This window comes from Lacihabitans sp. CCS-44, from assembly GCF_024343735.1.
GTDB lineage: Bacteria > Bacteroidota > Bacteroidia > Cytophagales > Spirosomataceae > Leadbetterella.
The window spans coordinates 1-115,343 of record NZ_RJUE01000060.1; the positions used below are offsets into that span (position 1 = coordinate 1).

The 115,343-nt window shown below is 37.7% G+C and carries 101 protein-coding genes (1 of these 101 running past the window's edge); 50 read left to right on the top strand and 51 right to left on the bottom strand.

The window, feature by feature from the left end:
- Positions 1 to 574: transposase (locus EGI26_RS14380; RefSeq protein ID WP_255079382.1), on the top strand; the 574-nt coding region annotated here is incomplete at its 5' end.
- 54 nt (positions 575 to 628) lie between these two features.
- Here the strand turns inward: EGI26_RS14380 and EGI26_RS14385 are convergent.
- On the bottom strand, positions 629 to 1,657 hold the full coding sequence (locus EGI26_RS14385) for a hypothetical protein (protein ID WP_255079384.1): 1,029 nt from the start codon (positions 1,655 to 1,657) through the stop codon (positions 629 to 631).
- A gap of 139 nt (positions 1,658 to 1,796) precedes the next feature.
- On the bottom strand, positions 1,797 to 3,251 hold the full coding sequence (gene pyk, locus EGI26_RS14390; protein ID WP_255079385.1) for a pyruvate kinase: 1,455 nt from the start codon (positions 3,249 to 3,251) through the stop codon (positions 1,797 to 1,799).
- A gap of 255 nt (positions 3,252 to 3,506) precedes the next feature.
- On the opposite strand from pyk, the gene EGI26_RS14395 reads away from it, so the two are divergent.
- From EGI26_RS14395 to tsf, 6 genes are all read left to right on the top strand, one after another.
- Positions 3,507 to 4,667: a 2-isopropylmalate synthase gene (locus EGI26_RS14395; RefSeq protein WP_255079386.1), complete on the top strand. Its 1,161-nt coding sequence runs from the start codon at positions 3,507 to 3,509 to the stop codon at positions 4,665 to 4,667.
- 33 nt (positions 4,668 to 4,700) lie between these two features.
- A complete protein-coding gene (locus EGI26_RS14400; protein ID WP_255079387.1) occupies positions 4,701 to 5,276 on the top strand; it encodes an O-methyltransferase in 576 nt (191 codons plus the stop codon).
- A 301-nt stretch (positions 5,277 to 5,577) separates the two neighbouring features.
- Positions 5,578 to 6,027 (top strand): 50S ribosomal protein L13, encoded by a 450-nt coding sequence (gene rplM, locus EGI26_RS14405; protein ID WP_255050130.1) that lies wholly within the window; start codon positions 5,578 to 5,580, stop codon positions 6,025 to 6,027.
- Between the two features lie 23 nt (positions 6,028 to 6,050).
- A complete protein-coding gene (gene rpsI / locus EGI26_RS14410; protein WP_255050132.1) occupies positions 6,051 to 6,437 on the top strand; it encodes a 30S ribosomal protein S9 in 387 nt (128 codons plus the stop codon).
- Between the two features lie 219 nt (positions 6,438 to 6,656).
- Complete coding sequence (gene rpsB, locus EGI26_RS14415) at positions 6,657 to 7,601, top strand: 30S ribosomal protein S2 (RefSeq protein ID WP_255079388.1); 945 nt, start codon at positions 6,657 to 6,659, stop codon at positions 7,599 to 7,601.
- Positions 7,602 to 7,706: 105 nt separating this feature from the next.
- Entirely contained in the window at positions 7,707 to 8,540 is an 834-nt protein-coding gene (tsf, locus tag EGI26_RS14420) for a translation elongation factor Ts (protein ID WP_255079389.1), read from the top strand.
- Positions 8,541 to 8,715: 175 nt separating this feature from the next.
- Here tsf and EGI26_RS14425 read toward each other — a convergent pair whose 3' ends face one another.
- From EGI26_RS14425 to dinB, 8 genes are all read right to left on the bottom strand, one after another.
- Positions 8,716 to 9,402 (bottom strand): hypothetical protein, encoded by a 687-nt coding sequence (locus EGI26_RS14425; protein ID WP_255079391.1) that lies wholly within the window; start codon positions 9,400 to 9,402, stop codon positions 8,716 to 8,718.
- Between the two features lie 49 nt (positions 9,403 to 9,451).
- The gene (locus EGI26_RS14430; RefSeq protein WP_255079392.1) at positions 9,452 to 10,198 is read right to left on the bottom strand and encodes a hypothetical protein; all 747 of its coding nucleotides are present in this window, start codon (positions 10,196 to 10,198) and stop codon (positions 9,452 to 9,454) included.
- A 12-nt stretch (positions 10,199 to 10,210) separates the two neighbouring features.
- Positions 10,211 to 11,434 (bottom strand): M14 family zinc carboxypeptidase, encoded by a 1,224-nt coding sequence (locus EGI26_RS14435; protein WP_255079393.1) that lies wholly within the window; start codon positions 11,432 to 11,434, stop codon positions 10,211 to 10,213.
- 11 nt (positions 11,435 to 11,445) lie between these two features.
- Positions 11,446 to 13,551, bottom strand: coding sequence for a penicillin-binding transpeptidase domain-containing protein (locus tag EGI26_RS14440; protein WP_255079394.1), 2,106 nt, complete (start codon positions 13,549 to 13,551; stop codon positions 11,446 to 11,448).
- Positions 13,552 to 13,563: 12 nt separating this feature from the next.
- Positions 13,564 to 13,944, bottom strand: a complete 381-nt coding sequence (locus EGI26_RS14445) for an FtsL-like putative cell division protein (RefSeq protein ID WP_255079396.1) — start codon at positions 13,942 to 13,944, stop codon at positions 13,564 to 13,566.
- Between the two features lie 105 nt (positions 13,945 to 14,049).
- The gene (gene rsmH / locus EGI26_RS14450) at positions 14,050 to 14,967 is read right to left on the bottom strand and encodes a 16S rRNA (cytosine(1402)-N(4))-methyltransferase RsmH (RefSeq protein WP_255080116.1); all 918 of its coding nucleotides are present in this window, start codon (positions 14,965 to 14,967) and stop codon (positions 14,050 to 14,052) included.
- A gap of 165 nt (positions 14,968 to 15,132) precedes the next feature.
- The gene (locus EGI26_RS14455; RefSeq protein ID WP_255079399.1) at positions 15,133 to 15,645 is read right to left on the bottom strand and encodes a DUF1761 domain-containing protein; all 513 of its coding nucleotides are present in this window, start codon (positions 15,643 to 15,645) and stop codon (positions 15,133 to 15,135) included.
- Between the two features lie 73 nt (positions 15,646 to 15,718).
- Positions 15,719 to 16,792, bottom strand: coding sequence for a DNA polymerase IV (gene dinB / locus EGI26_RS14460; RefSeq protein WP_255079404.1), 1,074 nt, complete (start codon positions 16,790 to 16,792; stop codon positions 15,719 to 15,721).
- Positions 16,793 to 16,932: 140 nt separating this feature from the next.
- Here dinB and EGI26_RS14465 point away from each other — a divergent pair, with 140 nt between their 5' ends.
- Positions 16,933 to 18,315: a DEAD/DEAH box helicase gene (locus EGI26_RS14465; RefSeq protein WP_255079405.1), complete on the top strand. Its 1,383-nt coding sequence runs from the start codon at positions 16,933 to 16,935 to the stop codon at positions 18,313 to 18,315.
- Positions 18,316 to 18,370: 55 nt separating this feature from the next.
- Here EGI26_RS14465 and EGI26_RS14470 read toward each other — a convergent pair whose 3' ends face one another.
- From EGI26_RS14470 to glpK, 3 genes are all read right to left on the bottom strand, one after another.
- Entirely contained in the window at positions 18,371 to 19,492 is a 1,122-nt protein-coding gene (locus EGI26_RS14470; RefSeq protein ID WP_255079407.1) for an ATP-binding protein, read from the bottom strand.
- 143 nt (positions 19,493 to 19,635) lie between these two features.
- The gene (locus tag EGI26_RS14475) at positions 19,636 to 20,424 is read right to left on the bottom strand and encodes an HpcH/HpaI aldolase/citrate lyase family protein (RefSeq protein WP_255079408.1); all 789 of its coding nucleotides are present in this window, start codon (positions 20,422 to 20,424) and stop codon (positions 19,636 to 19,638) included.
- Position 20,425: 1 nt separating this feature from the next.
- Positions 20,426 to 21,922: a glycerol kinase GlpK gene (glpK, locus tag EGI26_RS14480; protein WP_255079411.1), complete on the bottom strand. Its 1,497-nt coding sequence runs from the start codon at positions 21,920 to 21,922 to the stop codon at positions 20,426 to 20,428.
- A 153-nt stretch (positions 21,923 to 22,075) separates the two neighbouring features.
- Here glpK and EGI26_RS14485 point away from each other — a divergent pair, with 153 nt between their 5' ends.
- The 3 genes from EGI26_RS14485 to EGI26_RS14495 all read left to right on the top strand — a co-directional run bounded on the left by EGI26_RS14485 (position 22,076) and on the right by EGI26_RS14495 (position 25,750).
- Positions 22,076 to 22,855, top strand: coding sequence for an alpha/beta hydrolase (locus tag EGI26_RS14485; protein ID WP_255079413.1), 780 nt, complete (start codon positions 22,076 to 22,078; stop codon positions 22,853 to 22,855).
- Positions 22,856 to 22,964: 109 nt separating this feature from the next.
- A complete protein-coding gene (locus tag EGI26_RS14490; protein WP_255079416.1) occupies positions 22,965 to 24,119 on the top strand; it encodes a caspase family protein in 1,155 nt (384 codons plus the stop codon).
- 116 nt (positions 24,120 to 24,235) lie between these two features.
- Positions 24,236 to 25,750, top strand: coding sequence for a C1 family peptidase (locus EGI26_RS14495; RefSeq protein WP_255079422.1), 1,515 nt, complete (start codon positions 24,236 to 24,238; stop codon positions 25,748 to 25,750).
- A 56-nt stretch (positions 25,751 to 25,806) separates the two neighbouring features.
- Here the strand turns inward: EGI26_RS14495 and EGI26_RS14500 are convergent, their stop codons facing one another.
- The 3 genes from EGI26_RS14500 to EGI26_RS14510 all read right to left on the bottom strand — a co-directional run bounded on the left by EGI26_RS14500 (position 25,807) and on the right by EGI26_RS14510 (position 28,290).
- Positions 25,807 to 26,634, bottom strand: a complete 828-nt coding sequence (locus EGI26_RS14500) for a DUF481 domain-containing protein (RefSeq protein WP_255079423.1) — start codon at positions 26,632 to 26,634, stop codon at positions 25,807 to 25,809.
- 114 nt (positions 26,635 to 26,748) lie between these two features.
- Positions 26,749 to 27,210 carry a GNAT family N-acetyltransferase gene (locus tag EGI26_RS14505; protein WP_255079426.1) on the bottom strand — a complete coding sequence of 154 codons (462 nt, stop codon included), beginning with the start codon at positions 27,208 to 27,210 and terminating at the stop codon, positions 26,749 to 26,751.
- A 231-nt stretch (positions 27,211 to 27,441) separates the two neighbouring features.
- Positions 27,442 to 28,290, bottom strand: a complete 849-nt coding sequence (locus tag EGI26_RS14510; protein WP_255079429.1) for a DUF1080 domain-containing protein — start codon at positions 28,288 to 28,290, stop codon at positions 27,442 to 27,444.
- A 139-nt stretch (positions 28,291 to 28,429) separates the two neighbouring features.
- Here EGI26_RS14510 and EGI26_RS14515 point away from each other — a divergent pair, with 139 nt between their 5' ends.
- The 9 genes from EGI26_RS14515 (at position 28,430) to EGI26_RS14555 (ending at position 38,905) form a co-directional block, all read left to right on the top strand.
- Positions 28,430 to 28,951 carry a gluconate 2-dehydrogenase subunit 3 family protein gene (locus EGI26_RS14515; protein WP_255079430.1) on the top strand — a complete coding sequence of 174 codons (522 nt, stop codon included), beginning with the start codon at positions 28,430 to 28,432 and terminating at the stop codon, positions 28,949 to 28,951.
- A 3-nt stretch (positions 28,952 to 28,954) separates the two neighbouring features.
- Entirely contained in the window at positions 28,955 to 30,661 is a 1,707-nt protein-coding gene (locus EGI26_RS14520; protein WP_255079431.1) for a GMC oxidoreductase, read from the top strand.
- Positions 30,662 to 30,747: 86 nt separating this feature from the next.
- Positions 30,748 to 31,866 (top strand): TlpA disulfide reductase family protein, encoded by a 1,119-nt coding sequence (locus tag EGI26_RS14525; RefSeq protein ID WP_255079432.1) that lies wholly within the window; start codon positions 30,748 to 30,750, stop codon positions 31,864 to 31,866.
- Positions 31,867 to 32,802: 936 nt separating this feature from the next.
- On the top strand, positions 32,803 to 33,627 hold the full coding sequence (locus tag EGI26_RS14530) for a lipocalin family protein (RefSeq protein WP_255079434.1): 825 nt from the start codon (positions 32,803 to 32,805) through the stop codon (positions 33,625 to 33,627).
- 609 nt (positions 33,628 to 34,236) lie between these two features.
- Entirely contained in the window at positions 34,237 to 34,653 is a 417-nt protein-coding gene (locus EGI26_RS14535; protein ID WP_255079435.1) for a hypothetical protein, read from the top strand.
- A 24-nt stretch (positions 34,654 to 34,677) separates the two neighbouring features.
- Positions 34,678 to 35,604 (top strand): glycoside hydrolase family 43 protein, encoded by a 927-nt coding sequence (locus EGI26_RS14540; protein ID WP_255079436.1) that lies wholly within the window; start codon positions 34,678 to 34,680, stop codon positions 35,602 to 35,604.
- A 6-nt stretch (positions 35,605 to 35,610) separates the two neighbouring features.
- Complete coding sequence (locus tag EGI26_RS14545) at positions 35,611 to 36,273, top strand: DUF2461 domain-containing protein (protein ID WP_255079437.1); 663 nt, start codon at positions 35,611 to 35,613, stop codon at positions 36,271 to 36,273.
- Between the two features lie 233 nt (positions 36,274 to 36,506).
- A complete protein-coding gene (gene ygiD / locus EGI26_RS14550) occupies positions 36,507 to 37,403 on the top strand; it encodes a 4,5-DOPA dioxygenase extradiol (protein WP_409035374.1) in 897 nt (298 codons plus the stop codon).
- A 185-nt stretch (positions 37,404 to 37,588) separates the two neighbouring features.
- Positions 37,589 to 38,905 carry an ATP-binding protein gene (locus EGI26_RS14555; protein ID WP_255079439.1) on the top strand — a complete coding sequence of 439 codons (1,317 nt, stop codon included), beginning with the start codon at positions 37,589 to 37,591 and terminating at the stop codon, positions 38,903 to 38,905.
- A 1-nt stretch (position 38,906) separates the two neighbouring features.
- Here EGI26_RS14555 and idi read toward each other — a convergent pair whose 3' ends face one another.
- Positions 38,907 to 39,440: an isopentenyl-diphosphate Delta-isomerase gene (gene idi / locus EGI26_RS14560; protein ID WP_255079441.1), complete on the bottom strand. Its 534-nt coding sequence runs from the start codon at positions 39,438 to 39,440 to the stop codon at positions 38,907 to 38,909.
- A 76-nt stretch (positions 39,441 to 39,516) separates the two neighbouring features.
- On the opposite strand from idi, the gene EGI26_RS14565 reads away from it, so the two are divergent.
- The 3 genes from EGI26_RS14565 to EGI26_RS14575 all read left to right on the top strand — a co-directional run bounded on the left by EGI26_RS14565 (position 39,517) and on the right by EGI26_RS14575 (position 45,082).
- Positions 39,517 to 40,344 carry a fumarylacetoacetate hydrolase family protein gene (locus EGI26_RS14565; protein WP_255079451.1) on the top strand — a complete coding sequence of 276 codons (828 nt, stop codon included), beginning with the start codon at positions 39,517 to 39,519 and terminating at the stop codon, positions 40,342 to 40,344.
- Positions 40,345 to 41,907 (top strand): aldehyde dehydrogenase (NADP(+)), encoded by a 1,563-nt coding sequence (locus EGI26_RS14570; protein WP_255079453.1) that lies wholly within the window; start codon positions 40,345 to 40,347, stop codon positions 41,905 to 41,907.
- Between the two features lie 226 nt (positions 41,908 to 42,133).
- A complete protein-coding gene (locus EGI26_RS14575; protein ID WP_255079454.1) occupies positions 42,134 to 45,082 on the top strand; it encodes a DNA polymerase III subunit alpha in 2,949 nt (982 codons plus the stop codon).
- 43 nt (positions 45,083 to 45,125) lie between these two features.
- Here EGI26_RS14575 and EGI26_RS14580 read toward each other — a convergent pair whose 3' ends face one another.
- From EGI26_RS14580 to EGI26_RS14590, 3 genes are all read right to left on the bottom strand, one after another.
- Positions 45,126 to 45,380, bottom strand: coding sequence for a Txe/YoeB family addiction module toxin (locus EGI26_RS14580; protein WP_255079455.1), 255 nt, complete (start codon positions 45,378 to 45,380; stop codon positions 45,126 to 45,128).
- Positions 45,377 to 45,631 (bottom strand): type II toxin-antitoxin system Phd/YefM family antitoxin, encoded by a 255-nt coding sequence (locus tag EGI26_RS14585; RefSeq protein WP_255079456.1) that lies wholly within the window; start codon positions 45,629 to 45,631, stop codon positions 45,377 to 45,379. The genes EGI26_RS14580 and EGI26_RS14585 overlap by 4 nt, the downstream gene beginning before the upstream one ends.
- A 69-nt stretch (positions 45,632 to 45,700) precedes the next feature.
- The gene (locus tag EGI26_RS14590; protein ID WP_255079458.1) at positions 45,701 to 46,396 is read right to left on the bottom strand and encodes a DsbA family protein; all 696 of its coding nucleotides are present in this window, start codon (positions 46,394 to 46,396) and stop codon (positions 45,701 to 45,703) included.
- 49 nt (positions 46,397 to 46,445) lie between these two features.
- On the opposite strand from EGI26_RS14590, the gene EGI26_RS14595 reads away from it, so the two are divergent.
- From EGI26_RS14595 to guaB, 7 genes are all read left to right on the top strand, one after another.
- Complete coding sequence (locus tag EGI26_RS14595) at positions 46,446 to 48,584, top strand: S9 family peptidase (RefSeq protein WP_255079461.1); 2,139 nt, start codon at positions 46,446 to 46,448, stop codon at positions 48,582 to 48,584.
- A gap of 219 nt (positions 48,585 to 48,803) precedes the next feature.
- Positions 48,804 to 49,352 carry an SPOR domain-containing protein gene (locus EGI26_RS14600; RefSeq protein ID WP_255079463.1) on the top strand — a complete coding sequence of 183 codons (549 nt, stop codon included), beginning with the start codon at positions 48,804 to 48,806 and terminating at the stop codon, positions 49,350 to 49,352.
- Entirely contained in the window at positions 49,349 to 50,449 is a 1,101-nt protein-coding gene (gene gmd, locus EGI26_RS14605; protein WP_255079464.1) for a GDP-mannose 4,6-dehydratase, read from the top strand. The genes EGI26_RS14600 and gmd overlap by 4 nt, the downstream gene beginning before the upstream one ends.
- A 37-nt stretch (positions 50,450 to 50,486) precedes the next feature.
- Positions 50,487 to 51,059 carry a peptide deformylase gene (gene def, locus EGI26_RS14610; RefSeq protein ID WP_255079466.1) on the top strand — a complete coding sequence of 191 codons (573 nt, stop codon included), beginning with the start codon at positions 50,487 to 50,489 and terminating at the stop codon, positions 51,057 to 51,059.
- A 6-nt stretch (positions 51,060 to 51,065) separates the two neighbouring features.
- Complete coding sequence (locus EGI26_RS14615; RefSeq protein WP_255079467.1) at positions 51,066 to 51,836, top strand: amidohydrolase; 771 nt, start codon at positions 51,066 to 51,068, stop codon at positions 51,834 to 51,836.
- 125 nt (positions 51,837 to 51,961) lie between these two features.
- Positions 51,962 to 52,963 (top strand): hypothetical protein, encoded by a 1,002-nt coding sequence (locus EGI26_RS14620; RefSeq protein WP_255079468.1) that lies wholly within the window; start codon positions 51,962 to 51,964, stop codon positions 52,961 to 52,963.
- A 188-nt stretch (positions 52,964 to 53,151) separates the two neighbouring features.
- Positions 53,152 to 54,621 carry an IMP dehydrogenase gene (gene guaB / locus EGI26_RS14625; protein WP_255079469.1) on the top strand — a complete coding sequence of 490 codons (1,470 nt, stop codon included), beginning with the start codon at positions 53,152 to 53,154 and terminating at the stop codon, positions 54,619 to 54,621.
- Positions 54,622 to 54,676: 55 nt separating this feature from the next.
- On the opposite strand, the gene EGI26_RS14630 is transcribed toward guaB, so the two are convergent.
- Positions 54,677 to 54,985, bottom strand: coding sequence for an SCP2 sterol-binding domain-containing protein (locus EGI26_RS14630; protein WP_255079471.1), 309 nt, complete (start codon positions 54,983 to 54,985; stop codon positions 54,677 to 54,679).
- 307 nt (positions 54,986 to 55,292) lie between these two features.
- Here EGI26_RS14630 and EGI26_RS14635 point away from each other — a divergent pair, with 307 nt between their 5' ends.
- The 13 genes from EGI26_RS14635 (at position 55,293) to EGI26_RS14695 (ending at position 67,016) form a co-directional block, all read left to right on the top strand.
- Positions 55,293 to 55,895: an RNA polymerase sigma factor gene (locus tag EGI26_RS14635; protein ID WP_255079472.1), complete on the top strand. Its 603-nt coding sequence runs from the start codon at positions 55,293 to 55,295 to the stop codon at positions 55,893 to 55,895.
- Positions 55,892 to 56,083: a hypothetical protein gene (locus EGI26_RS14640; protein WP_255079473.1), complete on the top strand. Its 192-nt coding sequence runs from the start codon at positions 55,892 to 55,894 to the stop codon at positions 56,081 to 56,083. Before EGI26_RS14635 ends, EGI26_RS14640 begins: the two co-directional genes overlap by 4 nt.
- A complete protein-coding gene (locus EGI26_RS14645; protein WP_255079474.1) occupies positions 56,076 to 56,903 on the top strand; it encodes a mechanosensitive ion channel family protein in 828 nt (275 codons plus the stop codon). Before EGI26_RS14640 ends, EGI26_RS14645 begins: the two co-directional genes overlap by 8 nt.
- Before the next feature lie 44 nt (positions 56,904 to 56,947).
- Positions 56,948 to 57,928, top strand: a complete 981-nt coding sequence (locus tag EGI26_RS14650) for a DUF3078 domain-containing protein (protein WP_255079475.1) — start codon at positions 56,948 to 56,950, stop codon at positions 57,926 to 57,928.
- A gap of 30 nt (positions 57,929 to 57,958) precedes the next feature.
- Positions 57,959 to 58,357 carry a large conductance mechanosensitive channel protein MscL gene (mscL, locus tag EGI26_RS14655; protein WP_255079476.1) on the top strand — a complete coding sequence of 133 codons (399 nt, stop codon included), beginning with the start codon at positions 57,959 to 57,961 and terminating at the stop codon, positions 58,355 to 58,357.
- A 168-nt stretch (positions 58,358 to 58,525) separates the two neighbouring features.
- Positions 58,526 to 59,695, top strand: coding sequence for an FtsW/RodA/SpoVE family cell cycle protein (locus EGI26_RS14660; RefSeq protein WP_255079477.1), 1,170 nt, complete (start codon positions 58,526 to 58,528; stop codon positions 59,693 to 59,695).
- The gene (gene murG / locus EGI26_RS14665) at positions 59,692 to 60,798 is read left to right on the top strand and encodes an undecaprenyldiphospho-muramoylpentapeptide beta-N-acetylglucosaminyltransferase (RefSeq protein ID WP_255079478.1); all 1,107 of its coding nucleotides are present in this window, start codon (positions 59,692 to 59,694) and stop codon (positions 60,796 to 60,798) included. Before EGI26_RS14660 ends, murG begins: the two co-directional genes overlap by 4 nt.
- Entirely contained in the window at positions 60,795 to 61,571 is a 777-nt protein-coding gene (locus tag EGI26_RS14670; protein WP_255079479.1) for a GNAT family N-acetyltransferase, read from the top strand. The genes murG and EGI26_RS14670 overlap by 4 nt, the downstream gene beginning before the upstream one ends.
- Positions 61,568 to 62,332, top strand: coding sequence for a cell division protein FtsQ/DivIB (locus EGI26_RS14675; RefSeq protein WP_255079480.1), 765 nt, complete (start codon positions 61,568 to 61,570; stop codon positions 62,330 to 62,332). The genes EGI26_RS14670 and EGI26_RS14675 overlap by 4 nt, the downstream gene beginning before the upstream one ends.
- 58 nt (positions 62,333 to 62,390) lie before the next feature.
- A complete protein-coding gene (ftsA, locus tag EGI26_RS14680) occupies positions 62,391 to 63,773 on the top strand; it encodes a cell division protein FtsA (protein ID WP_255079481.1) in 1,383 nt (460 codons plus the stop codon).
- Positions 63,774 to 63,838: 65 nt separating this feature from the next.
- Complete coding sequence (gene ftsZ, locus EGI26_RS14685) at positions 63,839 to 65,137, top strand: cell division protein FtsZ (protein WP_255079483.1); 1,299 nt, start codon at positions 63,839 to 63,841, stop codon at positions 65,135 to 65,137.
- A 98-nt stretch (positions 65,138 to 65,235) separates the two neighbouring features.
- Positions 65,236 to 65,847 (top strand): pseudouridine synthase, encoded by a 612-nt coding sequence (locus EGI26_RS14690; RefSeq protein WP_255079484.1) that lies wholly within the window; start codon positions 65,236 to 65,238, stop codon positions 65,845 to 65,847.
- A gap of 110 nt (positions 65,848 to 65,957) precedes the next feature.
- Entirely contained in the window at positions 65,958 to 67,016 is a 1,059-nt protein-coding gene (locus tag EGI26_RS14695; protein WP_255079485.1) for a dipeptidase, read from the top strand.
- A gap of 68 nt (positions 67,017 to 67,084) precedes the next feature.
- Here EGI26_RS14695 and EGI26_RS14700 read toward each other — a convergent pair whose 3' ends face one another.
- From EGI26_RS14700 to EGI26_RS14720, 5 genes are all read right to left on the bottom strand, one after another.
- On the bottom strand, positions 67,085 to 68,071 hold the full coding sequence (locus tag EGI26_RS14700) for an NAD(P)H-dependent glycerol-3-phosphate dehydrogenase (RefSeq protein ID WP_255079488.1): 987 nt from the start codon (positions 68,069 to 68,071) through the stop codon (positions 67,085 to 67,087).
- A 108-nt stretch (positions 68,072 to 68,179) separates the two neighbouring features.
- Complete coding sequence (locus EGI26_RS14705) at positions 68,180 to 69,571, bottom strand: efflux RND transporter periplasmic adaptor subunit (protein WP_255079489.1); 1,392 nt, start codon at positions 69,569 to 69,571, stop codon at positions 68,180 to 68,182.
- A gap of 5 nt (positions 69,572 to 69,576) precedes the next feature.
- Positions 69,577 to 71,034 (bottom strand): TolC family protein, encoded by a 1,458-nt coding sequence (locus tag EGI26_RS14710; RefSeq protein WP_255079491.1) that lies wholly within the window; start codon positions 71,032 to 71,034, stop codon positions 69,577 to 69,579.
- A 101-nt stretch (positions 71,035 to 71,135) separates the two neighbouring features.
- Complete coding sequence (locus EGI26_RS14715; RefSeq protein WP_255079492.1) at positions 71,136 to 71,987, bottom strand: helix-turn-helix transcriptional regulator; 852 nt, start codon at positions 71,985 to 71,987, stop codon at positions 71,136 to 71,138.
- A 164-nt stretch (positions 71,988 to 72,151) separates the two neighbouring features.
- Positions 72,152 to 73,753, bottom strand: coding sequence for an amidohydrolase family protein (locus EGI26_RS14720; RefSeq protein ID WP_255079498.1), 1,602 nt, complete (start codon positions 73,751 to 73,753; stop codon positions 72,152 to 72,154).
- Positions 73,754 to 73,816: 63 nt separating this feature from the next.
- Here EGI26_RS14720 and EGI26_RS14725 point away from each other — a divergent pair, with 63 nt between their 5' ends.
- Together EGI26_RS14725 and EGI26_RS14730 are read left to right on the top strand one after the other, a co-directional pair.
- The gene (locus EGI26_RS14725; protein ID WP_255079500.1) at positions 73,817 to 74,041 is read left to right on the top strand and encodes a hypothetical protein; all 225 of its coding nucleotides are present in this window, start codon (positions 73,817 to 73,819) and stop codon (positions 74,039 to 74,041) included.
- A 397-nt stretch (positions 74,042 to 74,438) separates the two neighbouring features.
- Positions 74,439 to 75,569, top strand: coding sequence for a Fic family protein (locus EGI26_RS14730; protein WP_255079502.1), 1,131 nt, complete (start codon positions 74,439 to 74,441; stop codon positions 75,567 to 75,569).
- A gap of 108 nt (positions 75,570 to 75,677) precedes the next feature.
- Here the strand turns inward: EGI26_RS14730 and EGI26_RS14735 are convergent, their stop codons facing one another.
- The 4 genes from EGI26_RS14735 to EGI26_RS14750 form a co-directional block, all read right to left on the bottom strand.
- A complete protein-coding gene (locus tag EGI26_RS14735) occupies positions 75,678 to 76,676 on the bottom strand; it encodes a hypothetical protein (protein WP_255079503.1) in 999 nt (332 codons plus the stop codon).
- Between the two features lie 163 nt (positions 76,677 to 76,839).
- Positions 76,840 to 78,573 (bottom strand): WG repeat-containing protein, encoded by a 1,734-nt coding sequence (locus EGI26_RS14740; protein ID WP_255079504.1) that lies wholly within the window; start codon positions 78,571 to 78,573, stop codon positions 76,840 to 76,842.
- A 162-nt stretch (positions 78,574 to 78,735) separates the two neighbouring features.
- Entirely contained in the window at positions 78,736 to 79,530 is a 795-nt protein-coding gene (locus EGI26_RS14745) for an FRG domain-containing protein (protein WP_255079505.1), read from the bottom strand.
- The gene (locus EGI26_RS14750; protein ID WP_255079507.1) at positions 79,517 to 79,846 is read right to left on the bottom strand and encodes a hypothetical protein; all 330 of its coding nucleotides are present in this window, start codon (positions 79,844 to 79,846) and stop codon (positions 79,517 to 79,519) included. The genes EGI26_RS14745 and EGI26_RS14750 overlap by 14 nt, the downstream gene beginning before the upstream one ends.
- A 354-nt stretch (positions 79,847 to 80,200) precedes the next feature.
- Between EGI26_RS14750 and EGI26_RS14755 the strand changes: the two genes are divergently transcribed.
- Complete coding sequence (locus tag EGI26_RS14755) at positions 80,201 to 81,076, top strand: FRG domain-containing protein (protein WP_255079508.1); 876 nt, start codon at positions 80,201 to 80,203, stop codon at positions 81,074 to 81,076.
- Between the two features lie 19 nt (positions 81,077 to 81,095).
- Here EGI26_RS14755 and EGI26_RS14760 read toward each other — a convergent pair whose 3' ends face one another.
- From EGI26_RS14760 to EGI26_RS14820, 13 genes are all read right to left on the bottom strand, one after another.
- Positions 81,096 to 81,728 (bottom strand): hypothetical protein, encoded by a 633-nt coding sequence (locus EGI26_RS14760; protein WP_255079509.1) that lies wholly within the window; start codon positions 81,726 to 81,728, stop codon positions 81,096 to 81,098.
- Positions 81,729 to 81,951: 223 nt separating this feature from the next.
- Positions 81,952 to 86,259 (bottom strand): DNA-directed RNA polymerase subunit beta', encoded by a 4,308-nt coding sequence (rpoC, locus tag EGI26_RS14765; protein ID WP_255079510.1) that lies wholly within the window; start codon positions 86,257 to 86,259, stop codon positions 81,952 to 81,954.
- A gap of 35 nt (positions 86,260 to 86,294) precedes the next feature.
- Positions 86,295 to 90,152: a DNA-directed RNA polymerase subunit beta gene (rpoB, locus tag EGI26_RS14770; RefSeq protein WP_255079512.1), complete on the bottom strand. Its 3,858-nt coding sequence runs from the start codon at positions 90,150 to 90,152 to the stop codon at positions 86,295 to 86,297.
- A gap of 339 nt (positions 90,153 to 90,491) precedes the next feature.
- Entirely contained in the window at positions 90,492 to 90,872 is a 381-nt protein-coding gene (gene rplL, locus EGI26_RS14775; RefSeq protein ID WP_255079513.1) for a 50S ribosomal protein L7/L12, read from the bottom strand.
- 75 nt (positions 90,873 to 90,947) lie between these two features.
- Positions 90,948 to 91,481 carry a 50S ribosomal protein L10 gene (rplJ, locus tag EGI26_RS14780; RefSeq protein WP_255079515.1) on the bottom strand — a complete coding sequence of 178 codons (534 nt, stop codon included), beginning with the start codon at positions 91,479 to 91,481 and terminating at the stop codon, positions 90,948 to 90,950.
- 2 nt (positions 91,482 to 91,483) lie between these two features.
- A complete protein-coding gene (gene rplA / locus EGI26_RS14785) occupies positions 91,484 to 92,182 on the bottom strand; it encodes a 50S ribosomal protein L1 (protein ID WP_255079516.1) in 699 nt (232 codons plus the stop codon).
- A gap of 55 nt (positions 92,183 to 92,237) precedes the next feature.
- A complete protein-coding gene (gene rplK, locus EGI26_RS14790) occupies positions 92,238 to 92,675 on the bottom strand; it encodes a 50S ribosomal protein L11 (RefSeq protein WP_255079523.1) in 438 nt (145 codons plus the stop codon).
- A 308-nt stretch (positions 92,676 to 92,983) separates the two neighbouring features.
- Positions 92,984 to 94,411 (bottom strand): O-antigen ligase, encoded by a 1,428-nt coding sequence (locus EGI26_RS14795; protein WP_255079524.1) that lies wholly within the window; start codon positions 94,409 to 94,411, stop codon positions 92,984 to 92,986.
- On the bottom strand, positions 94,377 to 95,645 hold the full coding sequence (locus tag EGI26_RS14800; RefSeq protein ID WP_255079530.1) for an oligosaccharide flippase family protein: 1,269 nt from the start codon (positions 95,643 to 95,645) through the stop codon (positions 94,377 to 94,379). The genes EGI26_RS14795 and EGI26_RS14800 overlap by 35 nt, the downstream gene beginning before the upstream one ends.
- Before the next feature lies 1 nt (position 95,646).
- Positions 95,647 to 96,402: a bifunctional 2-polyprenyl-6-hydroxyphenol methylase/3-demethylubiquinol 3-O-methyltransferase UbiG gene (locus EGI26_RS14805; protein WP_255079533.1), complete on the bottom strand. Its 756-nt coding sequence runs from the start codon at positions 96,400 to 96,402 to the stop codon at positions 95,647 to 95,649.
- Positions 96,399 to 97,514 carry a glycosyltransferase gene (locus EGI26_RS14810; RefSeq protein WP_255079534.1) on the bottom strand — a complete coding sequence of 372 codons (1,116 nt, stop codon included), beginning with the start codon at positions 97,512 to 97,514 and terminating at the stop codon, positions 96,399 to 96,401. The genes EGI26_RS14805 and EGI26_RS14810 overlap by 4 nt, the downstream gene beginning before the upstream one ends.
- A gap of 7 nt (positions 97,515 to 97,521) precedes the next feature.
- Positions 97,522 to 99,693 carry a hypothetical protein gene (locus tag EGI26_RS14815; RefSeq protein WP_255079535.1) on the bottom strand — a complete coding sequence of 724 codons (2,172 nt, stop codon included), beginning with the start codon at positions 99,691 to 99,693 and terminating at the stop codon, positions 97,522 to 97,524.
- Positions 99,694 to 99,714: 21 nt separating this feature from the next.
- Positions 99,715 to 100,440: a TolC family protein gene (locus tag EGI26_RS14820; protein ID WP_255079537.1), complete on the bottom strand. Its 726-nt coding sequence runs from the start codon at positions 100,438 to 100,440 to the stop codon at positions 99,715 to 99,717.
- A 272-nt stretch (positions 100,441 to 100,712) separates the two neighbouring features.
- Between EGI26_RS14820 and EGI26_RS14825 the strand changes: the two genes are divergently transcribed.
- Positions 100,713 to 101,255, top strand: a complete 543-nt coding sequence (locus EGI26_RS14825) for a heme NO-binding domain-containing protein (RefSeq protein WP_255079540.1) — start codon at positions 100,713 to 100,715, stop codon at positions 101,253 to 101,255.
- Positions 101,256 to 101,257: 2 nt separating this feature from the next.
- On the top strand, positions 101,258 to 103,732 hold the full coding sequence (locus EGI26_RS14830) for a PAS domain-containing hybrid sensor histidine kinase/response regulator (protein ID WP_255079541.1): 2,475 nt from the start codon (positions 101,258 to 101,260) through the stop codon (positions 103,730 to 103,732).
- A 91-nt stretch (positions 103,733 to 103,823) separates the two neighbouring features.
- Here EGI26_RS14830 and dnaN read toward each other — a convergent pair whose 3' ends face one another.
- Positions 103,824 to 104,948, bottom strand: coding sequence for a DNA polymerase III subunit beta (gene dnaN / locus EGI26_RS14835; protein WP_255079548.1), 1,125 nt, complete (start codon positions 104,946 to 104,948; stop codon positions 103,824 to 103,826).
- Between the two features lie 185 nt (positions 104,949 to 105,133).
- On the bottom strand, positions 105,134 to 107,686 hold the full coding sequence (locus tag EGI26_RS14840; protein WP_255079550.1) for a M48 family metallopeptidase: 2,553 nt from the start codon (positions 107,684 to 107,686) through the stop codon (positions 105,134 to 105,136).
- Between the two features lie 128 nt (positions 107,687 to 107,814).
- Between EGI26_RS14840 and EGI26_RS14845 the strand changes: the two genes are divergently transcribed.
- Positions 107,815 to 108,474: a phosphatidylserine decarboxylase family protein gene (locus tag EGI26_RS14845; protein ID WP_255079553.1), complete on the top strand. Its 660-nt coding sequence runs from the start codon at positions 107,815 to 107,817 to the stop codon at positions 108,472 to 108,474.
- Positions 108,475 to 108,561: 87 nt separating this feature from the next.
- On the opposite strand, the gene EGI26_RS14850 is transcribed toward EGI26_RS14845, so the two are convergent.
- A complete protein-coding gene (locus tag EGI26_RS14850) occupies positions 108,562 to 109,740 on the bottom strand; it encodes an MFS transporter (protein WP_255079554.1) in 1,179 nt (392 codons plus the stop codon).
- Between the two features lie 119 nt (positions 109,741 to 109,859).
- Positions 109,860 to 110,423: a hypothetical protein gene (locus EGI26_RS14855; protein ID WP_255079556.1), complete on the bottom strand. Its 564-nt coding sequence runs from the start codon at positions 110,421 to 110,423 to the stop codon at positions 109,860 to 109,862.
- Positions 110,424 to 110,789: 366 nt separating this feature from the next.
- Between EGI26_RS14855 and EGI26_RS14860 the strand changes: the two genes are divergently transcribed.
- Positions 110,790 to 111,374: a ribonuclease HII gene (locus EGI26_RS14860; protein ID WP_255079557.1), complete on the top strand. Its 585-nt coding sequence runs from the start codon at positions 110,790 to 110,792 to the stop codon at positions 111,372 to 111,374.
- On the opposite strand, the gene EGI26_RS14865 is transcribed toward EGI26_RS14860, so the two are convergent.
- The 4 genes in view from EGI26_RS14865 to EGI26_RS21160 are tightly spaced (at most 4 nt apart) and all read right to left on the bottom strand, a layout consistent with a single transcriptional unit that may run on beyond the window.
- Positions 111,371 to 112,531, bottom strand: a complete 1,161-nt coding sequence (locus EGI26_RS14865; protein WP_255079560.1) for a glycosyltransferase family 2 protein — start codon at positions 112,529 to 112,531, stop codon at positions 111,371 to 111,373. The genes EGI26_RS14860 and EGI26_RS14865 overlap by 4 nt on opposite strands.
- Complete coding sequence (locus EGI26_RS14870; RefSeq protein ID WP_255079562.1) at positions 112,531 to 113,646, bottom strand: glycosyltransferase family 1 protein; 1,116 nt, start codon at positions 113,644 to 113,646, stop codon at positions 112,531 to 112,533. The genes EGI26_RS14865 and EGI26_RS14870 overlap by 1 nt, the downstream gene beginning before the upstream one ends.
- Complete coding sequence (locus EGI26_RS14875) at positions 113,643 to 114,791, bottom strand: glycosyltransferase family 2 protein (protein WP_255079567.1); 1,149 nt, start codon at positions 114,789 to 114,791, stop codon at positions 113,643 to 113,645. Before EGI26_RS14875 ends, EGI26_RS14870 begins: the two co-directional genes overlap by 4 nt.
- 4 nt (positions 114,792 to 114,795) lie before the next feature.
- Positions 114,796 to 115,343, bottom strand: partial view of a sugar transferase gene (locus tag EGI26_RS21160; protein WP_303626760.1) — the end only. Its footprint extends 586 nt past the window's final position; only the last 548 of its 1,134 coding nucleotides appear in the window; its start codon lies off the right edge, out of view; its stop codon occupies positions 114,796 to 114,798.

Here is a 115,343-nt window from a genome sequence, read left to right on the forward strand (position 1 = left end):
TTCTTCTAAGAAAATTGAGTTCGTAGCCAGAGCCAAAGAAAATCGCAAATACGAAGAGCTTTCGTCATTAATAAACTCGAATACCGATTGTGACTTAGGGTCATTAACCTTATTAAAAGATAGTAAGGTCTACCTTTATATAGGAAAACCTATACAAAATAAGAAAGGAAATCTTCATTATAGAGAGGAAATTGTACAGACTCCTTTACGGTTAATTATGACCGAAAGTAAAAACAATCGAGAGTATAAAATGGCATTTATCACCAATAACTTCGACTTGACGGCAAAGGAAATTACCGATATTTATAAAAAACGTTGGGACATAGAAGTGTTTTTTCGCTTTATAAAACAAGAGCTTAATGTAAGTCATCTGGTTTCACTAAATGAAAATGGAATAAAAGTAATGCTTTACATGACTTTAATAGCAGCAATGCTGATACTTGTATATAAGCATGCCAACAACCTTAGTTATAAAACCGCAAAAAGAAGGTTTAAAATGGAGGTCAGAAACTTGCTGATAAGAGAAATCGTAATCTTATCTGGTGGAAATCCTAATATACACTTTAAAACATAAAAATGGCCGGAATTTCTTCCGACCATGACTAACCGAAAGCCGCCATTTTTATTATCAAAAATTATTTCCTCTTCTACCAGAATCATTGGTTTTACCTCTATCTGGCAGGCTTCTTCTTCCGCTATCATTGCCTCTGCTCGACCCATTGTCAGAACTTTTAGTAGAGGGTCTTGGAGTTTGAATCTCTTCTCTCCTATTGTTTTCACGCCCTCTCGATGTGGTGTTTGGAGCTTCTGTTCTGCTATTTCCGTTTCTCTGAGATGTTGTGCTCGGAGCATCGCTTCTAGAGCTCCCACTTCCCCAGTTACCTGAGTTGCTTCTATTTTCATTTGACCGCGAATCTCTGCTACTGCCACTGTTTCTACTATCTGAAGATCTTGAATCTCTGCTATAGTTATTATTTCTGTTGTTGTTTCTATCCACGGTTCTGTTGCGATTGTTGTTGCTATTGTTCCAACCTCCGCTGTTGTTACTTCCTTTATTCCAGCTTCTATCTCTGTCCCAGTTATCGTTTCTGTTCCAATTGTTGTTTCTGTGGTTCCAATTGCTGGTATAGCTTCGATGCCTGTAGTAAACGTGGCTTCTTGGATAAAAAGCCCTTGGACGATACCCAAAACTGATGCTTCCGTAACCTCTTCTATCGAAACGGTAAAAGTCGTAGCTGTTGCCAAAATACCAAGGAGAGTATCCTCTGTAGCTTAATCCACGAGCACTATAGCCATAATAAGTTCTGTCCCAGTCACGGAGTTCTATACCAATCAATCGGTTAAGGTCAACCACGTCCTCCCAGATTTCGTCTTGCTCAAAAGCACTCAAAAAACCATCCGATTGGTACGCATACTCTTTTCTTTCTATACGCTCCAATTTGTTGTAAAGCCTATCGGCTTCTCTACGAGTAAGGCTTCCATTGTCTGCACCGTCCGAAATTCTCACTCTGATATCCCAACGCCAGTCAAAATTTTCGTCATAGAAATATCTATCTGGGCCATCAGAAGACGTGTCATATTCGTCGTTATAATCATACTGAGCATTCACATTAGCTCCAAAAAGTATCATTGCGAAAAAAACCACCAAAGCTCTCATAATTGTAGAAGTTTAAATTTGAACATTAGATGCATAAAAGTAGCCTATGGTTTACTGATGAATTGTTAATGAAAATATAATAATAAAAAAGCCTCCACTTCTATCAAAATGGAGGCCTAAATATCATTGATATAAATAATTACACTACACTCAATCTCACTGTGTTGGTTCTGTTGTTTTCGGTAAGTGGAAAACTCATGGTATTGATATACTTGTCTCCCGTTTGCAACAATCCTTTGCTTACCAAATACTTATTTGCTTCCTCAAGCATATCACCAGAATTGGCATATTTAATTTTTTCTAAAGCGATAACCTCCACTCCCCAGTACAAGCTCAACTGCGTCATTAGCTTAGAGTTTGATGTGAAAATATAAATGTTGGCCTTCGGTCTGTGGTGCGAAAGTCTCACAGCTGTGTAACCCGAAGAAGTGATACCAATCAAGGCTTTAACATTCAAATCTCTGGCCATCCTACAACCCATCATGATAACGGTATCATTGTCTTTGTCATTTGAAGTGTAGTCTGCCTCAGTAACCCTCGTGTGATGACGGAAATACAGTCTTGAAACATCTCCGAATTTCTCCACGTGTGCGATGGTCTTAGACATAGTCTCTACCGAAAGCAATGGATATTTGCCCGAAGCACTTTCAGCACTTAGCATTACGGCATCAGCACCATCCAATACAGCATTGGCCACGTCTCCTACCTCGGCTCTGGTTGGGCTTGGGCTGTCTATCATACTCTCCAACATTTGGGTGGCCACAATCACTGGCTTTGCCGCCAAATGACATTTGTGAATTAAAACCTTCTGTATAATCGGCACTTCTTCGGCTGGCATTTCAACACCAAGGTCACCTCTTGCCACCATTACTGCATCTGTGGCAGCTATGATTTCGTCCATATTGGTGATAGCCTCTGGCTTTTCAACCTTTGCTATAACTTTAGCAGACGAACCTTTTGATTTTATGTATTCTTTGATGTCCAAAATCTCTTTGGCAGTTCTTACAAACGAAAGAGCTATCCAATCTACATCATTTGCCAAGCCGAAGTCTAAGTCCGCCCAGTCTTTGTCCGTTACCGAAGGCTGAGAAATACTTGTGTTTGGTAAGTTAACTCCCTTTTTTTGTTTCAAAAGACCCCCATAGACTATCTCAGTGATAACTTCCTGCTTGTCTTTGTCTACACCAACTACTTTTACCTCCAGTTTGCCATCGTCCATCAGGATTCTGTCACCAAGGCTAACGTCTTGAAACATACCCTTGTAAGGTGTGCTCGCTCTTTCGGCGTTTCCGACGATATCTTCGTTTGTAAAAACAAACTTATTACCAGCTATTAATTCAACACCAGCGTTGCCGCCTACCATTTCTCCAACCCGAATCTTTGGCCCTTGCAAATCCTGCAAAATGGCACAATTGAATCCGTGTTCTGTATTTATTTTTCTAATTTTTTCTATTCTTAGTTTGTGATCCTCATGCGTGCCATGCGAAAAATTCAATCGAAATACATTTACACCCGCCTGAGCCAAAGCCACCAACATTTCTTCAGATTCAGAAGCGGGGCCTACCGTTGCTACAATTTTTGTTCTTTTATTCATATAATAGATTAATATTTTGGAGAATTGAATGCTTTTTTAGAGAAAAGATTCAATATTCGCCACATTTCGATGTTTCAAGCACAAAATTAAAAATATTAGTTTACACTTACAGAATAAAATTTCAGTTTGTTAGGATTTGGATAGCATATTATTCCTATTTTGGTCTGAAGAGCCCTACAATATATATATGCATGTCTATTTTAATTAATTTTGTATTCCATTATGAACGAGTACCAAACATTTTAAGATAAAACTATGAGCGAGAAAATCTATGTTTTCGATACCACACTGCGAGATGGTGAGCAAGTACCGGGTTGTCAGCTAAACCTTGAGGAGAAGCTAATGATAGCCCAAGAACTCGACAAACTGGGAGTGGATATTATCGAAGCTGGGTTTCCAATCTCAAGCCCTGGTGATTTTAAGTCTGTGGAAGGCATAGCCAGAGTAGTACAAAATGCAACAGTCTGCGGATTGACTCGGTCGGTAAAAAAGGACATAGAAGTAGCTGCAGAGGCACTTAAACCTGCTCGCAAGCCTAGAATTCATACAGGAATTGGTGCGTCTGATATTCATATATTACACAAGTTTAACAGCAATAGGGACGAAATTCTACAAAGAGGCGTAGATGCAGTAAAATATGCCAAGAGCTTTGTAGAGGACGTAGAATTTTATGCTGAAGATGCCGGAAGGGCAGATTTGGAGTTTTTGGCCAGATTGACCGAAGCCGTTATAAAGGCCGGAGCAACAGTTGTAAACCTTCCAGACACTACCGGTTATTTGTTGCCTCACCAAATGTACGACAGGGTTGATTATTTGATGAACAACGTGCCGAATGTGGACAAAGCCATTCTTTCTATGCACTGCCACAACGACTTAGGTATGGCCACGGCCAACACAATAGCCGGTATCAGAGCTGGAGCAAGACAAGTAGAAGTAACTATTAACGGTATTGGCGAAAGGGCTGGAAATACTTCTTTGGAAGAAGTAGTAATGACACTTAAAGTGCATAAAGACTTGGGCCTACATACCAACATTAATACCGAAATGCTTTCACCTCTGAGCCATTTGGTATCAAGAACCATGAGAATGCCTGTGCAAGCCAACAAAGCAATTGTCGGTCGCAATGCATTTGCACATTCTTCGGGCATACATCAAGATGGTTTCTTGAAGCACTCACAAAACTACGAAATCATGACCCCGCAAGAAGTGGGTATCAACAAGTCTGATATTGTTTTGACTGCCAGAAGTGGCCGTCATGCACTAAAACACCGTCTTTCATTGTTAGGATTTAATGTTGGCAAAAACAAAATCGATGAAACCTACGATCAGTTTCTTGAGCTTGCCGATAAAATAAAAGAGGTAAACGACAAAGACTTGGTGGTATTGATGAAACAACTCACCGAGGCTGAGGTATAGAATAAACTCCCTTCACATTTTTCCAAAAAAACAATGGAATCTGAAATACAGAACGTTCCAGTGGCTTACTATGCCATAGATGCAGCCACAAAAGAGATGGGCTTTACCATGCCCTCAGATATTCTCACTTGTTCATTATTAAAGACATTGGCAGCCATAAAGCCAAATGGCAAGTTTTTAGAACTTGGCACTGGAACAGGCCTATCTACTGCTTGGATTTTGGATGGAATGGACGAGAATTCAAGCCTGATATCCATTGACAATGATTCTTCACTTCTTGAAATAGCTCAGAAACATCTTGGAAACAATAAACGCCTAAGCCTAGAATGTATAGATGGGGAAGCTTGGGTAAACGATAACTTAAATCAAAAATTCGATTATATTTTTGCAGATACCTGGCACGGGAAATATTTGATGCTTGATGAAGTTTTGGAAATGCTAAACATCGGTGGCTTATATATTATAGACGACATGCTACCACAAGAGAATTGGCCAGAAGGTCATGCTGAAAAAGCCATAGCTTTAGAAAAATATTTGGAGAAAAGAGCCGACCTAAAATTAACCAAATTGCATTGGGCAACCGGAATTGTTATTGTTGCGAAGGTATAAATTGAAAACAAAAGAATTTTTCTTGCAAAATTTATCATAATCTCCACTAAATCAGCAACAAGTTTTGGTTCGTAAATATTTTTTCATAACTTTGCAGCCCCAAATACCGCCTTATGGGTGCTGCCCGCTCTCGTAAGGCCGAGCAAATTATATGAAAAGTAGGAGTTCCGACCTGCTTTATGTGCTTAAAATTAGCATCTTATAATTAGAAAAGATTTGAATTGAAACAGAGTAAACGGATTGGGTAAAGTCCTCTTTTTGAATTCATAAATTGATTAATTAACGTTAAAAATTAGTACTCGTGGATCAATTAAGTTATAGAACTGTATCGGCTAATCGCCAAACAGTAGAAAAAAAATGGGTTGTGATAGACGCCAGCAATCAAATATTGGGTCGTCTTTCTAGTCAGATTGTAAATATTTTAAGAGGCAAAAACAAGCCTTCGTTTACACCTCATGTTGACTGTGGAGACAATGTGATAGTGATTAATGCAGAGAAAATTCGTTTGACTGGTAAAAAAATGACTGACAAAGTCTATACCCGTCATACTGGCCACCCAGGTGGACAACGTTTCGCTACGCCAAGAGAGCTTATGGCTAAAGATGGTAGAAAAGTAGTAGAAATGGCCATCAAAGGTATGTTGCCTAAGAATCGTTTGGGAAGCAAATTGTATACAAACCTTTATGTATACGAAGGAGCTGAGCATCCGCATCAGGCACAAACGCCTACAACTATCGAAATTAATAATTAAGAACGAAAAAAACTTAAAATAAAATGCAGGTAATCAATACCGTTGGTAGAAGAAAAACAGCAGTTGCCCGTATCTATATGAAACCTGGAACAGGTGGAGTGACCATTAATGGTCGTGAGATGGCAAATTATTTCCCAACAGAGGTTCTTCAAATTATTTTGAACCAACCTTTTGGTGTAGTTAACGCTACAGGAAAATATGACCTTAAAGTTAACGTAAGAGGTGGTGGTATCGCCGGACAAGCAGAAGCTATCAGAATGGCTATTGCTCGTGCATTGTGCGAAGCCGACACTGAGAACAGACCTCCGCTTAAGAAAGAAGGATTCCTTACTAGAGACTCACGTATGGTTGAGCGTAAGAAATACGGACGTCGTAAAGCTCGTAAGAGATTCCAGTTCTCGAAACGTTAATATTATTAATGTGCTAATGTGGCAATTTGATAATGTGCTAATTCCGTTCAAGCTGAAGCACACTAATCTAATTAAATTTTACTCTTTAGGTTCTTAAATTAATTAGCAAATTATCACATTAGCACATTAACACATTATTCACGTCCAGACAGTGCTTATCGTGCCCGATGTACTGTGCTGCAAATTCAATTTTTTTCAAAACATTTTTAAACAAAAGAAATGGCACAAATTCAATACAAAGACCTGTTAGATGCAGGCGTACATTTTGGTCACCTTACTCGTAAGTGGGATCCAAGAATGGCTCCATATATTTTTATGGAAAAAAACGGGATTCACATCATCGATTTGAATCACTCCCTTGAAAACCTTGCAGCTGCTCAAGCTTTTGTAAAAAGCGTAGTTCGTTCAGGTCGCAAAATCATGTTTGTTGCTACAAAAAAACAAGCTCAAGAAATCGTTTCTGAAGAAGCAAAACGCCTTAAAATGCCTTTCGTAACTGAAAGATGGTTAGGTGGTATGTTGACTAACTTCTCGACAATCAAAAAGTCGTTGAAGAAAATGACCAACATCGACAAAATGCTTTCTGACGAAACTACTGCTAGCAACATTGCTAAAAGAGAGAAATTGATGTTGGGCCGTGAGCAAGCTAAATTGGAGAAATTGTTGGGTGGCGTTGCTGACCTTTCAAGACTTCCAGCAGCTTTGTTTGTAGTGGACATCAAAAGAGAACACCTTGCAATAGCTGAAGCCAAGAGATTGGGTATTCCAGTTGTAGCTATGTGCGATACTAACTCAAACCCTGAAATTGTAGATTTCGCTATCCCTTCAAATGACGATGCTTACAAATCTATTTCATTGATTACCCTTGCTATTGGTAAAGCCATAGAAGAAGGTATCCTTGAGAGAAAGACTGACAAAGAATCTGCTGCTTTGCAAGAAGAAGAAGATGCTAAAAGAGCAGTTGATACTGCAAGAGAAGTAGTTTCAAGAGGAGACGATGAGTCAGCTGATGGCAAAAGAAAAAGAGTAAAAACAGCTGAGGTTGCTGAAGAGGCAGCTCCAGTAGTTGAAGAAGCGGCTCCAGTAGCTGAGGTTTCGGCACCAGTAGAGGCTACTCCTGAAGTAGAAGCTGCTGCACCAAGCGAAGAAGAACCTGCGGCATAATATACCGAACGCTTCGATAAGATAATAGAATAGCCCGAAGCATCGCTTTGGGCTGTTCGTTTTAAAAAAAGACTAAAAAATTTATTTACATAAAAATAATATAAAATGAATATTACTGCAGCTGACGTAAACAAACTACGTCAATTAACAGGAGCCGGAATGATGGATTGCAAAAAAGCCCTTACAGAAGCTGAGGGAGATTTTGACAAAGCCGTTGAAGTATTGCGTAAAGCAGGACAAAAAGTAGCAGCAAAACGTGCTGACAACGAAACTTCAGAAGGTGTTGTATTGGTAGATGTTAGCGATAGCGGAAAAAGTGCAAAAGTATTGGCTTTGGCTTGTGAAACTGAGCCAGTTTCTAACGTAGAAGACTTCAAAAACCTTGCAAATGCGATTCTTCAAGCAGGTGTAAAACACCATGCTAAAGACGCAGAAACATTGTTGGGTCTTTCTCTAGAAAACGGACAATCAGTGCAAGAAAATATCACTGAGTTGATCGGTAAAATTGGTGAGAAAATAGTTGTAGCGGCATATAGCCACGTAGAAGGCGAGCAAGTAGTAGCTTACATCCATAGCAACAGAAAAGCTGCTGGTGTGGTTTCTTTCGAAAACACTGGCGGAACTGATGTAACTGACCTTGGTAGAGACGTAGCGATGCAAATCGTGGCTATGAAGCCAGTAGGTTTGGACAAAGACAGTGTAGACCCTACTATCGTTGAGAAAGAAATAGAAATAGGTAAAGAGCAAGCACGTGCTGAAGGTAAGCCTGAAGCTATGTTGGAGAAAATTGCTTTGGGTAAATTGAACAAATTCTACAAAGAGCAAACTTTGCTTAACCAAGAATTCGTAAAAGATGGTTCAGTAACTATCGCTCAGTTGCTAGAAAAAACTGTGAAAGGATTGACGATCTCTTCTTTCAAAAGAATTCAGATTGGATAATATTTTAGCTTTTGGCTTTTAGTCGATAGCTTTTAGCTTACAGTGGGCCCCGCAAAATGTTTGTGGGGTCTTTTTTCTTTATACAGCTTGGTGGAAAACAGAAGTTTGAAAATGCTTTATAAAAAAAGGACTTTTGGCCAAAGCCAAAAGTCCCTTAAAATAAATTTTAAATGACCTATTTGCACCCAAAATGCACGTAAACTATTCTTTCGAACTTATTCCAGTCGGAGTCTTTTTTTAGTGCTGTCATGGCTGCGGCACATCCTTTGAAAAGCTCTTTTGATTGTTCGTCATAATCTCCTTTGGTAATTTTGTAAGCTGGTTTGTCTCCTACTTTAACAAAATACGACTTGTCCAATCCACCCACTTTCATGGGGCCAACACCTACAGACATGGTTTCACTAGCAAATGGATTAAAATAAACTCTTACTTTGTTATGAAACCCAGGGTTGACCAACTGCATCAATAAGGGCTGCACTTTGCCTTTGATATCTACTTGGGTATATTCAAAAAACGCATACCCATCGCTTATTCTGTCATTGTTGAGGTCTTTTGAAAGATTAGTACCCACTTCCATTTGCTTACTAAACTTATCTAAACCTGAAGCTGGCAAATACATTTCCTTAATTTGTTCTGGTTTAAAAGTCTTTTTCTTGCCGTCCACTTTGATGGTAATTTCGGAAATATTTCCCTTTTTACGGTCTAAATCGTCAATATCACCCTCTACTTTGGTACCATCTGATAGGGTTAAATACGATATTTTTTTGGAAGAAAACCTATCAAATCCTTCCATGAAGTTTTGAGAATAAGAACTAAGTGTGGCAAATACTAAAAATGCCAAAGTGCAAATTTTTGATTTCATATTTTATAGTGTTTAAGCCATAAATTTACCAAAAAATTTGAACAAACAACTATCTCAAACGCCTGATAATTCTGGTATTGCGGAAATCGCCAAGACACTTGAGGATTTTAAAAGTAAGCTCATAGTCTGTGGCGTTCAGTATAAAATCTTGTGTGGGTTTACAGAAAACCATAAAATCATCTAAATCCTCGTCATGCAAATGCGTCACTTGTGCAACCACCCGTTTATTATATTTAAGGTCGGCATAAAAACTTTTGGCATCCTGAAACTGCATATCGGCCAATTTGCGGTTCACTTTGCCCTCTTTGCTAAACATATCATACAGAGCGTCTATAGAAATTCCAATGCCAGGCTGGCTGGTGTTGGTGTTGAGCATGCTTTTCAGTATTTCGTTTCGGATGGCCTTGGAATCGTTGGGATTGGCCAAAAAATCTTGAATTTCTTTGTGCAACTCACTCAGTTTTTTGTCTTTCACCACCAACTCTTGCAACATAAAGGGCTGCAGTTTGACCTCAAAAACAGGATTTCGCTCTTTGCCATCCCAAAGTATTCCCTTGCGATTGTATCCAAAACTTGTGATGATGATAGAATCTCCGGCCATCGCACGAATATAAAAATCACCTGCGTCATTGGTGGCTACTACTTGGTTGGAGCGTTTATTTAAGACATTTAGCGTAGAAATTCCTTTTTTAGTACTGCTGTCTATCACTTTTCCATACACCGATTTTTCTTGAGAAAACCCAGAAAACGCAAGAACAAACAAGTAAATGAAAATAAATATCTTTTTGATAATCAATATTTTAAAAAATTACTCAACAACTTTTCCATTAAATATAGCCGTTTGATGATGTCCTTGGTCAATAACAAAATAAGCCTCCTCGCCTTCTTCAATCTGAAAATTTTTGTAAACTCCCAGTTTATTTGCAATTTCAGGGAAATCAGAAAATGGCCTTAAAAATCCGCCTTTGGCATCCAACGTTTTTATTCCCCAAAAAACCGACAAATCGCCCATATCTTCAATAACGCTTTTATGTGTGAATTCGCTTGCTCCAAGAATATTTTTTTCTTCGAAATTAACGCCTAAATCGACATCGAAATCAGTATTTCCAAGTTTTATTTTGGCATTAATGATTTTCAAATCAAACAAATACTTCTCATTCTGAGGTATTTGTTGGTAATCTTCAAGAGTGTATTTTTGATAGTCATCATTTAAAATAGCTTCAAATGCACTCAATATGGAAACAAAGTTGAGCTTTCGAATAAACTGTTTCTCTGTATCATCTTTATATCCTCCAGACTCTATCAAGATAAGGCTACTTCCCCATTTCTGGATGTTATCGCCAAAAGCTCTGGGTTCAAATTCGTCAGAAAATCTACCAATATTGTTTGGAATAAAATTCTTAAGTACTTCATTCATAGCACTTATCACCTGTCGCGACTTAGTCCTTACTTCATTCCACTCTGTCTCTTGGTTATAAGCCGTGGCCAAAAACGATATCGTAGCTTGCTCCGATGAAATTCCCGCCGAGTAACGGATGTTTTGGTCGTGAAGATTAAACGAAAACTCTGGTTGTAAATCAAAAACTAAGCTTTTTAGAATTTTGCTCTCAGGGCATTGCAATGCGACGGCATCGCGGTTCATGTCTATTCCTTGGGCGGTACGACGAATAAATCTCTCAGCACCGTCGGGGTTGAGCATAGGCACAAAATTCAGCTGAAGTTTATTCAAAATTTCATTTCTAAAATCTTGAAAATCATCATCTTGTGGCTTTAGAAAATTAAGAATATCGAAGATAGCCATTGTAGCTGTGGCTTCATTGCCATGCATTTGCGACCACAACAATATTTTCCTTTTACCTTGCCCAACTTTAATTTTATAAATTTCTCGCTCCTCAAAAGATAGCCCAACAATCTCTTTTTCAAATGGCGATGCATTTATTAAACCAACAATATCTTGGTGTTTGAACCTTCTTTTTTGTAGCGAAGGTTCTATGAAATTTATATATTTATCAAATAATTTTTGGTAAATCATCTATTTCCAATTTACTGCAGCACTAGAGCCACTATGTTTTTGCCAACCATCGAATAGGCCTTTACTCTACCAATGCCCGAATATTTAACTTTAAAACCTTTGTTTTCGAGCAACGGAAGGGCATCTTTGAGGGACAATCCCTTGACAGCCTCAATATTTTTGTCAAGATTTTTTGTTTCCCAAACCACAGAATCCTGCCTAACGGTTCTTGGGTTTGTAAATCCCTCTCCTTCGGGTTGATTATTCAGGCCAAGCTTCTGAGCAATATATCTATGGTCAGCAATTTTTCCTGGATTTTGCTTGGCTACAAGCTTTTGTACATCACTTTTCAAAACTAAGCGAGGATGTATAGAAATATCATAAGCAAATATTTTATCAGCGATGGTTTTGAATACTGGAGCACAAACATCGGCGGCATAAATATTCGTTCCAACCGGTTCGTCAATGACAACAACACAACTATACTTGGGTTTTTTGGCAGGAAAATACCCGATAAATGAAGTGTGGTAAAGTCCTTTTTTGTAATTACCCCCTACTCTTTTTTGCGAAGTACCGGTTTTACCAGCAATCTGACATGTACCGCCATTTACGTTTTTAGCGGTTCCGTTTAGTACCACTCCCTCCATCATTTGCTTTATTTTTTTAAGCGTATTGGCCGAGCACAGAGGTTCCGAAATTCTGTTTGCCGTAATTACCTCCTCCACTTTGGTACCACGTCTGATTTCCTTTACAATAATGGGTTGAATCCACTGAGCATCATTAGCTATGGCATTATAAAAAGTGAGCATCTGTATCGGTGTAATCCTAGACTCATAACCTATTGACATCCAAGGCACTGTAGTACCACTAAAGGTAGAACTTCTCGAGTTTTTCAATATGGGATATGGCTCTCCTTTTAGCTGAAAACCCGAGGGTTTATCTAATTTAAACTGACGCAAATATGCAAAATAATCTTCCGCAGTAGCAAAGCCAAAGTGCTTTTTCATCAAACTATAAATGCCAATATTGCAGGATTGCTCAAAAATCTCTTGGACAGTGAGTTCTCCGTGTTTGTGTGAGCAAGTAAAAGAAAGGCCATTGTGGCGAATTTCACCAGGACAGTTAACTCCTATGTCGGTTGGTTGTAAATTTGCCTTTTCGAGCAAAGCCACCATGGTAGCCAATTTAAAGGTAGACCCAGGATCCGTACCTTCTTTTACTGCATAATTTTGATCTTCAATATAACTCACCACTCCATCAGAATCGGCGATACGAGTAAGATTGGCTATAGCTTTTACTTCTCCTGTAGCTATCTCCATCACTACGGCAGTGCCATATTTCGCTTGGGTTTGGAAGACTTGATTGCGAAGTGCACTCTCCACAATATCCTGAAAGTTTACGTCTAAGGTAGTAACTACATCCCAGCCCGGCTCCGAATTTATATCTGATTCGAGGTTGACAGGTTTTTGATAACCACCGGCCAATCTCTCATAAAAGCCCTTTCCATCTTTGCCTTTCAAATAATTCTCGAAACTCGCTTCAATACCAAAGTCTCCTACTTTTTTGGTTTTGGGGTCGAGCTTTCCTATAGTTCGCATAGCCAGATTATCAAAAGGCAAAAACCTAAATTCTTCGATCTCAAAACGCCCTCCCCCTTTGTTAGGGCCTTCTCTAAAAAGTGGGAATTTCTCTATCTTCTCTTTTTCTACATGGTCTAACTTTCGGCTTCCACCAAAAAGCATGTATCTCGTTTTAGCTTTTCGAGCCTTAGAAATCTTCTCTTTGTATTCAAGATAACTATAATCCTGAAAATATGCAGATAGTAAAATAGACAATGAGTCTAGGCTATTGTCGAATAATTCTTTTTTAGACTGATATGGATCAAACACTACCTGATATTTGGGTATGGAGGTAGCCAAAAGACTATGTCCATCCGAGGCATAAATATTACCCCGTGTAGCATCTATTATACGCTCTTTCATTTGAAAGTCAACGACTTTTGAAAGTAACTCAGCTTTTCGGCTAGTTTGCAGGTAAATTATTTTAAAAAAAATAGCGGCTCCCACCATACTCAATGCCAAGATGGTCCATCTTGACCGCCCCTTAATTTGTTCCTTTATTGAACTTTTGCCAGACATTTTTTAGGAATTTTAAGGTTTTTCGAAAGCTATTTTTATGGGCGGTTGAGCATTTTTTTCAAATCCTCTCTCTTCAAGTTTTCTTTCCACTTCAGATTGCTTACTTGCAAAAAGATATTTGGATTTGTGAGAAATAAAAGAGGCTCTTTGCTCATTGAGGAGCTTTTCTGCCCTATCGAGTTTCCTAATTAAGCCGTCGAAATTGTGTTGAAAATAGATATAAATCGTCACCAACAAACCCACCCAAAGTACCTTACGCAAGGTGGTTGGAGACAAACGTTCGTCTATTTCTAATTTACGATTGACCCACTTGGCCATGGGGTCTATTAAGTTGAAGCTAAAGGACTTAGAGCTATCCTGCTCTACCCTTCTTCTTGGGCGATTCTGTGACATTAATCTGATTTTTATGGGAAGCACTATCCAAAATTAAAGAATTTTTTCTTTAAAATTTATCCAAGCGATTTAAAAAGTTTAAAATGATTCCCAAAACGGAACGAATTACGCTAACTTTTCGGCAATTCTCAACTTGGCACTTCTCGCCCTTGGATTTCGAATCAACTCTTCCTCATTGGCCTCTAGGGGTTTTCTAGTAACGCTATGAAGTGGTTTGAGCTCATTGCCAAACAAGTCCTTTTCTACCTCTCCAAAAAACTTACCACTACGTATAAAATTCTTTACGGGGCGGTCTTCCAAAGAATGATAGGACATCACCACCAACCTTCCATTGATGGCTAAAAGCTCGGGCACTTGCTCCAGAAATTCTTCCAAAACTTTCAATTCCTCATTTACTTCAATTCTCAATGCCTGAAAAACCTGGGCAAAAAATTTATTTTCCTTGCCACGTGGGGCATATCTTTGCAAAGCAGCCTTAAGCTCACTTATCGTTTCTATAGGCCCAGTTCCTCTTGCCGAAACAATGGCCTGAGCCACCGTGCGGGCATTTTTTAGCTCTCCATAAATACCAAAAATCTTGTGTAGAGCCTCAAAACTATATTCGTTGACAACAGATTTTGCCGACTGTTCTTGCTGAACATCCATCCGCATGTCGAGGTCGGCATCGAATCGGGTAGAAAACCCACGCTCTGCGGTATCTATTTGGTGGGAAGAAATTCCCAAATCGGCCAAAATACCATCTACCTGTTTTACGCCATAAACACGGAGATATTTTTTTATAAACCTGAAGTTTGCGGAAATAAACGTGAAGTTTTCAGACTCAATTTTTGCAGCTTCTAGTTTGGCGTCGTCGTCTTGGTCAAAACTATACAAATGACCAGTTGTGAGCTTAGCCAAAATCTCTCTACTATGGCCACCGCCGCCGAAAGTAACATCCACATAAATGCCATCGGGCTTGATATGGAGACCTTCAAGGCATTCTTTCAACATTACAGGTTTGTGATAATCGTAGTTTGGTTCCAATGAAATGGGCGTTTTTTGAAACGCAAAAGTACGGTTTTTATGGCGAATTTGGGTCAAAATGGATTTGGAATGTTTGTGAAGATGCAAAGTTGCGTAGGTTGGAAAAATAAAAACACAAACCAATCGAATGAATGGTTTGTGTTTCAAAAAAATATTCTACCTGAATTATTTCTGCCAAGCACAAATAATTCCACCCATCAGCATCAGGCTTACTGTCCAATAGCCCACGTTGATAAAGATATATTTCCAGCTTTTTCTCTCGAAAAGTCCATTGGTGCCTATAACTGGTAAAACAAAGAATAAACCGTACATTAAGCCATGAAAAGCCCCATGTTTGAATGTCCTGAACTCATTGCCATATTTGTCCATAAAACCAGCAATATCAGCATTTGCCATAGCTTTAGCGGCCTCGTCAGTGCCTTGTAACTGGTTCATGCAAATAGAAAACAAGTGCATTTGGTGAATCACGAGCGAGTTAACAGTAGAGGCAAGCATAAATGCAAAAAGTAAAGAAACACCAAAAATAACAGCCATGTTAGCACCTTTTATACTTTCTTCTGTCACACCCGCTTCTTTCATCCAAACATTTCCAAAAGTCTTAGGGTTATACCATAAAAATCCAACAATAAAATTTACAAATGCCGCAACAAGCACAGCCCACCAGTTCACAATTTCCATAGGTTTTAATATTTAGGGGTTAATAATGTTTATCGATTTACAAAATTCTGATTATTTATCAAAAAAATCTGCCTTATAATTCAAGTTTCAGCTGCTTCCCGTTTCCGGATTCTTCCTCCAAAAAATTAGAAACACCTAGTCCTAAAAGTCTAATTCCTTTCGGAAACGGCAATAGGTTTTCTATCAAATAATCAATGGTTTTGTTTATTTCTTCTTTTAGAAAATACCCATTTTCAAGTGTCTTACTTCTTGTAATAGACTCAAAATCAGCATATTTTATTTTTATAGTGAGTGTTTTACCCACCAAATTGTGTTTTTGGGTTCTGACTAAAAGCGAGTCAGTGAGTTGGTATAAATATCCATAAATTTCAGAAACCAGTTCCAAATCTGTTGTGAATGTATTTTCCACACTTACAGACTTGGTTTCTCGTTCGGCCACCACTTCTCTATGATCCTGCCCTCGGGCAATTTCGAAATAATAGTTACCCACTTTTCCGAAGTTTTTCACTAAAAACTCTTGAGATTGTTCTTTCAGGTCTTTGCCAGAATTTATACCCATAGCTTTCATTTTTTCGGCGGTCACTCGTCCTATTCCATAAAATCGATGAATGGGCAAAGTCTCCACAAAAGCCTCCGCTTGACTGGGTTTTATCACACATTGTCCATTGGGTTTGTTGATATCCGAAGCCGTTTTTGCGAGAAATTTATTAAAAGAAATACCCGCTGAAGCCGTCAGTTGTGTTTTCTCAAAAATCTTCTGCCGAATTTCTGTAGCTATTTGGGTGGCGGTTTCTATGCCTTTTTTGTTTTCAGTGACATCCAAATATGCTTCGTCTAAAGAAAGTGGTTCTATTAAGTCTGTATATTCAGCAAAAATTTCCCTGATTTGCATGGAAACTTGTTTATAAGCATCAAATCTAGGTTTTACAAAAATCAAGGACGGACAAAGACGCTTGGCCGTTTTGGAAGGCAAAGCCGATTTTACGCCGAATTTTCTGGCTTCATAACTTGCCGCCGCCACTACTCCTCGCTCTGCACTACCACCTACGGCCACAGGCTTTCCTCGCAATTCGGGATTATCACGCTGTTCAACAGAAGCAAAAAATGCGTCCATGTCGATGTGTATTATTTTGCGAAGGTTTGGCAAATCTGATTGTTTGATTTCGACAAAAGTAGAAATTTTTAAGAATCTTTTGGTGTTGACTTCTCTGAAACTGGCTTGTGGTTTAAGGAAAATCTAATTCAATTCCTTATTTTATTGGTATCTTTGCACCCAAATTGTACATTATGGAAAACACCTTCAAGAAATTTGACCTCAACAAACAGCTCCTTATGGCTGTGGACGATTTGGGTTATACAGAGCCCAGCGAGATTCAAGACAAGGCTATTCCATTGATTTTGGCGGGTCATGATGTGTTGGGAATTGCACAGACAGGAACTGGGAAAACTGCAGCTTATTTGTTGCCGATTTTGATGAAAATCAAATATGCACAAGGCAAAGATGCTCGTTGCATGGTATTCGCCCCTACCCGTGAGTTGGTGATGCAAATTGATGCTGCCATCGTTGAACTCGCCAAATATACCGATATTCGTCATGTGGCATTATTTGGAGGATTAGGCCCAAAAGCTCAAATAGAAACCCTCAAAAAAGGAATAGATATCATTGTAGCCACACCTGGAAGATTCATGGATTTGTATCTTTTGGGGGAAATCAACACCAGAAGTCTTCAATATTTGGTACTAGACGAAGCCGACAAAATGATGGATATGGGATTTATGCCGCAAATCCGTCGAATATTGGAGGTTATACCACGCAAAAGGAAGAACCTTTTATTCTCGGCCACATTTCAGCCAAGGGTAGAAAAACTTTCAGAAGAGTTTCTTGAAGATCCGCTAAAAATAGAAATTACACCATCGGCAACAGCAGCTAGCACAATTACGCAGACCGTTTACCATGTTCCAAATTTCAAGACAAAAATAAATCTTTTGGGGTATCTACTCGACTCCGACGTGATAACAAGAGCGATGGTTTTTTGCAGAACCAAAACCGTGGCTGACAATGTTTTTAAGTTTTTAGAAAGAAAGGTTTTGGGTGCAAATAGTGTAAGAGTCATACACGCCAACAAAGGCCAAAATACCCGAATAAATGCCGTGGAAGACTTCCGTGGGGGTAAAATAAAAGTTTTGGTATCGACTGACGTGGCTGCAAGAGGTATTGATATCAATGCCGTGAGCCATGTGATAAACTTTGATGTGCCGCTTATTTATGAAGATTATGTACACAGAATTGGCCGCACGGGTCGAGCAAAATTAGAGGGCGAAGCCATCACGTTTTTGTTACCTTCGGAAGAATATCATTTGAACAAAATTCAGAAGATTATTCGCACAACCGTGCCAATTTTGGAACTTCCAACACAAGTACGAATAGAAGAAACGGAGTTTGAGGAAAGCCAAGCCATGCTCCGTGAAATAGACGAGCAACGCAAAAAAGAAGATCCCGATTTTAGAGGAGCTTTTCATGAAAAATCAGAAAAGAATCAGAAGTTTATAAAACTTAGAGAAGCTCAGGCCAAAGAAAAGGAGAAATCTAAAGAAAAAGCCTCAAAAGCAAAGCCAAAAAGCAACTCTAAAAAACCACAAAGCAAAAGTGGTTTTAAGAAGAAATACTAAATTTGGGGAATATAATCCCCAAATTTATATCAATTCAGGGATTATGTTCGCTAGATTAAATAAATTCATGAAAATTGTCTCTTGAAATAACCATTGTTTTTTCGGGCGAATAGGTTTCTACAAATGAACTCGGAAACTTCGATTTGGCTTTTGGATTCCATTTAAATTCGAAAGCATTTATTTTTCCATCGCTTTCTTCTATATAGTCTATTTCTTGTTGTGCATGATTTCTCCAAAAGTAAGTTTTAGAAAAAATTCTTTCATTCTGATTTTTTTTCATTCTCTCACTAATCAAAAAATTCTCCCACAAAGCTCCAACGTCCGTTCTTAGACCAATCGGATTGAAATTTTCGATGATGGCATTTCGGATGCCATTATCATAAAAATAAATTTTTCGAGAGGTGTTTATTTCATTTCTCAGATTTCGGCTAAAGGCTTGTAAACGAAAAATCACAAAAGCTTTTTCTAACAAACTTATATAGTTTTCAACCGTAGCTTTATCTATTTCCAAAGTCCTACTAAGTTCATTATAAGACACTTCACTTCCAACTTGAAACGCCAAAGCCATCAACAATTTCTCTATGATTTGTGGTTTTCTTATGCCTTGGTAAGACAACAAGTCTTTGTATAAATAGCTACCAGAGAGCTCATTGAGTATTTCACGTTCTTGCCCTTTGTTATTCAAAACTGCAGGGTACATTCCATACAGAAGTCTACTTTCAAGCTGATCCAAAGCCTCAAAAAAATTGCTGCTATTCACCAATTCTTTCCAGCTGATGGCAAACATTTGAAATTCCCATTTACGACCCGTCAGTGGTTCATTTATTTCATTGGCCAACTCCAAAGCCGATGAGCCCGTGGCTATTAACTGTAAATTTGGAAAGTTTTCATGAATAACTTTTAGTGTCAGACCGATATTCTTTATCCTTTGGGCTTCATCAATAATAACAATCTTATAATCTCCCAAAAATGTCCTTAAGTCTTCTACCCCCACGTTAGTAAGTCTTTCCCTAACCACTGGAAGATCTGCATTTAAGAAAAGTGTTGGCAGGTTGTTTTTTTCTTGCAGCTTTTTGAGCAATGTAGTTTTGCCCACTTGTCTTGCACCCATTAGAAGGATGGTTTTGCCCGAAAACATCCTTTCGTCTACTAAATGAGCAATTGTTCTGTTTATCAATTTACAGCAATTTTATACACAAATGTATAAGATAAAATTCCCTAATCCCCAAATTTATATAAATATTTCGATTATAATCCCCAAATTCATATAAATTTAGGGATTATAGTCACCAGATTAATTATTTTCTTGAAAAATAAAACTCAATAACTTCCCAATTTTCCCTTTTCTCCTGAACCTTCAAACTCTGCAAGGGTTGTTTTGGCAATGGCTTTTAAGGCTGAAGAATCGTTGATCATCGTCACGAATTTATAGCCCAAGTCGGCAAAAAGACGAGCATTTTGAGGTGTAGCGGCATGTATACCTGCTACAAGATTATGCTCAGTGGCAACAGCCAATATTTCCTTGAGAATATCCAAAAAACTCGGATCTTGAAAGTCTGCTAGTTTTTTGTAACCTAGTGACATGCTCAAATCCCATGGCCCAACATAAAACCCATCCAGATTAGGCACTTTGGCCATTTCTCTGATGTTTTTGAGGGCATCTGGGGTTTCTATCATAGCCAATGTGATTGTAAAATCATTGGCTTTGCTTGCATAATCTTCTCCATAAACCACATTTGAGCGGGTTGGCCCAAGACTTCTGTTGCCTTTGGGGTAATACTTAGCCGCTCTTACAAACGCTGCTGTTTCTTCAGCAGTGTCGAGCATAGGGCATATCAACCCAACTACACCAGCGTCAAGCATCCGCATAATGTAAGCGGCATTGCCATCTGGCAACCGCACAAAAGGCACTGTTCCGCTGCCTTCGATAGCTTGTAGCATGGGCAACATAGTGGTCAAATCTGGAGCCAAGCCATGCTGAGCATCTATGGTCATTACATCAAACCCTACACTGGCCATTATTTCGGCTGACCACGAACTGGGTGTACTTATCCAAGCGTTGGTAACGGCCTCGCCATTCGCCCATTTTTGTTTTATCTTATTTTGCATCTTAGTCTTCCCAGTTTAATGACCTCTCTATAGCCTTTTTCCAACCTTTAAAATTCTTGTCTCTCAATGTATCGTCCATCTTCGGAGTCCAGGTTTTATCCACACCCCAGTTGGCTATCAAGTCGTCGAAGTTTTCCCAATATCCTACCGCCAAACCAGCAGCATAAGCCGCACCGAGTGCAGTAGTTTCTATCATCATTGGCCTGATTACAGGCACTTTAAGCATGTCCGACTGAAACTGCATCAAAAGCTCATTGACTGTCATGCCGCCATCTACCCTGAGAGAAGTTATCTCTATGCCAGCGTCCTTTTCCATGGCTTCTAACACATCCAATGTTTGGTAAGCCGTAGCTTCCAGAACTGCTCTGGCAATATGATTTTTGTTTACATACCTGGTTAAACCTGCCACTACGCCTCGAGCCGAATTTTCCCAATATGGAGCGTACAATCCTGAAAAAGCAGGCACAAAATAAGCTCCTCCATTGTCATCCACTGCCTCTGCCAGTTTCTGTATTTCGCTACTTTCTTTTATCAAACCTAGGTTATCTCTCACCCATTGCACCAAAGCACCCGCTATCGCTACCGAGCCCTCCAAAGCAAAATGAACTGGCTGATTTTCAAATTGATAAGCTACGGTTGTCAAAAGTCCGTATTTGGAAGGAATGGCCTTTTCGCCCGTATTGAGCAACATAAAACAACCCGTGCCGTAAGTATTTTTGGCTTCGCCAGGCTTGAAACACGTTTGTCCCACCAAGGCCGCTTGTTGGTCTCCCAAAATACCTGCAATCGGTACACCCGCCATAGGCTCGGCAGTGATGTCACCATATTTCATGCTGCTGGGTTTTATTTCAGGCAACATAGCTTTCGGAATGTTCAGCTTTTCAAGAATCTCATCGTCCCAAGTTTGGGTTTCAAGATTCATCAACTGGGTTCTAGAAGCGTTGGTAACATCGGTGATATGTATTCCGCCTTTTATCCCGCCAGTCAGATTCCAGACCATAAAAGTATCCATGTTTCCGAAAATGGCCTCTCCTTTTTCGGCGTCTTCACGAAGTCCTTCCACGTTTTCTAGCAACCATTGTATCTTTAATCCGCTGAAATAGGTCGCTAATGGTAATCCAGTTTTGGCTCGAATCCAGTCGCTTCCGATTTCCTTTTCTAATTTTTCAACCGTTTTGCCTACACGGGTATCTTGCCAAACCAAAGCATTATAATAAGCTTTCCCAGTCCGTTGGTTCCAAACCACCGCAGTTTCTCTTTGATTGGTAATACCGCAGGCTACGATATTTTCTATTTTAATGCCTTTTTTTATGCGGGCTTGGGCTATAACTTCTTGGGTGTTTTTCCAGATTTCTTCGGGATTATGTTCCACCCAGCCGGGCTGAGGATAAATCTGTTCGTGTTCTTTTTGGGCTACCGATACGATTTCTCCCTTTTTGTCAAAAAAAATACATCGCGTGCTGGTAGTGCCTTGGTCGATGGAGGCAATTAATTTCATAAATTTAATTTTACCGCTAAGTCACAATGACGCAAAGAAGGATTTATTTCTCTTTGATTCTATTAACTTAGGAATGGAAGTTTCTTTAAGGTTGATTTTAAAATAATCCCTAAATTAGTGCAAAAATTGGTTTTAATAAACCTAAACTCAAAAATGTTGAAATTCTTGAAATTTCTGATAATTGTATTTTTTCTTTTGGTCATAATAGTATTATTTTTTCAGGATATTGTCGTTTTGCGTCCTATCAAATTGCCCAAAGAGTATGTTTACAAATTTGATGAGCCTTTTGAGGAAATCAATTTTTCGCCAGATAGCAATACAAAAATCAATGGCATATTATTCAGAGCCAAAAACTCAAAAGGCTTAGTTTTTTATAACCATGGCAATGCCGACAATTTGCAAAGATGGGGAAGGCATGCGGCGGATTTTACTAAACTTGGTTACGATGTGTTTTTCTATGATTACAGAGGATTTGGCAAAAGTTCAGGTAAGTTTTCTGAAAAAGAAATCTTGAACGATGCAGTCTTTCTTTTTGATGTAATTGTAAAAGAATATCCTGGCAAAAAAGTTATTATTTATGGTAGATCGCTGGGAACGGGAATAGCAACTTTTGTGGCCAAAAACCGAAAAGCCGATGCCTTGATTTTAGAGACACCCTACTACAATATGGCCGATGTGGGCAAATCTTGGTTGCCTTTTGTGCCTTTTGAAAAGTTCATGAAGTACAAATTCCCGACCAATAAATGGATAAAAGATGTAATGATTCCAATTGCCATTTTCCATGGTACTAGCGATTTCGTGGTACCATATAAATCAGGCTTAAAACTGTCCAAAACTGCTCATTGCAAACTGATAACCATAGACGGAGGAAGCCATAAAAACCTTGCGAGATTTCCGAAATATCACGCAGAATTGAAGATAATCTTAGAATAGAAATCTCGAAACTTACCGTAAAGTCAATAATTCTCGAATTAAGTTGGCTTAAATATTTGAAAAATAAAATTTGGTATAATTTTGAAGCCAGAAATTTTTTGAACCTCAATTGAAATACCAAACCTTTAAAGCAAAATCGCCATTGAAATATAAGGCTGACAAACTCTTTTTAGTTTTTAAAAAACTTCCATTTCTCTTATTCATTTTTTTTATCACAGGAAAAACCATTGCTCAACCCACTTCGTCTTTTGACAAAAACACTTGGGTTTTTATGGTGGGAGTATTGGAGTGGTCTGATAAAAATGAATTTGCATCTTTTGACAAAAGAGGTAGAGTAGATGCCAAAATCTTGAAGTTTTTTCAAGACAGCGGCATAGCGGCAGACCATATAATTTATTTAAAAGACAAAGAAGCGACCACTGCCGAAGTCAAAAAAGCTTTTGCAAATTTCTTGAAAAAAGCAAAAAAAGACGACCAGTTGTTTTTTTACTACTGTGGTCATGGATATCACAATGACAAAAACAAAGTTTGTTTTGCCAATTATTCAGGCGGGGATTGGACGGCAAATGAAATTGTGAAAGCAGTGGATGAGAATTTTGCCGGAAAAACAGCTTTTTTTGTGGCAGACTGCTGCAACTCAGGTGGCTTGGCAGACGAAGCACAAAAGTATAAAACCAAAAACTTTGTGGCCCTAAATTCTGTAGTTCCCAAAGACCTTTCTACTGGTAACTGGACTTTTTCGAATGCCCTTTTATATGGCTTACAAGGCAAAAACTTTGTTGATACTGATAACAACGGAAGTCTATCATTAATAGAACTTGCCCAATATATCGACCAAGAAATGGCAATAGTGGAAGGTCAAAAAGCTGCCTATTATGTTCCTCAAAATCTTAAAAATCTGGTGATTACGAGTGGAATTCCTAAACGAAAAGACAAAAAAATAGGCGAACACGTATGGATAGATTATGATGGAGAGGACTATCTGGGATTCATAACAGCCACCGATGCTGTAAAAGGCCTGAGTGTAAGGTTTTATAGCTATACCAACAACGAACTGGAATGGGTGGCCGCAAGTAGAGCAAAGCCTTTTGTGTGTAAATCTGACTTTACAATTGGTGCCACAGTAAGAGTGTACTCAAGCTATGACGAAAAATGGATGAAAGCCCGTGTTCTCAAAAAATTCTCTTGTCTGCATTATATCAGATACGAGGGCTATGGAAGCGAATGGGACGAATGGGTTTCGCCTGACAAAATAAAAAAGTAATTGTCTAAAAGACCCAAATTGAAATTCGTTTGTATAGCTTTGCAAACCGCAATCAAGCCACTCAACCTTATTGAACTCTAACCAAAAAATGGTGGTAAACCACTCAAAACAAAACCATGGAATTAAGTTTCAAAAATCAGGGCGGCGACGACCGTGAGATTTCGGGGTATTCTTACATGACCCCAAGTTCGGGTGCTCAAAAATACAAAGCATCATCAAGTATAAAAGGTCAAAAACTACCTCCAAAGGTAGATTTACGCCCCCACATGACCCAAGTAGAAGACCAAAAAAGACTAAGTAGCTGTACTGCCAATGCGGTAGCTGGGGCTTATGAATATTTGGCGAAAAAATACTTAGCGAAAAAGGCTTTTGATGTAAGTCGACTCTTCATTTATTACAATGCCCGCCTGAGAACAGGCAAAGAAATCAAGGACTCTGGAAGCCATATTCAGTATGCAGTAGATAGCTTGATGAAAATTGGTGCTTGTAGAGAAGAAACTTGGCCTTATGACCAAACAAAAGTTAATACAAAACCGCACGAAAAGTCTTTTGAAGCAGCCGCAAATTTCAAGATAGAAAAGACCAAGTTTGTGCCAGTAAGGCTAGACGATTGGAAGAGATGCTTGGCAGAAGGTTATCCAATCGTATTCGGAATAGCTCTTTTCCCGTCTTTTGATACTTGTAATAAAAACAAAGGTGTGGTGCCAATGCCTTCGCCAACAGAGGCATCAAGAAGTGCTCATGGATTGCACGCCATGCTTTGTGTGGGATACTCAGATGTAGACAAATTGTTTATTGTGAGAAACTCTTGGGGTGATAAATGGGGTGACGATGGCTATTGCTACATGCCCTATGAATACCTAATTAACCCAAAATTTAACATGGGTGACTGTTGGATTTTTGGGCGTTCAACTCCGATACCTGAGTCGGAAGACACGTGGGTAGAAGACAAAAAATCTGTGGTAGATAATGGCCGAGGTTATAATAGAGACAACTTTGTGTACTATAAACCAGACGATTATGGAAAATTTGACCCTTTGGATGGTATAGAAGTAGAAGAATATGATGAAGAAATTCCGGAGGAATTTGAAGAACTTGAATACGAAAGTGAGGGCGAATATGACGAAATATTAGAAGAATATGAAAGTCAGTTCGAAGGATTAGAAGAAGAGGAAGAATACGACGAAGAAGAGTCTGAAGAAGAGGAATCTGAGGAAGAGGAAGAGTACGAAGAAGAAGAAGAAGAATCTGAAGAAGAGGAGGAAGAATACGAAGAGGAGGAAGAAGAAGACTCTGAGGAAGAGGAAGAAGAATTTGAAGAAGAGGAGGAATCTGAAGAAGAAGAAGAATACGAAGAAGAATCAGAGGAAGAAGAGGAGTCTGAGGAAGAAGAATCTGAAGAAGAGGAAGAGGAATCTGAAGACGAAGAGGAAGAAGAAACCGAAGAAGAGGAATCAGAAGAGGAGGAAGAAGAAGGTGAGGAAGAATACGAAGAAGAGGAGGAAGAAGTCGAAGAAGAAGAAGCTGAGGAAGAGGAAGAAGAATACGAAGAAGAGGAAGCTGAAGAAGAGGCCGAGGAAGAAGCTGAGTCTGAAGAGGAGAGCTCAGAAGAAACAGAGGAAGAGGAATAAAACTAGAAAGACACGATCAGAATCCTGGTCGTGTCTTCTTTTTTACCAAAAATTAATTAGTTAGATTGGCTATAGGTAAATCCCAAAATCGCATTTATCTGTGTGTTTTTCACTCCTTCGGTATTGATATTTTCAAAGCTATTTTCTAAGGCAGCTGTAAACGAAATATGTTTGGCAACTTTTAGCTGAATTTGCGAGAACGCATTCCACCTGAGATAGTTGCTGGTGATAGAAGGCTGAAAAAACGTGACGTTATTAAAATACAATTTGTCTTTTATCAATTCCGCCTTCAATTTTACTCTAGTCGAATTTCGCCAAATATTTCTGTCTTCTCTGGTGTAAAAATCAGTCTTTTCTTTCAAAAACGCATTACTTATTCCGAGTTTCACGCGACTATTTGGGTGGTTTTTACTACCAATTATTTTATACCCCACACCCAATCCAAGCATAAATCTAGAATTTATTTTCCGCAGATTACTTTCTTCATAGGACCCAAAAACCAGTCCATAAACATCTGATTGTGAATAAAAAAGTGTATTATTTAAGTCTGCATAAAACTCTCTTTCTTGGAGTATTTTGTTGTTTCGCCCATATTGATATTTCGGAGAGGTATTGAAGCCCCAAATTGATTTTGGTTTTTCGAAGTTCACAGAGGCTCTCAAGGTTAGCAACTGCCTATTTACGTTGCCAGAGTTGTAAACCCCATCCGCTCCAAACGAATAATACCACTCAGGCAACGCCTCTCGCTCTTCGGTAGAAGGCATTTCGTCTCCTTCTTCCTCTTCGTCCTCAGAGGTTTGTTGGGTGGTTTGGGTAGAATCTATTTGGGCATAGATATTATAGAAAGTAAAATTGAGCAGTACCAACAGTACAAGTTTTTTCATAGGTTTTCAGGGCTTATTTTTATTGAATGCAAAACTAATTTTATTTTTTAGTTTCACAATCAAAAAGTCAGCATGAAAGACTTATTTAGAAGCAATTCATTTTTGTGGGTGGTTTTAGTCACCCATATTTTTATACAAATCTGGCCTCGAAATCTGCATAATTTTTTCTGGAAATTTGGGGGAGTCGAACCCAAACTGGCGATAAAGCCCATGAGCGTCGTTGGTGGCTAACAGCCAGGTTCTTAGACTTTTGAACTCCGGAATACCCATAATACACTCCATCAGAAACTTCGACAAACCCAGCCCACGATGTTCTTCCAACACAAAAACATCGGCCAAATATGCAAACGAAGATTGGTCTGTAACAACTCTACAATAGCCTATCTGGACGTTTTTAGCGGTATAAATGCCAAAAGTTACAGAATGCTTGGCCGCATTTTTGACAATTTCAAGCGGAATGTTTTCAGACCAATAAGAGCGTTTGAGGTATCCATGAATTACTTCAAAATCCAGCAGAGTTTTATCTGTGCTGATATAATAATCGTCTTTTTCGAATCGGTAGTTTTCGAGGAACATTTATTCTTTTAATTTAGAATACAAAAGTATGAAAATTACCTTCTGTGTCTTTTGCTTTAACTGTAACGTTCGACCCCCTTCAGCGTCGTGGCTGATTCCTAATATTCACAATTCCCCGAATTTTATTCGGGGCTATTCATATTTGACCACTTCGTGGTCTTGTTGAGCTAAATATAAGGCACTAATAATAAGCAACTTTAGAGCTAAAATAACAGAATTTTCAGTAAATCCTCAATACTTACAAGTCCCATTATCTTCTTTTACATAATAGCTTTTGAAGTTTTTGGCTTTCGGATCCATGCAGCCTTTGAGATTGAGTATTTCTACTTTTCTGAATTCTATCGGATGGCTTTCGCTTTGTAGTGATATGCTTCCTTCCGTCAGCGGCTTGCCATCTAGCTTAAACATTGGGTCAAAACTTCCCACATTGCCCCCGCCAATTGTTGGCTTTTCATAGCTCATCACCAACTCACCGTTGATATAGTGCCTTATTAAAGAATCGCCCAGCACTTCTACCTCTGCCCTCACCCACTGGTCGCCATCATAAGTTTTTGATTTTGAGCTGATACAGTGACGGGTGTCAAATTTTCCTTCATACACTACATTAGTACCTGGGGTACAAAGGTTACATGTTGTCCTTGGTTTGCCGTCGCTTTTGCCTCCGAGTAGCTGTACTTCTATCGAAATTGGGAAGTCTTGGTTTTTTGTCATGCTACTGGCCGGCTGACCGTGTACCATGATGCCGGAGTTTCTAAACGCCCAACCTTCACCTTCGTTGGCCTGATTTCCTACAAAACGGTATTCGGTGGCTATTTTATAATAAGAGAAATTCTCTTTATAAAACAAATGTCCATAACGTTGGTTAAACTTGTCGTAGCCGTCGTAATTGACTACTATCTTTTTGTCTTTTACACTGAATGTGTTGGCAAAGTTATCGTTCAGCTCATAGTTCCTGATTTTTATGTCCCAGCCTTTGAGGTTTTTGCCATTGAAAAGCTGTCGCCATTCTTTCTTAGGAGCGGTGATTTGGGCAAATCCAATATTTGATAATAAAATAAGTGCAAAAAGTATTTTTTTCATGAGATTGGCTGAAAATGAATGGGAAATTTAAACCCAAATTTAGCCGAAAATATAATTATTCAATCATTTAATAAGCATTTTGAAGAAATATTGATAATTTTAAAATTATTTAGGAATTCAACCAAATTATAGGAAATCTATGAAACGAAGAGAGGTTTTTTCAAATCTCGGATTAGGAGCGTTTGGCGTAATCGCTCTGCCTGCTTGGGCAAATGGTTGGTCTGGAGCCAACATCAAAAAAGACAATTTAGGTTTGAGTTTAGACCAAAATAGCCTGCTCGAAGATTTAGCCGAAACTATCATTCCAGAAACCAATACTCCTGGAGCTAAAACTTTAGAAATTGCCAAGTTTATCAAAACCATAATGGCCGACATCTACTCTCCTGAAGACAGAGAAAGGTTTAAAGTTGCGATAAGCAAAGTGGAAGATATTTCAAAACTTCTGTATGGTAAAACATACAACGAATGCTCAAAACCGCAAAAAATACACTTGCTACAAGGCCTTGACCTCAGCTCCGACAAAGACCAAAAGTGGTTTTTCAACACCACCAAAAGGCTGTCGGTGCAGGCTTATACTTCTTCAGAATATTTCCTAACCAACATCGCCAAGTTTGAGTTTGCCCCAGGCAGATACCTCGGCTGTGTACCCGTAACCCAGTAAAAAATGTTTGTACCAGATAAAAAGAAAAGAACTTTTGACGCCATAGTAGTTGGCTCAGGAATAAGTGGCGGCTGGTCTGCCAAAGAATTGTGCGAAAAGGGCCTAAAAACCTTGGTGCTAGAGCGTGGCCGCGATGTCAAACACATTGTGGATTATCCGACCACCATGACCCAGCCGTGGGAGTTTGAGCACCGTGGCCAGCTGAACCACGACTTCAAGAAAGAGAACCCGATCATCAGCAAATGTTATGCTTTTTATGAAGGCACCACGCAGTTTTTTGTGAAAGACAAGGAGCATCCTTATGTGCAAGAAAAGCCCTTCGACTGGATACGAGGCTACCAAGTAGGCGGAAAGTCGCTGCTATGGGCCCGCCAAACGCAACGCTGGAGCAAGTACGATTTTGAGGGCCCAGGCAGAGATGGCTATGCAGTAGAGTGGCCGATAAGCTATGACGATATGGCTCCGTGGTATAGCTACGTAGAGAAATTCGCGGGTATATCGGGCAACAAAGACGGCCTTGAAATCCTGCCCGACGGGGAGTTTTTGCCTCCACATGAAATGAACTGTGTAGAGGATTATTTCAGCCAAAAAGTAGCTCAAAAATACGGAAAAGACCGCCATGTAATTATGGGTCGTGCGGCCCACCTGACCAAGCCAAATCAGATACACTTTGACCAAGGCCGTGCACAATGTCAAAACCGAACCATCTGCGAGCGTGGCTGTCCTTACGGCGGATATTTCAGTAGTAATGCTTCCACTATTCCGTGGGCCATGAAGACGGGTAAAATGACCTTGAAGCCCGACAGTGTGGTGCATTCGATCATTTATGACGACAAGCTCAGCAAAGCTACTGGTGTAAGAGTGATAGACGCCAACACCAAAGAAATGACTGAGTATTATGCCAAGATAATATTTGTAAATGCGGCGGCTATCAATACCAACCTGATATTGCTGAACTCCACCTCGGCACGTTTCCCAAACGGCCTGGGCAACGACTCGGGCGTGTTGGGCAAATACGTGGCGTTTCATAATTACAGAGCCAGAGTATCCGGCGAATATGAAGGATTTTTGGACAAAACCACCGAAGGGAAACGCCCGAATAGCCCGTATATACCGAGGTTTAGAAACGTACTGAAACAAGAAACTGACTTTTTGAGAGGCTATGCAGCGGGTTTTGGAGCCAACCGTATGTCGTGGAACAAAAGCGAAGGCTTGGGCGAAACGCTGAAGGACAATTTGGCCAAGAGAGAATATGGCAACTGGAGCGTAGGCTCGCACATGATGGGCGAAACCATACCGAAAGAAAGCAATTTTGTGGCTTTGGACAAAAACCTCAAAGACCCATTCGGAATGCCACAATTGAGAATATCGGTAGACTACGACGAAAACGACGAAAAAATGGTGAAAGACTACATAGACCAGATGACGGAGATGTTTACAATGGCGGGCTTTACGAACATCAAAGCCAACGACAGCAAACAGCCTGCTGGCCTTGACATACATGAAATGGGCGGTGTAAGAATGGGCAAAGACCCTAAAACCTCGATGCTGAATGGCTTCAACCAGCTACACGCCTGCAAAAACGTTTTTGTGACCGACGGAGCCTGCATGACCTCCACCTCTACCCAAAACCCATCACTGACCTACATGGCGTTCTCTGCCAGAGCGGTTGATTATGCGGTGAAAGAGATGCGGAAGGGGAATTTGTAGGTTTTAAAAATTATCAGCAGAGTTTCCTTTGGAACTCTGCTGATATATATTCTCCAAATACTTGACCACCCAATTATCCATTCAATATGAAAATCTTTACCTCCGCTATTCTCCTATCATTTGTTCTCAATTATGTTAACGCTCAACAAGTCTTTCAAATAAAATTAAAGAATTGCGGAGCCTATGATCTTCAAAAAACAGAATTCACCTTCAATCATTTCGATGAAAAATTAAGGACTTTGCCGAAGAATATGACAGGCAGTAAATTATTAGAGTTTCAATTTAAAGACTCATTTATCGATTTAGAAATTGAAAAAACACTAACAGATTCCACTTCGTTATACAAAAGATTTATTGTAGAGAGAAAAAAAGACCCAAATTTAGAGTTAAGTTGTATTAATGGGGATTTTGTGCCGTCCAACAATTTTATTGACTTTGAAGATTTCGCAAAAAAGATATCGGAGTTCAGTTTAGCAGAATGGAAAAATTTAGATAAGGAATATTTGTCTTTTAGAAACCATTCTAATTTGAGTTATGATTCCATAGTTGCATTCCAAAACAAAATTAAGTTTGCAAAAAATATATGGTATATCAAGCAATTGGTTTTTATACGACAACACCCTGACAAACTAGAGTCCCTAGTGTTTTTGAATAGGATGGTAGAAAGATTGATTTATGTTGAAAGCACTGACTTCTTACTAACTTTTGAAACATTGAATAAAGACTTAAAAAATACTTTGCTAGGTCAAAAACTATTCTCTGAAATTGAGATAAAATCCCTAAAATTCAAAAACTTACCTGAAATTGGGAAGAAAAATAATATTAAATTGATTACTAATGATTTAGCAGGAAAAAGGTTTGATTTAAACGACTTTATTGGAAAAAAAACCTTACTTGTTTTTTGGGCTACTTGGTGTGGGCCGTGCGTTTATGAAATACCATTTTTAAAGAAAATACATGAAAAATATCCTGAAATAAACTTAGTGAGTTTGTCAGAAGATAAAGATTTGGATAAACTTAACGCTTTTATTAAAACGAATAAAATGGATTGGACACAATTAAGAATAGATCGAAATGTCAAACACGATTTTAATGTTGATGCTATCCCGGTTTCGATCCTAATAGATGAGCACGGTGTTTTTAAAAATATCCATATTGGTGGAATGAATTACCAAGATTATGAGAAATTCATCATTCTAAAATAGAATCTAGTAGTTATGTAATACTGTAGTAACGATATTTCCTGATTACAGATGTATTACGGATTTTACCCAAAGAATTCATTTAAGTCTTTTAACTTCAAATAGAAACCCATTAGAGACTCCAAAAAACAAAAAATATATCTTCTGAAAGTTGTGGCTAAAGCCCAATTTGACTTCTTAAATTCTCAACCCCAGCTAAAGCAAGAGGCAATTCATTATCAAGCTTTGAGACAATGTTTTCATTTGCCACAGGCTTTAGCCTGTGGATGCTGATAGAGACATTCCTTTTTGACTTTAGTCGAAATATTAAGGCTGGTAAGTTTTGGCTAAATCCCAATTTATATTCTTAAATTCTCAACCTCCAGCTAAAGCAGGAGGCAATTCATTATCAAGCTTTGAGACAATGTTTTCAATTGCCACTGGCTTTAGCCTATGGATGATAAAAGAGATTCCTTTATGACTTTATTCGAAATTTTGAAGCAGGTAAGTTTTGGCTAAAGCCCAATTTGTCTTCTTAAATACTCAACCTCCAGCTAAAGCAGGAGGCAATTCATTATCAAGCTTTGATACAATGTTTTCAATTGCCACTGGCTTTAGCCTGTGGACAATGAAGGAGAAATTCCTTTTTGACTTTAGTCGAAACTTTTGTTATAATTATGCTTTGATATCTCTTCAAACCAAATACTTATGCGATTCAATCACCTGATGATGGAGGTCTATTCATAATCTGAAGTCAAATAAGAGCAATTTGTTTGAGTAGTGCCAATTTTAGAATTTAAAACATTTCTTTCAAAAAAAATTCCAAATTGAATATTGGAGAAACCTATTGGCATACTTTTTGAAAAATGATTTAAAATTTATTGTAATTGGAGAATCCTAATGGAGACTCTCACGAATTACTCTCGTCAAATATTGTACACATAATTTAAATTTTTCAGAATGAAAACCACTCAACTATTAAAGTATATCGGATGTGCTTTAAGTCTTATTCTTGTCATTTCTTGCCAAAGTATCGAAAACAAACTTTCTAAATCTTGGACTCCAATTGAATTACCTGACGATATATTTTATTCAGGAAGAATGGATATTATTAATCTAACTGGAGATCAGCTGAATAAGATGATGACTCCAATCAGTTTTTTAGATTTCCATTCCAACGGGAACTATTCCTCCTATTTCTATAAATACAACCACGGAACTTGGGAAAAAAAGGACGACTATCTATTACTAAAGCAAAATACTGGCAAGATTGATACAATTCTATTTAAAAGTTTAAGTAACGATACATTGACACTAGGTTTTAAAGAGGAGGACTCCTATAAATATTTTAAGTTTGTTGGTTTTGAAAATTCAAAAGATCCAAAAGAGAACCCCTTTTTAATAGAAAATAATAAATGGAGAATTCAGGCAACAAAAAACGAGAATAATGATCAAATCAAAAGTCGAATTTTAAATCATTTAACTTATTATAAGCTATATTTTCAATTAGCTGTAGATAAGAAAATCTTTAAGATTGATGCCAAAACATTACCCAGCCCCATAGAAATAACACAATATGGTGTTCGTCCAAATCCTGAATCTTCTTTTAACAATTGGAGATTTTATTTTCACTCAGAAGTAAACTTCAATGCTTCTAAAGTATTGATAGAAAAGCATTTAAATTCCACTACCTATCCTATTGGAAATGGATCTGGTGATAAACAATTGTTTGACTTGTTTTCAAGACTTGAAGAAGGATTTAGAAATGATTCATCAAAACTATAATTTGGGAGTTTAGCTCTGAAGGGTATTTTTCAGAAACTTGATGTGGTAGGAATTTTCTTTAGCATGCGTGTACTAAGGGTTTCGCACAAAGACGTTTTGTAAGCTTTAAAAACTTAAGTATAGACCCTAAAAAAACTTAAAAAACACAAATGTATCTGCCGAAATGTTTTAGCTAAAGCCTAATTTGTCTTCTTAATCAATTGTCATTTTTCAAGTTAAAGGTCTCAATTCCTATTGGCTTTAGCCTGTGGATGATAAAAGTAATTCCTTTTTGACTTTAGTCGAAATGTTGAAGCTTTTGTGTTTTGGCTAAAGCCCAGTTGGTTTTTTTAATTATTAGGCCTTGTGCTAAAATCTTACTGTGCTTAATCGTCAGACTAAATACTTAGCGATTGTTCATCTTACCGATTCGAGGATTTACGGCACACATAAGTTCTCGCTGTAAGGAAATGAGGGCCGATGGAAATGACCACACTTTAAAATTTTAGTATTTCGCTTCAAATAAATAGGCCCATAATAAAAGATGGTTCTGATAATCGCAGTTCAAATGTTCCTGCTTTTTTCATTGGAATATACTTTTTAAATTGCATGAAATTCAGCTATTCCCTTATGCCACTTATATTCAAAAATGACATCAAATACATACTCCGCTCCATTACTTGGGTTTTAGTACTATTAGTAATAACAATTCTCAAAGCCAAGTCAAATACAGACCTTACATTTTTAGTTTTTTATGTAATCATTATCTTAGTTGCCTGTTTTAACGTGTTCAATATTATTTATTTTCCATTTGCAAAAATTGATGGTGAGGCCTTAATTCTATACAAATACTTTTTTTGGACAAAAACTATAAAGTTAAAAGACATTAATTATGTTGAAATTGAAGGAAACGAAATTTTCGTTAAAACAGAATACACGAAGTTTGTTATTGAGACCAACACATTAAATCCAGAAGAACGGCGAAGGTTTAGGGAGTACTTTAAAAGTGAAACAGGTTTTGAAACGAAAGTGTTTTTTGAAAATTAGAAACTATCCTAAAGATTTGACTCAATGTTAAAAATTTTAAAAGTTATAGCCATTTGTTTTTTGTTTTCTCAAAATACCGTTGCCCAAAATCACTACATTTTTACCTATTTCATCGGAAATGGCGAAGATGGTTTGCATTTGGCACATAGTACGAACGGGCTAAAATGGGAAGCTGTGGGCAACGGCAAATCTTTTCTTAAACCTGAAACCGGCAAAGACAAACTCATGCGTGACCCATGCGTAATCAAGGGTCCAGACGGCAAATTCCACATGGTTTGGACGAGCGGCTGGAATGACCAAATAATTGCGTATGCCAATACGGAAGATTTTGTAAATTGGTCGCCACAGATAGCGATTCCTGTGATGATACACGAACCAACAGCCAAAAACTCATGGGCTCCTGAGGTTTTTTATGACAAAAAACGAAAACAATATTTGATATTTTGGGCCACCACCATTCCCGGGAGGCATTCTGACATTGCAGATTCTGAAAAAGAAAAAGGGCTCAATCACCGTATGTATTATACCAAAACCAAAGATTTTAAGACATTTAGTGCGACCAAAATGTTCTTTAATCCCGATTTCAGCGTGATAGACGCCACATTGATTAAGCACAAAAGGAAATTTTGGATGGTGCTGAAAAACGAAAACCCAAATCCGCCAGAGAAGAACCTGAGGCTCAGCACCTGCAAAAATGCCGAAGGGCCTTATGAGACCAAAGTCTCAGAAAAAATCACGGGTGATTATTGGGCAGAGGGGCCTACAACTTTGAAAATTGGGGAATATATTTATGTATATTTTGATAAATATCGTGACCATAAATACGGCTGCGTTCGCTCCAAAGACATGAAGACTTGGGAGGACGTTTCAGACCAAGTGGTTTTTCCGAAGGGGATACGACATGGAACGGCCTTGGAAGTAAACGAAAAAATCATAAACGCTTTAAAATAGAAATCAATGGGAATCTCGAACGAACTGTTGGCTTTTTTAAAAGACCTGAAAGCCAATAACAACAAAGAATGGTTTACGGCCAACAAAGGCAGATACGAAATTGCCAAAGCTGAATTTGAAACTTTCATAACAGAACTTTTTGCTCAAATAGCCATCTTCGACCCAAGTATTGGTCACCTAAAAGCCAAAGAATGCATTTTTAGAATTTACAGAGATGTAAGATTCTCTAAAGACAAATCTCCGTACAAGTCGCATTTTGGAGCACATATTTCTATTGCCCCGAAAAAATCAGAAATTCACACTCGCTCTGGCTATTACATACACATTGAGCCAGGCGACAGCATGTTGGCGGGCGGTGCGTATTTGCCACAAGGAGACTGGCTCAAAGGCATCAGACAAGAAATCGATTACAACGGTGCCGATTTGGTGAAAATTCTTGAAAATCCAGACTTCAAAAAAACATTTGGGGAAATAGAAGGTGATAAATTGGCCCGAATGCCGAAAGGATATCCAGAAGATCACCAGTTCATTGAGCTTCTGAAAATGAAGAGTTTTCTGGCAACCCACAAAGTTTCAGACACAGAACTCGCTAAACCAAATTTTGTAGAAACCGCTGCTAAAGTCTTCGAAACATTAAAGCCTCTAGGTGATTTTTTGAATAGAAGCTAAAATATGTAACTACATATAATGTAATTGAAAATATTCTACTTTCTTTGAACTTTAATAATCTTAAAGGCATTTTATAGATGAAAGTGTATCGAGCAATATTCTGTATATCAACAGATTCAGCTCTTAGGTTTTACACTTTTCTGAATATTTTTTAAAGTCTAAACGAAATTTAAAAGATTCTGAAAAATAAATCTTAGTGTCTTTCCGACCTAACGGTATAATTAATATTCAAAATGAAAAGAAGAAATTTCATAAAAGCCTCAGCAGGCATTACAGCAATGGCAACACTTAGTTCATTAAAAAACATAGCAGATAGTTTACCCGAAACTGGCCAAAAAATGCCAGTGCTTTTTGTGGGCCATGGCAGCCCCATGAACGCCATCGAAAACAACGAATTTACCCAAAAATGGCAAAAAATAGCCAAAAACATACCTACACCTGTAGCGGTTTTGTGTATTTCGGCACACTGGCTAACTCGTGGAACGTTCGTTACAGCTGCCCCTCAACTCGAAACCATTCATGATTTCGGTGGATTTCCTCAGGCACTTTTCGATGTAAAATATCCGGCACCGGGTTTTCCGACATTGGCCAGCGAAACCAAAAATTTGATAAAAAACACCGAGGTTGGCCTCGACCACGACTGGGGATTTGACCACGGCAGCTGGAGTATAGTAAAACAAATGTATCCATTGGCCAACATCCCGATGATACAATTGAGCGTAGATTTCTACAAATCAGGGGAATATCACTATGAACTGGGCAAGCAATTGGCCACTCTTCGCAACAAAGGCGTGTTGATATTGGGCAGCGGCAATATGGTGCACAATCTCAGAATGATAAGCATTCCTCGTGGGGCTGACCCCGCCAAGGGTTTCAACGTAGAGTATGGCTTTGATTGGGCGATAGAAATGAATGAATTGTTTAAGAAACTGATTTCAGACAAAAACCATAAACCACTTTGGGATTATAAAACTTTGCACAAAGATGCTCATTTGGCCATTCCTACGCCAGACCATTATTACCCATTGCTTTACACACTTGGGCTGCAAGATGAGAAAGACAAAATCGAGTTTTTCAACGACAAAGCCATTGCGGGTTCGCTGACCATGACTTCGGTGAAAATCGGGTAAAATACTTTTAAAATTTGAGACCAAAATCGTGAAAGTTTTGGTCTTTTTTTATGTCAAAAAACGCTTTCGGGTACTAAAAATGCAAAAAGAGAAGATTTTTCGGGTACTAAAAATGAAAAATAATTTATTTTCTGGGTACTATAAATGAAAAATATGTATTATTTTTGGGTACTAAAAATGAAAACATGTACTTCAATAGGCTTATAGATAGCTATTTAGATGAATGGAGAAGCTCAGCAGAAAGGAAGCCACTTTTGCTTCGAGGTGCTCGTCAAGTTGGCAAGTCATCTGCTGTGAAGAATTTGGCTCAGCATTTTGACAATTATGTTGAGATAAACTTTGAAGAAAATCCAGGCCTAATTGAATTGTTTGAGGGAGATTTAAACCCTCAATTTTTGATTCAGAACCTCTCTGTTTTTTTGAATCAAGAAATTATTCCCCAGAAAACGCTTTTGTTTTTTGATGAAATTCAAGCATGTCCACGGGCGTTGGCTTCACTGAGGTTTTTTTATGAAAAAATGCCTGAATTACATTTGGTTGCGGCAGGGTCGTTGCTTGAATTCGCTTTAACAGAACTCCCGACTTTTGGGGTGGGCAGAATAAAATCACTTTTCATGTACCCGTTTTCGTTTGATGAGTTTTTAGATGCTTTGGGCGAAGACAAATTAGCAAAAGCGAAAAACTCGGCAAATATCGACAACCCTTTACAAGCCGCTATTCATCAAAAGTTAAATGATTTTCTTAAAGTTTATCTTTTGGTTGGTGGTATGCCAGAGGCCGTTAGTGCATATACCAAAAATCAATCATTACTTTCAGCACAACAAGTTTTAGATGATTTAATAGTGTCTATCAAAGCAGATTTTGTGAAGTACAAAAAACGTGTGCCTGCGGCTAGAATTTCTGAAATTTTTGATTCGGTAATCAGCCAAAGTGGAGGTAAGTTTGTATATTCAAAAGTAGGCCAAAACATCAATCATGGACAGGCGAAAGAAACCTTGGAACTGCTTATAGAAGCTGGGTTGGTGTATCCAGTGACGCACACCTCAGCCAACGGCATTCCGTTAGGAGCGGAAATAAATCCCAAAAAACGCAAAATGATTTTATACGATACAGGTATTTTTCAGCGGATTTTAGGTCTCAATATTTCAGACTTTTTGTTCGACACAGATACTTCTCTGATAAACAAGGGAGCGATTGCTGAGCAATTTTGGGCATTAGAGTATTTAAAAAACAACTCTCCTTTTCAAACCCAAAACCTATACTATTGGCACCGTGAAAACCCCAATGCCAATGCCGAACTCGATTATGTGATTCAGAAAGGCTCAGAAATTTTGCCGATAGAAGTTAAATCGTCAGGAAAAGGCAGTATGCAGAGTCTTAGGCAGTTTTTGACTGAGAAAAATACGCCTTTCGGTTACCGTTTTTCGTTAGAAAACTACTCAGAGTATCAACAAATAAAGAGTTATCCTTTGTATGGAGTAAAGGCGTTTTTGAAGGAATAATTCAAGCCAATAATTCAGCTTCACGATTCATAATTTCCTTAAACCAAACTGTAAAATCATCAGGATTTTGAAGAATCAATTCTTTGGTTTCTTCAATTGAAATCCACTTATAATCGGCTACTTCTTCAGGATTTACAGTAAAAGTATCATTGAAAGTACCTATATAAACATGGTCAATTTCATTCTCAGTAAGGCCATTGTCAAACTCGGCTTTGTAGCGAAAGGTAAATTTGTGAGAAAGGTCGCAATCAAATCCCATTTCTTCTTGTAGTCTGCGGTGAACGGCAGCTTCCATGGTTTCTCCTTCGTTGGGATGCCCACAGCAGGTATTGGTCCAAAGTCCCGGCGAGTGATATTTCTCAAAAGCTCGCTGATGAATCAAAATCTCGTTTTTTTCATTAAAAACCAATATCGAAAACGCCCGATGTAATAATCCTTTCAGGTGAACTTCCAGTTTTTCGGCATGACCTATAATATTGTCGTTGTCGTCTACAAGTGGAATATTGATAATTTGCGGCATTCTAATGATTTGCATTTATTTGTAAACACAATGTTGCGTTTAAGTGTTTCGAATAATCAAAAAATTAGTAAATTGCCCAAAAATTCAACCAGTGAAAATATACAAAACTACCCAAGGCATAATTGCCGAAAAAGATTCAAAGTTTTTCAAAATTAATGATTTAGGTTGGGATGAGCTCATCAATCAACCTGAATTGTTTGCGTTTTTGAACAACAAAATAAATACCTCAGAAAGTGCGGCTTCCTTAGACGAAAGCACCATTCTAGCACCCATCGTTTCTCAGGAAATTTGGGCTTCGGGTGTTACTTATCTCAGAAGCAAAACTGCCAGAATGGAAGAGTCCAAAGATGCCGGTGGCGGTGATTTCTACGACAGAGTTTATGATGCAGAGCGACCAGAGATATTTTTTAAAGCCACTGCTGCTCGTACAGTTGGGCATTTGCAAGACATCAGAATCCGTAAAGACTCCAAATGGAACGTTCCAGAGCCAGAGCTGACCCTTTTTGTGAATAACCAAAACCAAATAGCAGGCTACACCATAGGCAACGACGTGAGTTCTAGGGATATAGAAGGTGAAAATCCTTTGTATCTACCACAAGCCAAAAGCTACGACAAAAGTGCTGCTATTGGGCCGTGTATTTTAGTTTTGGAAAATCCAATTAGTAAAGACACGGACATTTCGGTGGCCATACATCGTGGAGAAAAGGTCGTCTTTGATGGTAAAACGCAGCTTTCACAAATGAAACGTGAACTGCCCGAATTGGTTGAATATCTTACGAGAGAGTGTAGCTTTCCCCAAGGCGTTTTCTTGATGACAGGGACAGGAACAGTACCGCCAGACGACTTCACTATGATCAGTGGCGATGTGGTAAAAATAAGCATAGACAACATAGGAACGCTCATAAATACAGTAGAATAAATGCAAGTATTAGGAAAAAATTTAATCGGATTCACAGAATCTTCAGAAGGAACAGTCGGAATTCAGGCCATCAATCCGGCCTCGGGCGAGCCGATAGGGCCATTGTTTTTTAAAGCCACGCCTAGCGAATTGGACTTGGCAATCCACAAAGCCAACACAGCTTTTGCTGTTTATAGAAAAAAATCAGGAGTCGAAAAAGCCACTTTTCTTGAAGCCATAGCCTTAGAAATAGAAGCGTTGGGCGATACTTTAACAGAAAGATACATAGCCGAAAGCGGCCTGCCACTCGGCAGAGCACAAGGTGAAAGAGGCAGAACTTGTGGACAACTAAGGTTGTTTGCAGGATTGTTAAAAGAAGGCTCATGGGTAAATGCCATCATTGACACCGCTCAACCTGACCGTCAACCATTACCAAAAGTTGACCTTAGGGCAATGGAGCTTCCATTGGGGCCAGTCGGAATATTTGGAGCAAGTAATTTCCCTTTGGCATTTTCAGTAGCAGGTGGCGATACCGTCTCGGCAATGGCCGCAGGTTGTCCAGTTGTTTTTAAAGGTCATCCTTCGCATTTAGGCACGTCAGAGTTAGTAGGTAGAGCGATTTTGGCCGCTGCTCAAAAAACAGGCATGCCAGATGGTGTTTTCTCTTTGGTTTTTGATGATACCATAGAAATTGGCCAAGCCTTGGTAAAACATCCATTGATAAAAGCCATCGGTTTTACGGGTTCATTAAGAGGAGGAAAATCGCTTTTCGATGCCGCTGCTTCAAGGCCAGAGCCTATCCCAGTTTATGCCGAAATGGGGAGTACCAATCCGGTATTTATTTTACCAAAAACACTGAAAGAAAAAGGGGACACTTTAGCTCAGGCTTATATGAATTCGGTAACGATGGGCGTTGGGCAGTTTTGTACCAATCCTGGTCTTTTGGTTATAGAAAAGGATGATGCCTTTGTAGAAAAACTAGAGAGCGTTTCGGCGGAATCGAATGGTGGCGTAATGCTCAACAAAGGCATACAGTCGGTGTATCACAAGGGTATTGAAGAATTTGAGAAATACGCCAAAGTAATTAGTTTTGGCAAAAAACCAGAAGGTTTTACCTCAGCCCTACCAGTAATATTTAAGGCTGATTATCAAACATTTAAAGATAGTGAAATCTTAAAAGAAGAAGTTTTTGGCCCATCGAGCTTGGTAGTAGAAGCTAGCAGCAGAGAAGAAATAATGGAGGTAGCTCGTAATCTTTCGGGACACCTAACTGCAACAGTTTTTGGCTCACCAGAAGAGTTAGCCGACTATACAGATTTATTGGAACTCTTGGAACAAAAAGTTGGTAGATTGATCATCAACGGATTCCCGACGGGTGTGGAGGTTACGCACGCCATGGTACACGGTGGGCCGTATCCAGCTACTACAGACAGCCGCAGCACGTCGGTTGGTACCATGTCAATTACCAGATTTACAAGGCCAGTTTGTTATCAAGATATGCCAGACACTTTACTCCCAGTTGAACTTCAGAACGAAAATTCTTTAGGTATTTGGAGGAAGGTGAATGGAGAGATGGGGAAGTAATAGATTAAAGTATTATTGTTAAATGGAGATTCCCAATTTTTAGAGATTGGGAATCTTTTTTTAGTATTTTATCTCAAATCACTGACTGAAACTATCTTCGATTGGATTAAAGTTTTATCGATTGCTTCTCTTCAAAACACAACAAAACTCTCGATGCTAAATTTCACGGCAACACACTGCCAATATTTTCACCAGATTTGTACTCAACAAATGTGCGACCTCGAAAATGTATCTCAATTGCCATTCTTACTATTCCATGCGTTATGGCACTATTCCGCCTGAAGACTTGGTAGAACATGCTGAGAAACTTGGTATGACACGATTGGCACTGACCGACATCAATCTCATTTCAGGCGTATTTGAGTTTGTGAGGCATTGTAAAAACCACCAGATCACACCAGTAGTAGGCGTAGAATTTCGCAATGGCGATGACCTCTGTTATATCTGTTTGGCACAAAACCATGCAGGATACATTGAAATCAATCAGCACCTCACTGCACATTTGTTGGCCGAAACCGCCTTTCCTATTCTAGCACCAAAATTTAACCATGTTTATGTCATCTATCCTCTCGAAACCCTCGACAGCACCCAAAAACTTCAACCCAACGAATACATCGGTGTCCGCCACTGGGAGTTCAACAAACTCTTTCGTTACCGATCAAAAGTGGACCAAAACAAGTTCGTTCTTTGGCAGCCGGTTACTTTTCTGGACCGCTCAAATTACAACGTACACCGCCTGCTGCGAGCCATCGACCACAACGTCTTACTAAGCAGGCTTTCGCCTACAAGCCACGCCACTGCTCACGAAACTTTTGTGTCTCCTGAGCAACTTCAATGTCTGTTTGATCATTATCCTGACCTCATAAAAAACGCCGAAGAACTTCTTGGAAAATGTGGGTTTGAGTTTGAATTTAAAACTCCAAAAAACAAAAAAGTATTTGCTTGCTCTGAAGCAGACGACCTCGAATTGCTTCGAAAACTCGCCTACGATGGCATTCCGTATCGGTATGGGAGAGACGATAAAGAAGCCATTAAGCGTGTAGACGAAGAACTCGGGGTTATACATAAGATGAAATTTGCATCTTATTATCTAATCACTTGGGATATCATTCAATATGCTCGTTCACGCAAATATTATCATGTTGGACGTGGCTCTGGAGCCAACAGTATAGTGGCTTATTGCATGGGAATTACGGATGTGGATCCCATAGAATTAGACTTGTATTTCGAGCGGTTCATCAATCTTCATCGTACTTCTCCACCCGACTTCGACATAGATTTTTCGTGGGACGAACGCAACGAAATCATAGACTATGTTTTTAAACGCTACGGAAAAGAACACGTAGCTCTGATGGCTACTTGCAACAAATTTAAGGGTCGCTCTATCTATCGAGAGCTTGGAAAAGTATTTGGTCTTCCAAAGCCTGAAATAGATGAATTGGTGGATAATCCAGCGGCCATTCACCGCAACGAACACACCCAATACATTCTTAAATATGCACCCATGATGGTCGGTTTTCCCGAGCATTTGTCCATCCACGCTGGCGGAATTTTAATCAGTGAAGAACCGATGTCACACTATACCGCACTGCAACCTATGCCCAAGGGATATCCTATTTCTCAGTTTGACATGTACACCGCTGAGGACATCTCTTTCAATAAATTTGATGTGCTTTCGCAGCGTGGCCTTGGACACATCAAAACCTGTGTAGATATTGTAAAAGAAAATTACAACGTCAACATCGACATTCACGCCATACAGGATTTTAAGGACGACCCCGAAATCAAACGGCAGCTCGTAAGCCATGAAACTATGGGGGCGTTTTATGTAGAATCGCCCGCCATGCGGCAACTGATATGGAAGCTCAAATGCGACAATTATCTGACGCTCGTGGCGGCCAGTTCTATCATAAGGCCTGGGGTGTCTTCTAGCGGAATGATGACCGAATACATCAAGCGGCATCACAATCCCGATTCTACTCAGTATGTACATCCTATAATGAAAGACCTTCTTGAAGACACTTACGGCGTGATGGTTTATCAAGAAGACGTCATCAAGGTAGCTCACCATTTTGCAGGACTTACGCTAGGCGAAGCCGACGTACTCAGAAGAGGCATGTCAGGCAAATCCAGATCAAAAAAAGAATTTGAAGATATTGTACAAAAATGGTATGCCAACTGTAAAGAGAGAAACTACTCTGATGAGCTCGCAAAAGAAGTGTGGCGACAGATAGAGAGCTTTTCAGGATTTTCTTTCTGCAAGGCTCACTCGGCGAGTTTTGCCGTAGAAAGTTATCAGAGTTTATATCTCAAAGTAAATTATCCAAGAGAATTTATGGTGGCGGTAATCAACAACTTCGGGGGCTTCTACAACACCGAAATGTACGTACACGAAGCCCGCCGCTGTGGAGCTGAAATAGAAGCCCCAGACATTAACAAAAGCATTCATCTCACACACATAAAAGGGATAACCATCTGGTTGGGCTGGATACACATACAAGGTCTGCAAGACAAGATGATAGAAGAAATGCTAGAAAATCGCCGTGTGAATGGAGACTTTATGAGTTTTCAAAATTTTCTACATCGGGTACACATCGGTTTAGAACAGCTCATTATCCTCATCCGAATAGGTGCTTTTCGGTCGTTTGGGAGTTCGAAGAAAGAACTTCTTTGGGAGGCTCATTTTTTTTATAATAAATCGGCTCGTGTACCAGCCACCACACCTGCCCTTTTTGAGTTTGAAGAGCAATCTTTTGTGCTTCCACAGCTCGTAAGTCATCGGCTAGAAGACCAGTATGACGAATTAGAGTTGCTTGGCTTTCCACTAGAATCTCCCTTCAAGATGATTTCGGAGAGGCCATTAAGCCGACTCACGGCCGCACATCTTGGTTCTTTGGTGGGCAAGTATGTAAAAATATACGGTTACTTGGTCAACTATAAATCTATACATACCAAGAACCACAAAAACATGGCCTTCGGCTATTTTTTAGACCATGAAGGCGAGTTTTTCGACACCACGCATTTCCCACAAAATATTGAGCGGTATCCATTCAGAGGCAAAGGCGTATATTTTATAGAAGGCAAAGTAGTAGAAGAATTCAGTTTTCCATCTATAGAAGTACTCAGCATGCGGAAATGCGGCTTGAAGATGGATCCGCGGGCGGAGGATTGGTAGGTTGTTATTAAACTGAGTGGAAAAAGCCTCCAAATCTCCTGTATCAATAATGAAACCGGCATTGAGAAATTACAACAGCGTCATTTTCAATTTTATATACCAAACGGTGTTCTAAATTGATTCGCCTCGACCACCAACCTGCCAAATTATGTTTAAGCGGCTCAGGTTTACCACTTCCCTCAAAAGGTGTACGTTCAATTTCTTTTATCAGACTATTTATTTTCTTTAATACGGCTTTGTCGGTAGATTGCCAGTGCAAGTAGTCTTCCCAAGCATCGTCTGAAAAAAGCTTTTTCATTCTTCGATAAGCTCACGTTCCGAAAACTTTCCTTGTTCGAGTTGAGCAATGCTCCGTAAAAGACGTTCTGCATTTTTTGGACTTTTTAAAAGATAAAAAGTCTCTTCCATACTATCAAAGTCTGCCTTAGACATAACCACAACGTCTTCGCCTTTCGCACGAGTTACAATCAGTGGAGAATGACTTAAATTTACTTTGTCTAAAAAAGCCTTTAAATCTTGCCTGAAACTAGAATAATTGATGGTCAACATTTATTAAAAATTTAAGAAGCAAAAATATGAAACAATTTCAATTGTACAAATTGTTGTACAATTATTTTCTCACAAACATTCTCCACTTTCCACATCACAACTCTCGCCAGCTATTACTGCAGTTTCTGTCGTCATTTCTTGTTGTATCTGACGCAATGTGTCGGCCAACACTTGTGGCGACTGAGCTCCGCTGATACCATATTTTTCGTTGAAAATAAAGAACGGAACCGCACTCACTCCTCTCGACTGAAAATATGAAATTTTGGCTTTTACCTCTTCTAGCATTTCGGTGTTTGTCAATATCTCATTTACTTTTTCAGCACTCCAGCCAAACTCTGCCATGATTTTTATTACATTTTCGGTCTTGCTTAAATCCGTAGCTTCTTCAAAATAAGCTTTGAAAAAACGCTCTTTTAGTTTGGCCTTGAATCCTTCTTTTTCGGCTTCGAGCATCAGCACATGCAGTGGCAGGGTATTCATAGTTCGCTCCATTTTACTGAAGTCAAACGCTATTCCTTCTGCATCGCCCACGCTTTCCATGTGCTCAAAAATCTGCTGTACTTTTTCTGCACTTCCAAACTTCGCCTCATAATAAGGCTTCAAATCTCTGCCCTCTTTTGGCACAGTTGGGTCAAGCTGAAAAGGCTGCCAAGTGATGTCTGCGTTGATTTCTGGCACCATGGCCAATGCTTTTTCTAAGCGACTTTTACCCACATAACACCACGGACAAGCCACATCCGAAACAATATCTATTTTAATATTCATATTTTTTACTAAATTTCGCAATCATCTTAATCAACAATACAAAAAAACGATGCGAAAAATTCTATTTCTAATCCTAATTAGCCATTTTTCTTTTGCTCAAAAAGAGAAAATTCAAGTAACAGACCTCACCAAAATCAAAAACGTGGTGGCGATTGTCAGCAACAATGAGAAGGCCATTTATGCCCTAAAAACCATCGAAGCCACACCAGACAAGCCTCTGGAGTACGATTATGTGACGAACCTGTATCTGATAAATCTTCAAAATCCGCAAAAACACATCGCCCTGACAAGAGGGAATGAGGGAGCCTCTCAGCCCGCTCTTTCTCCAGATGGCAAAACGGTGGCATTTACCCGGACAGTAAAAGATAAATCACAAATTTTCATTTTGCCGCTAGAAGGTGGAGAACCTTGGCAGCTGACCAGTACAAAATATGGAGCAGCCTCGCCGCAGTTTAGTCCTGACGGCACAAAGATTCTGTTTGCCTCAAGCCTGAGTTTGAATGAAATCCTGACCGACTCTATTTTTAATGCAAAAAAAGAACTACCAGTTTGGTCTTTCGAAAAACCTGGCTTTAGCTCCAATAGTTTTTTGGTCGAAAAGAAAGGCGTAAAAGCCAATCCTGATGGGAATATTGAAGAAATAAGGGCTTATCTCAACAAAGACGTGGTAGACAAAAAAGCCAAAGTCCTCAATCGTCTGAATTTCCAAGGCGAGTCCACGGTGGAGCCTGAAATGCGTTTCAATCATTTATTTGAAATCGAAATTGCCGAAAACGCTAAAGCCCGAGCCGTTACATCGGGTTATTGGTCGTTTCAAAACGCCAACTATGCACCTGATAGCAAAAAAATATTCGCTACCACTGCAAAAGACGCCAATCAACATCCTGATCGCGAGCAAGAGAACAAAATCATCTCTATTGATTTGGCGACATTAAAACAAACCACAGTTTTAGAAAAAGACGGAAGAAGTTTCGGAGGACTCAGTTTATCTCCAAACGGAGGTAAAATAGCTGCTGTAATGAACACCGCTAATGTGATGTCGCATGGGCAACTTTGCTTATTAAACACAGACGGAACGGGTTTCAAAGAGATAACTTTTGATAGAAATCCCAATGACATAGAATGGAATCAGGACGAGAAAAGTTTATTTTTTGCTGCAAGTTCTAATGGCGGTGTGCCAGTTTTCAAACTTGATTTGGCGTCTGAAAAAGTTGAAAGACTGACGGATTTTGAGTCGGGAATCGGTGCATTAGAAATTTTAAGTTCGAGCAAAACGATTTTTGCAAAAAACGATGTTTCTAATCCTCATGAAATTTATATTTCTGATTTGAGTTTTAAAAATCAGACCAAAGTAAGCGATATAAACACGCCTTGGGTAAAAAACAAAAAACTGAGCTTTCCCGAAAAACGAACTTTCAAAAACTCGGCTGGTCAAGAAATAGAATTCTGGATAATGAAGCCTATCGACTTTGAAGTAGGTAAAAAATATCCGCTTCTGCTACAAATGCATGGTGGGCCAACTGCCATGTGGGGACCCGGAGAAGCCTCTATGTGGCATGAGTTGCAGTATTTTGCCGCACAAGGCTATGGTGTGGTTTTCCCCAACCAAAGAGGATCTGGAGGATACGGAAAGGATTTTCAGTTTTCAAACTATCGAGACTGGGGCACTGGTCCACAGGAAGATGCACTGGGAGCTTGTAATATTGCAGCGAAAGAATCTTGGGTTGATACCTCAAAACAAGTAATAACTGGAGGATCTTATGCTGGATACTTGACCGCTTGGATAGTAGCTCATGACCACCGATTCAAAGCCGCATTTGCTCAAAGAGGAGTGTATGACTTGACCACATTTATGGGGGAAGGCAACGCTTGGCGACTTACACCAAACTACTTCGGTTTGCCATGGGACGACGAAGCAAAAACCAAAATTGACGCTAATTCTCCTTACACATTTGTAGACAAAATAAAAACTCCACTTCTCATAAAACATGGAGAAAACGACCTCAGAACGGGTGTGATTCAGTCAGAAATGATGTTTAAAAGCCTCAAATACCTTGGCAAAGATGTAGAATATGTAAGAATGCCAGGCGGTACTCATGAACTTTCAAGAACAGGCAACGTTCGCCAAAGAATAGACAGAATTTTGAGAATTTATGAGTTTTTTGAAAGGTATATTTCCGCAAAATAAAATTTGTTAATAGTTAAATTTTTTTATTAAACAATATTTTTTATATTTGCAACTTAAGTGCGATTTAAAGCATCACCCTTAATACTAAGGTGATTTATCATAGGTTAAAGTATTTTCGTCTTGGAAAGGCATTTGGGACTCCCGAATGTCTTTTTTATTGTACATATACACTCATTTCAAGACTAAATTGTTAATTTTGTATCTAGATAATTGATAATTATGAAGAAACACCTGCTTTTCTTGAGTTTTCTTTGGTTCTTAGGCTCATGCGTGAGTAAACTTAGCCCTTCCAAAGAAAACAAAAACAGCGAGAAAATTACAGAATATTCTGAGGATTTATCAGTTTTTAGACCAAAATACGAAACACCACAATCAGCAAATGTCGAAAAAACGGAGTTGCCAAAAACCCAGACAACTTCAGACAAAGCCACCTCACCGCTAAAAAACGAGAATGATGCAGTAGAGGCAATGTTAGTTCACATTAAAGAAACAAACAAAAAACTAGCTGATGGCAAAGGATACAGAATTCAAGTTTTTTCGGGAAACAACAAAGCCGATTTTGAGTTAGCTAAAAGTTATCTATATAGAAATTTTTCGGAGCTAGAACTTTATGAATCTTACAGCCAGCCTACCTATAAAATCAAAGTTGGTGACTTTGTAAGTATGGACGAAGCCGCAAGATACCAAGTTAACTTAAAAACAAAATTTAGTACAGTAAGAATAATAAGCGATAAAATAAACATAAAAAAAGCACTCGAAATTAAATGAAAAAAGCACTCATAACTGGTGTAACAGGTCAAGACGGAGCCTATTTGGCAGAATTTCTTCTACAAAAAGGCTACGAAGTTCATGGAATAAAAAGAAGAGCGTCTTTATTCAACACCGATCGAATAGATCATCTCTATAAGGATTTACATGAGTCAAACGTAAAATTCATACTTCACTACGGCGACTTAAGTGATTCTACCAACATCATCCGAATCATTCAGGAAGTAAAGCCTGACGAAATCTATAATCTTGGTGCGATGTCGCACGTAAAAGTGAGTTTTGACGAGCCAGAATACACTGCCAATGTGGACGGAATCGGTACTTTACGAATCTTGGAAGCCGTAAGACTTTTGGGCTTAATTGAAACGTGTAGAATATATCAAGCATCTACATCAGAACTTTACGGTTTAGTACAAGAAGTGCCACAGTCAGAAACTACCCCTTTTTACCCAAGATCTCCTTACGCTGTAGCCAAACTTTATGGCTATTGGATTACGGTGAACTACCGCGAAGCTTACAACATGTATGCTTGTAATGGTATTCTTTTCAACCATGAGTCACCTCTAAGAGGTGAAACTTTCGTAACTAGAAAAATCACTAGAGCGGTATCACAAATAGCCTTGGGGCAAGAAGAGTGTCTGTTTTTGGGCAATCTTGACGCTAAAAGAGACTGGGGTCATGCTAAAGATTATATTGAGGCAATGTGGCTAATTCTACAACAAGATGCGGCTGAAGATTACGTAATTGCTACGGGAATCACTACTACTGTAAGAGATTTTGTAAAAATGGCTTTCGGAGAAGTAGGAATTTCACTAGAATTCAAAGGCTCTGAAGATAAAGAAGAAGCTTTTGTGGTAAGTTGCTCAAATCCAGACTTCCAATTGGAAATTGGCAAGAGAGTGCTTGCGGTAGACCCAAAATATTATAGACCAACAGAAGTGGAGTTACTCATAGGCGACCCTACAAAGTCACAAACAAAACTGGGATGGATACCGAAATATGACTTGCCAGCTTTGGTTAAAGAAATGGTTGCTGCAGATTTAGACTATTTTCAAAACCAACCCGTTTTCAATAAGGCAGGAATAAAAATTAGATAATCGAGGAGATTTTCAACAAAATATACGATTTAAAAAAATGATTTATCCTATAGTAGCATACGGTGCCCCTGTATTAAGGAAAGTTTGTGTCGATATTCAGAAAGGAGAATTTGACGTCAAAAAAGTGTCTGACGACATGTTTGAAACCATGTATTCTGCGTCTGGGGTTGGTTTGGCCGGCCCACAAGTAGGTTTGGCTTACAGAATATTTGTGGTTGATGGTGAAATCATGAATAAAGGAGCAGAAACAGAAGAAGAAATAGATCAATCTTTGATAGGCTTCAAAAAGACTTTCATCAATGCCCAAATTTTGGAGGAAAAAGGAGAAAAGTGGGCTTATGAAGAAGGCTGCTTGAGTATTCCAGGCATCAGAGCCGATGTTTACAGACCAGACACCCTCGTTATCAGATACTTAGATACTGATTTTGTAGAATACACCGAAGAGTATTCTGGATTAGCCGCACGAATAATTCAGCACGAATATGACCATATTGAAGGTGTTCTGTTCACAGACCATTTGGCTCCGCTGAAAAAGCAAATGCTTAAGAAAAGACTCGGAAATATTCAGAAAGGGATAGTAGACGCCGACTATAGAATGAAATTTGCCTAACCTACTATGAATCAGAATCTCAATATTTGCCTGATTCAAACAGATTTAGTTTGGGAAAATCCCCAAGCCAATTTTAGGAATTTCGAAGAAAAAATAAATACACTTACAGTTAGCCCCGACTTGATAATCTTACCTGAGATGTTCAACTCGGGGTTTTCTATGCACTTTGCCGAAAAGAATCCATCGGAAAGTCTGCAATGGATGAATAATCTTGCTAATAAAATGCAAACCGCTTTCTATGGCTCTATAGCCATTTCAGAGAACGAAATGAGTTTTAACCGAGGTTGTTTTGTAAAACCAGATGGCGAGCAAACTTTCTACGATAAAAAGCATCTGTTTAAATATGGAAAAGAACACGAAACTTACACTGCAGGGTCTGAGGCAATTATTGTAGATTATAAAAATTGGAAAATCAAGCCGCTCATTTGTTACGACTTAAGATTCCCAGTTTGGAGCAGAAATGTGGCCCCACATTATGATTTACTCATTTACGTTGCGTCATGGCCTATGGCTCGTATAGAGGCGTGGAAAACCCTACTAAAGGCCCGGGCAATAGAAAATCAGTGTTACGTAGTTGGTGTTAACCGTATCGGGCAAGACGGAAACGGGCTCTTTTATAATGGACAGTCCCTTATTGTAGATTATACTGGAGAAGTTATAACCGATGCAAATGACAACAACGGTATCTATTTAAGTAATTTATCATTAGAAAACCTTCAGAAATTTCGGGCTAAATTTCCTTTTTTAGATGATGCCGATTCGTTCGAATTAAAATAAAAGCGATGTTTTTTACTAATTGAAAAAGGTATCCCAATAGTTTTTAAACATTTTTTACTATTATTGCCATTTATAAAAGAACCTTTTGAAATTTATACTATAAACCGATAACAAGTCTATAGCCCTTGAAGATATTTTTACTGCTTATTACATTTATAACCACTTTTACTTACGCCAAAGCTCAAGATATTTCAGTAGATATTTTGCAGCAGGGTAATTCTTTTGCTGATTCTTCCTATTACGATATCATAAAAGTAGAAAACAAATATTGGATTGGGGGCAAATATGGCATTCTGAAATCATTAGACGCCGAAGGCAAAATAGAAAACGTTTCTTATCCGAGCGAAGGATTGGACATTTACAAACTTGAAAATCTAGATAATGAAACCGTACTTGCTAGCGGAGATAAAGGCACTTTGTTTATCCATAACTTGAAAACCAAATCTTGGAAAACCATAAGAGTAAAAAATTATGAAAATGCATGCTTCTATAACCTCACCGTAGATGCTCAAAAAAACATCTACTTAAGTGGAGGAAACTCAAAAATTGCCCACTCAGGAAAAAGTATCCCAAATGGTTTTGTTTTAGTATCATCTGATATGGGAAATACCTGGAAACGAATTTACCACAATACATTCAACATGGTTTGGTGTGTAAAAAACAATCCTTACGATAATAAAATATATGGGTTGATGTACTCTCCCAACCGCACCAACTTAATGGTATATGAGAATAACCGTTGGGTGAAAAAACAAAAATTGGGCAACAGCATTTACCATGAAGTACAATTTGAAGGAGGAAATCAATTTGTAGCTACGGGTGGGTGGATAGGAAAAAAGGGAAGAATTAATAGCACAAACCACAAAAAAATCTTCAATGATTCAGGCTTACTCTGGAGCAGAGTCAAAAATGAAAAACATACTCTTTTTACAGGATGTGATGGTAATATAGTTTTAGAAACCTTGGGCCAAAAACCGAAGGTTTACCACACTAAACTCAACCTCCCATTTAGTCTATATGAAGCAATATTTATAAATCAAAACACGGCTTTTGCCATTGGTTCAGGTCGTACATTATTGAAAATTTCAATCTCAGAAAACCAAAATTTTGAGGTAAATAATCAATGATATTTTGACTATAAATATAAGCTTCTATTTCATGCCATTTAATTGTAAAAAATAGTCTTTTTCGTATTTTCGTTATCATTAAGCAGCTTTTTTTTCAATTTACACAGATATCTTTTTTTAATCCGAGGATAATTGATAAATTTTCCATAGCTTTGCATGGCAAATAATAAAACTGAATTATTTGCCATATGTTAGACTCATCAAAGCTTCTTTTTGAAGCACTTACCTACGACGACGTACTCCTTGTTCCTGCCTATTCTGAGGTGCTTCCCAAAGACACCAATACCAGAACAAAGCTTACTAGAAATATCGAAATTAATATTCCATTGATATCTGCAGCGATGGACACTGTTACTGAGCACGAAATGGCCATAGCTATAGCCCAAGAGGGTGGCATTGGCATCATTCACAAAAACATGAGCATTGAGCAGCAAGCCGATCAAGTAAGACGTGTAAAACGCTCTGAAAGCGGAATGATAAGTGACCCCATTACCCTTAATATCAATGCAGTAGTAGGGGATGCCCTGAAAATCATGCGAGAATTTAAAGTTGGCGGAATTCCAGTAATCGATGAAAACGGAACTTTAAAAGGAATAGTAACCAACCGTGACTTGAGATTTCAAACAGATATGGGTCTGCCAATAATCGAAATCATGACCATCAACAATCTCGTTACTGCCAACGAGGGCATCAGTCTTGACGATGCAGAAAATATATTGATGCACAAAAAAATCGAGAAACTTCCGATAATTGATGCAAACCATAAATTGGTAGGCCTTATTACTTATAAGGACATTCTGAAAAAGAAAAACAAACCAAATGCAGCCAAAGATAAGCGAGGCAGATTGTTAGCTGGTGCAGCAGTTGGAGTAACTTCAGACCTTGAAGAAAGAGTAACAGCTCTGGTGAAAGCAGGTGTGGACGTAGTAAGTATTGACACTGCACACGGGCACTCAAAAGGTGTTATAGACGCACTTAAAAGCATTAAAGCTAAGTTTCCTAACCTCGACGTAATGTGTGGCAATGTAGCCACCGGAGAGGCTGCCAAAGCACTTGCCGATGCTGGTGCTGACGGTGTAAAAGTAGGTGTAGGGCCAGGAAGTATCTGTACTACCCGTATTATAGCAGGTATAGGAATGCCACAGCTGTCAGCAGTTTATCTTTGTGCCAAGGCCTTAGAAGGCACCGGAGTACCTGTTATAGCCGATGGAGGAATCAGATTTTCAGGAGACATAGTAAAAGCCATCGCAGCAGGAGCAGGTACTATTATGATGGGTTCAATGTTTGCGGGCACAGAAGAATCACCTGGCGAAATAGTGATATTTGAGGGAAGGAAGTTTAAGTCGTACCGTGGAATGGGCTCTGTAGAGGCTATGGAAGACGGTTCCAAGGACAGGTATTTCCAAGACGCAACGGACGATGTAAAAAAATTAGTCCCTGAAGGTATTGTTGGTAGAGTTCCATTTAAAGGCCTGGTTAGAGAAATAATTTACCAAATGACTGGAGGATTAAAGGCAGGAATGGGCTATTGTGGAGCTGCAAATATTGCTGCATTGCAGGAGGCCAAATTTGTAAAAATCACATCATCTGGCATGAAGGAATCTCATCCTCATGATATTCAGATTACGAAAGAAGCTCCGAATTATTCAACTCGATAATAAAACAAAACCCCAATTCTTTTACGAAATTGGGGTTTTTACTTTTCTGATATACTTACATCAAACCTAGAATTTTTGCATACTTCATCATGGCGGCTGGGTTTGAAATTTTTATTTTGCCCATCATCATAGCCATCATTGGGTTGGTGTCCCCTTTTATTATTGAAAGTAAATCTTCTTCTTTGGCTGTTATGCTCACCTCTGCCTCTTCAGCAAGACCTTCGTGGACCGAAATAGCACCGTCCTTTACTATTAGGTTCATTTCTTTTCCCTTTAGGTCAAAGTTAATTTTAGTAAAAATACCATCTAAGTCAGCAGGATTTATTTTAGTAGTTAGTTTCTCAAAATAGTCATTTATAGTCATCTTTCAAATATTTTATTTTTTACAATATTATGCAAGCATACCTTATTTTTGAAATATTACACATAAAAAATTAAAAAAATATTCTCTTAATCCACATATAACAAAACTTATTATATCAATTACCAAACATAATTTTTTCAAGTGTCACAATATCAAATAGTTATCCTACATTGACCAACAATTGACCATGGCATTGAAAACTTTTAAAAATAAACACTTAAATTTGTAAGCTTTCAACAAGCAGAACCCCAAGCCATGAGTTAACATTTAAACCCAAAAGTTACTTTTTAAAAAAAATTGGTCAAAATTGAAGAACTCAAAATTAAAGCATCTTAAAGACGAAGAATTAGTTGCCCTTTATGTCGATACCCAGCGGAATCTGTATTTTGAGGAGATTTACGAAAGGTACGCCAATAAAGTATATCGAAAATGTTATTCGTTTGTTTATAATCAGGCCAAAGCAGAAGATTTTACACATGATATTTTCTTAAAATTGATTGTGAAAATTGGTACTTTCAAAGAGTCGTCAAAGTTTTCAACATGGTTGTATTCAATAACTTACAACTTCTGTATGGATCAAATCAGAGTTAACAAAAAAAACGTCGAGGTAGCCTTAGATGGAAACTATGACATTATGGATGAAAACGACGACGATGACCTTTCAAGCATGCATGGTAATCAATTGAGTAAAACTCTAGAAAAAATACCTAGTGACGAAAAGGCTTTGATTTTGATGAAATATCAGGACGATTTTAGCATCAAGGAGATAGCCGATACCCTAAAAATTACTGAAAGTGCAGTAAAAATGAGGTTATTACGGAGTAAAGAAAAACTCAGAAAACTGTATTTAGAAAACATGGTGATATTTGCACTAATCGTTTTAAAATTGATATTTTTCTGGAAAAAATGAATCTATTGGAAGACTTTGATGATGAAGACTTGAAAGCTCCAGAGGCTCTCAAAGAGATGCTTGTATCTGAAATAGAGCTTATCAGAGAAGCCATGACGATAGTCAATATGTTTGTAGGTGAGCCTATGAAAGCCAGTTTAATGTATTTGCAAGAATTTGAACCAAAAAAAACAACTACAAATGAATAAACTACCCAATTTAAAAGATATCCTGATAGATACTTTTTCAAAACTAATCGAACAATTCAGCACCTTCACTTCCAATTTGATAAGTGCCATCGTCATACTTTTGGTGGGTTGGATAGTAGCAAAAACTACATCAATAATAATTAAAAATGTGCTTTCAAGAGTTGGAATAGATAAAATAGGAGATAAAATAAAAGAAATTGAGGCTATAAAGAAATTCAATCTGGACTTTAAGTTGAGTCACATCATCGCCATGATTGTTTATGTATTTATAATGCTTTTCTTGTCTGTTTCTGCAGCAGATAAGTTAGGCGTTCCGGCAATTTCAAACATGTTTTTGATGCTCGTAAATTTCATACCAAAGGTAATGGTAGCTGGAGTGATGACCTTACTGGGTTTATTTCTTTCAGACTTGGCTCGAAACTTTGTGGTGGCACTTTGTAAATCTTTTAACATTGCATCAGGAAAACTCATCGGGATGGGCGTTTTCTTCTTTTTACTGTTCATTACCGTCATTTTGGCCCTTGGTCAGGCAGGCATAAATACCGCATTGTTGGAGTCTAGTTTCAATATCATTATTGGAGGCATGGTGTTGGCATTTTCGATTGGCTACGGCTTTGCTTCTAAAGAAATTCTATTAAATATCATAAGCTCGTTTTACTCAAAAAACAAATTTGTGGAAGGGCAGATTATAGAAATACTTGACGTAAAAGGAAAAATATTGAAAATAGACAATACAAGTATCGTTTTAGAAACCGAAGGTGGACAGACTATTTTCCCCTTAAAAGTATTACAATCAGAAAAAGTGACTTTATACAACTAAACCCGTCAAAAAAATCAAGTTTTCACTTAATGCAAACATAAATAATGAAAAAACTTGTAATTCTAGTTCTTATCAGCGTCTCATTTGTATCTGGTTTATTTGCACAAAAACCAGAGAAACCAGTCCTTAAAAACATGGAGGATTCTCTGAAATACGGGTGGTGGACAAAAGGCACACAGTTAGGTGCTAACATTAGCGGGTCAGCCTTCAGTCAGTCGTGGCAAGGTGGTGGTGTAAATAACCTTGGCTTAGGTGCAGTTTTTAACAACAAAGTTCAGCATTTTAAAGGAAAAGGAGTTTTTACCAATGACCTCCAACTACAGTTAGGTTTTTTAAATAACCTACCAAAAGTAAATGGAAAAATAGAAAGAGAGTTTAGAAAAAACATAGACAGATTGTTTCTAGATTCTAAGTATGCAAAAAAAATAAATCCAAAACTAAATTGGTACGCAGGAATAAATCTTCTTTCACAGTTTATAAAGGGCTACGACTATGCCAACACTGCAAAACCAGTTATCTCTAATCTTTTTGCACCTGCGTTTCTTTCAGAAGGGCTTGGTCTCGAATACAAAGCTACACCACATTTAATGCTCTCTTTTGGAGGTGCTACCCTTCGTCAAACTTTTGTGTTTGACGATGAAGTTTTTGAAAACACTAAAAAAGCAGGCAAGAACAAAGCAGGTAAAGATACATTTTTCTCTTATGGTGTGGAGCAAGGAAAAAAAATGTTGTTTGAGGCTGGTTTTCAGGGAGTTGCTGCTTATGACAAAAACATTACTAAAAATCTTAACATCAAAGGAAGATGGCAGTCATTTTATGCTTATGCTCCAGTTTCAAAAGCGATTGACCATAACGTGAACGTAATAGCCACTGCCAAACTAAACAAATACATCAATCTTAATGTAGGTTTAATAGGAATTTTTGATAGAGATCAGGTATCAAAAGCAGAGGTTGATGCAAAAAAATATAATAGTACTTGGCAATTTAATGGAGGGGCTAATTTGGGCTTTGGAATCCAATTATAAAGTATTTTTTCACCTTAAAAATAAATAAACATGTTTAAAGAATTCAAAAATTTCATTTTAACCGGCAATGTTATTGATTTAGCAGTTGCAGTAATCTTGGGAGCAGCCATCGGTGGAGTGGTAAATGGTTTCGTATCAGATATCGCCATGCCTTTCATTGGCCATTTTATTGGTGGTGCAGACTTCTCTAACCTAAAATATGTGCTTGATGAAGCCGTAATTGGCTCAGATGGTGCAGTACTAACTGCTGAAAATGCCATTAAATATGGATCATGGCTAAATGCGATCATAAAACTAGTAGCGGTAGGTTTTGTACTATTTTTAATTGTAAAAGCTTATAACAAAACAAAGAAACCTGTAGAAGCACCTCCAACTGGTCCTACAGAAATAGACCTGCTAACGGAAATCAGGGACGCTCTAAAAAAATAAAAATATTCTATGATTTTTAAAAAAGGGGAATTCAAGCGAGATTTCCCCTTTTTTGTTTTCCGATCAATTTATTTTAGATTAATTGCTAATTTTTTCAGAATTAATAATTTATTTTTGTTTTGAAAACATTTAGTTTTCTACGTGCTAAAAATATAAAATTCTATTTCGATGATTCCCTTCAAGCTGAAGAACCATCTGCAAGGCGACAAGCAGATATGGTGGATATTGTTGCTTTTGTCACTCATAAGCATTGTAGTAGTCTACAGCTCGGTAAGTGCCCTAGCCTACCGCAAAACAGATGGAAACACAGAGTTTTTTCTTATAAAGCACACTTTTTTTCTGCTTATTGGTCTGTCCATCACATTCGTCATTCACAAGTTTGACTTTACTCAATATGCTGGTCTTGCCCATGTTTTTTTGTGGTTTACCCCCTTTCTGATACTCTATACTTTGATGTTTGGTATCAGTGTGGGAGGGGCTAGACGTTGGGTTTCTATTCTGGGTTTTTCTTTTCAAACTTCCGATTTTGTAAGACTCGTACTCATTACCAATCTATCTGCCATGCTGGCAAGGAGACAGCATATAGAATATAAAGCCAATGACCTTTGGATTATGATATTTTGGACAGGTTTGATAGTTGGCCTTTTATCCATTTCAAGTTTTTCCACTTCAGTTATTTTGGGCATCACCTGCTTTCTTATTATGTGGATTGGTCGTGTTCCAAACCGCTTTTTGGTGAGAATGGTATTGGTGCTAGTATTAGGCTTAGCCAGTATACTCACCCTTGGGCTTATAGTAAAACGAGCCACGGGGACAGAACTTGGACGTGTGCAGACTGTAATTGACCGAACAGAGAGTTTTGTCAACAAAGATCTCGATGGCGATGGCACTGTTGGTGGCGAACAAGGGAGCGTAAGTGAACAAAAAAACTATGCACTTATTGCCATAGCAAGAGGCGGAATATTTGGTATTGGCCCTGGAAACAGTAGTCAGAAAAATATTCTTCCAGATGCATTTTCGGATTTCATATATTCTATTTTGATAGAAGAATGGGGCTTAATTGGAGGAATGGTAGTGATGGGGTTATATCTATGGCTTTTGTACCGAGGAGTATGGAATATTGAAAATACTAAAAGGGCATTTGGCGGCTTGTTAAGTGTCGGCCTAACATTAAGTATTGTACTCCAAGCATTTGCACATATGTTTATCAACGTGGGATTAGGCCCAGTAACGGGTCAAACACTTCCACTAATTAGTATGGGAGGTACCTCAGCATTGTTTACTTCTGTAGCCATTGGAATTGTTTTAAGTGTAACCAAAAATGTGGATAAAGCATGAAAAACGAATTAAAGGTTGTCATATCGGGCGGCGGTACTGGCGGACACATTTTCCCTGCTGTGGCCATAGCCAACGAGATAAAGGCACAAAAACCTGATGCAAAAATTCTTTTTGTAGGGGCTTTGGGAAAAATGGAAATGGAAAAAGTACCAAAAGCCGGGTACGAAATTGTAGGATTACCGATAGCCGGATTTAACAGATCTAATATGTTGGCTAATGTCACTTTCCCATTTAAATTGGTAAAAAGTCTTTTCATGGCTCTAAAAGTCTTACGAGACTTTAAGCCAGACATAGCTATTGGAGTTGGTGGTTTTGCTAGTGGTCCAACTTTACGAATTGCCAATCTTCTGAGCATTAAAACTCTTATTCAAGAGCAAAATTCTTATGCTGGCGTAACGAACAAAATACTGTCAAAGAAAGCCGAGAAAGTTTGTGTGGCTTATCCAAACATGGAAAAATTCTTTGAGAAAGATAAGATTGTTTTCACGGGCAATCCTGTAAGGGGCGATTTGACTAAAATTAACTTAAGTCCTTCTGAAGCAAAAAAATCTTTTGGGCTAGAGCCTGATAGAAAAACCTTGCTTATTATTGGCGGAAGCTTAGGAGCATTGAGTATCAACAAAGGAATAGCAAGTGGATTGAAACATTTACTGAATGCAGATTTACAGATAATATGGCAAACAGGAAAAACATTTGTAGAGCAAGCTAAAGAAACGGTCGCGAATATTCAGAGTCAGAGGGTATATGTCTCCGATTTTATTTATGAAATGGATAAAGCATATGCGGCTGCCGATTTGGTGGTTTCTAGAGCAGGGGCATTGTCTGTGTCGGAGCTTTCTTTGGTCGGAAAAGCCGCCATACTGGTTCCCTACCCTTTTGCAGCTGAAGATCACCAAACACAAAATGCCCTAAGCCTTACTTCCCAAGAAGCAGCTATTTTGGTAAAAGACAATGAAATAGCCGACCACCTAGTAGAAACTATAGTCGAATTGGCGGAAAATGCAGCAAAGCTCAGAGTATTGTCAGAAAATATACTGAAATTTGCAAAACCTTTCGCTGCTAAAGAAATAGTAGAAGAAATATTTAAAATTACCCAAAAATGAAAGTCTTTTTTTCAGAGAATAATGTCGACTACGGCACTTATACTTTCAACTACGCCATATATGCTCAAAAAGAGACGCAGGCAGAGTTGACTGAAATATACGAAAAAGGCTTCTTACCTTACACTGGTAATACTAAAATTGAAAGCGAGTTATTCTACCTCGCGAGAAGTTTAAGAGTCAATCTCGAAAACTTTGATGACACTTCAGAAAATAGACGAGTAAGCAGACTAGTTGAACCTCTTGATATAAAATTAGAGATTTTAGACAAAAACAATTTTGATACAAAAGACCCCGAATTTGTGGCTTTCTGTTCGAATTATATAAACGAACGTATCGGCGAAGACAACATGAGCCTTGAAAGGTGGGATTATATTTTAAAACAAGAGACTGGTACAAACTTCTTCAAATTCAGCAACTCAGAAAAAACATTGGGCTATGTTTTAGCATGTATCAACGAAGAGTTGGTTCACTATTGGTTTGCGTTTTTTGACACAGAATATATGCGTACCCACTCACTTGGCAAATGGATGATGTGGCGTGTAATACGCTGGAGTAAAGACAATAACAAAAAATATGCATACTTAGGAACGGCCTATAAGCCAGCCGCTCTTTACAAAATAAGAGACCACAAAGGCTTAGAATTTTGGGATGGACAGAAATGGAATACAGACTCAAAAATCCTGAAAGATTGGTGCCAGACAGACTTGGATACCAAAGCAGCAGATAGGTTTAAATTATTAGAAGAACCCAATAAATTTTTGAGCGAGCTATGAAAATACCAAAACTTAAAAAGACCATAAATTATGTAATTGGCGGCTCATTGGCGGCTTTTGCATTATTTCTGATATTGGCAGCAACTAAAAACAACGGCCAAAGAAGATGCCAAGGACTAGAAACCAAAATAAAAGATAATTCTCAACAGTTTTTGGTTACTAAAGAAGACATTGAAAAATGGGTGACACAGTATGGAAACGATCCATTTGAAGGGAAAATCATACAAAATATTAACCTAAAAAAAGTCGAAAAGCGGGTTATTGAAAGTGGCACTATAAAATCTTGTAAAGCTTACTTTGATCTTCAAGGGTTCTTGGTTTTAGACATAGAAGCTTACAAACCCGTGGGAAGGATACTGAATCCTTATCAAACCGGAGATCGATTTATTGATAATGAGGGCAATATTTTTCCTTTTTCAAAGCATTTTAGCCCGACTGTGCTGCTTATAAGTGGAGATTATGTAAATACGCTTAAAAGCCTCAAGTCTGAGAAAAATAGTGATTTGCTCGAACTTATAAACCGAATCAGCGAAGACGAGTTTTGGTCGGCTCAGATCACTCAGATTGACGTAAACAAGTACAAGGAGGTAAAAATGCTTCCGCTAATGGGAAAAAATATCATAGAATTTGGGAAGCCAGAAAACATAACTTCAAAATTTGAAAAACTGTTGGTTTTCTATAAACAGATTTTACCTCAAAAAATCTGGGGCGACTTTTCAACAGTAAGTGTAAAATATGAAGGTCAAATAGTTTGTAATTAAGTGATTTTAAATAAGTTTGTATAAATATTAGTTTGCAGTTCAATAATATAAATCTGACATGGAAGAAGATAATCTGGTAGTAGGGCTTGATATTGGTACCTCAAAAATAAGTGCCGTGGCAGGTTCATTGCAAAAAGATGGAAGCATAAAAATCAATGGTTTTGTGGAGAGATCTGTAGTTCCTAAAGATGAAATGCTTAGAAATGGGGAAATCGAAAATGCTCACCGTACTATCGAAATAATAGATGAGGTTCTTGAAGAACTTTCTGACAATTTGACCATCAACCTTGAATCTGTAAATGTTAATATTTCTAATCCTGAAATCAGCGGACATTTTCATAAAGGAAAGGTAACAAAATCTGGTGAAAACAAACAGATTCAGCAAGCCGATGTAGACAAACTTGCCGACGACGTAAGGGTAACTTTTAAAGCCTATCCAGGGCGAACAGTACTACACGCCATGCCGCAAGATTTTTATGTAAATGACGTAAAAGCCGGCGAAAAAGTAGTTGGGAAATTTGGTGTACAAATAGGAGGAGATTTCTTTTTTCTAACATCAAAATCTGAAAGTTTAGAAAATCTATATTACACTTTGAAAAGTGTAAAAGCAAAAACCGATGATCCAAAACAACCCTTTATTCAAATCGACAGTGTTTTGCTAAGTTCAGTGGCAGACTCATTTGCTCTGCTTGACAGTAGCATTGACGACAAGCGTAATGGCGTAGCGATAGTTAATATTGGAGCTGAAATGATGGAGATGTGTATATATCTCAAAAACGGCATTCGATTCTTTAAAGCTCTGCCAATCGGAGGAAATTCTATAACCAAAGACCTCGCCGACACTTTTCATATCAGTTTTGAAGAGGCAGAAATTCTTAAAAAAATATGTGGAAATATTCCAGCGTCGAGCATCAGTGATACTGAAGTAGCTGTCATCGAACGTAAAAAAGACCTTGCTCCAGTAGAAATAATTCTAAAAAATGCTTCTACAGTGGTGGAGTGGCGTTTAAAAGAAATGGCAGCAATCGTAAAAAGTGAATTAACAAGGTCAGGCTATGATGGCATGCTTACCAACGGAATTATTCTGACTGGCGGCACGGCTTCGATGGGAATCATCAAAGAGATTTTTGTGGAAGTTTGCAAACTGAAAAGCATCAGAAAAGCTAAGATTAGTAATAAAATCAACTTCAACGGCCATGAATTTCTGAACAAGCCAAAATATTCTACAATGATAGGACTTTTAATGGCCCCCAACTATCATTTTGACACGAGGATTGACAACAGAATACTTAAACACGCCGCTGTAAAAGCCGTTGAGGTTGAAATTCCAGATAAAAAGGCAATTAGCAAATCAGAAACAAAAACACCCAAAAAACCAATTTTTGAGATGTTGAAGGATTTGATCATCGATAAAAAAATGAACGATGAATATATAAACTAAGGCCATTTAAGAATTGGCGAATTATGGTATTAGAACCTAAATACAAAATTGAATTTAAGTCCAGTATGGAAAAAATAATAAAAGTAATTGGTGTAGGTGGAGGTGGCGGAAACGCTATGCTGAACATGTACAACCAAGGAATGCATGACGTTGACTTTGTGGCTTGTAACACTGACGCTCAAGCACTTAAACAATTCCCCGACGACGTTATTCAACTTCAATTGGGAGCGGAGCTTACCAAAGGACTTGGTGCTGGTACAGACTGGAAAGTAGGCAAACAAGCGGCCATTGAAAGCGAAAAAAGCATTAATGATATACTTGCAGACCCAACCGAAATGGTGTTTATAACAGCTGGAATGGGTGGAGGAACTGGCACGGGTGCGGCTCCCGAAATAGCTAGATATGCAAAGTCTAAAAACAGATTAACTATTGGGGTTGTTACAGACCCATTTAGACATGAGGGCTTAGATAAGTTTGAACAAGCATCCAATGGAATTGCCAAGCTCAAAGATTATTGCGATACTGTTTTGGTAATCAAGAATGATCGTTTGGTAGAAATGTACGGCGACCTTGATATAGAATCTGCCTATAAAAAAGCCGATGAGGTATTGGCAAATGCGGTCAGAAGTATTGCCGAGCTTATCACGCGTCCTGGTATTGTAAACCTAGACTTTGCTGACGTGAAAACTGTACTTGGTGATGCTGGACATGCCGTAATGGGTTCTGCAGAAGCCACTGGCCCAGATAGAGCTTCATTGGCCATAGAAGCTGCCCTGAATTCTCCGCTTTTGGAAAACAATAACATCAAAGGTGCGAAACGAATTTTGGTTTCGATTGCTTATTCTGATGAATTGCCTGAATACAAAATAAAAATGTCTGACCAAGCTAAAGTCACTGATTTTGTTGAAAGCCAGATTAAGTCCAGAGCGAAGATTTTTAAACACGGTTTTGCAATAGATAGAAGTTTGAAAGACAAAGTCAGAGTTACCATTGTAGCTGCAAGGTTTGACGACAATGTCGAAGAAGAAGAACCAGAAGTTATAATAGCTCCTAAGCAAGAAGAACAAAAAATAGAACTTGGTGGAGGCCTAGACGCTCTCATAAGGGAAAAGTCTGGAAAGCAAGTAAATAAACAAAGCCCATTAAATCAGATCGGACTCTTTGAACAGGAGGATAAATTCATAAAAGGAATCACTGAATTTACAAAAAATGGTGTAAATATTAACGATCTCCTAGATTCTCCTGCCTATAGTAGATATGGTGTGGAGTTGATAGATATCTCTGCTGTTGGTGAAGAAAACATAGATAAAGTAAATCTTTTGGATTTGTACACTGAGCTTAGTAATCAAAAACTGATTGATTGACTTTATTATCCAAAAAGAAAAAGCTCTGAAACCTTCCATTTCAGAGCTTTTTTTGTAAAAAAAATTTCAAACTATCTTCAAAAACATTTCAAAAACAAATGTCTGATTCAGAGCATAGGTATTTTATTCTCAATAAACCCTATAACATGCTATCACAGTTTATTGGTGATGACTTTGGCAATAATATGTTGGGCAAAATAGACTATGACTTCCCAGAAGGAACACACGCCATTGGTAGATTGGATAATTTATCAGAAGGCTTGTTGATCTTGACAACCAACAAAAAAGTCACTAAGCTGCTCTTTAACAGCAAAATACTTCATAAACGAACCTATATAGTTCAGGTAGATGCCACCATTACTGACCAAAATATTTCAGATTTGAGAATAGGTGTACCCATTTTGTTAAGAGGCAACATCATGTGGACAACAAGCCCATGCGAAGTAGAACGTATAGAAAAGCCGGACGAATGCTATAATATTGTTAACACTTTGCACCCCAGACATCCACATGCTTGGCTGAAAATAACACTCACAGAAGGCAAATACAGACAAATAAGAAAGATGATAATTGCTGTAAATAATAAATGTAAAAGATTAATCAGAACGTCGATAGAAGAGCTAGAACTGAGTGACTTACCAGTTGGGCAAATACGGGAATATTCAGAGGGTGATTTTTTTCAAAGGTTAAAAATCGAATACGCAAAATAGTTTCTTATGGGCTATTTCAAAAAAGTAGCTTCGTGTTTAGCTAATTTTATAATTACTCTTCTATATTTTTGCAAATAGCTAAACTTCGAATATAATTCAACCCTTATAATATGCTCATTGTAGATGCTCACCTCGACCTTTCTATGAATGCTCTTGAATGGAATCGAGACCTTACTCAGGAAATATCAGAAATAAATGCCCGAGAAAAAGGAATGAACGACAAACCTGATCGAGGCAAAGCCACCATTTCGCTCAACGAACTTCGAAAAGGAAATATAGGTCTTGTGGTGGCCACTCAAATAGCGAGATTTGTGAAGCCTGAAAGCACCTTACCTGGCTGGAACTCTCCGGAACAAGCTTGGGCACAAACCCAAGGACAATTGGCGTGGTACGAAGCCATGGTGGCAAAGGGAGAAATGAGAATGATAAAAACTTCAATGGATTTACAAAGCCATTTAGCCATTTGGGAAAATGATAAAAAAGCAATAGGATTTGTTTTGAGCCTAGAGGGTGCCGACTCGATTATCGATATCAGCTATTTAGAAAAAGCCTATAGTTATGGACTAAGAGCCATTGGGCCAGCTCATTATAAAGAAGGACGATATGCCAACGGAACCGACTCTACTGGCAAAATGGGGAAAGCAGGTTTAGATTTGTTGAAAGAAATTGAAAGGTTGGGGATGATTCTAGACATGACTCACCTTTGCGATGACGCATTTTGGCAAGCTTTAGAAAACTACCATGGAGCTTTATGGGCGAGCCATAACAATTGTCGAAAATTTGTAAATCATAACCGCCAATACGCAGACGAACAAATAAAAGCCATTATTGAAAGAAATGGAGTAATTGGGGTGGCTTTAGATGCATGGATGATGGTACCGAATTGGACCCGAGGCGTTTCAGACCCTAAGATTACGGGTTGCAATCTAGAAATAGTGGTAAACAACATTGACCATATCTGTCAACTTGCGGGCAACACAAACCACGTTGGCATAGGATCAGACCTTGATGGAGCCTTTGGAAAGGAACAATGTCCGTATGATTTAGAAACGATTGCGGATTTGCGAAAGATAGGAACAATCCTAAAATCCAGAGGTTACACCGAAAACGATGTTTCGAAAATTATGCACCAGAATTTTATTGATTTTCTAATGAAGAATCTCCCGTAGAGCGATTTTTCAAATCACTCAGAAAATATAAGACCAATAAGCTTCAGACAACGATTTGAAAAATCGTTTTACACAAGCTGTTCTTTCAACACTTCAAAAGCTTTGAGCAAGCTCTGGTTTTTGTATAAAACACCATATACAAACTCTAAAATTGGCATCCTAACCTCAAGATTCTTGTTAATTTCATGAATACTTTTGGTAGCATAATAACCTTCTGCTATCATTTTAAGCTCCATTTGTGCTGTTTTTACAGAATACCCACGCCCTATCATGTTGCCAAAAGTTCGGTTTCTACTAAATTGCGAGTAAGCCGTAACCAACAAATCACCGAGGTAGGCCGAAGAATTTATTTGTCTTCCGTTTGGAGAAATTTTGTTTACAAAACGCTCAATTTCTAACATGGCGTTGGAAACCATTACTGCTTGAAAATTATCTCCAGCACCTAGCCCATGTGTTATGCCACAGGCCAAAGCCACAATGTTTTTCATTACGGCTGCATATTCTACCCCATCAATATCCGTTATGTAGGCTGTTTTTACAAATCTACAAGATAACAAATCGGCAAAACCTTGAGCTGTTTCTATTCCGTCAGAAGCTATTGTAAGGTAAGATTGTTTTTCAAGGGCAACTTCTTCAGCATGGCATGGTCCTGCAATGGCCGCGATCTGATTTTTATCGATATTAAATTTTTCAGAAAACCAATCTGTTACCAGCTTGTTGCAAGATGGCACCATTCCTTTCACTCCAGAAACAATTTTCTTTCCTACAAATATATCAGCACTAACGTCTGTCAATGCACCTTCAATAAATGCTGCGGGAATAGCCAGTATGACCCATTCGGTATTCTTTAAAGCTTCCTTTAGATTGTTGTAAGGTTTAATCTTTGAAGGATGGAGCTCAACACTACTCAAATATTGTGGATTGTGGTGATGCTTTTTGATATGGGCTATTGCTTCGATATCACGCAACCACCACTTTATTTTTATGTTTTTTTCAGAAAGTATCTTTATTAAAGCCGTAGCCCAACTACCTCCTCCAATAACGGTCACGCTCATTTGTCTTGAAATGTTTACTTAGCAAAATTAGCTTTTTTTGAGCAAATTAATCACAAAAAAAGAGTGACAACATTTTGCCACTCTTTCTTGTCCATATTATCTCACGTCTTATTTCTTAACTTCAGCCTTCTTTTTTATCACTTTGTCGCCATCCTTGAGTTTTTTAGAAACTTCCAAAAATGGTCCAGAAATTATCTCTTCGTTTGCCTTAAGTCCTGAAGTAACTTCTATAAGACCTGCACTTGTATCGGTGATACCCGTCTTCACTTCACGTTTTTTGGCTATCCCTTTGTCATTGATAAACACAATCTCCTTTGGCTTCTCTTTTTTCACTTCCGCTTCTTCAGTTACAGCACCCAAGCCCATTCCATCCTCATCTTCTGGTTTTTTATCTTTTTCTTTTCCTTCAACTCTGGTTGTCACCGCTGAAATAGGCACAGACAATACAGAAGGTTTTGTGGCCGTAACGATGTCAACAGTGGCCGTCATTCCTGGTTTGAAAGGATATTTCTTTCCTTTTCTTAAGTCAATCAATTCACGATATGAGGAAGGAAGAATTTTGATTCTTACCTCAAACTCAGTAACGGATTCTGTTGAGTTACTTGTAGCACCAGTTAGCGAACCACCTGCACCATTGGCAGTATTTGCCACTTGGGTCACAAGGCCTTTAAATTTCTTACCAGAACCCGAATATGCATCCACATCCACAATTACCGTATCGCCCAACCCTACTCTGATGATGTCGTTTTCGTTTACATTTACCCTTACCTCCATGTTGTTGAGGTCGGCTATTCTTAACAATTCGGTACCCGCCATTTGTGAAGTTCCTACCACCCTTTCACCTAGTTCTACGGCAAGTTTTGACACAATACCGTTCATCGGAGCGTAAATATTGGTTTTTCTAAGATTTTCCGAAGCGTCTTTCAAGGCTGCTTCTGCACTGCTAATACCAAATTTCGAAGCCTCATAATTAGACTTTGATGCTTCTACATCCTGCTTTGCTATTTTAAGATTTGTTTCGGCAGTTTCAAAATCTGACTGCGAAATTACTCTGTCTTCTAATAATCTTTTCTGACGATTATATTCCATCTGAGCTCTCAAAAGTTGAGATTCAGCTCTTGAAATACTGGCTTTTGTTTGTTCAGCAGTTGCTCTTGATTGATTCACTCCAGCTCTAAATCTGTCTACCACAGAAACATAATTTTCTGGCTGAATTTTTAGCAACAATTGGCCTTTTTTAACAGAATCTCCTTCTTTTACATAAAGTGCGATAATTTCACCAGATACGTCTGGAGATATTTTAACCTCCACTTCTGGCTGAATCTTTCCAGATGCAGAAACGGTCTCTACCAAAGTTACCGAACTCACCTTCGAGAGCTCAACCTCTGTGGGTTTTTCGGCCATTATCCAGCCTTGTTTTTTAGCTACTAAAAATGCAATCAACAGCACTACCACCACACCCAACAATATCCACCATATTTTATTCGATTTCTTTTTCATTTGTCTTAAAATTCTAAGGGTTTATTCTGATAAAAGTCTAATATTTTTATTCTAAAAACGTAATCGTATTTTGCTACAATGAGGTTTGATTTTGCTCTGTCAAGATTTGTTTTTGCCAAATTATAATCAACAAAATTGCTAGCTCCTGCATTATATCTCGATTCAGCAGCTTTGAAAGATCTTTCTAAAGCGTTGGTTTGAGCCAAGGTTGCTGAGTACCTCTTTTGAGCATTCAGCATCGTTATGTATGCTTGATCTATGTTTTGCTTAATCTGCAATTTGGTGCTTTGGTTTTGCAAATCCACCTGCATTTTCTGAATTTTTGCTGCTTGGCTCTGGTATTTCTGATTGTATCCGTTAAAAATCGGGATTCTTGCTGAAATACCTAGGTTCAAATTCTGATTCGTACCCAATTGCTTAAAATAAGGTATGCCATCTGAAGCATAAGTCGTTTGAGGAAAATTAATGACAAAAGGTATGGTCTGTCCCTCAAACGTAGCAGAAACAGGAATTTGATTGGAGGTTGTTCCAGTTTCGGTGAGGGTTTTTGCTACGCTAGAAAATGCAGTTCCCCAACTTGTGCTTGCAGAAATACTGGGTAAACCTAAGCTTTTGGCGATGGCAATATTTCTATCGGCCGCTTTTAGTCTAATCTCCCCTGCTTTTATTTCTGGCATATACCCAACTGCGGTTTGATAAATGGTATTGGCATTTTCTCCATAATTAACAATATTTGGGTCTGGAATTTCTATTCTTGCCACTTGAAGGTTCATTTCTGCAGGAGCATTCATGGCTTGTTTGAGCGTCAAAATCGCCGACTCAAGGCTGTTTTGGGCATTTATAAGACTCAGCTCATCGTTTGCAGTTTGGGCATCCAAATCAAAGAGGTTGGTTTCTGGCAAAGAGCCTGCATTAACCAATTTCTGGGTACGCTCATATTGTAGTCTTGTTACATCCAATTGTTTTTGAGCCACGTCTATCAGATCTTCGGCTGACAACACGTTGAGATAAGCAACAGATACTTGTAACGAAACGTTGTTCTTTTGGGTAGCCACATCCATTTGAGCCGCTTCAAGGTTAAGTTGGCTACGCTCCAAAGTGTTCTTGTTTCTGCCTCCATCAAAAATTGGCATACTTACACCCAAGCCCATGTTGTTAGTACCAATGGTATTCGTTACTATTCCGTTGGTAAAAGGGTCAACGTTTCTACCTGCATTGCCATTCAAATTAAACTGTCCGTTGACAGTTGGCAATTTGGCCACTTTAGATTGGCTGAGCTGAACAATGCCGCTTTCGACTGCCATCTGAGACTGCTTTAGGCTCACATTGTTGCTTATGGCATAGTCAATACAAGCCCTCAATGAGTATTTTTGAACTACTTCTGAACCCGTAACCTTTGTTTGTGCAAAGCTATTGGCTCCGTAAATAAGAAAAATAGAAAATAGTAATTTTTTGAATTTCATACACTGATTCAATAATTGAATACAATTTTAATAAGGATACGGCACTCGTCGCTATATAATTTATTTGAACGGTAAAATATGGGCGAGTGAGTGGTTTAAAACTATGTGGCTACTTTGTGTGGAGTGTGTCCATATTTCTCTTTGAAGCTTTTTATAAAATGTGAAACGCTCTCGTATCCAATGGTTTCTGCTACTTCCTCCACATTGCCCATTTTGTTTTTTATCAAAAAAGCTGCATGCTCCAGTTTTTTATCTTTTATCCATTGGCCAGGAGACTGAGCAAATAATTCTTGAAATTCCCGTTTGAAAGCTGAAAGGCTTCTACCCGATAATTTGGCTAATTCGTCGAGGTTCAAGGGCTTTAAATAAAATGTATTCAGAATAAATTCTAAATCGGCTTTTTGGCCAGTATATATGGAAAAAAGCAGATTTTTGAGTTGATTGTTGGGGTCAAATTCCAATAAATGCAAAAGTAATTCCTGCACTTTCAGTTTCAGAAATTGATTGAGATATTTGGTTTTGCTTTTGAAATAAGGCAAAATAGACTCTATATATTTACCAAAGGCCTCGTTGGATTTCAAAGTAAGTAGCCATGAACTGTTGGGATCTATGGAGGTCGTATTCTCAAAAAGCTCGAGATTTTGACTTACAAATTCCTTCAATATTTTTTCATCAAAGAAAAAAACCAAGCTTTTGTAAGCCTCATTGATAGACTCTGACATCAGATAATATCCTCGCTTCACAAAAAGTACATCGCCCTTCTGCACCCTTACTTCGGAGTTTGAGCTGCTGAATATTTTGTCTCCTTCCAATACGTAAATCACAGCGTTTTCTTCAAAAAAAACATCGTTTTTGGAGGGATATACATCACTCCGATAAGCCACAAAGGTATTTTCTTGAATCTTGAGAGACTCAAACTGATGGGCTTGTATTTCGGATGGAATTCGGAGCATAGAATTTTGTCTACATCTTATTAAGAAAGCTTTTTCATAAAAATCAAGAACATAAATTTTCTAAACAAGATAACTTCGGTAATTAAATCGAAGCTTTCTTTATAAAGAATCTGTGTCAAATCCGTGTTTATCTGTGTGCCTTCTTTTGTTCATTTATTTCTAATTCAATTACCTAATTTCCCTTCACCCGGCTTTTTAATTCCTGGCTGAAGAATCTCGAAATTTTCTTCTTCTTTTGCTTTTTTAACGATGACTTTTACGTCTTCCAGCAATTTTTTGGAGTCATAAACAATACCATCTTTTACGGTATACTTCACCCCACCAACTCTTATCACTTCGTTTTTATCGTTTACTTTTATAGCTCCGGTGCCATAGAGTGTCTTTAAGTTGGCCAAAGGATTTTCTTCCATAATCGCAAAATCCGCCAATTTACCTACTTCCACAGAGCCTATTTCTTTGTCCATCCCCAAGGCCTCAGCACCTTTTATAGTAGCGGCTCTTATAACTTCCAAAGGATGAAAGCCTGCCTCACGAAGCAATTCTAACTCACGGATATATGCAAAACCGTACAACTGATAAATAAATCCAGAATCAGAGCCTGTCGTTACCCTTCCACCTTTGTTTTTATACTCATTCACAAATCGCATCCAGGTTTTATAATTTTCTTTCCATTGCACCTCTTGCTCTGTTCCCCAATTGAGCCAATAGCTACCATGAGATATGCGGCTTGGGCCATAAAAACGCCAAAGCGATGGCAATGTATACTCATCGTGCCACTCTGCTCTGCGAGCTAGCATGAACTCTCTGTTGGCTTCGTAAATATTAAAAGTAGGATCCAGCGTAAAGTCTAATTTGAGTAATTCATCCATCACTTTATACCATTTTTCTGACCCTGGCTCCGCAGCTTGTTTCCAGAGTTTGCCAGCTTCCTCAAACCTGTGCTGCTCGTTGTTGTAGTTATAATCGGCTGGGTAGTTTTGTAAAGTTCTTTCATCAAAAAGTGCCTCTGGCAATCCATACCAATGCTCCATCGATGTCAATCCGGCCTTTGCGGTAGCCAAAACGTTCATTCTTGCCACTTCTAGCTGTGCATGGTGACACGCTGACCGCAAGCCAAGCAATTTGTTTTCGCCCAAAGCAGCCCTAAAAACATCAGGTTCAGCACCAAAGAATTTTATACCGTCAGCACCTTTTTTGGCATTGTTTCTTACCCATTCTTTGGCTTGTTCTGGCGTAGTTATAGGTGTATCCGAACCCATTCCAAAGGCCGTATAGGCCAATATTCTTGGGGCAACTATCTCATTTTTAAGGCTTTTTTGTTTGTGGTTCAGCGTCCAATCCAGTCCATTTCCAGCCGAAGGGTCACGAATAGTGGTGATGCCGTGTCCCATCCAAAGTTTAAAGACATATTCAGACGGTGTGCCTTGCGAACTGCCGCCTATGTGGCCATGCATATCCACAAAACCCGGCGTAAGATACATCCCCGTACAATCCAATTCTTTATCCCCTGCTTCAGCTTTTGGCCTACGTTTTGGGTCTATGGGTACGCCAGGATATCCTACTTGCTTTATCTCTTTTATGCGGTTTTTTTCAACTACAATATCCACAGGCCCCACAGGTGGTGCACCAGTGCTATTTACCAAAGTCACTCCTCTGATGATGAGTTTATTATACGGCCCGTCTCCTTCGATTCTGTTGGGAGCGTCTTTTATTTGGGCAAAGGCTAATAATGGGGCAAAAAAGCAAAATGCGATAAGTTTTTTCATTGTAGATGAGGCAAGGTAATTTGATGACCTCAATTTATAAAAAAACTTTTAGAAAGGTGGGTTTTGAGCAAAAAAAGACCTTTGGCTTGCTCAGAAGTATATTGTTTTTCGTTTAGAGGTAAGTGGAATAAACGATTTTACAATGTTTTAGAAGAAAAATATAACCTGATAATAGATTTATACGATTTTGATAAATACAAATCAAAGGGAAATTCCAACTATTATCATTCAAAGAATAGATTTTCTTTAGAAAAAGCAGAAGAGTTCAAATCTGATGGTTATATATAAAAAAAACAGTCTTACATTACCCGTGCCAATACTGGCAACCTATCCTAGTGGACATTATGATTAATATAAAACTGTAGACAAAGGTACAACTTTTATTGTCAGTTGTGATTCTCTTGCAATTTTTTTGCATAAATAAAACACTGATATAAAAAGCTCCGTTCTACCTACATCAATGTTTCAAGACAAGCTTAAACGTTCGGTTAGCTACAGAGTTCAATGCAAAATTAAAGATTTAAATATGCAATCAAAGTATTTTAAAAAGAATTTAAAATCCCAATCAGATTTCTCGATGGGGAATTCTTATATCGTTTCGATAACTTTAATAAGCACACTTCTTATTAAAGTTATTTGCCTTTTTCTTTAATAAGAGTTATATTTGTTAAAGTTATATTTAACAATGAAAGACTTTAAAGCAGGTAAATATCAAAACCAAGGCTATTATAAGAGCTTTGAACCTAACCTAATCAATAGAGTCTGGCATATTGATGATTTAGAGGTTGTTAATTTGTTAAGCAAAGCAGATAGGGCTATAGGTAAATTGGATATGTTTGCTCAATATGTACCTAATCTGGAGCTATTCATTCAGATGCACGTACTAAAGGAAGCCACAAAGTCAAGTAAGATAGAAGGAACTCAAACGAATATCGAGGATGCACTACTTACGAAAGAACAAATACCCCTCGACAAAAGAGATGATTGGGAGGAAGTTCAAAACTATGTATCTGCTCTTAAATACGCCACGCAAAGATTAAGAGATTTACCCATATCCGCAAGGCTCATTAAGGAAATCCATAAAGAACTTATGAGAGGGGTAAGAGGCGAACACAAACAACCTGGAGAGTTTAGGGTTAGTCAAAACTGGATAGGCGGGGCAAGTATTAATGACGCTATTTTTGTACCACCAGTACACCTATCAATAGCAGAGTTGATTGGAGACATTGAGAAATTTATTCACAATGAGGGTTTGTTAATACCCGACCTAATAAAAATTGCAATTATACATTATCAATTTGAAACTATCCACCCTTTTTTGGATGGGAATGGGAGAATTGGGAGATTGCTTATACCCTTGTATTTGATTGAAAAAGGCTTAATAAAAGAGCCCGTGCTATATCTGTCAGATTTCCTAGAAAGAAATAGAGGCCTGTATTATGATAATTTGATGAGAGCAAGACAAAAAAATGACATCTCACAATGGCTCAAATTTATGCTCACAGGTATTATTCAAACAGCCGAAAATGGTGCAAAAACCTTTGATAAAATACTAAAACTGAAAAAAGAAACAGAAGACAAAATAAGTGGTTTGGGTAGAAAATCTGCGAATGCCTTAAAATTGGTAAATAATCTATATCAGAATCCATTCACAAACTATCAAAAAGTAATGGAAATTACTGGACTTTCACATGTAAGTGCATATAGTTTAATAGCCCAATTTGAAGCATTACATATACTAGAAGAAACAACAGGTGACCTAAGAGGAAAGGAATATGTATTTGATGACTATTTAAAAATATTTATATCTGAATAAAAGCTAAAAAAAGTACTTAAAAAAGCCTTCCAAAAAAATCCCCCTCAGACAACTCCGAGGGGGATTTTCTATTTCGTTTCGAGATTATATCAATCTACATATTCTCTCTTACCTGTCACCCAAAATCGCATCTAACAATTCCACCGTCTGGCACTCATTATCAAACTCTGGAAAAGCACTTTTCCAGAGTTTAGGGTTCATAGAAAGTTCTTCGTATGACCATTTGGGCTCAAACGCAAGCAATAAATCCAAAGACCAGCTCGTAGCTTTATTTTTAGAAATAAACTCAAAATCCAGTTTTTCCTCAAAATATCGGAGCATTTCTACATCCCATTCAATATACTCACGCCCACTTACGCCAAGGCTGGCGGTTCTGACAAATTCACCGGGGCTGTTTTCGAAATCTACTATCCAAGGTATGCGGTCTTCGTATTTCTTTAATAGGTCAAAATCCCATTTCACAGCATCGTTCCATATCAAATATTCCCAGTTCCATTTGCTTTCATACTTTTCTATAAGAGCCGCCGACCAGGGTAATAGATCATTCGAACTAAGCCTATCCCAATCTATATCAACAAAGGTTTCTATCTCGGCCGGGTCTATAATATGATGCTCTTTTTTATTGGCAAACGACAGAAAATCGCAATCTTCCATCATTTCGGCTATCTGTTGGCCAAAACTCTTTGCATTGTATTCTTTCCTCCATCTCTCGTCTTTCAAGTTTATATGTGGCCGCAGCTTTGAAGAAAAATATCGCCGCATTTTTTTATCTTGCGTGACTACCTCATTCTCTGCTAACTCCTCCCATCGCCAAAGGTCTTGGTATCTCTCTATAAATGGTATCGACCATGGCAAAGCCTCATTGGTATGTAGTTTATTTCTATAGTATTTTTTATCAAAAAACACTTCCTGCTTAAACTCATCTATAATTGCCTCCAACCAAAGTATGTTGGTATTGTCCACCACTCCTTCCCAGTCTAATATTGACCGATATTTTCTTAAATCCTCCTGGCTAAAAGGATGATAAATAGACGCCTTTTTGATAATCAGCTCTGGATGAGCCAATATAAAGCTCTTTTTTTGCTCAAAAGTGTATGGTGATTTCAATTCAAAAGGTTAAATAAAAATTAATATTATGTTTTGAACCAGAAATATTTGCGAAAACTTTTTTTATTGAAATGTCATATTATTTACTCTAAATATAAACTAACTGAACTATTAAAATTGCTTTCTTTAACTATTATATGAATCTTCCTTTTTGGGGAACTTATTAAGAAACCCATGTCCTAAAAATTCCAGGGTTTTCGGACCAAACAACGGTTTTCCATCCTTCGTTGTCTATATCTCCATTTTGTAAATGTGTTTTTCTTAAATAGGAAGATTGGTAATTCCCGTTCTCCAAAATTTCATCATTGAATAGCTTCATTACATAATAATCCTGAAGGAAAATGAATATTTCGCAATTTTCAACATATAAATTGCGAATAAAATTATTCTTAAAAATGTGTTTTATTTTTGTTGAGAAATTCATTAATACTCCTTGATGGCTCACATAATTATTCTCAAATTCATTGTAAACCATAAGGAAATCAATAGGATTGATACCAGTCTTATATGTTAGGGGAAAAGTATTTCCTTTTGAATTGAAACAAAAGCTGAATGAATATATTAATTCAACATTAAAATTATCTCTTTGAGAATTAACTAAATACACTTTTGACCCGACTTCATTTGATATAATCAAATCACGATGATAATAAATTTGAAAAGAAAAGACCGATAACTTAAAAAAAACATCACCATTTTTCGAAATAAGAACTATTCTTTTAAACGACCTATTGAATTCAAATTCATTCGTTGAATCAACAAAAGCCAAAGTATAATTTTTATTTGGTTCAAAATTTTTAATCCACTGGAGTTTATAAGGTGAATTAATTAATTTTATCTCTCCATCCTTGAAAAGAAAACCATACTTACAATTCTTTCTGTCCTCGAAAACGCTAATTCCATTAAAAAAATTTCCAAAGTTGCCACTCTCTACATTTAAACTATTTTTTTTGCGAATTTCCTTGAATTCAATTCTTAATTCAAGGTTTGAATCTAAAAATCCTTCTGAACATTTCAATAATCCATCTGAAAACTTTGGATTATCTTCATTAAATGTTATTTGTTTATTTTTGATTTTAAGGTCAAGAATTTCTCCTTTTTCATTTAATAATTTTTGATCCATGAATCCAATTATCCAATCTCCACCACTTTTTCGCATATATGTATCTGTATAAACTAATGCAAATCCATCGGAAAATTCACTTGCTTTATAAAAATGTTTTTTACTGATTAAGTTTCCATTTTGGTCACAATAATTAAATGTTTCATAATCATGATTACTATTGTTAACATCTACATGACTTAATGAAATTCTAGCCCATTTAGATTTGAAAGAAATTGGATAATCACTTGTATCTACCTTTGTCAACATTTTCAAGTTAGAATCAAGAACTGTTATTTCGAAAGTTTGTTTATAATCTCTACGCCCTTTTCTCTTACACAGAATTATTTTATTTGGATAATCAACTATATAATCATAAATACAATCAATCACTACATTCTCTTTTTTGTCTATAATACCCAAAAGATTGTCTTTTGAAAAAGTATAAAATCCAAATCCTATTGATTTGACTTTATCAAATTTAAAGGTCAATTGATAATCAAAAAAATCTAAATTTCTAATTTGAAATTTAAAAAACTCTGAAATTTGTTCTAGTTTATTTTCTTTAGAACTTTTTTGAACTAATTCCGGATATTTAAAATTAAAAAGCCCTTCTATCTCATTATTATTTCTTCCAAAATATTCTAGTAACTGTTCAAAATCATTTCTATCCAAAAAATAATCATCCTTTGAAAAATGTATTTTTAATTCATCCAATATCTTGATTAAGGATTGGTATTGCACATTAAAATAATATGCAACATTTATTACTTTTATTAGTTTTTTATAACCCATATAATAAGTTTACTGAAAATTTAAATACACTGATTTTTATGTTTTCAAAAAATACTTCCTCTTTAGGAAGTTCATAATCAATCCATTACCGATATAAATTGAACCTGAGTCAGGGGATATTTTAACTTTAATTAATTTTGAATAATTCGAATAGGTTATATGCTAATAACTTGACCTTAAAAAATTCTTTCTTATTTCTTCCACAATTTTTGCTAGTTGCTCACATTGAGTATACATTTCAGCATTATTGAAGCCTGTTCTTGGAAAATGTTTAATTTCAAGCTCTTTTCTTATTTTCTCTTTATATTCTATTGGAATAATAATTTTATTAAAACGATGTAAAATGTGAGAACCTTTGTTGATTGGCGTGGCTAATCGCATATAATTTTGAAGTAAAAAAAGCCCTTTTTGTATCCAACGATTTTTCTCTCCACTATATTCAATAATGTCCCATTTATAATTAATATTAACTAAATAGCTCCGATCTGTTGAGTATGGGTCAATTAGATTGCAATTGGAAGAACAAATAGGCTCTATACCATTTTCTAAACTGTATATGTAAACCGCTGCGTCTTTCTCAATCTCAGTCCTTCCCAAAGCAAATCTTAGAGCAAATGTTTCATCAAATGTAAAATCAATTAAAGATGTCGGGATTCCAATATGCTGAGCCTGAGAGAGAGTGTGCCAACTGCTCTCATAATGACTTGTCACCACATTATTAAAACTCTTTAATACTAAGTTATTTTCAACCACTTTTTTGTCAAACATTCGAAGTAATTCTTTCTGTACCTCAATAGGATTTGTTTCAATCCTATTGTCAATAATAAATCGAGACAAAGAGGATTGCACATCCCAGGTACTGTCTGTTTGGCCTCTGTAATATTTTGAGGCAAAAGATATTGTTTTAATATTTTTGCACTTAGTCATGAATTCGTCTAAACTTTTAACAATCATCATCACTTTTTATAAGTATGTCAGAAAATCTATCATTAGAAACATGGAACCCAAGGTAACCTTTCGGTGTCAAACATAATGGAATTTTAATCTTAGAAATTTGATTGCATTTACCAAAATTTTGATTTTCATAGCCATGACTGTCCCTAACCAATAAATATTGATTGGAAATAATTTCTCCAATATAGTTTCCATTCAAGGCAACATAAATTCCAAACTCAGGCACATATCTTGCAAAATGAATTCCACGTAAATTGAACAAGTTGGATTCAGATTCAAATCCAATTATATTACCTATTGAGTTAAAAAATGGGTTCATTTGTGTCTAGTTTTTTATATACTATAATCAATTATTGTATTATATTGAGCATGTGTTCATTTTAACTCATTTGTATGTCATAACATTCAAAATACTCTTATACAAAGTTCAATCAAAATACCTAAGCCTCCAAAAAATTTATTTTGGTGTAAAGGTTTGGGCGGATTGCCAGAAATTATTTTTACAAAATAGTCCCCAAAATCTTTCTAATTTTGGATCGGTTAATAGTTCATTAAAAAATATACCCCTTTAGTGATATTACAAATAGGCTAAATTGGAAATTCTTGTTGCATTCTAATTTATTCTTTTTGAATATTTGAAGAAAAAAAAATGTTAGTAGAGAATTATAGCAATTTGGATGAAAAAGAAACCAAGTTTACCTCCCACAAAATTGATAACAAGGAAGATTTAGATCACTTTATTAAAAAATTCAGAAGTGAATCAGCTAATAAATGCTTTTTCAGAGGTTCCAACGAAGCCAAATATAAACTCTTCACGAGTGGTCAAAGAGCATGGCTGACTTACGAAATAAGTAGCATAAAGCCTGCTTTGAGTTATCTTGATTTCATTAAAGCACAAGTTAAATATGCACTTAAAGTTAAAAATAGAGTCCTCGAAAAACTCTATGATTCTATTGGTATAAAATCCTACTCAATATCTATCTTAAGCTTCTTACAACATTACGGAGGCAATACTCCACTTTTGGACTTCACCACAGATTTAAAAATTGCGTTATATTTTGCAACTGAAAATATCTCAATAAAATCAAATCATGATATAGATAACTATTTCTCAATATACATAATTGAGGAAGATGAATTAGATAATTTTGAAAAAATACTAGAAGAGGATTTGAGTCAACCCAAATTTAAAAACATCACTACCAAAAACAAACTCATTGAAAACATTATTGAAAGGAGCAAACCCTTCTTTGTAAAATGGGGTCTTCATTCTCTCTCTGCTAACAGAAGGGGAATGCCTTTCATCGTTGAAATTAAAAGGCAAAACCTAAATATTATCAATCAAAAAGGGCTATTTGTTTTTAATCCAGATGATTCAAAACCACTAGAGGAGACGCTTATACCTAAAAAAATAAGATGTTACAATATACACAAAAGTTTATCGGAGTTTGTCAAATCAAAAATCAATTTAACAAAAGATTTTGTTTATCCACAAGAAGAAGAAATAGCAAAAATGGCCATATCAAGTTTTTTAACAAAGAGTATTTGAAGTATTCATCTTAATTTATTTAGGTTAAAACCCTTTTCGTCTGTTTTGCGACCAAATACGTATTCAAAATTTTAAAATCTCCCTTTTCTTTAAAATACAAGGATTTAAAAGAGTAAGTAACGCCTATAGAATCTTCCATAATACCTTGGAAAAAACTAATTAAAAAACAAATGCATTCCTTTAAAAAAACTTCAAACGATTCAATGGTAAAGTCTGTTTCAAATGACCCGAAGTCTAAATGAGAAAATACCTTATCTCTTCCTAATTTAATCGAATTTAGCTCGTTAGAATATTTTTCAATAAAATTTTGATACTTTTTTGAATATTCCTCAAATATACTTTTATCTCTATATTTCCCACTTTCAAAATTATTCAAAATTTTCTTTATACCTTTTTTATCTTGAGAATTAAAGAAACTATGAATAGAAGTAACTAAAGATTTTTGAAACACCTTAAGGCAAATTTCAATTTCAGAATTATCTTCCTCAATAGAGTTTTTAACTATATTTAATTCATTAAAGTACAACATCTCGTCATAAATCTCATGTAAAACGCCAAAAGTATCATTTAATACCTTTCCTAGCTTATCATTTGTTTTCAAACTCATAATCGTTTTTTCTACAAATGAACCACAATATCTATGTGTGGCCAAAAAATTTATTTTTTACAAAGGTTTTGAGTAGCATACTAGATTGTTAATTTTTCAGGTCCGACCTAGCGGTCTGACCATTGTGGCGGGAAATCGGTTTTTTGAATACTTATATTGAAATTATCGAATTCCGGGTTTAGTCATAACTTTTGACTATCTTAGAAACCAAAAAAAATCCCCCTCAGATTGCTCCGAGGGGGATTTTCTATATCGTTTCGAAAAAATATCAATCTACATATTCTCTCTTACGTGGCTCAGCCATACGGCGGGCGTTGGCTGCTTCTATCTCTTCTACAGTGTTTACCTGTATGTTTTGATAGGTTCTACGACCTGTACCTGCTGGTATTAAGTGACCTACGATTACGTTTTCTTTCAAGCCCGCCAATTCGTCACGCTTACCTTTTACAGCAGCTTCTGACAATACCTTGGTGGTCTCTTGGAACGACGCCGCAGATATAAACGACTCAGTACCCAACGACGCCGTGGTGATACCCTGCAATATCACTTGTGATACAGCTGGTTGAGCATCTCTTACTGTTATTTGTTTTTTGTCTTCGCGTTTTAATCTACCGTTTTCGTCTCTAAACTCACGGTTGGTGATGATCTGACCAGGTTTGAAGTTTTCTGATGCACCAGCATCCATTACAACTTTCTTGTCTATGATTCTATCATTTTCCTCTCTGAAAGTCCATTTGTCAACAGCTTGCATTTCAAGGAACATCGTGTCACCAGCATCAAGAACGTCCACTTTCTGCATCATCTGACGTACAATCACCTCAATGTGCTTATCAGAGATTTTCACACCTTGCTGACGATATACGGCCTGAGTTTCATCTACCAAATACTCCTGAACGGCGGTTGGCCCTTTGATTCTCAAAATGTCTGATGGCGTAATGGCTCCGTCTGAAAGCGGCTCTCCAGCACGGATAAAGTCACCTTCTTGTACCAATATCATTTTTGACAACGACACCATGTACTTGATTTTCGTGCCGTCTTTTGCCTCAACGTAAATCTCTCTGTTACCACGTTTGATAGTACCATAAGATACCACACCGTCGATTTCAGAAACCACAGCTGGGTTTGAAGGGTTACGTGCTTCGAAAAGCTCAGTTACCCTTGGCAAACCACCCGTGATGTCACGGTTCATGTTGATAGCTCTTGGTATTTTGGCCAAAATCTGACCCGCTTTTATTTGCTGTCCATCTTCTACCATCAAACGAGCGTTAACTGGAAGGTTATATTCCTTGTCTTCGTCTGCCGTTTTAATAATAATCGATGGGTTTTTAGCTCTGTCTTTAGAGTCTGTGATTACTTTATCGCGGAAACCAGTTTGCTCATCGGCTTCTTCGCGGAAAGTAATGCCTTCTACTATAGAGTCGTATTCTGCAGTACCGTCAAACTCTGACAGTATAACTGCGTTGAACTGATCCCAGTGACAGATTGCATCTCCTTTGGCTACTTTCTGACCATCTTTTACTTGCAGTGTTGAACCGTAAGGGACAATGTTTGAAATCAAGATTTGCTTAGAAGCTTCGTCTATGATCCTTACCTCACCTCTACGACCGATAACGATTGTAGCAGGATTACCCTCTTTGTCAATTGATTCTACTGTTCTGATATCATCAAAATCAAGTTTACCGTTGAATTTGGCTTTGATGTTGGCTTCCACAGACACGTTCATGGCAGTACCACCGGTGTGGAATGTACGAAGTGTAAGCTGAGTACCTGGCTCACCAATAGATTGTGATGCAATAACACCTACAGCTTCCCCCACATCGGCCATACGACCAGACGCCAAGTTTCTACCATAACATTTACCACAAACACCCGTTTTGGTTTCGCAAGTAAGGGCCGAACGAATTTCGATAGTTTCTATCGCTGTTTCGTCAATTCTTTCTGCTATTTCTTCAGTGATTTCTTCTCCTGCTGCCAAGATTAACTCTTTGGTGATAGGATCAATGATATCGTGAACTGAAGCTCTACCTAGAATCCTTTCAGATAATGGCTCGATGATGTCGTCGTTTTCTTTCAAAGCCGACACGTTGATACCTCTTAGTGTACCGCAGTCCACTTCGTTGATAACTACGTCTTGAGCTACGTCATGCAAACGACGAGTCAAGTAACCAGCATCGGCAGTTTTTAGGGCTGTATCGGCCAAACCTTTACGAGCACCGTGTGTTGAGATAAAGTACTCAAGAACGTCCAAACCTTCTTTAAAGTTAGAAAGGATTGGGTTTTCGATGATTTCACCTACAGAACCCGCTATGTTTTTCTGTGGTTTTGCCATCAAACCTCTCATACCACCCAACTGACGAATTTGCTCCTGCGAACCACGGGCTCCAGAGTGCATCATCATATATACAGGGTTAAATCCTTGACGGTCATCTTCTAGTTGACGCAACAAAGTCTCTCTCAATCTTGTATTTACACGTGTCCAGATATCGATGATTTGGTTATAACGCTCACGCTCAGTAATAATACCAAACATGTAGTTGTTTTGAACCTCTTCAACCTCTACCCTAGCATTCTCAATCAAAGCCTGTTTTTCTTCTGGAATCATGATGTCTCCCAAACCGATAGACAAACCACCTTTGAAAGCCGACTGGAATCCTAATTCTTTGATTTCATCCAAGAATTGAGCCGTACGAGCAAAACTTACTTCTTTGAATACTCTACCGATAATTCCTTGAAGTTTTTTCTTCGTTAAAAGCTCATTGATATAACCCACTTTCTCAGGAACACACTGGTTGAACAATACTCTACCAGCTACAGTTTCGATAATTTTCTCAACTATCTGACCTGTTGTTTCGTCTTTGATTTTGGTTTTTACATTGATAATCGCATGTTTCGAAAGTTGTCCTTCGTTCATCGCTATTATTACTTCTTCTGACGAATAGAAAGTTTTTCCTTCACCAAGAATTATTTCTTCTGGCGTTGATCTCTTGCCTTTTGTAACATAATACAGACCCAAAACCATGTCCTGTGAAGGTACCGTGATAGGTGCTCCGTTGGCCGGGTTAAGGATGTTGTGCGATGAAAGCATCAATACCGAAGCTTCCATTACTGCCTCTTGACCTAGTGGTACGTGTACCGCCATCTGGTCACCGTCAAAGTCAGCGTTGAAGGCTGTACATACTAATGGGTGGAGCTGGATAGCTTTACCTTCCACCAATTTTGGTTGGAAAGCTTGAATACCCAAACGGTGAAGCGTAGGAGCACGGTTTAGCATAACTGGGTGCCCTTTCAATACGTTTTCAAGGATATCCCAAATCACTGCGTCTTTACGATCTACTATTTTCTTAGCAGATTTTACCGTCTTAACTATACCTCTTTCTATCAATTTTCTGATAACAAACGGCTTAAATAACTCAGCAGCCATGTCTTTTGGAAGACCACATTCGTGCAATTTAAGCTCAGGTCCTACCACAATAACCGACCGGCCGGAGTAGTCAACCCTTTTACCCAATAAGTTTTGACGGAAACGACCTTGCTTACCTTTCAACATATCTGAAAGTGATTTCAAGGCACGGTTACCGTCTGATCTTACGGCGTTTACTTTACGTGAGTTGTCAAAAAGTGAATCTACGGCTTCTTGCAACATACGTTTTTCGTTACGTAGGATTACTTCAGGAGCTTTGATTTCCAACAGTCTTTTTAGACGGTTGTTTCTGATAATTACTCTTCTATAAAGATCATTTAAGTCAGATGTAGCAAAACGACCACCATCTAGAGGCACCAAAGGACGCAATTCTGGTGGAATAACTGGCACCATACGGATCACCATCCACTCAGGTCTGTTGTCTATTCTGGTACGAGAATCTCTGAATGACTCAACAACTTTAAGTCTTTTCAAAGCCTCTGCCTTACGTTGCTGAGATGTGTCAGTAGCTGCTTGGTGACGCAATTCGTACGAAAGTTCGTCCAATTTGATTCTTGAAAGCAACATATACAATGACTCAGCACCCATCTTGGCGATGAATTTGTTTGGATCTTCGTCAGGAAGCATTTGGTTTTCTCTTGGCAACTTGTCCAAAATATCCAAATATTCTTCTTCTGTCAAGAAGTCCATTTTAGTTATACCATCTTCTTCTTTGATACCGGCTTGTACTACTACGTATCTCTCGTAATAGATAACTTGATCCAGTTTTTTAGAAGAAAGACCTAAGATATATCCTATTTTGTTGGGTAAGCTTCTGAAATACCAAATGTGAGCAACTGGAACGACCAATTCAATGTGGCCCATTCTTTCTCTACGCACTTTCTTCTCAGTAACTTCTACCCCGCAACGGTCGCAGATAATACCTTTATAACGAATTCTTTTATATTTGCCACAGTGACATTCCCAGTCTTTTACTGGTCCGAAAATACGCTCACAAAACAAACCGCCCATCTCTGGCTTGTAAGTTCTGTAATTGATAGTCTCGGGTTGCGTAACCTCACCATAAGACCCTTCCAAAATAGATTCTGGAGAGGCCAAACTGATGGTTATGCTATTAAAATCGCTGTTTAGCTTTTTATTTTTCTTTAATGACATTTTCTAATGCTTTTAATGAAAATGATATATTTTAATTAAACAAGAGTGATTTCTAATGCAAGACCTCTTAGCTCATGCACCAATACGTTGAACGACTCAGGAATACTTGCTTTCGGAAGGTTTTCACCTTTTACGATAGCTTCGTAAGCCTTAGCTCTACCCAACACGTCATCTGACTTAAGCGTTAAGATTTCACGAAGTACATGAGAAGCACCGAATGCCTCAAGAGCCCAAACCTCCATCTCTCCAAAACGCTGACCACCAAACTGAGCTTTACCACCCAATGGTTGTTGTGTAATCAACGAGTATGGTCCGATAGAACGAGCGTGCATTTTATCATCTACCAAGTGACCCAGTTTAAGCATGTACATGATACCCACCGTTACTTTTTGGTCAAAAGGCTCACCTGTAAGACCATTGTAAAGCTGTGTACGTCCGTATTCACCCAAACCTGCCTCTTTCACTTCTTCGTTAACTTCTTCAGCAGAAGCACCGTCAAAGATTGGAGTAGCATATTTACGGCCTAGTTTTCTACCAGCCCATCCCAATACTACTTCATATAGCTGACCGATGTTCATCCTTGAAGGTACACCCAGAGGGTTAAGAACGATGTCCATTGTATTTCCGTCTTCCAAGAAAGGCATGTCTTCGTCACGAACAATTCTCGCAACCACACCTTTGTTACCGTGACGGCCCGCCATCTTGTCACCCACTTTCAACTTACGTTTCTTAGCGATGTACACTTTGGCCAATTTCACGATACCTGCTGGAAGCTCATCGCCTACTTCAAGTACAAATTTCTCTCTTTTGTAGATACCAATTAGCTCGCTTCTTTTGGTCAAATAATTTTTAACCAATGAAACCAACAAAGCATTCGTCTCGTCGTTGCTTACCCATCCTTCCAAAATAATATCACCTAATAGATTGGCTTCTTCTGGAACGTTGTATGAGCTTTCGTCAACAAATGGGTTTTTGTCAGGGAATAAATTGTTTGAGATGTTAGATTTATTAAACTTAACACCTTTAGAAATTAACTCCTCTCCAAATTTATGTTTAACACCATTACAAGTTTCGTTGTCTAAAAGAGCAACCATTTTGTCTATCATGATGCCTTTCAGCTCCATCAATGACTTGCTGTGGCTCTTAGCCAATACTTTCAACTCTTCTTTGTGTTTTACTCTTTCCTCTTTAGTAGGACGAGAGAACAATTTGGTGTCGATAATTACTCCTCTTAAAGAAGGAGAGGCTTTCTTAGAAGCGTCTTTCACATCACCGGCTTTGTCACCAAAGATGGCTCTTAGAAGTTTTTCTTCTGGTGTTGGATCTGACTCTCCTTTTGGAGTGATTTTTCCAATCAAGATATCACCTTCTTTGATGTGTGTACCTGTTCTAACGATACCGTTTTCGTCAAGATTCTTAACTGCTTCCTCAGATACGTTAGGTATCTCAGCCGTAAGTTCTTCTTCTCCACGTTTTGTATCTCTTACTTCAAGGTCAAACTCTTCGATGTGAATCGAAGTAAAGATATCGTCACGAACAACTTTTTCAGAAATTACGATAGCATCCTCAAAGTTGTATCCTTGCCAAGGCATGAAGGCAACCTGTAGGTTACGTCCAAGTGCAAGTTCGCCACCTTGTGTTGCATATCCCTCTACCAATATCTGACCTACTTTAACTTTTTGTCCTTTCAATACAATCGGACGTAAGTTGATACAAGTGTCTTGGTTGGTTCTTCTGAATTTAATAAGGTTGTAAGTCTTCATATTCGTATCGAAGTTTACAAGCCTTTGGTTGTCAGACCATTCGTAGTTAACTACGATTTTCTGAGCATCCACATATTCTATAACACCTTCACCGTCAGCAACAATCAAAGTACGAGAATCACGAGCCAATTTACCCTCAAGGCCAGTGCCCACGATAGGAGCTTCTGGACGCAACAAAGGCACGGCTTGACGTTGCATGTTCGAACCCATCAAGGCACGGTTGGCATCATCATGCTCAAGGAAAGGAATCATCGAAGCAGCTATAGATACGATCTGGTTTGGAGCAATATCCATGTATTCAATTTCTTCAGGACGCTTCAATGGGAAGTCACCTTCAAATCTACATTTCAATAAGTCCACACTGAAGTTTCCGTCGTTTTTGGTATCGGCAGTTGCCATCGCAATGTGCTTACCATCTTCTTCTTCAGCTGTTAAGTATTCTATGGTTCCAGTCATTTTACCACCGTCTATTTTCATATACGGAGTTTCGATGAAGCCCATTGAATTGATTTTCGCATAAGTACAAAGCGAAGAAATCAAACCGATGTTTGGACCCTCTGGGGTTTCGATAGTACAAAGACGACCGTAGTGCGTGTAGTGAACGTCACGAACCTCAAAACCTGCTCTTTCACGAGAAAGACCTCCCGGCCCTAAAGCCGAAAGACGACGCTTGTGGGTAATCTCTGCCAATGGATTGGTTTGATCCATAAACTGAGAAAGCTGGTTTGTACCAAAGAATGAGTTGATAACCGATGACAAAGTACGAGCGTTAATTAAATCAACTGGCTTGAAGTCTTCGTTATCACGAACGTTCATTCTTTCTTTGATGGTACGGGCCATCCGAGCAAGACCTACGCCAAACTGGCCAGAAAGTTGCTCACCTACAGTACGTACACGTCTGTTTGAAAGGTGGTCAATATCATCGACAACTGCCTTTGAATTGATAAGACCAATCAAATATTTAACGATAGAGATGATATCTTCTTTGGTCAAAACCGAAGTTTCCAAAGGAGTATCAAGGCTCAATTTAGTATTTACTCTGTATCTACCAACTTCACCTAAGTCATAACGTTTGTCAGAAAAGAACAAACCTTGGATAATCTCACGAGCGGTAGCTTCGTCAGGTGCCTCAGTGTTTCTCAACTGACGGTAGATTTGCTCAACAGCCTCTTTTTCAGAGTTTGAGCTATCTTTTTGTAATGTATTGTAAATGATGTTAAACTCCGATACGTTAGCATCTTCTTTGTGAATAATCACCGATTTTGCTTGCGTGTCAAGAATAAGCTCAACGTCAGTTTCAGAAATAACTGAATCTCTTTCAAGAATCACTTCGTTTCTGTCGATAGAAACCACCTCACCGGTGTCTTCATCTACGAAGTCTTCCGTCCAAGTTTTCAAAACCCTAGCAGCTAGTCTACGACCAACTACTGCTTTAAGGTTTTCTTTGGTAGAAGTAATCTCTTCTGACAATCCGAATAAATCTAAGATGTCTTTGTCAGTACCGTAGCCAATCGAACGAAGTAGCGTAGTTACTGGGAATTTCTTTTTACGGTCGATGTAAGCATACATGACGTTGTTTACGTCAGTAGAGAATTCGATCCATGAACCCTTCATAGGTATTACCCTAGCAGAATAAAGTTTGGTACCGTTGGTGTGCTTACTCATAGAGAAAAACACGCCTGGCGAACGGTGCAATTGCGATACAATTACCCTTTCGGCACCATTGATGACGAATGAACCACGGCCTGTCATGTAAGGGATATTTCCCAAGAACACTTCTTGCTCTATAGTTTCAAACTCTTCATTATCAGAGTCATTACAAAGCAATCTTAGTTTTGCTTTCAATGGCACTGAGTAGGTTAAACCTCTGTCGATACACTCATCTACAGAGTATTTTGGTTGGTCGATTGTGTAATCAACGAACTCAAGAACATAGTTCTCACGCGAGTCTGCAATCGGGAAATTATCCATAAATGTTTGATACAAACCCTCAGCTCTACGGCTTTCGGCTGGTGTATCAATCTGGAAAAATTCAGTAAACGATTGCAATTGGATATCCAAGAAGTCAGGATACTCAAGTACGGCTTGAACGCTTGCAAAGGACTTCCTTCCGGTTTCTGTCAATTTCAAGGTTTTAAATTGTTTTAATGAAAAATATTTTAAAAAACTTGATGATACTCAAACGCTGGGTTTGACCTATCATGAAAAAATCGCAGTGAAGAAAAACGATTTTACCCCTTTGCATCTGCCCTACGAAAAACAGAAGTGTATCGGGTAAAAAGTCTTGCTGGAGTGTGAGCTCCAAATGTTTTTAAATGTTGTGTTTTTTTGTAGCTTTTAGCTATGACATTCGTTCTAAATTTTCATAAAAAATCATCTAAAACTATGTCCCTTTTTTAAACGACAAAAAGACTCGGCCAGAACTATAACGCTCTGACCTGAGTCTGATTGTAAATGCTTTACGAGAAATTATTTAATTTCTACTTCAGCACCAGCTTCTTCTAACTGAGCTTTAAGAGCTGTAGCTTCGTCTTTAGCGATACCTTCTTTCAAAGCTTTAGGAGCTGAATCAACTAATTCCTTAGCTTCTTTCAAACCTAAACCTGTAAGGTCTTTAACCAACTTCACAACTTGAAGTTTGTTAGCACCACCTGATTTAAGGATCACGTCAAAAGCTGTTTGCTCAGCAGCAGCTTCAACTTCACCACCAGCAGCTGGACCAGCTACCATTACAGCACCAGCAGCAGCTGGCTCAATACCATATTCGTCTTTGAGGATAGCTGCAAGCTCATTAACCTCTTTTACTGTCAAATTAACTAATTGTTCAGCGAATGCTTTCAAATCTGCCATTTCTATAGAATTTTTATTTTATAAACAATATTTAAAAAAATGAATGCTGCACCTTGCGGCATCCGGTTAAAAAAATTAGGCTGCTTCTTTCTCTGAAAGAGTTTTAAGAATTCCAGCCAGTTTGTTGCCACCACTCTGCAATGCACCAATGACATTTTTAGCAGGTGATTGTAGCAATCCGATTACTTCGCCAATCATTTCAGCTTTAGATTTCAAGTTCGTTAGAGCGTCTAATTGGTCATGACCAACATACAATCCACCGTCTATTGAAGCTCCTTTAAGCTTGATTGAGTCTTTGTTTTCTTTCAAGAAATCCTTGATCAATTTGGCAGCAGCTTTACCCGATTCAGGGTGAAACATAATACCTGAGAATCCTTTAAGAACCGACTCGTTGAAAGCCGTGTAATCTGTGTCGAGCGTCTCAAGTGCCTTCTCGATAAGTGTGTTTTTCACTACTACATACTCAATACCTCTGTCGAAACAAAGACGTCTAAGTTTGTTGGTTTTAGCAACAGACATACCGCTTGCGTCAGTGATATAGAAATAAGGAATGTTGGCAAACTTTTCGGTAAGACTCTCGATAATGAGTGCTTTTTCTTCTCTTCTCATGATTACAGTCCTATTATAGTTGATTTGTCAATCTGAATACCTGGACTCATTGTGCTAGACAAAGCTATGCCTTTCACATAAGTACCTTTTGCTGAAGAAGGCTTAAGCTTAACCAATGTTTGGATAATCTCGTTAGCGTTATCAGCAATCTTGCTTGCATCGAAAGATACCTTTGCAATACCTGCGTGGATGATACCAGTTTTGTCAACTTTAAAGTCGATTTTACCAGCTTTCACTTCTGTTACCGCTTTACCTACTTCTAGCGTTACTGTGCCTGATTTAGGGTTTGGCATTAAGCCTCTTGGACCTAATATTTTACCTAAACGACCAAGTTTCGCCATTACAGTTGGCATGGTGATAATCACGTCGATATCTGTCCAGCCTTTTTCGATTTTTGAAATGTACTCGTCTAGACCTACGTAGTCAGCACCTGCTGCTTTAGCCTCTTCTTCCTTATCAGGAGAACAAAGAACCAATACGCGAACAGTTTTACCAGTACCGTGAGGAAGTGCTACAACTCCACGAACCATTTGGTCTGCTTTACGAGGGTCAACACCTAATCTAACGTCAATATCAATTGATGAGTCAAACTTAGTGTAAGAGATTTGTTTCAAAATTTCAGCCGCTTCTACCAAGCTGTACGATTTTGTCGCATCAAACTTCGATAGAGCTTCTTTTCTTTTTTTGCTTATTCTAGCCATAATTTTGGTAATTAACGTCACGCTCGAGGCAGTGACTCCCATTTTGTTTAATTAATTAAAAAGGACTTGCACCATTGATGGTGATTCCCATGTTTGCTGCAGTACCTGCTATCATTTTCATAGCTGATTCTATTGTGAAGCAGTTAAGGTCTGGCATTTTAGTTTCGGCAATTGCCTTCACTTGATCCCATGATACCGACCCAACTTTGTTACGGTTTGGTTGGTCTGAACCTTTCTTCACTTTAGAAGCCTCTATAAGCAATACAGCTGTAGGAGGGGTTTTGATAACGAACTCAAATGATTTGTCTGTATAGTATGTAATCAATACAGGAACCACTTGGCCCATTTTATCTTGTGTTCTAGCATTGAACTGCTTACAGAACTCCATGATGTTGATACCCTTCGAACCCAAAGCTGGACCAATAGGAGGTGCTGGGTTGGCTTGACCACCCTTAGCTTGTAATTTTAAGTATCCTGCGATGTCTTTCGCCATTGTCTTTTTACATTTAAAAATTTGAGAAATACGAACTAACGAACTCAATCTACCGTCATAGCTTTGTAGTCACAATCCAAAGCCTGAAAAACAGATGGTCATCCGATTCTCCAAAGTTTTTTCTCATACTCCTCAGGGGAAGCCTAACATATTGATAATATGACAAGAGACAGAGAAAAACTTCGCCAAAATGGACAAGCTGCCCAAAATGGACTGCAAAGGTAGAAAATTATTTTTTTATTGCAAAAGATTTTTGGGAAATATGTTTGGGGATTTTAAAAAGGCTATGAATACAAAAACCTTGGCTCTCAATTAACTACCTCACTCTTCATAAACAAAAACGCCCAGCCCATATACATCAGAATACCAGTAGGCATTTGGCCTAATATACCGTTGCCATAGCTGGCCATGTATATGCCTATCGTCCCAGAAAAAATAGCTATCAGTTTTTGTCTAAGGGCACTGTTGGGCATTTTCCATAAAACTATACCTGCCTTAAAAGCTATAAAAAACAGAATGGCCAAATGAAGGGTAAGGCCTATCATGCCTTCTTCTGCCCATATTTTTACAAACCAACTGTCCGTGGGAGTTTGAGCTAAAAAGGAGTTTGGACTAAATCTTAATCCCCAGCTGCCAGCTGAGCCAATGCCTCCACCAAATGGCCTTGCAGCCAAATATGCCGAAAGCTTCTTTTGGTTTTCTAATCTGACCAACAAAGAGGCGTCGTTGGGATCAAGGGCTGTCCGCATTCTATTTACTGCATAAACTCCTTGTGCAATTTTAGTAAATTTCAGAAAAACAAAAACAGCGGCTCCAGTAAAAATACCAGCTCCGAATACTTTGAAGTTTTTGCTGAGCAGAAAATAAGTCATAAAACCCAAGGCTGGCACAGCCATAGCCCCACGTGTGCCAGACACCATCATGCCGTATAATGACAAAAAGAATGCTCCTAGATAAAATATTTTTCTTCTTAACGACAGGTTATTGCCTAAAAATAAAATCATAGAAACCACCATTGCATGACCTTGAGCGGCTCCGAATTGACCTGCATCTGAGTAAAATGAGAATACACGAAGTTTACCAAACAAGATGTGCTGTTTAGCAGCACCTGCATCAAGCCATGCTTGTTCATAACTATCTACCCCAATTATCAATTGTTTCATGCCCACCAAAGTGCCAAGAATAGACATAACTAGCCAAATGTGAAGAAATTTATCTAAGTCCTTTTGTGAATCAAACAAGACAAAGACCAAAGGAATGGCTAATAACATATAAAGAGAAACTCCACGCATAGCATAAAACCAAGCTTCAAAACTTCTAGCCTCAGGATTGAAAATCTGAAAAAAACTGTAAGCCATCCAAATAATGGCTGCATAGGTTAGCCCATTTTTAACTTTTGACCAATCATATTTTTCCTTCTTAAGATAAATAGCCAAATATGTGAGAACCAAAAGGGCATCAATAGCTAAGCCAAGGGGGGCATTAATATATCGTGTCAGTCCATTTGCAGCAAAACCCATAAACACAGTACTGTACAGGCCAAATTTAGGATAAGTAAAAAGTAGATATAAAAAATATCCAACAAATGGTAAAATAAGCAGAGTAAGACCAATGAGTATGCCAAGCTTAGATAAGGCATAAGACACAGTAATGGCAAATGCTATTATGCAAAACAAAATTGGAATTTTCCTGAGGGTACTGTTATTTTGAGCTTGCTGGAATGAAAAATTTTCCATTTTGGACACTAAGTTTTTTGTTAATAAAAAACAATCCAACAAAAATGCCAAATAAGGTATTAGCGACGGTCACCATAGCCACCGCTTCTAAATTCAAATGATGAGAAAGTATGTACCAATCGCCAAAAATATTTAGTGATGCCATCAAAACTACCTTCATGGTATTAATATGAGGCAAATTGACACTATCTAAGGCAATACCGAGATATCTATCAAGCGGCATTATTAATAAGTAAATAGTAAAAACTTTAAGAATAGGAGATGCCGCAACAAAGGCTTCTCCAGCATATAAGAAGACGATTTGTTCCGAAAAATGGAAAGCTATTCCAAGAAATGGCAATAGCAAAAGTGTAAAATATTTGACTTCTTTGGTAAAATTGGACTTAAACTGAGAGAGATTTCCTTCGGCTGCAAGCTTGGACAGCCTTGGGAAGGCGGACATTGCCCAACTTCGAAGGGGTATCTCAACGACTTCTAACAACTTAAGCGGAATGTTGTAAATGGCAACCATTGTAGGCCCTAAAAAAGCATTAATCAACAACACATCGGCACTTTTAAGGATATTCGTACTTATAGTAGTAAGAACAGTAAATTTACTGAAGCCTAACAATTCTTTTATGGTTTTTATGTCTGGCTGTATGGTAATTCTATATTTTGAGTCAAAAAGACACAGAAGACCCACCGAACCTCTAACTGCGGCAAAAACCCATAAGATTTCGATAAGCTTTGAATTTTTAAATATAAAAATTATCAGCAAAAAAGGGAAACTACTTAAGAAATTCACTAGCCACATTTTGAAATATTTCTGGTTGGCATGAGCTACCCAAGTAGCCATGTTGATGGGTAGCATCAACATCAATACAATAGGGTAATATTGAAAAAAGAGCTCGAAGTGATTGGCTTTGATTCCTGCAGAAAATAAAAACTGCGAAATAAAAATGATAAATGCCAAAACAACAGACAATAAGGTGCTTATTTGCCAAGCAGCATTGGTTATCCTTTGGCTATCTTGCTCATTTTCAGCACTAGAAACAAACTTCACGAGAGCTTGATAAACAAAGCCCGAGCGAATCATTTCTACAAAGCCCATGTTGGTTACAAATATAACCCAAGAACCAAAGTCGTCTGTACTTAGCGAGCGAGCCAAAATACCAATGCTTAAAAATCCAAATCCTGCATTGAAAATGTTGCCTACCATTAGCCAAACCCTCGAGTTTTTCAATATTTTTTTCATATCAGCCAAAAACTACTATTTCCTTAGTAATTAAGAATTTGAATATTCCAAAATTGATGTTTTTATTGCTTAACCAAGCATATCTGTTTAGCCTTGAATGGCTCTTTCGATACTTCATATTTAAACCAATTTTGTCGACTATTCTACTCAACCGTCCATGATTGAGGTGATTAAGTTCATAATATTCTTCCATAATAGTTTTCTTACCGACCAATTCTCTGTCTTTATTCTTCATGATTTTCTTCAACAAAAAGTCAGGCAAAAATTGACACCAAGGTAAACGCAAAACATGGTTAAGATGCGAAGCATATGGGCCTTCCCATGGCGGATAACTTAAGAAAATACCTCCGCCCGGTGCTAATGAAGCCTTGAGTTGAACTAATATTTTGTCAAGAATATCCATAGGAATGTGCTCGGCCACATCGTTTAATATGATATAATCGTATTTTTCAGTGAGGGGCTTTTCTAATACATTTCTAAGCTCAAAATTCACATTTTTGACTTTGTGTTTGGTCCTAAGAATTTCAGCAATTTCTATATGATTGGGGTCTACATCAACACCATGAACTCTGCAATTCCATTGAGTGGCATACCAAAGGGTCATTCCTCCCATTCCACATCCAAAATCAAGAATTTTCTTGTTCGTAAAATCAAAGTTTTCTTTGATGAGTTTTTTGTCCAGCGTGAGGTGGCTATTCTCTCCTAAAAATGCATTTTCGGCATAGTTGCAGCCTTCGTTTAATAATTCTAATGTCATGATTGTAGTATTTTTGAAAGTTCTAATGCTTTGTTTTTCCAAGAATTGCTCAATGAAAATGAGATTCTCTCGTTAAATTTATAATCGTTTTCTTCTGAGACAGCCCTGCAAAGATGTTCCACAAAATGATTAGAGGATCCTTGATAAATAAGATCTCCGAAGTCTTCTAAATTGGCAAAATCGGTGGACACTACAGGCATTCCAAATGCGAGGTATTGATTGATTTTCATGGGAAAAATATTTTTTGTAAACTTATTCTTCACAAAAGGAATAATACCTACCTGCATATTTTCCAGATAAAAACCTAACTCTTCAGGCTTTTTTGCACCCACAAATTTTACGTTTTTGTAATTTTCAAGAGCCTTAAAGACATTGTTGTCCGTGATTCTACCAACAAATATGAAGTCTAAATAAGGAAACCTTTCAATAGACTGTTTTAAAATTGGCACATCCATTCTATTGTCTATCGTCCCTATGTATCCTACCACATTATTTTTCACGGGCTTCATTCTTTTGCTGTCAAACAATTCCATTTCTACACCATTCTGAATCATTTTTGTATTTATTTGATATTTACTTTTTGTATTCTTTAAGCCTTCTGAAGTTACAATAGCACCCTTGACTTTTTTGAGAAATTCTTTCTCATAATTAGCATTGTGTTTTTTACACCAATGGGCCTCCATCATTTCATCATAGCAGTAGTAGTATACTGCCTTTTCATGAAGTTTACCCAATAATTTAGTCCCGAATGCGGGTTGAAAAGCATTTAAAACAACGGGGTTTTTCATGTCCAACTTTTGCATTGCACTCAAAATCGCTTTTCGCAAAATTTTAGAATTTAAACTCAAAACTTTGTCATAAACTTTGGGGTTATCTATCCAGTTCATTGGAATTATTGTGGGTGGTGTCAGTACATTTATAACGTCTCCATTTCTTGAATACTTTTTAGTCAATACCGCACTCTTAGGAAACTTGGTATCTTTTAAAGTGCGAGTATATTCAACATATAGTATCCTATGCGAAGCACTTAGCTCTTTCATGAGTTCCACAGTAGATTTTTGATAGTTGCCCTCCCACTGGGGCAATCCCAAGCATACAATATCTGCATTCATAGAAAAATCAGTTTATAAATTCTTTATTATGAAACTCCAACCTAAACACTCTTTTTATTGCACTTTTCCATTTGGGGTTCTTTATTTCGCTTTCTGAAACCTGATTCTCTAGCGAATCCCACGATACGCCATTTACAAGTATTTCAACTGGAAAATGGTAGGTTTCTAATATTTGTACTGCCTTTTTATCGGCTTTTTTCCACGATCTATTTGCTGATACTGTCAGAATAGACAAGTTCGCATTTTGCAATAGTTGAGTGGGGACATTACCACTCAAAAGCGGTGGAATTTCTAACAAACAATAATCATAGTCATTGGGATCTATCCAGGAGCTGATAAGCTCTGAGATATTTTTCATTTCACTCAAATATTTCGATTTTGGATATATTAGTTTCCCGTTTTGGAGTACCGTACTTTCTGTATCTCCTGAGACAATTAATAACACAGAGGCACCAGACTTTCTTAGATGCTCGGCGACTTTTTCACTTATAAATGACTTACCTTCTAGTACTTGCGTGCTACTAAATAAAATCAAAGGCGTAGAAGAGCCTAATCTATTTGGACTAATCTTGAGTTTACAATTGGTTACTATTTGGCCGAGCAATGTCTCGGAAATCTTTTGGTGCTTTGGGTTATCTTTGTTTAAAATCGGTAATGCTCCCACTGCCTCAAGACCCGTCATTTCTATGGCTCTTTCTATGGTCTTGATGGTTTGGTCGCTAATTTCTAAAACCACCAATCCTGCAAGAATTCCTACAAAGCCAACCAAACCAGACAGAATAACCAACATCATTTTTTTTGATGGTAGTTCTATAGTCATTGGTTTGTCTATGACATTGAGCTTAGAAGACAGCTCTATACTTTGTTTTCTTAAAAGAGCTTGATTGAGATCGTGTAAAATTTGGATGTACGCTCTTTCATGGACGTCTATTTCGCGTTCAAGTCTAGACAATCCAGATCCCAGAGGAGCAAACCTCGCATAGTCTCTTTTAATTTCACTCATTCTATTATCCAGAACTTTAACTCTGGCTCTATTCTTTTCTACCAAAATCATATTTTCAAGCCAAGAATCTAATAGGTTGTTGATTTGAACATTTTCTGTTGAGTGTGTGCGGGCGTATAAATTTCTTACTCCTTCAGTAAGTTGCTTTTCGTGTTGTTTTACTTTTTCGCTGAGCTTATCTTGACCTGAATAGTTCGGATTCAATGAATTCTTGGCTATTTCTGAAGTCAAGTTTGAAATTGTTTCCTTCTGAGTTAGTAGTTCATTATTTTTAAAGAAAGACTCACGGTTAATAGTAAGCTTTTGTTCTAATTTTCTTAAAGCATTATCTGCGGCATCGAGCTCTCCTGTAAGTCTACTTTGTTCATCAGTGATGTCTTCTTTCTTGCCCGCAAGTGCTTTTGTTTGTTCGTAGTAATTGAGTATTTGACCATCTTCTCTAAAAAACTTTAGTCTATCCTCAGCCACATTAAGGTCTTGTTTGGCTGTTGATAATTGATTTTGAAAATATTCCACGACATTGCCTGTTTCTGACACTTTTAGTCCTTTATATTTTTCCATAAAAATATCAATAAACATACGGAGGGTTGTTTCACACAAACCCTTGTCTGTGAGAGTATAAGAAAGCTCAATCATGTCTGAGCTTCCTTTTCTCACTGCTTTTACTTCACTCAAAGCTTTTAAGCTAAATGGACTATTGCCGTCGTTATATAGTTTGCGAATTTCCTTTGGGCTCTCATTATCATATGCATTCTGTAGGTTAATATAGGTCTGTTGTGGATTATTGCGTACTACTATTTTTTTTCTAACATGAATAGGAATCAGCTCATTCACTTTTTCAAAGGTCTTTGGATTTGCTGTTTTACCGTCCGCTTTCTCTAAAACTAATATTTGGCTTAGTAACTTAAACGACACCTCACGCATAGTTTGTTTTGAACGAATTGTGTTAAGTATATTTTCAAAAGAATTATTTACAACAAATTGATCTTTTCTCATTTCGCCAGTACTTTCTATATTAAAACCAGTGGAAAGCCCTGTATAAATCATTGCCGTGCTTGTAAATTCTCTCTCTGCATTTTTTGTAAGAAAATATGTACTCACGGCCATCAGCAAAGGCACAAACATGAGCAGCAAGAGATTCTTTCGAATAAGACGGATAAACTCAATTAAATTCATATCCTATTTTAGAGTTTTCAATCATTTTAAGTTAGATAAAGGCACACCAATTAAAATCTCCAACTGAAAATAGAGCTTCTCATAAGTATTCGATGCTTGCTCAAACTCAGCATAGGCATTAGATGACAACTCAGTGACTCTACTTAACTCAGAAATATGAATTTGACCTTGTTGAAACTCTTTCTCGGTCATTTCTCTTTGTATAAACAAAGCATATTTTTTATCTGCCTTTATGCTTAATAATTTGTAAGCTAATTGAGCATCTTTGTAAGCATCCGTAATTCTATACTTGACTTCTTGCCTTAAATAAAGTGCATGCTGCTCAGATGCGATCTTACGAAACTGAGCTTGTTGGATAAGGTTTTTTCGAGCAAAGCCATCATATAGGCTTAATCTTACAGTTAGTCCAAATCTAATTGAATTTTGATTTTGAAAACTGAGTGAGTTAAATTCTGAATCAGAAACATTATTGTTTACATTCAATACTGCATTATTATTAGCTCTTTGAGCTCCCAAATCCATGAAGACTTTGTCCATCCAAAGTTTTTGTGTGATTTTTTCAGTTTGCCCATAGTGGTCGGTCATGGCCTCTTGTTCTTTCACCAACGGAGAATTCTGTGCGGCGTAATCCAATACTTTTTGTAAAGATGGCAAACTTGCTACATTTATTTTTTCTACTTTAGCTTGAGCACATATGCTAGAAGTCGAAATCATTAATACAAATAATATTGGAGCTATATATTTCATTTCCGAATACCTTTTTTAGATTTGATTTGTAAGATACCAAAGCTATGCCACGAAGCACAATAGGCTAAAAATCAACCATTTGAACAATTTCATTTTTGATTCAAGATTCCAAAAAATGGAAAATAAAGTTTTTTTTTGGAATATAATTTTTAGCATGATTTTTGAATTACGTTCTTAGAAACGTGCCGAGTTTAGCTTTCAATTCGAGCACTTATCAACTTAAAATTGATTTTAATCAAAAATTAGCTTTCAAAAATTAAAAAACATATACTATGAAAGGAATAGTATTCACAGAGTTTTTAGAAATGGTGGAGAAGAAGTTTGGATACGCTTTTGTGGACCAAATAATAAATGAAGCCAATCTGCCAACCAAAGGAGCCTATACCTCAGTGGGCACTTATCCACATCAAGAAATGGTAAGTTTACTGATGACAGTTCATTTTCACAGTCAAATCCCTGTTGATGACTTACTAAAAACTTTTGGAAATCATCTATTTGGAGTTTTCAAAAAAAGTTATGCTGTCTTTTTTGACAAGTTTACCTCCGCCTTCGACATGCTTGAAAACATAGAAAACCATATCCATGTTGAAGTAAAAAAACTTTATCCCGATGCTGAACTTCCACGATTTGAGACTGAGAGAATAGGGCTAAACAGCCTTAAGATGGTCTATTATTCTGACAGAAGAATGTCGGCCCTAGCAGAGGGTCTTATAGAATCTACTCTTGAATACTTTAATCAAAAAGGAGGTATAAAAATAGAACAAGTAGATAATGAGGGGAAAATTGTGACTTTTATAATTAAAACTGAAGGTTAATTATGAAAGAGGAGATTGAACTTTTAGAGCGAAAGATTTCGCGAGAAAGAGACGCCAGACTTCAGGCTGAAAAAATTCTTGAAGCCAAAGCTTTTGAATTATATGAAGTTAATGAAAAACTTCGCAAACTTAACCTCGAGCTAGAGGCAAAAGTATTGGAGCGTTCAGAGTCTTTAATGAGAAGTCAAATTCAATACAAATTACTGATACAAAACCTGCAGTCATCAGTACTTCTGGAAGATGAAAACCGAAAAATAGTAATTGCAAATAAAAACTTTTGCGATCTTTTTCATATTCCATTGTCGCCAGAGGAGCTCATTGGTGTGGACTGTACGACATCAGCGGAGCAATCTAAAGATTTATTTAAAGAGCCTAAAGTATTCGTAGAAAGGATAGACTCCTTATTGAATAGCAAAAAAATAGAATTAAAAGAGGAACTCATTACGGCTGACAATAGAATACTTGAGAGAGACTATATTCCTATTTTTTCTGGTGAAAAGTACCTTGGACACCTTTGGCTATATAATGATGTGACCGAACAGAAAGCCGTTCAAAACCTATTACAACAAAGCGAAGAAAAATACCGGGGCATCATAGAAAACATGGAGCTTGGCCTAATGGAAGTAGACAACAATGATGTAATTCAGAAAGTTTATCAAAGATTCTGTAAGCTAACTGGCTATGAAGAATACGAATTATTAGGAAAGAAAGCAGCAGATATTTTACTTCCAAATGAACTATTCAAAGGGCTGATTGCAGAACAAAATGAAATAAGGAAAAGTGGTGAACCTGGAGCTTATGAAGTACCTTTAAAGAAAAAGGACGGAGAGATAATATGGGTGATTATAAGCGGTGCTCCTATCAAAGATGGAAATGGAAAAGTGACTGGCTCTGTTGGCATTCATCTTGATATTACAGAAAGAAAACGTACACAGGAGGCATTGGAAGAAGCCAGAGCTACGGCTGAAGATGCTAGAAACTCGGAGAAGAGATTCTTGGCAAACATGAGCCATGAAATACGGACTCCGATAAATGCAATAATAGGCATGACCCATTTGATGTACGATACCAAACCAAATGAAAAACAAACAGAATACCTGAGTGCCATAAATTACTCCACAGACTTATTGCTTAATTTGGTTTCAGACATTCTTGACATCTCAAAAATAGAGGCTGGAGAAATGAAAATGTCTGAAAACATTTTCAGCTTGAAAGACTTGTTAAATAGCACTTTACAGACGTTTCAAATTGAAGCAAGAACAAAAAACATAGAGCTGACCTTTGAATATGACGACGATATAAGCAATGAGGTAATTGGTGACGCCACTTTCATTAGCCAAATAATGCTCAACCTGCTTAGCAATGCCATGAAGTTTACAAAGAAGGGCAAAATTGGCATTCAGGTTTCTTTACTTTGCAAGCTAGGAGAATTTTATATGACAGAGTTTAAAGTGAGTGATACTGGAGTAGGAATATCTGAAAACGAGATTAATAGAATATTTGATAGCTTTAAACAAGCAAATGAAACAGTGAAAACTACGTTTGGCGGCACTGGTCTAGGCTTAGCTATAGTAAAACAGTTAGTTAACATCCATGGTGGTGAAATAACGGCCGAGAGTACTTTAGGAGAGGGTACTGTTTTTAATTTCACCCTGCCATTGAAAGATAGCGGTCAAAAAACCAAAGTTGTGACAGACCTTTCAGTTAACATTTCAGAATCTTGGAAAAACTTCTTGATTTTGATAGTGGAAGATAATGAAATGAATCAAAAATATGTAACGGGCTTAATGGAAAAATGGGGCCTAAGGTATCGAATTGCTTCTGACAAGGGTGAAGTATTAGAAATGATTGACGCCTATGTCTTTGATTTGATTTTGATGGATATCTTACTACCAGACACTAATGGATATTGGCTTACCGAGCATATCAGGCTAAAGGAGAAAAACCTTAATCAAAATATTCCTATCATCGGTTTATCAGCCACGGCAATGAACGAAGAAATAGAACAAGCGTATGCTGCTGGAATGAATGGCTACGTTACAAAGCCATTCAGACCTGACCAATTAAAAGTAGTTCTAGAAGAAACTTTACAAAAAATAACTCCACAATCTAGACCTCCACAAGCACCTATCAACAATTACAACATTGGTGATAATCTAAGACATTTATATGGAGACGATAAAGAATATGCCCAGGTAATGATTAATCTTTTTCAAAAGACAGTTCCTCTTGAAATTGAAAGAATAAGAACTTTGATGAAAGAAAAAAACTGCGAGGCTTTAGGTAAAGTAACACATCAAATAAAACCATCATTTTCCATGGTCGGATTTCCTGAACTTACCGACGAATTACAAATAATAGAAAGAACTATTAAAGGAGGTGCGAAGTTTGAGGATTTTAGGAATTTAATTGACGATTTCTTAGGCAAATTTGAACCCTGCATGACCCTTTTGAACAATGAACTTGAAAATCTTTAACACCAAAGAAATCTAAAAACTAAATCGGGACACAAAAAAGCCCCAGAAATCTGGGGCTAAAGTTTATAGAGAAAAAGGTTTATTGTATTTCTTATGAATACGAGTTCAGCATTACAGGCATTACTAGCATCAGTATATCTTCGTTTTCTTCTTTATCAGATGGAATAATCAGTCCGGCTCTATTTGGTAAAGAAAGTTCCATTGTAATTGTTGAAGAACTAATGTTACTCAACATCTCAGCTAAAAATTTAGCATTGAAGCCTATTTCCATATCATCGCCTAAATATTCACATGATATTTTCTCAACTGCTTCGTTTGAATAATCTAAATCTTCCGCCGAAATAGTCAACTCATCTGCTGTTATTTTTAATCTAATTTGGTGGGTTGTTTTGTTAGAGAAAATAGCAATCCTTTTCAATGAATTCAAGAATTTAGACCTCTCAACTGTCATACGGTGAGGGTTTGCTTTCGGAATAACATTCTCATAGTCAGGATAACGCTCGTCTATCAATCTACAAATCAGCTTGATGTTGCCAAAGCTAAAGAATGCGTTTGAATTGCTGAACTCCGTTATTACAGGAACAGAATTAGAAGGCAGCGAAATTTTAATCAAGTTAAGAGCCTTACGAGGCAAAATCATGGTAGTAGGTGTAGAAGACTTGATGTCAGACCTACGATATCTGATTAATCTGTGGCCATCCGTAGCAACAAACGTCGTATTTTCTTCCTGAATATCTATATAGACGCCTGTCATAGCGGGGCGAAGGTCATCAGTACTTGTTGCAAACAAAGTATTATTGATAGCTGATGACAAAATATGAGAATCCAGTTCAATATTAAAATTTCTATTTACCTGAGGAGCTCTTGGAAAATCCAATGGATTTTCACCAGCTATTTTAAAGCGACCATTAGAAGTCGTTATTTCTACACCAAACGTTTCGTTGCTTATGCTTACACTAATTGGCTGCTCCGGCAAACTTTTGAGAGTATCCATCAAAAGCTTGGCTGGTATAGCCACTGAAACGGTATCGCTAGAGTCTACCATTAAATCTGCTACCATAACAGTCTGCATATCAGACGCCGTCACAGTAAGCGAAGTTTTATCTAGTTCGAAGAGGAAGTTCTCCAAAATGGGAACAAGGGGATTTGGAGCAATAACTCCACTTATATTTGAAAGATTTTTTACTAATTCAGAGGACGAAACGACAAACTTCATGTTGTTTTGTTTTGGAAAATGATTTGGTTTAAACTCAATTCAAGGCAAATTTAAGAAAACACACAATATTTTTAAAACGAATTTTTAAAATATTGATTATTAAATATTTCTCTAAAAAACTCTGATTTTTGAGAACTTACATGCAAAAATACCTAAAAATCTGATTTATTTATGCAAAAGTCAATTTAAAATCCGCCCAATTGTACTTTTTGCTTCTGCTCTTTGTATAGTTTTTTCAAAGCTTCTAAACGTATGCTAGGAGCAAATGTCTCTAGCTTCTTGATTCCGTCCATAGCATACTCAAACTCTGAAATATCGATGGCTTTTTTCACCAAAGTTTCCCATATCAATGTAGACTCGCTGTTAACTTCTGTCGCATAAAATGCCACCTTATAGGCCTCTAGTTTTTTGTTCTTTGAGGTCAAATAGTTCGAAATCCTTTCTATCAAATAAGGATTAAATGGAGCTTGATTCAGTACTTCAGTATAGTTTTTTTCAGTTATATTGGCTCCATATTTTTCAGCTTGCACTTGAAGGTCTTTTTCTACTTTCTGTTTTAGGTTAGCATTTGATAAAAGAGAAAAAGAAGACGTATCACCTGCCGCCTTTAACCTTACCAATGCTTGATCTAAAACTCCTTCCTTCATCAACCATAGGCCAAGATTTTGATTATAAATGTTCTTATATTTAGAATTCGCGTTGGCCAACAAATACAATTGCTTTATTCCAATAGACTTTGATTGTCTAATATAATTTTGCTGAGCATAAGTCCAGCTTAGCGACTCAAAAACAGGTTCATTGTACGGATTATTTTGAAGCTTTTTAATCGTTTCGGCTTCTATATTTGCTTTATTTACTGTCTTAGGATGGCTTATGGCATTGAAAAGATAAGCTGCACTGCTCATGTCCAGTGCTGAATCTTTATCTAGTTCAAATTTTTCAAATATAGTTTCTTTATCCAACATCCTATTAATCGCAAACTGATTGGCTTTGAGGCCATTATAATCCAAGTTCTCTGCCAAATTAGACATTTCCTCAAGCTTTTCAGGCTTGGCATTTTCAATCCAAAAAGCGAGAAAATTGGTGTTTTCTACCTCACATTTCTTGCAGTTTTTGAGAGATTTATCTAAATTGACTAGAACACTGTCTGTAATTTTCGCTTTCTCTTGCAAGTAGGACAGGTTGGTGAGGAGTTGACTATTGTCTGGAAACTTTTTTAGGCCTTTTTGCAGTGCAAACAATGCTTCAAAATACAAATTTTCATTTTCTAAACTAGCACTTAAACCCGCAAAAGCATAAGGACTGGGTTTTTGCTCAAGCGTTTGATTGAAAAAAAACGCGGCATTTATTTTGTCTCCTTGACTTAGGGCCATGGAGGCCAGCGACACATTGGCTTTGTGGTTTTTCAGGTCGTTGTGGGTAGATTCTTTGTAAAAAGTTTCGGCGGCTTTGAGGTCTCCTTCTACCAAATAAAAATCCGCAATGGCATTACTAATACCCGCTTTTGCCTGATAAAACGAATAGAAGTTCTTAAGCGAAAACAAAAACAAAATTAAGAAAACCGAGATCGTTCGTGCATATATCAGTTTATTGAAGGGTGCTTTATAGAGAACTTTATGAACCTCTAAGCCTTGTTTAAATATTTGCAAATAATTAATTAAAACATAAACTATAAAACTCAAACCAACGACTAATAATGAGATACTTATGAAGTCTTCAAACAAATCGATAAGTGGGTCATTGTTTGTTCCATAAACAAAGCCAACGGTTGCCAAAGCGATGGAAGCCATTCCTAAATATATCCAAACGCCTGACATTTGGTAGCTAAACCATTCTTTTTGATGTATAAATTGACGAAACCCCCACAAGCCCAATACCGCACTAATTAAAAACAAAATAATGGAAGGAATAACGAAAGAACTTCTTTCTATTTTATTAGAATTTTCTAAAAAAACAAGTAAAACGTTTGCTAAAAAAATTACAGAAATTATCAAAAACTGCGGCAAAGAACTTTTCCCTTTTTGGGCGTTTTTTGAAACCAACCACACCAAGCCAGCTATGATTTCATGCGAAATTAGGAAAATAAATACCCCAGAAATAATCAAAAAGGCAATCAATCCATAGGCTGCAAGCGTGAGATTTGGCTGATTAATAACTGAATATTTATTTGCCAAAACCAACAACACAGACCATAAAATTATCCAACACATTAGGATTACACTTGTGCTTAATTTCTGCCCGTAACTGTTAGAATAGTAATAAAAAGAGCCAGTAACCACAAATGCCACGAGAAAGGGCCAATTTGAATTACTCAAAAACACACTCTCAGTATGCATACCAATTAAAACTCCGCCGAGCGTTAATGCTCCAATCAAAAACCAAGGTCCTTTTAGCCTGGCCAAACCTGTCAACAAAAAAGATAAACCCAATAGAGAACCTCCCAAAAGTGCATAAAATGCCAGCGTGTTAACTTCGACCAAAGATGGCATATAGCGTTCTTTGATATACCAAAGCGGAGTGGAGGCAGAAAACTTAAATTCGTCATAGAAAAACGAATTGGTGGCTATAATTTTTTCGTGAAGTTCGCTCAGAACGTCCCAGTGAATAATGTTCTCTTGTCCTTGTGACCAGGCGTAAACACCTCCTAAAAGAAGAATTATTAACAAGAAAAATGCTATGAAAAGAGGCAGTTTTTCGTTTTTATGCCATGTTCTCCAGAAGTTCAAATTTTCATTCATAGATACCTAAAACTCTTTTACAGAATTAATATTTCAAAAGGAAATCAATTATTTAGAGAAAAAACACAAATTTAAAATCGCTAAAATTGTATATTTGCGAAGTTTTTCTCAAAATCACTGACCCTATAATGACAATACATAAAGAAGGCACGGGCTCGCTAATAGTTTCAACGGTTACACTCGCAATAATCTATAGTTTGGTTAAGTACTTTACACCAGACATGGCAGTATTGCATTATTTTGTCTTTGCCGTTTGCCTAGTTTTGTTCTTTATTGTATTACAATTTTTCCGCAAACCTACAAGAAAAACCCCAATAAACCCAAAGCACCTCATTGCACCTGCCGATGGTAGAGTAGTAGTGATAGAAGAAGTTGTTGAGACAGAATATTTCAAAGAGAAGAGAATTCAGGTTTCGATATTTATGTCTCCACTGAACGTACACATCAACTTTAACCCGCTTTCGGGCATTATATCCTACTTTAAATATCATCCTGGCAAATACTTGGTGGCTTGGCACCCTAAAAGCAGCACCGAAAACGAACGCACTACTGTTGTAACAAAACATCAGAACGGCACCGAGATACTTTTTCGTCAAATAGCGGGAGCTTTGGCTCGTAGAATCTGTTGGTATGTAAAAGAAGGCCAAACGGTAACCCAAGGTGAAGAATTTGGATTCATAAAATTTGGTTCGAGAATTGATATTTACTTACCAATTGGCACTAAAATTTTGGTAAATCTTGAAGACAAACCTGTTGGTGGAGAGACAGTGATTGCGGAGTTGGCGTAAAGCGATTTTTCAAATCAGTCTCAAAACTTAATAATTCCTTTATTTAATTCTAACGAACATTCAGGTTTAGCGATTTGAAAAATCGTTCTACTTCTTTTCCAACACATAAAACCCAGCGGTAGCCAACACCGCCAATCCTCCCAAAAGCAACAAAAGTGCTGTATAGCCAAAGCCCGCAATTACTTGAGTACCAAGCAAGGAAGAACCAATTTGTGCCACTGGCCAAGACATAGAATATACCGCAGAATATTGCCCTTGATTATGTGATTTTGCCCTTTCTATGCTGTAAGTATTCATAAAAGGCATAGCGAATATCTCAGAAAAAGTAGCAAAAGTAATGCCTATCAACATCCAGGCGTAGGCCGTAAAATTGAGATAAATAATATAATTGACAACCAACAGAAAACAGCCAAAAGTAATCAGCTGTAGCTTGGTGTATTTGCCCTCAAGTTTATAAATGATGAGCATTTCTACCAAGGCCACTAAAAGGCCATTGATACCCATTAGCAGACCTATTTGAAACTCCGACATATTGCAAATCTCTTTGTAATAGACTGGCAAAACCACAAATAATGGAGAAAAAGACATGACATAAATGGTAGTAAAAACCATGAAAATCATAAATGTGCTGTCTCTCCAGGGTGATTCGGCTCGATTGAGTTTTGCTTCCGCTTTTGATATTTTTGCTTTTTTTACATATTTCGAATGAAGAAATATCAGTACAATAATGGCGGCCAAAATATTGGTGACGCCATCTGCCCAAAATAAGTATTTGTAATCTCTAGTAGCAAAAAAACCGCCCAATACCGGGCCAACTGCCCAACCCAAATTTATGGCTAATCTCACCAAAGAAATTGACCTGGTAAACGTTTCGGGTGTGCTGAGGTGTGCTATGCTCACCGAATTGGCAGGTCTATAAGCTTCTCCAAATGCCGAAAGAATAAATGTAGCTACACAAAGTAGTTCGAAGGTTTGGATTTCGGCAACTACAAAAAACAATAAGCCACCTATGAACAAACTACCAAACTGAACGAAAAAGTAGCCAAAGATATCCGTGAGTTTTCCGCCTAAATAAGAGCCTAAAATCGCCCCAAAACCAAAGGACATCATTACAAAGCCTGCGTTTTCTATGGAAAAATGAAGTTTTTGGGTGGTGTAAACGGTCATGAAAGCAACCACCATAGTGCCGGCTCGATTTATGAGCATCACCAATGCGAGCAACCATATTTTGGGTGATAACCCTCCGTAGGCGTTTTTCAGAAGCATTTAATCAATTAGTGGTTTCATTTATTAATCGAAAAAAAAGTATTGAGGTTCAATCTAGCTCAAATTTTCTCCACATTAATGTTTTTAACCAAAATTTATCCCAGTCAAAAAAACAGTTTTTAAACTATCTTTTTTTTTATAAAATTATAAAGAAAAAGCAACGATGGCCTAAGTATATTATGGATTAAAAATCCTATTGTAGCCAAAATACTTCCGATTCCAGTGGGCAAAATTGCCCCAAAAGTGAATGTCATGCCCATAACAAATCCCAAAAGACATTCCGCTCGATAAACTGGAAAAAACAAAGAAATAAGAAAAACGGATAACATTAGATATCCCGACATACCCTCGTTGCCAAGCGTAAAAAAAACTGAAAGTACTGTGCCGAGTGTCAAAGCACCTAAAAAACCTAACCAAACTTTTTGGGGAATTTCTAAGAACTTAGGGCCTCTTGAGTTGGGAAGATTTTCTCTTTTCTGAATTCTAAAAAGCACAAGCCATGTTAAAAGTGGCAGTAAAATTGCTCCCCACCAATTGGATATTTCAGGAAGGTCTTCTCTAGCTAAAATATGGTGACTAGGTACTCCACCATTAAAATAATACCAAGCCAAAAGGCTCCAAATGGTAATAGAAGCAATACTGGTTAACAAGATTTGCGTCTTAATAAATTCATTCTTTTTCATAATTAGACTGGGTATTTTATCCAAAAATAGACTAATTTTTCCAAGTCAATTTACCAGGTTAGGCTAATTTATATAGGCGGTTTAATTCGGATTTAAATGACCAATGGGCACAAAAAAATATCCAAAAAATGCTGTTTCAAAATTGATTAGCTACTTACTATTCTTTCTAAGAAAACAAATTTGAATTTAAAATTGTAGTTGTTAGAAATAATAGCCGATTGGGTTTAATTAAACAAATAATCAGCAAATGGAGAATTTAAAATGACTTTGAATAAATTGAAATATTATCCACAAATCACATAATTAGTTGGTTTCTTGTATAAATTTTCACACTTTTCTAACTAATAATGTGAAAACGGTCGATAAATGCTCCTTCCTTATTTCAATAAAAACTATGTAGAGGCTGGCTTAGATGAAGCGGGACGAGGCTGTTTGGCAGGTCCTGTTGTGGCTGCCGCTGTTATTTTGCCCAAAGACTATGAACATCCTTGGTTGAATGATTCCAAACAACTTACTAAAGATCAGCGACTAGAACTTAGAACCGAAATAGAAAAAAGTGCATTGGTATGGGCAGTTGCTGAGGCTTCAAACATCGAAATAGACCAAATCAATATTTTAAAAGCCAGTTTTTTGGCGATGCATAGGGCGGTGGATCAAATTTCCGCAAAAATACAACCTGAACATCTGCTGGTGGATGGCAATAGATTTACTCCTTATCCTATGATTCCGCACACATGCGTGATAAAAGGCGATGGAAAATACCTGTCCATAGCGGCGGCTTCTATTTTGGCAAAAACCTACCGTGACGAGCTCATGGAAGGCTTGGCACAACAATATCCTAGATATAAATGGCATGAAAATGCGGGTTATCCAACTATTTTTCACAGAAAAGCCATCCTAGAATACGGCTACACGCCCTATCACAGGATGACTTTCAGAGTGAGAGTTTAAGCCCTTGCTGCTTTTTCCCAAGTTACAGCTTGCTGATTTGAATAGAATCTTTTAAAACCCAGAATGGCTGCGTAGTTCATAAACGAAAAATAATATGGAACATACAGAGCTTTAAATTTCTTCCCTTTTTTCTCAAAAACATAGCCTAAAATAGCCAAACTATAAAAAGCAACCTGCAAAAATAAACTTAATTGATAAAAAGGATTATCTAGTAAGAATAGATTAATGATGGGCATCAAAATCAAGAAAACTGGTACCAAAGTCCATCTCAGTACCCGATGCGACAAATACTGAAAAGTAAGCCATCCATGCTTAAAAGGGTTGAGCAATGTTTGCAATCTAAGAACAGACTGAATACCTCCTGCACTAATTCTCACTTTCCTTTTAAGTTCTTCAGCTATATTTAGAGACGCAGTTTCCATTGCCTTAGCACTTGGTTCATAAGCTGTTACGTAACCTTTAGAACATATTCTTAAAGACAAAACAAAATCATCTAGCAAAGTATCAGTTTCAAGTGTTTGAAAAAGTGATGTTCTGATGGCGTACAATTCACCTGCCGCTCCGACGGTAGAATACAGCTCGGAATCGAGTTTTTTCAAGAAACTTTCATATTTCCAATACAGACCCTCTCCCACCTCTGCGTTGTTTTCTGATACTTTGAGTATTTGTTTTTCTCCAGCTACCACCCCGACTTTTGGGTTGACAAAATGTTCGACCATACTTCTGATTGCGTCTGTATTGAGCATGGCATTGGCATCTGTAAAAACGGTAATGGGGCTTTGTATTAATGGCATTACACGATTGATCGCTGCCATTTTTCCCTTCCGCTCATGGCTATGGTAAACCTTCACTTGCTCAAAAGATTTTAGTTTTTCTATTGAATCGTCAGTGGTGCCATCAGTTACAAAAACTATTTTTAGTTTATCCGAAGGGTAATTTTGTTCAATTGTATTCTTGACTTTATCCACCACATAATCAGATTCATTGTAGGCCGCCACCAACAGTGTTACCTCAGGCAACTCCTGATTTATGAAGTTTGGCTTTTTGACTATTAAATTCTTTATTTTAACAAGTAAATAAAGTAAAATTCCGTACCCCAGATAAGCATAGAAAGCTATGCCGAGCATTATCCAAAAAGAGATTTCTAATGTTTTCATTATTTACTTAAATAGATATTCTGTGTTTGAAATGCAGTGTTTTTCCAAGAAAAATCTTCTGCACGTTTAAGCCCTTTTTCTCTGATAAAGTCTTTTAAAACCACATTATTGGTAAGCTCACTTATAGCTTTTGACAGGTCATCAACGTTTGCAGGATCAACAAGGTATGCGGCGTTACCCGCTACTTCAGGCATGGCTGTGGTTGTAGATGTAATTACAGGAGCACCACATGCCATGGCTTCTATGATGGGTATTCCGAAACTCTCTCTCAAAGAAGGATATAAAAAAAGGCTGGCTAGGTTATAAATTTTTGGTAAATCGCTGTGCATTATATATCCAGGCAGTGAAATCTTATCTAAAATATCCAACCGCTTAATTTTTGCTAAATGATTTAAAATTTGTTCATGACTGCTTTCTAAAATGACCAACTGAGTTGGGTCGGGATTATCATCCACATATTTTGCATAAGATTTTAGCACATTCACCAAATTCTTTTTAGGAGCTTCATTTCCAAGAAACAAAATGAAATCGTCGGGTAAGCTGTATTTCTCTTTTATGAGGTTCAGCGTGTCTTCGTTCGCTATTTGTCTAAAAGTAGAGCTGTATGCATTAGGAATCACCTTCAATTTGCTATCACTGATGTCTAAAGTTTTACTAATTTGTATTTTTTCAAAATCAGAGACCGTAAAAACATAATTAGCTTTTTTGGTTATTTTGGGTACAATGAATTTTCTATAAAAATGCCCTGCTGTTTGATAAAAAGTGCCGCCAGAATAAGAATGCATATAAATAATATCGTGCAAAGTGACCACATAAGGGACTGGACTATTTAGCGGAGCGGTATTAGAAGTATAATGCATCACATCAACGCCTGCTGCTTTGATGGCCTTCGGAAGCCAAATTTGCTCCCAATCAAAATAAGTAACGCCTTTTACTTTTACCACTTTCATGTTTTCTGAAGAATGTAAACACACATCTTCATCTGATTTTACAAAAACCACATACTCATTGGTATGATCAAGTTTCTGAAGGGCTCTAATAAGCTCTAGAGCATAGATGTCCATACCGTGTTTTTTCTTTCTAAAAATCCTTTGAGCTTCTATTCCTATTTTCATTTTGAATAAGTGTTTAAATGTGGCGTATGAATAAATACCTTATTGGCTCTTTTAAATTTAAGCATGGCTTTTACCATATACCAAAGACTCACAGGCACATAAGAAAAATCTTTGATACGAATAGTTTTTCTGAGATATGAAGGAATGGCCAACCACAAACCAACAGTGTAACCCATGACCAATCCAACATTCCACAGAATAAACGAACCTAAAAAAACATGTACAATTAATGATATGAATACACTACCCAATAGAATAAGCCTAGGAGGAAGTAAAAACTGCAAAACTTTGTCGAAATAATCAATATTACCTCTAAATAATGCCACAAAGGCACTGAAGAAGTGTTTTCTGGCAAAATTGAACTGAGCAGAAATCCACCTGGTTCGTTGGTTTTCGAATACGCCACTTTCTCTCACTTTTTCATCTAAAATATAAGCCTCTTGCAGATAAGTAATCTTCTGCCCTTTGTGGAGCAGATCTAATTCTAGCTGTTTATCAAAGCCACTGACTACGTCAATGTCGGACATAAAATTCCTGAATTCTTGAAAATCCATGATTAGGCCTGAACCAATCAAAGCCGAAGATAGCCCTACATTGGCATGACCTTTTCTAAAGACTGAATTATTTATTTCTTCGCTTATGGCATCCAAAAATGCGAAACGGGTATCTAAATTTTTTGCAATCCTGTGTGCTTGTATCACCTTGTTTCCTCCTGCAAAAGCGGCCTTTGCTTTATTGATAAAGCCTGGAACCAAATGGTTATCAGCATCCAAAAGTACCACAGCATCAAAATCTGAATCGATAGTGGATAGAGCTATGTTTATAGCTTTGGCTTTAGTGCTTTTTTCCAGATTTAAAGATATCATTTGGGCCTTTGAGCCCTCCAGAATCTTTAATGTGGTCTTTTGAAGGTGATCGCCAATCACCACAATTTTGTCGTTCTTTGACAGATCTGGCTGACTCTCAAGGCTTTTTACCGTTTCTATTATTACTCCGTCTTCTTTGTAAGCAGGAATCAAAAACAAAAAGCGACTATTTTTTGTATCTTTTATGTTGATTTTTTTGCCTGAAAATAAAGCCATCAAACTAAAAAAAAGCACATAAACTACTCCAATGCTGAGATATGTTAGTATTAGTATCGACATAATATTACATTTTTTCCGACTGAAAAACTGCCGGGAAGGTTTTCAAAATTAGTTTGATGTCATAGAGCCAATTGTGCTCTTGTGCATAAGTATTGTCTAAGTCCATTCTCTCTTTTTCAGACAATGCCGACTGCCCTCTTTTAGTTACTTGCCAAAGTCCTGTCAGACCAGCCGGAGCCAAAAATCTTGCTGCAGATTCGTCTTTGGTAAGTTTTTCAGCTTCATAAGGCGGAAGTGGTCTATTTCCTACTATGGACATGTCTCCTTTTAGAATATTGAAAAGTTGCGGCAACTCGTCTAAGCTCGAGTTTCTTAAAAAAGTCCCTAAGCGTGTAATGCGTGGATCGTTTTGAAACTTCATAAATGCGGCTTTACTTTCCTTTTTTGTTTGAAGAGCTTGCTCGCTCATCCAGCCGCCATCATAAATGAGCTCTTGTTTATCAATTTCAGACGCTTCAAGTTCATCTTTTTTATACATATTGAAGTCGTCCATTTTACTGATTTCTTTGTCGGCGTTGACTTTCATAGTACGAAACTTATACAAATCAAAAA

What these genes read in the sequence shown, in the direction of transcription:
- ygiD (WP_409035374.1), top strand. Translation starts at nt 36,507, where the DNA reads ATGAAAAGAAGAAATTTCATAAAAGCCTCAGCAGGCATTACAGCAATG.
- def (WP_255079466.1), top strand. Translation starts at nt 50,487, where the DNA reads ATGATTTATCCTATAGTAGCATACGGTGCCCCTGTATTAAGGAAAGTT.
- mscL (WP_255079476.1), top strand. Translation starts at nt 57,959, where the DNA reads ATGTTTAAAGAATTCAAAAATTTCATTTTAACCGGCAATGTTATTGAT.
- EGI26_RS14395 (WP_255079386.1), top strand. Translation starts at nt 3,507, where the DNA reads ATGAGCGAGAAAATCTATGTTTTCGATACCACACTGCGAGATGGTGAG.
- EGI26_RS14810 (WP_255079534.1), bottom strand. Translation starts at nt 97,514, where the DNA reads ATGAATGCAGATATTGTATGCTTGGGATTGCCCCAGTGGGAGGGCAAC.
- tsf (WP_255079389.1), top strand. Translation starts at nt 7,707, where the DNA reads ATGAATATTACTGCAGCTGACGTAAACAAACTACGTCAATTAACAGGA.
- EGI26_RS14440 (WP_255079394.1), bottom strand. Translation starts at nt 13,551, where the DNA reads ATGTCTGGCAAAAGTTCAATAAAGGAACAAATTAAGGGGCGGTCAAGA.
- EGI26_RS14465 (WP_255079405.1), top strand. Translation starts at nt 16,933, where the DNA reads ATGGAAAACACCTTCAAGAAATTTGACCTCAACAAACAGCTCCTTATG.
- EGI26_RS14580 (WP_255079455.1), bottom strand. Translation starts at nt 45,380, where the DNA reads ATGAAAAAGCTTTTTTCAGACGATGCTTGGGAAGACTACTTGCACTGG.
- EGI26_RS14540 (WP_255079436.1), top strand. Translation starts at nt 34,678, where the DNA reads ATGTTAAAAATTTTAAAAGTTATAGCCATTTGTTTTTTGTTTTCTCAA.
- EGI26_RS14705 (WP_255079489.1), bottom strand. Translation starts at nt 69,571, where the DNA reads ATGAAAAAGAAATCGAATAAAATATGGTGGATATTGTTGGGTGTGGTG.
- EGI26_RS14435 (WP_255079393.1), bottom strand. Translation starts at nt 11,434, where the DNA reads ATGATTTACCAAAAATTATTTGATAAATATATAAATTTCATAGAACCT.
- ftsZ (WP_255079483.1), top strand. Translation starts at nt 63,839, where the DNA reads ATGGAAAAAATAATAAAAGTAATTGGTGTAGGTGGAGGTGGCGGAAAC.
- rplA (WP_255079516.1), bottom strand. Translation starts at nt 92,182, where the DNA reads ATGGCTAGAATAAGCAAAAAAAGAAAAGAAGCTCTATCGAAGTTTGAT.
- EGI26_RS14870 (WP_255079562.1), bottom strand. Translation starts at nt 113,646, where the DNA reads ATGAAAATAGGAATAGAAGCTCAAAGGATTTTTAGAAAGAAAAAACAC.
- rpsI (WP_255050132.1), top strand. Translation starts at nt 6,051, where the DNA reads ATGCAGGTAATCAATACCGTTGGTAGAAGAAAAACAGCAGTTGCCCGT.
- EGI26_RS14530 (WP_255079434.1), top strand. Translation starts at nt 32,803, where the DNA reads ATGAAAACCACTCAACTATTAAAGTATATCGGATGTGCTTTAAGTCTT.
- EGI26_RS14805 (WP_255079533.1), bottom strand. Translation starts at nt 96,402, where the DNA reads ATGACATTAGAATTATTAAACGAAGGCTGCAACTATGCCGAAAATGCA.
- EGI26_RS14445 (WP_255079396.1), bottom strand. Translation starts at nt 13,944, where the DNA reads ATGTCACAGAATCGCCCAAGAAGAAGGGTAGAGCAGGATAGCTCTAAG.
- EGI26_RS14670 (WP_255079479.1), top strand. Translation starts at nt 60,795, where the DNA reads ATGAAAGTCTTTTTTTCAGAGAATAATGTCGACTACGGCACTTATACT.
- EGI26_RS14710 (WP_255079491.1), bottom strand. Translation starts at nt 71,034, where the DNA reads ATGAAATTCAAAAAATTACTATTTTCTATTTTTCTTATTTACGGAGCC.
- EGI26_RS14830 (WP_255079541.1), top strand. Translation starts at nt 101,258, where the DNA reads ATGAAAGAGGAGATTGAACTTTTAGAGCGAAAGATTTCGCGAGAAAGA.
- EGI26_RS14570 (WP_255079453.1), top strand. Translation starts at nt 40,345, where the DNA reads ATGCAAGTATTAGGAAAAAATTTAATCGGATTCACAGAATCTTCAGAA.
- EGI26_RS14750 (WP_255079507.1), bottom strand. Translation starts at nt 79,846, where the DNA reads ATGAACCCATTTTTTAACTCAATAGGTAATATAATTGGATTTGAATCT.
- EGI26_RS14840 (WP_255079550.1), bottom strand. Translation starts at nt 107,686, where the DNA reads ATGAATGAAAATTTGAACTTCTGGAGAACATGGCATAAAAACGAAAAA.
- EGI26_RS14630 (WP_255079471.1), bottom strand. Translation starts at nt 54,985, where the DNA reads ATGACTATAAATGACTATTTTGAGAAACTAACTACTAAAATAAATCCT.
- EGI26_RS14515 (WP_255079430.1), top strand. Translation starts at nt 28,430, where the DNA reads ATGAAACGAAGAGAGGTTTTTTCAAATCTCGGATTAGGAGCGTTTGGC.
- EGI26_RS14800 (WP_255079530.1), bottom strand. Translation starts at nt 95,645, where the DNA reads ATGAAAAAAATATTGAAAAACTCGAGGGTTTGGCTAATGGTAGGCAAC.
- pyk (WP_255079385.1), bottom strand. Translation starts at nt 3,251, where the DNA reads ATGAATAAAAGAACAAAAATTGTAGCAACGGTAGGCCCCGCTTCTGAA.
- ftsA (WP_255079481.1), top strand. Translation starts at nt 62,391, where the DNA reads ATGGAAGAAGATAATCTGGTAGTAGGGCTTGATATTGGTACCTCAAAA.
- EGI26_RS14720 (WP_255079498.1), bottom strand. Translation starts at nt 73,753, where the DNA reads ATGAAAAAACTTATCGCATTTTGCTTTTTTGCCCCATTATTAGCCTTT.
- EGI26_RS14510 (WP_255079429.1), bottom strand. Translation starts at nt 28,290, where the DNA reads ATGAAAAAAATACTTTTTGCACTTATTTTATTATCAAATATTGGATTT.
- gmd (WP_255079464.1), top strand. Translation starts at nt 49,349, where the DNA reads ATGAAAAAAGCACTCATAACTGGTGTAACAGGTCAAGACGGAGCCTAT.
- rplL (WP_255079513.1), bottom strand. Translation starts at nt 90,872, where the DNA reads ATGGCAGATTTGAAAGCATTCGCTGAACAATTAGTTAATTTGACAGTA.
- EGI26_RS14645 (WP_255079474.1), top strand. Translation starts at nt 56,076, where the DNA reads ATGAATAAACTACCCAATTTAAAAGATATCCTGATAGATACTTTTTCA.
- EGI26_RS14695 (WP_255079485.1), top strand. Translation starts at nt 65,958, where the DNA reads ATGCTCATTGTAGATGCTCACCTCGACCTTTCTATGAATGCTCTTGAA.
- EGI26_RS14505 (WP_255079426.1), bottom strand. Translation starts at nt 27,210, where the DNA reads ATGTTCCTCGAAAACTACCGATTCGAAAAAGACGATTATTATATCAGC.
- idi (WP_255079441.1), bottom strand. Translation starts at nt 39,440, where the DNA reads ATGCAAATCATTAGAATGCCGCAAATTATCAATATTCCACTTGTAGAC.
- EGI26_RS14595 (WP_255079461.1), top strand. Translation starts at nt 46,446, where the DNA reads ATGCGAAAAATTCTATTTCTAATCCTAATTAGCCATTTTTCTTTTGCT.
- EGI26_RS14590 (WP_255079458.1), bottom strand. Translation starts at nt 46,396, where the DNA reads ATGAATATTAAAATAGATATTGTTTCGGATGTGGCTTGTCCGTGGTGT.
- rpsB (WP_255079388.1), top strand. Translation starts at nt 6,657, where the DNA reads ATGGCACAAATTCAATACAAAGACCTGTTAGATGCAGGCGTACATTTT.
- EGI26_RS14585 (WP_255079456.1), bottom strand. Translation starts at nt 45,631, where the DNA reads ATGTTGACCATCAATTATTCTAGTTTCAGGCAAGATTTAAAGGCTTTT.
- EGI26_RS14700 (WP_255079488.1), bottom strand. Translation starts at nt 68,071, where the DNA reads ATGAGCGTGACCGTTATTGGAGGAGGTAGTTGGGCTACGGCTTTAATA.
- EGI26_RS14455 (WP_255079399.1), bottom strand. Translation starts at nt 15,645, where the DNA reads ATGGAAATTGTGAACTGGTGGGCTGTGCTTGTTGCGGCATTTGTAAAT.
- EGI26_RS14485 (WP_255079413.1), top strand. Translation starts at nt 22,076, where the DNA reads ATGTTGAAATTCTTGAAATTTCTGATAATTGTATTTTTTCTTTTGGTC.
- rpoC (WP_255079510.1), bottom strand. Translation starts at nt 86,259, where the DNA reads ATGTCATTAAAGAAAAATAAAAAGCTAAACAGCGATTTTAATAGCATA.
- EGI26_RS14745 (WP_255079505.1), bottom strand. Translation starts at nt 79,530, where the DNA reads ATGATGATTGTTAAAAGTTTAGACGAATTCATGACTAAGTGCAAAAAT.
- EGI26_RS14650 (WP_255079475.1), top strand. Translation starts at nt 56,948, where the DNA reads ATGAAAAAACTTGTAATTCTAGTTCTTATCAGCGTCTCATTTGTATCT.
- EGI26_RS14690 (WP_255079484.1), top strand. Translation starts at nt 65,236, where the DNA reads ATGTCTGATTCAGAGCATAGGTATTTTATTCTCAATAAACCCTATAAC.
- EGI26_RS14855 (WP_255079556.1), bottom strand. Translation starts at nt 110,423, where the DNA reads ATGAAAAAGAATGAATTTATTAAGACGCAAATCTTGTTAACCAGTATT.
- EGI26_RS14730 (WP_255079502.1), top strand. Translation starts at nt 74,439, where the DNA reads ATGAAAGACTTTAAAGCAGGTAAATATCAAAACCAAGGCTATTATAAG.
- EGI26_RS14475 (WP_255079408.1), bottom strand. Translation starts at nt 20,424, where the DNA reads ATGCAAAATAAGATAAAACAAAAATGGGCGAATGGCGAGGCCGTTACC.
- EGI26_RS14425 (WP_255079391.1), bottom strand. Translation starts at nt 9,402, where the DNA reads ATGAAATCAAAAATTTGCACTTTGGCATTTTTAGTATTTGCCACACTT.
- dnaN (WP_255079548.1), bottom strand. Translation starts at nt 104,948, where the DNA reads ATGAAGTTTGTCGTTTCGTCCTCTGAATTAGTAAAAAATCTTTCAAAT.
- EGI26_RS14675 (WP_255079480.1), top strand. Translation starts at nt 61,568, where the DNA reads ATGAAAATACCAAAACTTAAAAAGACCATAAATTATGTAATTGGCGGC.
- rplJ (WP_255079515.1), bottom strand. Translation starts at nt 91,481, where the DNA reads ATGAGAAGAGAAGAAAAAGCACTCATTATCGAGAGTCTTACCGAAAAG.
- guaB (WP_255079469.1), top strand. Translation starts at nt 53,152, where the DNA reads ATGTTAGACTCATCAAAGCTTCTTTTTGAAGCACTTACCTACGACGAC.
- EGI26_RS14850 (WP_255079554.1), bottom strand. Translation starts at nt 109,740, where the DNA reads ATGCTTCTGAAAAACGCCTACGGAGGGTTATCACCCAAAATATGGTTG.
- EGI26_RS14575 (WP_255079454.1), top strand. Translation starts at nt 42,134, where the DNA reads ATGTATCTCAATTGCCATTCTTACTATTCCATGCGTTATGGCACTATT.
- EGI26_RS14600 (WP_255079463.1), top strand. Translation starts at nt 48,804, where the DNA reads ATGAAGAAACACCTGCTTTTCTTGAGTTTTCTTTGGTTCTTAGGCTCA.
- EGI26_RS14640 (WP_255079473.1), top strand. Translation starts at nt 55,892, where the DNA reads ATGAATCTATTGGAAGACTTTGATGATGAAGACTTGAAAGCTCCAGAG.
- EGI26_RS14825 (WP_255079540.1), top strand. Translation starts at nt 100,713, where the DNA reads ATGAAAGGAATAGTATTCACAGAGTTTTTAGAAATGGTGGAGAAGAAG.
- EGI26_RS14535 (WP_255079435.1), top strand. Translation starts at nt 34,237, where the DNA reads ATGCCACTTATATTCAAAAATGACATCAAATACATACTCCGCTCCATT.
- EGI26_RS14845 (WP_255079553.1), top strand. Translation starts at nt 107,815, where the DNA reads ATGACAATACATAAAGAAGGCACGGGCTCGCTAATAGTTTCAACGGTT.
- EGI26_RS14715 (WP_255079492.1), bottom strand. Translation starts at nt 71,987, where the DNA reads ATGCTCCGAATTCCATCCGAAATACAAGCCCATCAGTTTGAGTCTCTC.
- EGI26_RS14795 (WP_255079524.1), bottom strand. Translation starts at nt 94,411, where the DNA reads ATGGAAAATTTTTCATTCCAGCAAGCTCAAAATAACAGTACCCTCAGG.
- rplK (WP_255079523.1), bottom strand. Translation starts at nt 92,675, where the DNA reads ATGGCGAAAGACATCGCAGGATACTTAAAATTACAAGCTAAGGGTGGT.
- EGI26_RS14555 (WP_255079439.1), top strand. Translation starts at nt 37,589, where the DNA reads ATGTACTTCAATAGGCTTATAGATAGCTATTTAGATGAATGGAGAAGC.
- EGI26_RS14815 (WP_255079535.1), bottom strand. Translation starts at nt 99,693, where the DNA reads ATGAATTTAATTGAGTTTATCCGTCTTATTCGAAAGAATCTCTTGCTG.
- EGI26_RS14865 (WP_255079560.1), bottom strand. Translation starts at nt 112,531, where the DNA reads ATGAAAACATTAGAAATCTCTTTTTGGATAATGCTCGGCATAGCTTTC.
- murG (WP_255079478.1), top strand. Translation starts at nt 59,692, where the DNA reads ATGAAAAACGAATTAAAGGTTGTCATATCGGGCGGCGGTACTGGCGGA.
- EGI26_RS14500 (WP_255079423.1), bottom strand. Translation starts at nt 26,634, where the DNA reads ATGAAAAAACTTGTACTGTTGGTACTGCTCAATTTTACTTTCTATAAT.
- EGI26_RS14520 (WP_255079431.1), top strand. Translation starts at nt 28,955, where the DNA reads ATGTTTGTACCAGATAAAAAGAAAAGAACTTTTGACGCCATAGTAGTT.
- EGI26_RS14860 (WP_255079557.1), top strand. Translation starts at nt 110,790, where the DNA reads ATGCTCCTTCCTTATTTCAATAAAAACTATGTAGAGGCTGGCTTAGAT.
- EGI26_RS14545 (WP_255079437.1), top strand. Translation starts at nt 35,611, where the DNA reads ATGGGAATCTCGAACGAACTGTTGGCTTTTTTAAAAGACCTGAAAGCC.
- EGI26_RS14495 (WP_255079422.1), top strand. Translation starts at nt 24,236, where the DNA reads ATGGAATTAAGTTTCAAAAATCAGGGCGGCGACGACCGTGAGATTTCG.
- EGI26_RS14400 (WP_255079387.1), top strand. Translation starts at nt 4,701, where the DNA reads ATGGAATCTGAAATACAGAACGTTCCAGTGGCTTACTATGCCATAGAT.
- EGI26_RS14385 (WP_255079384.1), bottom strand. Translation starts at nt 1,657, where the DNA reads ATGAGAGCTTTGGTGGTTTTTTTCGCAATGATACTTTTTGGAGCTAAT.
- EGI26_RS14660 (WP_255079477.1), top strand. Translation starts at nt 58,526, where the DNA reads ATGATTCCCTTCAAGCTGAAGAACCATCTGCAAGGCGACAAGCAGATA.
- EGI26_RS14740 (WP_255079504.1), bottom strand. Translation starts at nt 78,573, where the DNA reads ATGGGTTATAAAAAACTAATAAAAGTAATAAATGTTGCATATTATTTT.
- EGI26_RS14615 (WP_255079467.1), top strand. Translation starts at nt 51,066, where the DNA reads ATGAATCAGAATCTCAATATTTGCCTGATTCAAACAGATTTAGTTTGG.
- EGI26_RS14525 (WP_255079432.1), top strand. Translation starts at nt 30,748, where the DNA reads ATGAAAATCTTTACCTCCGCTATTCTCCTATCATTTGTTCTCAATTAT.
- glpK (WP_255079411.1), bottom strand. Translation starts at nt 21,922, where the DNA reads ATGAAATTAATTGCCTCCATCGACCAAGGCACTACCAGCACGCGATGT.
- EGI26_RS14820 (WP_255079537.1), bottom strand. Translation starts at nt 100,440, where the DNA reads ATGAAATATATAGCTCCAATATTATTTGTATTAATGATTTCGACTTCT.
- EGI26_RS14875 (WP_255079567.1), bottom strand. Translation starts at nt 114,791, where the DNA reads ATGTCGATACTAATACTAACATATCTCAGCATTGGAGTAGTTTATGTG.